Here is an 85,245-nt window from a genome sequence, read left to right as displayed (position 1 = left end):
AGCGGTTCCGGGTAAAGCAAGCACTAGCGCCAGAGCAAGCCAAGCGCGTCTCATCTGTTTCATATGTTTTGTCAAGGATATTTTAATTCTTATTAATTAATATAAAACTATATAATTTCATGAATAAAATTTGTCATGAAAACTACTTTTCCCTCTTTTTAAATGGATACAGACAATTCAAATTCAATCCTTATGATTTAGGCATAGAAAGGATTTTGGGCTTTAGATGTTCTTGGTATTCAATCACAGCACACTTAATTTATACCGAAAGAAATAGGAGTAGTCTATCTAAAGAAATAGCAAAATATTTAAGTTTTTTGACATTATCAAGGTAGCGCAAGTGTTCATGCAAATGAAGATTTGGCTAGTCTGAATAAAATACCAAAACGAAAAAACTTGCAGTTCTAAACATCATTACAAAGTCTACGCAGCGTTAACAAATGCTTCCTTGATTTCATGCAAGTTCAGAGTATATAAAGCAAGCAAAAAAATTAGTAGTAAGTAGCATGGCAACAGCTTTAATAACGGGTGCCTCTGCTGGAATTGGTGCAGTCTTTGCCCAAGAACTAGCTGCCCGTCAAACAAATCTTGTTTTACTGGCGCGTTCAGAAGCCAAACTTCAACAGATAGCTCAACAGTTGCAGGAGCAACACAAGATTCAAGTAGACTGTTTAATTCAAGATCTTACGGCACCAACAGCGGCAACAGATGTATTCGATGCCGTGAGTCAGAAGGGACTGACGATTGACTTGCTAGTTAACAATGCAGGTTTTGGGGAGTATGGTTCCTTTGCAGAACTGGATGGGGAACAGCAACTCAAGATGATTCAGTTAAACATCCTCGCTTCAGTAGCTCTAACGCATAAATTTTTGCCAGGAATGCGGCAACGCCGTCATGGTGGCATTATCAATATGTCCTCGGTTGCAGCGTTTCAACCGATGCCTTACTTTTCCGTCTACGCTGCTACTAAAGCTTTTGTTCTCAGTTTCAGCGAGGCGCTAGCGGCAGAAAACAAAAGCTATGGAGTTCATGTCCTAGCCGTTTGTCCTGGCCCAACGGATACAAATTTTTTCCAAGAAGCTGATTTTCCTTCAATGTTGGCAGATGTGGCGGCTCAAAACTATACTCCTTCAGAAGTGGTGGTGCGTGAAGCGCTCAAAGGTTTGGACAACAAGCAGACTACGGTTGTCCCTGGGGCGCTGGGAAATCAATTGATTGCGAATTTGCCCCGGTTCTTGCCGCGAGAAGGTGTGCTGAGCCTATGGAAAAATATTTTAGGAGCCTCGAAAAGTAAGAAGTAAAGATTCCCTAACTCTAACGAGCGGTGGAAGCAGCTACCTATTAGTTATGCGAACCTTATCGTCAGTATCACAAAGCTGGGGTGAGGTTCTGTATGGAGTCTAAGATTGAGCAACGTAATCACAGTGGATTATTGGTTGCTGCTGGTATCTTGATTGGTGCAGGTCTTTTGGCAGGATTTGTGGATGGCATCTTGCTGCACGAAATTCTCCAATGGCATCACATGGTAACAAGCGTTCGACCTGCAACGAATCTATCTAATCTCGAAGCGAACACACTAGCGGATGGTCTTTTTCATTTAGGAACTTGGACGCTAACGGTTATTGGTGGTGTGTTGCTGTGGCGTGCGGGTGGACGTGATGACGTACCTTGGTCACCCAAAATCTTTGGTGGGTCTTTACTCTTCGGTGCTGGATTATTTAACTTTATTGAAGGTATCATTGACCATCAAATTCTAGGAATTCATCATGTTAAACCAGGCCCCAATCAGTTGGCTTGGGATGTTGGCTTTCTGATTTTCGGTGCAGGGCTTGCGTTAGTGGGTTGGATTTTATTGCGAAGTGGACAAAAGGAAAGCTAGAGACGTGCCAACAGCGCTTCGCAATCTTACGGTAAAAACGTCTTTGAGAATTCTGGAATCAATAGTTAGTGTTCCCTATGCTTTGTAGAGACGTTCCGCCGGAACGTCTCTACGACTTTGGTTTGGTGCTGGGAGTACGTCAAGAGAGGATATAAATACTAGCGTTTTTTAGGGCAAGTTCTGTTGATAAGGTAACTACTTGCACCTGTTCAGTTGCACCTGTACCATCCGCATCAAAGAACAAACCACCTGTCGTGTTGTCGTAGATGAAGCGAGTTGTGGTATCGGCTGCACTTGTACCAAGAGAAAACTGAGTTTCGGGAAGCACGGAACCGCTGACTAGTTCACCACCAAAACCACTGGCAGAGAAACCAAGACGATCAACACCTACCTGGAAATCAGTAATGGTGTCGAGTCCTATGTTATTAATACTCAAGAACAAGAAACGGTCACGTCCAGCCCCACCAGTCAGTGTGTCATCACCGAAACCACCGACGAGGCGATCGCGTCCTGCACCACCATCAATAGTATCGTTGTCATTACCTCCATACAAAAGATCGACGCCACCGTTACCAATGATGGTGTCATCGCCATCTAAACCGTAGGCAAAATTGTCTAGATCGTCACCAAGTAGATAATTATCTTGAGACGGGTCTAGAGTCCTGAGAATCTCAGCTACTCCGAGTACAAAAGATAGTCCGCTTTGTCGAAATTCCTCAGTTCCTGCCCTTGTTGTTAATGCCGTTGCTAATTCTGGGTTGTTGGCACCGACAGCCGCCAGAAACTCTGCATAATCAGAATCATTATAGTAACCAAAGCTTGGGCTATTTAATTCCTCAACAGAAATTTCTTGCTGAGTAAACCCTAGTGGAGGATTGGTTAAAAGGTCTTTTGGTTCTACATGCTTAGAAGAGGCAGCAAGAGGGTTGATTTGAGGGTCTCTAAATGACTGGAGAAAGACTGTTCCTGGCAAAAACGCATCCCCAGCTAAGCTCACATAGTCTCCACTAACAACATAGTGAGTTATCTGTATCGCCGTGCTGCTTGGGTCAAAACTATCAGCAGTTAGTTGGTCAATTCCTGTTGAATTGAAGGTAACAGCTTCTCTAATCAAGTTGGAAAATTCAGCGGCAGCCCGTTGTGTCAATGCCCCACCCAAACTGTGACCCGTAACATCAGGAAGAAAACCGTTCGGGTTGTTAATAGTATCTTGGCTAATTTGTGCCAACCAATTGCCGATCTCCTCCTGATTGGCTTCAAATTGGTCAAAACCTACGCCCTCTGAATCTATATCAGCGCTATAGTCTACGACAGAGTCTGTACCCCGAAAGACTAGAACAGGTGGGTTATCTGGATTGAGTGAGACTAGTCCCCAAGCTTGTAAATCAGTTACTACGTCATCGAAGACTGTATTAATGGTGTAGCCTGTAGCACTCAGGAAATCGACAACTAAATCGTCTGTTGGGGAGGAATAAACGATTGACTTAGAAAGAACTTCATAAACTGGGTCTTGTACGCTCATAAATCAGCCTTTATCAAAAAGTAATGCTATCAAGAGTGGAGGTATACCGTAACGAGTTACCTCTCTAATCTCCAACTAACATTTGATATATTTATGAGTAGTACTCTTTCTATCGCTCAATAGGCTCATCCGTTTGGACGATTCTCTTATTAAGCCTATCAACCCGATCAGAAGGTTCAAACTCCCTCTGACTAGAGAGATAAAGCCTTTACATTTTTGCTAATCAAGGGCAGGATTACAGTAAATGTCGTGTTAACTTCTTCAACGCTATCGACCGTAATCTGACCTCCGTGCAAGTCCACACATTTTTTGACGATCGCTAATCCTAACCCAGTACCAGGAATCGCACCGACGTTACTAGCGCGATGGAATGAATCAAATAATCTTGGCAGGTCTTCTGCTGGAATACCAATGCCAGAGTTTTTTATCCTCAAAGTAACGACCCCTTCAATGCATTCCAGGTCGAAGCAAACCGTGCTACCTCTAGGTGAATACTTAATGGCATTAGATAGAAGATTAGTGAGGATTTGTCGTAGCAATCTTTCATCAAGACTTGCGTTGGTACAGTTGCCGCGACTATAGAAAGCGATCGCAATCTCGTTCGTTACACCCAGAAGTTGCATCTGTTCCACCAGTTCCTGGCAGAATTGTTCTAAATCCAAATGCACAGGGTTAAATTCGAGTTTACCTGCCTCAGCTTTACCAACAAACAGCACATCACTAACAAGATCACTCAGATGTTTGGTAGTTGCTTGAATTCGCTGGAGATGAGTGAGTTTTTTTTCCTCTGTCCATTTGTGGCTGTAATGTTCAAGTAATTCAGCAGAAGACTGGATGGTGGTTAGTGGGGTACGGTACTCGTGAGAAATCGTGGCAACGAGGCGGGATTTTAGCGAACTAAGTTCTTTTTCTCTTTCCAATGCCTGCTCTAGCTCGGATGTACGCTCTCTGACTCGATTTTCTAGATCTTTATTCATTTGTGCCATAGCAATAGCACGTTGACGCAAGGCGTTCTCCGCCTTTATCCGTGCTGCGTTGAGGTAGCTAACCAGCAACGCTGTTGACGTAAACACGGCTAGCACTAAGATATCAGCCGTAGCATAGCTCAGCGCAAAGTAAGGAGCCAGAAAAAAGTAGTTTATACACGAGACAGACAAGATAGTAGCGAGTACACCAGGTCTAAAACCGCCATACCAAGAGCTAAGCATCACGGCAGCAAAAAACAACACGCCAGGGGTCTTGTGTAATAGCGGATATAGTAGCAGCGTTAACAGCAACGCCAGAGTAACCATCGCTACAGCAAAACCGTAGCGCAACTGCCAAATGTACTTTCTGTTGTCGTTACTCATCAAGTTAATTATCAGCAAGCGTTGATTCAATGTTTTGCCGTACTTGGTGGGTATGAGCTACCCACTTAGCTGTTTCTCGATTCTTGTTAAAGCTCCCGTAGGAGAGTGCATTGATAGCAACCAGAACCGCTGTGGCTAAGCCAAATCCGACTAGACTTTTCTTCTCAAGAGAAATTTTCATAGGACGTATTGTTTCGTGCAACGTTCGACCTCGCCAGTAAAACTGCTGTATCACTTGCTAAACTAGCGGAACTTTGCGGCGCTCGGATTCGTATATTTACGGAAATTAAAACTGAACGTGAGGACGACGTTAATCAAGGATACAGAACATCACCCGTATTGGGGTCAAAGACAAATAGCTTGTCGAGGTCAAGTTGAACGCTAATGCGATCGCCTGGATGTCCACGCCAATTTGCAGGTGCTTGGACATTTAAAACGATATCCGAGGCAATGAGATTGCTACGAACCAACGTCTCGCGTCCGAGTGGTTCTACTACACTCACCTCTAGCACTAATTGATTATTCTTGTTGTCCTCAATGCCTTCACTGTCAATTAATCCGTTAATTTCTATATGTTCCGGGCGAATTCCTAAATCAATGGTTTGTGCCGGGGTAAGTTGCAACTGAGTTTGAAGGGCGATTGGACAAGGCAACACTTGACCACTCACCTGAAAAACCTCACCTGTGTAGGTTGCAGGAAAAACATTCATCGAGGGATTGCCCAAGAAGGTGGCTACCATTCGGTTTGCAGGTTTTGCATAAATGTCTTGGGGTTCACCGATTTGTTGAATCCGACCGCGATTGAGTACCACAATTTGATCAGCGAGTGTCATTGCCTCTACCTGATCGTGAGTAACGTAGATGGTGGTGATGCCGACACGCTGGTGCAACTGTTTTAATTCTGCTCTAGTACCGTCCCGTAACTGGGCATCTAGATTGGATAGAGGTTCGTCGAGTAAGAAAACTTTGGGTTCACGCGCGATCGCTCTTCCCAATGCAACCCGTTGCTGTTGCCCTCCAGATAGTTGCTTGGGTTTACGATCTAGCAAGTGGGAGATATCAAGCGATCGCGCCACGGTTTCCACTCGTTCTTTAATCGTCGTCGAGTCAGCCTTCCGCATCCGTAACCCGAAAGATAGATTATCAGCTACCGTCATATGAGGGTAGAGGGCATAGTTCTGAAACACCATCGCCACATCTCGCTGCCGTGCTGGGACACCATTCACCAAAGCATCTCCAATATAGAGATTGCCGTCTGTTGCGGATTCCAAACCAGCAATCATCCGCAGAATCGTTGACTTGCCGCAACCCGATGGGCCAACTAAAACCCAAAATTGCCCATCCGGCACCTCAAAGGTAATGCCCTCAATCGCGGTGACATCTTCAAACTTGCGGGTAATCCCTTCTAAGCGAACGTTTGCCATTTGTAGCTATCAGTAATGGGGTGGGTGAGATGCAGTATTCGCTTTAGAGCGATCGCATAAAAAATAGCTTAGACGACAACAAAAACGCCGTCTAAGCCATATTCACACAAGTAATATTCTTTTACCTCTTTTGAAAAACATCAACATTAAGCAAGCCAATTGGTAACAAGCTGTTCCAAGTTCAGGCTTTTTGTTTACCTCCTTTACCTAATTTCAGTACTTTTATTGGTACAGTGAATGAGGTTGCGTTCTTGACGAAAGTTACGCGAAAATTCAATTAAAAAAAGGTTGACTGGCTTCCCTCACTGTGTTTATTGAAGCGAGGTAGAGAAGGTGTCGAATTAAACTAAAGAATAGGAATTTACAGCCTTATGCCAGAAAACTGACTAAGTATTCCCCCTCGCGATCGCTGCGAAAAGCGAGGGATAATCTACAGAGCAACATTACTCATAAAAGCTATGAGGGCTGCTATTAGAGATGGGTAGCGTATAAACTTGTCAGGATGACGCACTGCTCTAGGCTGCGGCTGTTGAAGCCTTCCTCTCACCACAAGCTGTAACTGGAAGTGCTGTTCGCGAGTCCTTAGTCTTAGGATACTACACTTTTTAGTACAACTGTATTGCTCAAAAATAGAAAAAGCCGAACCTAGAGGTACGGCGATGACTATAGCACTCTAATTAATGTCCACTAATGCAGAAAACAAATGGGGATCAAGCAGCTATTGCATTGATCTCAATATTGTGTAGCTAAATTTACTAAACGCCTCTAAAAACTCTTATAGGAATGGTTTAGATAACTGAGGCATAGGATTTATAGAGGTTTATGACAGCCAAAAAAAATCTCATTGTGATTGGCAACGGCATGGTAGGACACAAGTTCTTAGAACTAATGATTGCTAAAGGAGCAACTGAGCAATGGAACTTGATTACCTTCTGTGAAGAACCGCGTGTTGCCTACGATCGCGTTAACCTCAGTGGCTACTTTTCTGGTAAAACAGCAGCAGATTTATCGTTAGTTGAGCCGGGATTATATCAAGAGAATGGTGTTCAGATTCATATCGGTGATAAAGCTGTTGCTGTTAATCGAGACCAAAAAACAGTCACATCAGCCAATGGTTTAACAGTTACCTACGACAAGATTGTCCTAGCAACGGGTTCCTATCCCTTTGTGCCACCGATTAAGGGGAATGACGCTACAGGTACCTTTGTCTACCGGACAATTGACGATCTAGAGGCGATGTCGGCATACGCTAAAAATTGTAAGGTTGGTGTGGTTGTTGGGGGTGGTTTACTCGGTTTAGAATGTGCGAATGCTCTCAAAAGTATGGGATTGCAAACCCATGTCGTTGAATTTGCTCCACGACTGATGCCAGTGCAAATTGATGAGGCGGGTGGAACGATTCTTCGTAAGAAAATCGAAGAACTTGGAGTTACGATTCATACTAGCAAATCAACAACTGAAATTGTTAGCGAAAATGGCAAAGTTGCTAAGATGACATTTGCGGATGGTTCTGAGTTGGAAACAGACATGATTGTCTTTTCTGCTGGAATTCGCCCCCGTGATGAAGTTGCAAGAAGCTGTGGATTAGAAGTCGGGGAACGCGGTGGGATTGTCATCAATGATTATTGCGAAACGTCCGATCCAGATATTTATGCGATCGGTGAATGCGCCCTGTACCAGAATCGCATCTATGGCTTAGTCGCTCCTGGCTATACAATGGCAGGAGTAGTGGCAGATGTCTTGAATAACATCACCAACAGCAGCTTTACTGGCGCAGATATGTCTACCAAACTCAAACTTTTGGGAGTGGATGTTGCTAGTTTTGGTGATAACTTTGCTAAGACTCCAGGTGCTAGAGAAATTGCGATTAGCGATACCGTTCAGGGTGTGTACAAAAAGCTGGTTCTGAATGAGGATGGTAGTCGTCTGCTTGGTGGAATTTTAGTCGGAGATGCTTCGGCATACGGCACATTATTGCAGTTTGTACAGAATGCGATCGCCTTACCACCCCATCCAGAAGATTTGCTGTTGCCGCCACGGGAAGGTAAAGCAGCTACGGTTGGCATGGGAGTAGAAAGCCTGCCAGAGACCGCCCAGATTTGCTCCTGCAATAATGTAAGTAAAGAGCAGATTTGTACAGCTATCCAAGAGAACAATTTTACTGATATTGCCAGTGTCAAAAAATGTACGAAAGCCGGAACAGGCTGTGGTGGTTGCGTACCATTAGTAACAGATTTGCTCAAGTATGAGATGAAGAAAGCGGGGATAGAGGTGAAGAATCATCTCTGCGAACACTTCGCCTATTCCCGTCAAGAACTTTATCATTTAGTGCGAACCCAAAAAATCCAGACGTTTGATGAGTTAATTCAAAAACATGGTCAAGGTAAGGGGTGTGAGATTTGTAAGCCTGCTGTCGCTTCGATTCTCGCCTCCACTTGGAATGAGCATATTTTGGAGACACCTCATGTTAGTCTTCAGGATACCAATGATTACTACTTAGCTAACATTCAGCGTGATGGTACTTATTCGGTAGTGCCACGAGTTCCAGGTGGCGAAATTACGCCCGATAAACTGATTGTGTTAGGGGAAGTTGCTAAAGAATTTGGGCTTTACACCAAAATTACAGGCGGACAACGAATTGATTTATTTGGGGCGCGAGTCGATCAATTACCGCATATTTGGAAGCGATTGATCGATGCTGGATTTGAATCGGGTCATGCTTATGGTAAGGCACTTCGCACGGTGAAGTCCTGCGTGGGTAGTACCTGGTGCCGCTTTGGGGTGCAGGATTCTACCAGTTTGGCGATTGAGTTAGAACTACGTTATCGTGGTTTGCGATCGCCTCACAAACTAAAATCGGCTGTATCGGGTTGCACCCGCGAGTGTGCCGAAGCACAAAGTAAGGATTTTGGGATAATCGCGACTGAAAAAGGCTGGAATTTGTATGTGTGTGGCAATGGTGGAATGAAGCCGCAACACGCGATACTGCTAGCCGAGGATATTGACAAAGAAACCTTGCTCAAATATTTGGATCGGTTCTTGATGTTCTATATCCGCACCGCAAATCGCCTGGAACGCACAGCAACTTGGTTCAACAAGCTTGAAGGTGGAATTGATTACCTCAAGCAGGTGATTATTCACGATTCCCTTGGAATTTGTGCTGAGTTGGAAGCAGAGATGGCACACCTTGTCAGCACCTATCAATGTGAATGGAAAGCCACAATTGAAGACCCAGAAAAAGTACAACGCTTCCGGCATTTTGTGAACTCTGATGATTCCGATCCAAGTCTTGTTCATGTAGAGGAACGGGGTCAAAAACGCCCAGCTTACGAACAGGAGAAATCCTTAGTGGGGCTTTCACAATAGCCTGCCCCCCCTGCCCCTCTTGTTAAGGGGGGAGATAGTAAAATGCCCCCCTTATATCAATTTCCTAAAAGCTTGCTACAAACACTTTTCTTGTTCCCCTCTTTATAAGGGGGGTTAGGGGGGTCTTAACTGTGGCATCAAAAAGTCAAATTGGTACTACAAGAAAATCGCAACACATAATTAAGAGGAAAACACAATGGTTCAAGCATTAGTTCGTGAAACAAACGCAACCTGGGTCGATATTTGCTCACTAGAAGCGATCGCACCGAATACAGGAGTATGTGCCTTGGTTGAAGGTCAACAGGTGGCGATTTTCCGACTAGGAACAGAGAATGAGGTTTTTGCCCTTAGTAATTACGACCCATTTAGCAAGGCGTTTGTTTTATCGAGGGGAATTGTAGGCGATCGCAATGGTATCCCGAAAGTTGCTTCCCCAATTTATAAGCAAAACTTCAACCTGAGTACCGGACAGTGCCTCGATGATGAAACAGTGAGCCTCCCTACTTACAACGTTAGGGTGGTTGAAGGTAGAGTGCAGGTAGCTGCTGGCGAAGCGGCGTAAACTCGGACGCGAATAATTGCTGCTATACGTCCTTAGAAACCCGTTATCTCTGTGATAACGGGTTTTTCAATGAATTTGAGGATGTGGACTTTCGCCAAAAAGCTACACTTGACCCAAAGATGCTGAGCGGGTGTGAGTGCTAGTGACGAACAAGTACACAGTTATGAGGTTTCCCGATGACAAACGCAGAACTGCTCGACATTATTGAACAAGCAGCCAAGGATGGGGTAACCTCCCTTAACCTCTCAGAGAAGAAACTGACGGCGCTGCCAGCAGAAATCGGAAATCTCACCAATCTGACAGAGCTATTCCTTGATAGCAATCAACTGACAGCACTGCCAGCAGAAATCGGGAATCTCACTAATCTGACAGAGCTATCCCTCTACACCAATCAACTAACGGCGCTGCCAGCAGAAATCGGGAATCTCACGAATCTGATAGAGCTAAACCTCGGCAGCAATCAACTGACAGCGCTGCCAAAAGAATTTAGTAGTCTCACTAATCTGACGTGGCTAAACCTCCATGACAATCAACTGACAGCGCTGCCACCTGAAATCAGTCAGCTCACCAATCTGGCATGGCTATCCCTTAGCAATAATCAACTAACAGTGCTGCCAGCAGAAATCAGTCAGCTCACTAATCTGGCATGGCTATCCCTCAGCAGCAATCAACTGACGGCGCTCCTTCCCGAAATTGAGAATCTCACCAATCTGACAGAGCTAAACCTTAGCAACAATCAACTAACAGTGCTGCCACCTCAAATTGGGAATCTCACCAACCTGACATGGCTAAACCTCCATGACAATCAACTGGTAGTGCTGCCCGCTGAAATCGGTAGTCTCACCAATCTGAAATGGCTAAACCTCTACGACAATCAACTAGCGGTGCTGCCAGCAGAAATCACTCAGCTTACCAAATTAATATGGCTATCCCTGAACAATAATCAACTAACGGTGCTGCCAGGAGAAATCCTTCAGATTACCAATTTGATAAGGCTATCCTTCCGCAGCAATCAACTGACGGCGCTTCCTCCTGAAATTGGGAATCTCACCAATCTGACACACCTAGCCCTCTGTGACAATCAACTGACGGCGCTGCCAAATGAAATTGGGAATCTCACTAATCTCACACAGCTATCCCTCAGCAATAATCAACTAACGGCGCTACCAGATGAAATCGCTAATCTCACCAATCTGACAGAGCTATGCCTCGATTGCAATCCACTGACTTCGCCGCCCTCTGAGATTGTCGAGCAAGGAACGCAGGCAATTTTGGCATATCTTCGGGAGCATAGGAGAAGTTGATGCTGGCTATCGTTTCTTGTGTGCAAGAGTTGCTTAAAGATGCAATCATCCCATTGTTTTACAAAGCCCATCCTACTGACTTTCTATCGAATCACTTGCAGATTCTCAATTGTAAGATATATTTCTTCATCAGCCATCTGAGCGTCTTTATCAATGTTAATTTGGGTTGGGTAGCCTAGAGTACGGTGGTAGGTAATCTGCATACTAGCTGCCTTATTCGCGATCGCATTTTGTACGATATTAAAAAGCTTTGGAACAGAATTGTACTGTCTGAAGTACTCCTGATTCACTGGCTTTCCGGTATTCGCAGCAGTGATCGACGTGACTCTGTTATTACGAACTTCAACAACCACTGGTTGAGTAACTTCAGGTGTACAGAAGCAACTTACTCGTAGCGTGTAGCGGTAACTGGAGATGTTTTGATTTCTCCATAATTGTCTGTGTTGCTGTAACTGCGCGGCATTTAATCTGTAATTAACTGGTGTTTCTCCCTCACCCAACACAGCTAAATCAGCTCGTGCATCAGAAAGGCGTTTTGTTCCACTGCATAACCCAGTTTTTAATTGAGCGTCTTCATCAGAAGCATAAACAAGATACTCCTGACCTTCTTGAAACGAATACCCACAACTAGCACTAGAATCAGAGGTCGTTACAACAAGCCGTCGCTCACTGTTTCCCTTCCAAACTTCTGAAACTTCAAACGTTACCTTGACCCCATTTAAAAAATTTGGATCTTCATTGCGTCTACCAGGGCGTCGCTCAGCCGGACTCTGCTCAGTAACATCAACAACTCGTCCAGAAAAAACTGCCTCAGAGTTTTGAAGACTCTGTTGAGGCGTCGTTGGAAGACAACTACAGGCACTTGCCGCATTTGCACTTAAAACAAACAAGCTCGTAGCAATAACTAATATCTTTTTCATGGCTCACACCTCAGAATAATTTTGCCTAATTGTAGTTAATCTTCACAGTTTGTTGAGTTCGTTTAAACTGTAACTGACCCAACTCTGCTCAAATCCCTGACCTAAAGTTATGAGCAAAAGTTCCACAACTTTAATCCGTTACAGATTGCGTTACAGCCATAATTGATGAGCTTTCAAATGGTAATAATGAATTATTATTTCCGGGTAAAAGGAAGCAGAAGCGCTTAATTAGAATTCGCGTTCACTGCTGACTTATCTGGAAAATTCCTTGCGTCAAAACTCCAAGCAACCCAGGTACTTGCATATAACACGCATCGCCTTTCCTAAAAAGCCTCAACCTCGCCAAGCATTTCGTATAGTTTTCTAGTTAATGCGGTTCGCGATCGCGTAAAGTCATTGTTTGAAAAACCAAACCAGAAACCCTAATAAATTGCCTGTTGGGTTAGGGAAAAGGGCGACACGCCAATCTCTCCCCTTCTCAACAGGGGTAACTTACTTTTTCGTGCCCTTGTGCCTTGTGCCTTCTGCCATGCTTGACCCAACAGGAAAATCAATAGCTCATAATGGTGATTGTACTTATCCTGCAAGTAACTGCCGTTTGGGGTGTGGATTGCTGAATAAAAAAACCTCAATAAACCCGATCTTTTCACCTGTCCAACAGTCTTTGATCACTTGGCTGCTGATCTTAGTGACGGGTTGGATTACAGTGAGTGCGTTGAGTTACGTTGGTGAACTCATTAGTATTTTGCTGACGGCATCTCTGATTGCCTTTTTGCTCAACTATCCTGTTGCAGTGGTTCAACGTGTTTTACCACGGAGTGTCGCTGCCGGACTCGTCTATCTTGTCGCTGGCTTCGTCGTTGTAATCCTTGCCCTGACGCTGGTACCGCCAGTGTTTAACCAAGGACGGCAACTAGTGACTAATTTACCCACTTTCTTGGAAGAAGGTCAGCAGCAGTTAGCTAGCTTCCAAACTTGGAGTGTGGAACACAATTTGCCCTTTGATGTCAGGATTCTTGCCTCTCAACTCTTGGCACGAGTGCAAACCCAGGCAGAAGCGATCGCATCTACGGGTTTAGGCTTGGTGGTAGGTACCTTTAACTGGTTTTTGGACTTAATTTTAGTTTTAGTCATTGCCTTTTATATGCTCATCGATGGTGAGCGAGTTTGGCGGGGAATGACGGGGATTTTTTCCCAAAAAATCCGAGATGGCTTAACCCAATCACTGCAACGTAATCTACAACGATTTGTTACAGGTCAGCTTTTGTTGGGTTTATTCATGGCGGCTACCCTCTCGCTTGCCTTTTGGCTGTTAAAAGTGCCGTTTTTCCTACTGTTTGCCGTCTTTATTGGGTTGATGGAGGTAATCCCATTTATTGGTGCAACCTTGGGGATTGCAACAGTCGTGACTATCGTAGCCTTTATTGATTGGTGGCTGGCGCTGGAAGTATTGGGAGTTGCGATCGCATTACAACAAGTCAAGGATAATTTGATTGCTCCCCGCATCATGGGCAATTTGACGGGTTTATCACCTGTAGTTATCTTTGTCTCTCTACTTCTAGGCGCTAAATTAGGTGGATTATTGGGTGTTATTTTGGCAATTCCCCTAACTGGTGTGGTCAAGAGTCTGACAGAGATTGTTCTCGACCCAACGCTGCCCCCTCAAACCGGAGCATTCTTTCACAACCCTCTCCTTACCAGAAATAATTTTAAGTCTGCACTCTCTTCAGATTCTGCTGCTGAGGCAGATGGGAGGACGGAGACTAAGGTAGCCGGAGTAGGAAATCGGCAAACTTAGGGAGGAAAAACACTTCAGCTATCAACGGTAAATCACCCAGGAAGTAAACGCGATCGCTTCTGTGTTTCACTGGGAATAAGAGACTTGCAAGCGACTCAGTAAATAGTCACCTGCTGATATAGGGGGATAAAGTGGAGGATGATTGGGTTCTTTGCAACTCTCAAGACAACTAATTTCTGTATCGTCGTTCGGATGGCAGAAAAATGCGATTGAATAACGAGAACGCTGTACTTGCTCATCTGAGGGAATCAAGACTCGATGCGGAGTGGAACAGAAAACATGGTTTGTCCAGCGCTGCATCAAATCCCCCGTATTGACGATGATTGTACCCGGAATGTACGGCGCAGTAATCCATTCCCCCTGTGCTGTACAAACTTCCAACCCTCCAATTTCATCCTGAAATAGTAGGGTGAAACTTCCATAATCAGAATGTTCACCTGCACGGATTTGTCCGAGTTTCGGGGCTTGGTCTAAGCGTGGGTAGTGAAGTAAGCGGAGTGTATGATTTTGATGAGTATGCCTGTCTAAGAAAAAAGACTCAGGTAGGTGAAGCGCGATCGCAAAAGAGTGACAGATTCGATTAGCCGATTCAGTGCAAGCTTGATAAAACTCTAAAACGATTTGGCGAAAATCATCTTGTCCTGTCGGCCATTGATTCAAAATCAGAGAACTTTTATCCTCTAGATTACTTCCATCAGGATTAACCTCCTTGCCAACATTAAAAGCTTCTTTTAAATCTCCCGGTTTATCCGGTGCAAGGCGTTCTCGTTCAATACCCACATATCCACGATTGCTAATTTCATCAGACCAAGCGAGTTGATTTTTTACGGCTAAGGGCAGGTCGAAAAACTGCTTAGTTCGAGAAAAAATTTGGTCAAGTAAGGTTACAGAAATACCTGGATTTTTTAGGTACATGAACCCAATTTCATGACAAGCCTGATAAATTTGATTAGCAATGGCTTGTTGCTGAGTAATGTCGCCTTTAATAAAGGATTCAAAATTGATGATAGGTATTTTAGTTGGAATCGTAGACATACTGAGCCTCTCTTAAAGAACAGTTTTCGATTTTGTGCAATATTGATTACATCAACTGTTTTCCTTAACAAAATTCTCATCAAGCATCGTGAGCGGCGATCTGCTCAAAAAGCTTGCTTATTTGCCGATCGGCAAAGTTACGGTGAACGTTGTCCCAACATTAACCTCACTACTCACTGAGATCGTTCCACCCGCTTGCTCAACCACCTGTTTCACAATTGCCAACCCTAAGCCAGTTCCTGGAATCTTACCGACATTGCTGGCACGGTAGAAGGATTCAAACAACCGTACTTGATCGGTTGGGGAAATGCCAATGCCCTCATCCTGCACTTGAAAGATTGCCACCTCGGCTTGACACTGGAATTTAAGCCGGACGGTGCTTTGGGGAGCTGAATATTTGATCGCGTTAGATAGTAGATTCGTCAGAACCTGTCGCAGTAGTGCTTCATTGACGAGAGCCGTAAAGCATTCATCTTCACAGTCAACCTGAACAGTGTGATTGCTTCCCATGCCGACTTTAATTTCTTCAATCAATTTGCGGCAGAACGGCTCGATCGCCAGCACCGTAGCATTAGCAGCTAATACACTCGTTTCAACTTTGCCAAACGCCAGGACATCATCGAGTAAAGCCGTCATGGATTTAACCGCCGTTTGAATCCGTTGGGAAAAGTCGGCTCGCCGTTCGGATGGCAAGTCGCGCTGCTCTAACAGGCGAGTAAATCCAGAAATGATATTGAGCGGATTGCGAAATTCATGAGAAACCATTGAGACGAAACGAGATTTTAGTTCTTTGAGTTCGCGTTCTTGCTCCAGTGCAGCTTGAAGCTCAAGGGAAAGCCGTCGCGATCGCAGCAGCATTTCCACCCGTGCCTGCAACTCTAACTTTTCGATCGGTTTGCTAATGAGTTCATCAACGGTTTGCCAGAGATGTCGCGTCAACAGTTTGACATCAGAATGGAGTGTAATCAGCAGGACGGGCAAAAATACAGGCTGCTCTGCCTGTTTTCTTGCCTGTACCCATTCCCATGAATGATGCAAGGCTGGACCATCTAGAATGCACAGGTCAAACGGTTCGTTTAGCAGTGGGACGGCTTTGCCTGCTTGCACCACAGATTCTCCTACCACCACCTCGTAAGATCGTCCAAGCCACTCTGCTAGGATGCGGCGGTTTTCCGTCTGCTCAATAAAGATCAAAATTCGGTTCATCGCTTACTCATCTTCCAGCAATTCGGGGACACCCGTGAGGATACCTCGAAGCTGTTTGAGTGGACTACCAACCTTAATCCCGTAGCGACTGATTTGAAATTCGCGCAGGTTTTTCTCAAAATCGCTCATACGCTTCTTGAGAACGCCAATCACTCGTCGCAGTTCGCCGCGTATTTCCAGGTAGCGCAGAAAGATAATGGTGTCTGCTAAATAGCTAATGCCAATTTCGGTTGCCCGAAATTCTCCTGTAATCGATTCAACCTCGTTGATCAGCAGGACAGCGACTCCCATATTTTGCAGATACTTACAGAGGGCATGGAGGTGAGGTGTTAAGTCTTCGCCTCGAACCGAGAGTCGATAGCCAGACACACTATCAATCATGACAATCTGTGCCTGCTGGTGTTCTACTTCCCGCCGCACGAGGTTGGCAAATTCGTCCGGGGTGTAGTGAAGTGGTTCGATTGGCACGATCGAGAGGGTGCCGCGCTCCTGCATCGCGTGAACCGGAACATTGACTCCTTCAGCCCGGTGCAACAGCGTTTCCTTGTTTTCCTCAAAGGTGTAAATCACCGATCGCTCTCCCCGTCCGGCTGCCTCTTTCATAAACTGAAGCCCCAGCGTACTCTTTCCCACGCCGCTAGGCCCGCTGATGATCGTGATCGTGCTGCGCTCAATGCCACCATGCAGCAGTTCGTCAATTTCTGGAATCCCAGAAGAAATGGTTTCCGTGGTAATCGCTCGTTCAAACACTTGGGGTATCAATTTTGGGAAAAGCTGCATTCCGTTACTGGTGAGGCGAAGGCTGTGGTTGCCGTTCTGAAAACCACTGCCTCGAAACTTGGAGACATATAGGGTGCGATCGCCCTCATTAAAGTTCAAATTGAGTACTCCATCACTCATGAACTGTAAATCATCGTCGGGAGATTCGATGCTATGTTCTGAAGTAAATAGAACCGTGGTGTCTTGCTCTGTCAAAAATCGCAGAAACGACAGCACCTGTTTGCGAAACTGGAAGGTATCTGTCGCTAGATAGCGAAACTGCGTCATCGAGTCAATGAAAATTCGCTGCGGCTTCAGGGTTTCGACTTGCTCCACAATGCGATGGGTCGTCGGTTCGCGCTCTACTTCAGCAGGTGAGAAAATATCATAGGTCTGCACTTGAGCAAAAAATTCGGAGGTAGGGCTAAGGTCAAGAAAAGTAATGCCCTGAGTGTCAAACTTCAATCCTTCAGCCGTTCTTTGGAGTTGGGCAACCGTTTCTGCCAGCGTAATGAACAAAACGGGTTCGCCGTTTGCGGCTCCCAACGTTAAAAAATGCATTCCCAACGTTGTTTTGCCGGTGCCCGGTCCCCCTCGAACCAGGTAAGCACGACCAGGAATATAGCCGCCGAACAGAACTTCGTTGAGTCCCGAAATTCCTGTAGACAAACGATCGATAGACATCTGCAAGCCGCCTCCTCGCCTCCACTGACCCTACAAAACGGTGATGTAGCGTGTCCTTCCTGCTGCGTCGGAGTTGACCGTCCGTTGAGAGCCAGAAAGTTCAGGCTTCATTGGGTTGAGACAGCTTTTCTGCGGAAGAATGAAGGCACTTATCGCAAGATAGAAATTTAAAGCTATGTCTTCCAAGCTTGAGAATACCATTAAGAAGCCGTTTCTAAAGATTGCTTAGTTCTCATGATCGGGGCTTTCAGAGCTACTCATGACTAGAACGGGCAGATTCACAGTTGGCTGTTGTAATTCCTAATTCTTCTAGTACAGCAGCAACTCGTAGAATTAGTGCTTCATTGTAAGGGGCGGCAATAATTTGTACTCCCAGTGGCAAGCGATTGGGATGATGGACTGGGACAGATAATACAGGCAAACCGATAAACGATAAGGGTTGAGTGAATAGTCCTAAATTAGGGCGAACTAGCACTTCTTCTCCGGCAATTAGCATCTTTTCTACTCCCAGTGGAGGTGCAACACAAGGCGTTGTGGGAGCAAGAATAATATCAACCGTCTCAAAAATTTCTCGAACCCGATCGCGATACCATTGCCGGAATCGTTGCGCTTGAATGTACCAGGTAGCAGGAATCATTGCACCTGCTAAAAAGCGATCGCGTGTGGCGGGGTCAAAATCTTGAGGACGCGATCGCAAATTGGCAAAATGTAGATTGGCTCCCTCCGATGCTGTGATAATATACGCTGCCGCCCTCGCACGATGCGGTTCCGGTAGCGTAACTGATGCCGTGACATCCAATGCCTGAGCAACTTTCGCTACCGCGTCCATCACTTCGGGTTCTGCGCCTTTAGCAAAATAATCACCAGCAACGGCAATTCGTAACCCCTCAATCCCTTGTTTTAGTTGAGGTAAGCACAGTTCTGGGGGACGAGTGGTGCAAATTGGATCACTAGCATCTACTCCCTGAAGAACATCAAAAGTGGTTGCAATATCCTGCACAGAACGCGCAAATGGCCCAATATGGTCGAAGCTACTAGCAAATAAGAAAGCACCGGAACGTGATAAACGTCCATAGGTAGGCTTCAAGCCAAAAATTCCGCATAGGGATGCGGGAACTCGGATAGAACCATTAGTATCAGAACCGAGAGTAAGAGGAACTAATCCTGCTGCTACTGCTGCGGCTGAACCGCCAGAGGAACCGCCAGCAACGCGAGTCAAATCGTGAGGGTTGCGAGTAGAACCGTAATGGCTATTTTCTGTCACGAAGCCATAGGCGTATTCATCCATATTCAACGCCCCAACTAGCACTGCACCCGCTTGTTTCAGTCGAGTGATAGCTGTAGCGTCTTGGATAGCTGGCGGATTTTCGGCGTTAATTTTTGACCCTGCGAGAGTTGTTAAACCCGCAATATCAAATAGATTTTTTACAGCAAAAGGAACGCCTGCGAGAGAACCAGGATTTTCACCTTTGGCAATTGCCTGATCGATTTCCTCAGCATCTTCCACTGCTGTCTCTGCTGTGACAGCAGTGAAACAATTAAAGGTTTCGTTATGAGTAGAAATTCGTTCTAATGCCGCGCTAACAGCAGCTTTAGCAGTAATTTCACCTGCTTTGATAGCTTTAGCAGTGGTAACGGCATCAGTGTTTTGTAAGTCCATTATTTCATGGTTCAAATACAGGGGCAGCTTCTATATCTTCAGGGATGGGAAAGTCTGTTACCGAAGTAGCGATCGCACAAATGCTTGCAAAGTTTTTGATAACACCAGGGCGATATTCTGGGTTAATTGGCAAATCAAGTATTTCACTCATTTGCTCAATATAAGCAGCCGGATTAATGTTTTTTTCCATTAGGAATTACTAGCTCTCCTTTGTGCCGTTTGGGGAATAACTTTGCTCAGAATAAAGTAGAGGACAACAGCAGCAATAATGCCATTAACAGGCTTAATCCCAGGGGAGAAATAAGCGATCGCTGAAGCAACAATATAAGCAATCACACCAGCCCAGTTAAACGCTGGTTGCCGTTCTTCTAAAGCAGGAAACTCACCTCTACGATATAACCAGTAATCAGCCATGATTACACCGCCAATTGGGGGAATAAAAGTACCCAGCAAAATTAAGTAAGGAACCAACATATCGTAAATGCCGCCCCAAGCTAAAACGAGAGCAACCGTTGCTCCACCCAGCACAAAGGCAGTGCGCTTGCTTGTGCGGAACATATGAGCACCTGCAACGGAGAAAGCATAGATGGTGTTATCTTGCGTTGTCCACATATTGAGGAACAACAGCACCAAACCCCAGAATAGTAATCCTTGCTGTGCCATCACTTGCACAACGTCTTCGTTGCCGTAGACTAAGGAGCAGAAAGCACCGCAAAAGATTAAAAAGCCGTTGGCAAAAAAGAATGCCGCCATCGTGCTGATTGCCCCGATTTTCCCAGTCTTTGCAAAACGACTCCAGTTAGTCGCTTGGGTGCCTCCTGAGACAAACGTGCCAACAATAATCGTCAAAGCCTCACCCCAGCCCAAGGCTTTGCTGGGGGCAATCGCTTGTAATCCCTCAAAGCCACCGACTTTCCCTAAAGCGATCGCTAAACTCCAGAACATGAGAATCAGCATCGCCGGAACAGCAATCCGACTCAGCCAATCCATCGCGCGATAACCAATGTAAGCGGTAGAGCAGAAGAAATAGGTAAAAAATAGAATCGTCAGCCAGTTCCAAGACGGCGGAACTCCTGCCAACTTATTGAGCAAATCAGCGATTAACGCTGAACCCCAGGCATACCAGCCAATTTGAGTGAAACCGAGGATAAAATCAACCCAACGGGAGCCAACACTGCCGAAACTGAAACGTGCCATCAAAACTGTAGAAAGTCCTGTATTGGCAGCAATATAGCCAAGTGCAGAGGCATAGACACCCAGGATTAAGTTACCAAGAATAATCAAGCCAACCAAATCTGGAAAAAAGCGATAAGCTGGGCCAACTAACCCACCTGCAAACAGTGTCCCTGAATAAAGGGTAAAACCCATCAGCAACGGAGCGAGGGACAAAATGGACTTCCGGGCACTTAAGGGAACAGCACTGAGAGGATAGTCTTCACCTGCCTGTGACTGTTGCACCAACTCTGGATCGGAGGTTGTACTCATGAGATGTTGTTATAGCAATTTAGATGCAGACATTTTGAAGGCGATCGCGCCGACTGAACGGTATCGTAGTTAACTTTGCCCAATCTGTTGCAGGGATGTTAGTTGTTACCTGCAGCGGACAACTGACTACTGACAAAAAGCGCCAACTTGATCTACAAAACAATCAAACTATAACAATCCATGACAATCGCTGAAAGCAAAAGCTAAGATATGGGCGAAAATTGTCCCCTATCCTGAGGAAGACTTTGCTAAACCAGTCAGCACGTACACTTGGCATGAGCTTCCTACTGCTAGGGGCGTTAATCTCTCCTCTATCTGCCCAAACCGTAGAAGAATCCTCTCCTCCCTCACCCACAGGTTCAGCGGCTGACTTAACAATCCGTCCTCGCTTCGGAGTTGGCTACAGTACCTCTGGTGCAAGTTATGATGCCTTTACCTCCTTTGAGGGCTTTGTTCCCCTACTCCAAACTCCCGGTAGCACCCTCACCTTTTTAGAAGGACGACTGCTTCTAGACAACAATGCCAATCTTGGCGGTAATCTCCTTTTGGGACACAGAGTTTATAACCCAACCAGTAACCGTGTTCTTGGTGCTTATCTCGCCTATGACAATCGAAATACAGGTAGCAGCACCTTTAACCAAGTTAGTGCTGGATTTGAAAGTTTAGGCGAAATCTTGGACTTTCGAGGTAATGTCTACGTTCCGATTGGTGATACGCGCCGCTTGGTGGAAGAAACGGGTTTTGATACTGGATTGTTGGTTTCAGACGCTGGGTTCTCTGGCAATTTTTTGACGATTACGGGAAGCCGAGAGGGGCAAATCAACCGTCGCTTTGAAGCAGCAATGACAGGCGTTGATGTTGAGGGAGGTGCGCGGCTAGTTCGGATCGGGACAACGGGTGATATTCGGGGCTACGTCGGGGGATACTTCTATGATGCTCCCGGTAGTGATGAGATTTTGGGCTGGAAGGCACGCTTGGAGGTTCGCCCGACTGATTACTTCCGCTTTGGGTTGTCTGTGCAAGATGACGATACCTTTGGCACGAATTTCATTTTCAATGTAGCCGCGAATTTCCCCGGAACTCGCCCTAGAGGTAGCACACAAAGCCAAGAAGTTCTGGCACGATTGGGAGAATCCGTTGCCCGTCAAAACAACATCATTGTGGATGAACAGGTTGAATTCGAGTCATTCAACGAGAACTTCACAACCTTGGTAACGAACCCTGCAACTGGACAGCCGTGGCAATTCCGACACGTCAACCCAAATGGGGGGGCAGGTGACGGTACGTTTGAAAATCCGGCTGGGACAATTGCAACGGCTGTGGGTGTCGCGCAAGCAGGTGATATCGTTTATGTGCAAGCTGGGACGAGTCCAGGTGGGTTTACCATTCCGGATGGCGTGCAACTGTGGTCAACTGGGCCAGAGCAACAGATTAACACGGTAGAACTGGGAACAGTTCAGTTGGCGGGTTCGGGTAGTGGAGTGCGAACGACGATTACAGATACTGTGACGCTGGGGAACAATACTCTTCTTTCTGGGTTTGCGGTTACGGGTGTGACGGGTGCTGGAATTGTCGCAACGAACATCAGCAATGCTGAGATTCGAGACAGTACTATCACCAGTTCAAGCGAAGCAGGTATCTTCTTGGGAACAACGACGGGAACTGTTACCGTAACGAACAGTAGCATTACAGGTGAGGGAGTTGCCGCGATCGCAGGTACAAACATCAACAATGTTGCGATCGCAAATACCACTATTACAAGCCGCAACTCTACAACGAACGGCATTTCACTCGACACGCTTACTGGGACACTCACATTTACAAACAGTCCGATTATCATCACTACGCCTACAGTTAATGGCATCTCTGTTGTTAATGCCACTGGTTCAATCAGCACGGATAGTGCAATTACGATTACCAACCCTGCGGCTATTGGCATCTCCGTCGCCAATACCACTGGTTCAATCAGCTTTGCTGGGAACAATGAAAGTGAGATTACGAATGCAGGGAGTTTCGGTGTTTCACTATCCAATTCTCCAGGCGCGATCGCACTTTCTGGTTTTCAAATTAGCGATTCTGGCGATAGCGGGATTTCCGGTGAGAACCTGAGTAATCTGACGCTTAGCGGCAATGCGATCACAAATGCCCGTAATGAAGGGATTGCACTGAGTAACACGGCTGGAACAGTTGCGATCGACAACAACACCATTACCGATACCATTGGTGTTAATGCTGCTCTACTTCCCTCTGGACAAGGCATCTCCCTGCAAAATGTTACTGGTACGGTTGCGATTACCAATAACACTGTCAGTGGTACAACAGGTTTTATTCCTGGTGGTTTGCTTCCTTTACCTCCGAGTGGACAAGGAATTAGTTTATTAAATACTGCTGGAGATGTTGAGCTGACAATTTCCGGAAATCGAGCAGAGAATAACTTTGAAGATGCGATCGCGATCGCGCTAACTGGAACTGCTCAAGGAGAGTTAACGATTACCAATAACATCATTACTGGTAATGGCACAACTCCCGGTACTCCAATCCGTGGGGATGGTATTTTTGTCAGTCTCGATAACGCTGCTGAAGCTGACTTAACAATTTCTGATAATCAGATTACAAACAACAATGATGACGGAATTGATATCCGTATGGCTCCTGTTGTGCCTCCTTTTTTCCCTGTAAGCGGTCGTACTCCTGTCTTGAGGGCAACAATTAGTAATAACACTATTGAGGGGCAGACTAATGGTTCAGGAATCAACCTCATCATTGATGATAATGCTCGCTTCGATACTAGTATTCGGTTGAACAGCTTGACCAATAACTCAGCCACACTTCCCGGTTTGAATGCAGTAACGCGAAGTACTGCTAACCTCTGCTTGGGGCTGAACGGTAACATCAGTACCACTGGCTTCCAACTAACGCAAACAGCCGGAACATTACGATTGGAAGATACTCAGCAACCAAATAATGGTACGGTCACACAGACAGGAACAATTACCAACGTACCAGCCGGGACTTGTAATGAGCCGTAATGCTTTCATGAGATGGTAGTTACAGAAACATTAAGACTGCTTCTGAGATATTTTACCTGGGATGACTTGAACGACATGGCAACCATTTATGCCGACCCTGTTGGGATGGCGTTCAGGGGGAGTCCTCGAACATTTGAAGAGACGCAGCAGTTATTCAAGTGGATATTTGATAACGACTCCCAAGTTGGCTTTGAGATGTGGGCAATTATTCACAAAGCTGACAATCGATTGATTGGTAGTTGTGGGTTGATTCCGCAGGAGGTAGAAGGACAGCCGGAAACTGAAATGGGCTATGTCCTTGCCAAAGAGTATTGGGGGCAAGGACTAGCAACAGAAGCCGCCTTTGCCGTTCGGGATTATGGCTTTGAGCAACTAGGATGCGATCGCATTGTTGCGCTGATTAACCCTAAAAACATCGCCTCTCAGAACGTTGCACGGAAAATTGGCTTAATCTACGAAAGGGACATAACCCATTTGGAAAAGATTGTTCGCCTCTACGTCATCCACAAATCTTCCTTACCGAGCTGACAAAATATTAAATTCAAACAAAACCTAGACCATTTCAAATTCTATTTGATGACTTTCTAGAAAACTGTGTGTGAAATGGTCAACGACATTCGTATCACTCAGTTCTAAATTATAGAAATCCACAAATTCATGCTCAAAATAAGGCCCAGCGTGCCAAGTTCCTACCTCTAATTTAATAAAACAATCGCCTGGAATTCGGAAAGCAGCAATGTCCTCTAATGCTGGTTGTTCAGTCTCCTGATTAGGTGGTGCAACAGCAATTAACCAATCTTTTCCTTCCAAGGAGCCTAAACATTGAGTGCATTGGACATGACGAGTGATTTTATTAAAATTGCGACCTTTTTTATAGAGCCGCATGATGTAAAACCGGGGTGTTCCGTTCTGGAGATTTAACTGAGCATCTTCTGCATCAAAGAATTTGCCATCTTCACTAGCCGAAATAACTTGCCCGTAAGGACGAAAGTTTTCTGCTGTCACCCATTTAGCTTGCAGTTGTTGAATTGTCTTTGCTGTACTCATCAGTTACTCCTACGACTAGATTTTCTAATACACTAAGAGCCTAGCGGAAAAGCCTTTTAACTGAACATCTGCATTCACCTATATGTCTCTTTACAGCGACACTAGTCGTCATGGTAGAGTACAACTCGTTGCAATACCTGCCCACAGAAGAAGATCTGCCTGAAACTGACAATACCCCTGTGGATAATGAGCTGCAAATCCTCATCCCTAATCTGCTACGAGCAATCCTGGCTTGTATTATGTCTGTAGCATAAATTAGGTGAAGGGCGATTGTACTTGCAACTTGGTTGGTAGGCAAAATGTCAGAATTTGGGGGGTGAAGATGTTTCTTGATGAAGATTTGGTTGGGCGGCAAGAAGATATAGAGTTATTTAACAACATCGGTTGTTTAGATACTTTTGAAGGGCGTCTAACAGTTTGGCTTAGCATTAATCAAACTCCAAGAGTACGTTGGGAATTTGAGGTAGCTAGAGGAGACTACACATTTGATGCACTATCCCTTGATACTCCTCCTAATAAACTCACTTCTTGGGACGGCTCTAATCCTCAACTTGTAGTAGAAAATCCTACATTTACATACCGAGGTGGGCGTCGCCGTCAAAGTATTGGTTATGCCAAGCAAGTATTGTATGGGGATGTCGGTGCCAATGCTCACTATTTTGACTTTTACATTCCTAACACGGACTTTATTAGAGAAGCTACAGGTGATGACCTTAAAGCTATTACTGAAGCTCTAAAGAATGAATCTTTCAAAGTAGAAATTGGAAATGATTGGAGTATTGAAATTTTTACAGCTCAGGAGGTTTTGAATTGGTTGAAGCCAGAAAAACAGAATAGAGGTTCAATGATTACACTAAAGATTCGCCTCTTTCAGACGAAACAAGCCTTTACAAGTGTTCAAGACCTAGCCGTTAAGTCTCTCATCGAAGCCAAGCAACTTATTTCAGATTTGTTCCTAATGCTTTCATATGCGAATGGTGGTCATGTTAAGCCCGTTTATGTAATAGCTAATAAATTTGTAAAGAGTAGCACAAACCAAATAAGAATAGAGAATGTGGCAGCGTTAGCGGAAGCTCCTCTAATATCTCCGCAAGAGGAACTTGAACAAGGATTTATAAGGTCTTATGGCATAAAAGACTTGTTAGATTTTATTAAATGTTTTCCAAGTTTTCAGCGAATGCTTCAGACTCCTCATTGGCGTGAAAAGTGCCTTGTGATTCTGGAATGGTACTTTCAGGCAACTCCAAGACTGTCTGGGCGTAGAAGAAATGCTTTGCTGCCTGTTGTGGCTAACGCGCTTGGAACTCTATTAGAGAACATAGCTAAACTAATTTTAGTAGATGAAGAACCTAATCCTATCCAACGAAAGAACAATGAAAGTTTAAGCGCAAAGCCGCGTATTAAGGAACTTCTTAATCGTATAGGCATATCAGGGGAAGATACAGTAGTGGAAAATTTTGTAGATATCCGTAATAACTCAACTCATGCAAAGACAAAGCTTATTCCATTAACTGAAATTCAACAATGGGAAGTAGTTTTAAGAGCAGTTCAATGGGTAGATGAGGTGCTTTTATGGAGGCTTGGCTATGGAGGTCAATATCGACAGAGAAACTTAAGATCGGATCATGGAATTCAACCACGTTACGACCTCTCCCGTCGCGACTCAAGCTGGTAAGCTTATTCCCTCAACCTCCCTGCACCGAACGGACGGGAGATTGTTAGCTATGTTGCAAGTCCTTCTGCCGCAGAGACGCTTTGCCTCGGAGCAGGGGCACCTCGTAACATACCTTCTGTACTGAGATCCTCATCTATCTCCTCCCAGTGAATGCCGTAGCCCCCGCCGCTTACTTTCCACTGCGATCGCTGTTCAGGTGTAGCGTTAAGCAATCTTGGATACCAAACCAGAGGCACGGTAATCGTTCGACCATCCATCAAATCGACACTAATTGTCTCTTCGGTAAAGCGAACATCCTTAACTCTCTCGTCCGCTCGAATCGCCAAAATACCCATACCAAGCCTCCAATAGCTTTTCTCGATTCTCCTGTACCATCGACTGCAATTTCCGAAGCTCTTTGGCACTAAAACCAATATTATTTGCCAAACTAACTGACTCTAACCAAAATTTAGCCGATGAGTCATCGCGGTCAACGTGTATATGCGGTGGCTCATTTGGTTCATGACTGTAGAAGTAGAAACGGTACGCACCTATCCTTAAAACTGTTGGCATATCTCAAGATTACATAAAAACCCCAGAATCTAATGCATAATCTATCGCCCCTCCTAGCCAGCAGAGTGTTAGTGGAGCGATTGCCTAGTGCACCAGCAAAGCTGATCGCACAATAGTATAGAGGTATTTCCAGAGCATATTTTTCTCTATGACGACTCTGCTAGAAATCGAAGCAGCCATTAAACAGCTTCCAGAAAGTGATTTTCATCAACTTGCAGCATGGCTTCAGACCTATTTGGATGAAACGTGGGATCGGCAAATCGAGGAAGATTTGACCTCAGGAAAATTAAATAACCTTATTGCTCAAGCAGAAGCAGATATTGCCGCGAATAACGTGAGGGATATTGATGAAGGGCGATTGTCCCTACCGAGTATTTATTGAGCTACCCGAAGAGGAGTTGCCAACTGACGATCGCGATCGCTAACTCTGCAAGAACATGGCTGAAGTAACTATGCCAGATCGAACCATCGAACGATCTGCTGGTACAGTTTAATGCTGTTTCACTAGAACAGTTGACCGATTTAACAACTGTTCTAGTAAAAGTTTAAAAGACTGTACCTTTTCAGATTAGTAGCTTTTAGATGACAGTAGGAATACGGGTTGAGTGAGCTTGCCAACTAAGAGTCTGAGCTAGTCGGCAACAATCTATCTAATTTATTCATAGTTATCATTCAACCTATGATTAGGTTCTTAAGAGGAGAACCAATACCTTAAAGACATCAGCTAAGAAATACTACCTAAAACAAAGAGAGGTTGGGACTCATGCGTTTAGTTATGAGTAATACTTTAGTGAACACTTTTTCCCTATCAACACTATTAAGTTATTTAGGTTCTGGCTCAAACCGATTTGGAGTTTTAACAAATCTGTTTAAGAGCAATCTAGAGCTTTTAGTACCCTGCCAGTTTACCCTTGAAAAAAGCGAGGTGTTCCGGATTCCCTCAGCCTGCAAAGAGCTACATATTTTGGCTGGCACTGCTTGGATTACCGTTGCCGGAAGAGACATTGTTTTAACTACTGGAGAAAAAGTGTCGCTTGAAACTAATAAAGATCGTGCCATTTTGTCAGCTTTAGGTAACAAATCAGTGAGTGTAGAATTTCTTCTAACTGCTCATTCTTCAGGCTGAATTGTTCCTGGAAAGTGACTTTCTTTAGATATTAGGAAAGAAGCAAGGTAGTTTGTAAATTATCAATATAAATTACCTCTTCGTTTGTGTAGTAGTAATGATAAAATCAGGCTCGACATCCAGGCAGCAATTCATAAAGGCTACTCACAGAAATATCATGAAAGTTTTTCTAGAAACACAAAGATTAATTCTACGTCAGTTTACTGAAGATGATGCTGACCACTTATTTGAGTTAGATAGCGATCGCGAAGTCATTCGCTTCACCAATATAGGACTTATTAATGGAGGAGACCCTATAGATACAGACTATGAAGCTATTAAAAGCAAAATCTTGCCTAAATTTATTAATTACTATGAAAACTATGAGGGGTATGGATTTTGGGCAGTCATTGAAAAGCCGAGTAATGAGTTTATCGGTTGGTTCCATCTCAGACCAGCATTAGACAACATTACAGTGCACGTTAATAACGAGAATGAAATTGAGCTGGGATATCGTTTGCGAAAAGTTGCCTGGGGTAAAGGCTATGCAACAGAAGGTTCCCGCTCATTAATAGTTAAAGGCTGTTGTGAGTTAGATACTCAACGAATAGTATCCACGGCTTTAGCAAGTAATGCTGCCTCCATCCGTGTTATGGAAAAAGCAGGATTGAAATTTGAGCAGACGTTTATTCATCAGGTAACCAATCAAGAGGCGGTCAAGTATGCTTTAAACAAAGATGAGTTTGAGCCTGAAAAATATAGGCAATAACCTGATTTATGTGCCAAAGTAGGAGGTTGCCTATAGAGCCTGATTGCTGATGAGTAATACCCTTAGCATGACAACCTTGATCTTTAGGATTTTTCTATCCAGCCTGTTAATAACTGTATTGACCACTGTGCCTAGCAAGGGCGTTACTCAAGCAAAAAATGATTTAGGGTTTCGAGGCTCGAAGTCTGGTTCCCAATCAAGTCTTACTTCAATACGGCTGAGTAACAGGGACAATCAAGACGGTTTACAAGCGATTCTTGAAGATAATACGCAGGTAGAAAAGGTAGCTTCTGGCTTCGAGTTTACAGAGGGACCACTGTGGCACCCACAAGGATTTCTACTTTTTAGCGATATTCCTGCCAATACTATCTACCGATGGACACCGAATAGACAACCTAGTACATTTCGTCGCCCTTCTGGAAATGCCAATGGCAACACACTAGATCGGGAAGGACGCTTGATTACGGCAGAACATGGTAATCGCCGTGTATCCCGTACTGAAAAAGATGGCACGGTAGTTACGTTAGCGAGTCAGTACGAGGGGAAGCGGCTCAACAGCCCAAATGATCTGGTAGTTAAATCAGATGGAAACATTTACTTCACTGACCCTCCTTATGGTATTAATTCGGAGCAGGAAGAACTAGGCTTCTACGGTGTCTATCGACTAGCACCAGATGGGACAGTGACATTGTTGGTTAAAGACTTTGTACGCCCGAATGGCATTGCCTTTTCACCGGATGAGAAAAAACTATACGTGAATGATACGGACAAAGGTCACATTCGTGTCTTCGATGTGAAGCCAGACGGCACCCTGGAAAACGGGCGGATTTTTGCAGAATTGAAAGACCCTAGTCAAAAAGGTGTGCCCGATGGCATGAAGGTAGACGAAGCGGGTAATGTTTACAGCACTGGGCCAGGGGGCGTATGGATTTTCTCTCGTTCAGGCAACCTTTTGGGCAAGATTGAAGTGCCTGAGGTAGCTGCTAACATTGGCTGGGGCAATCGTAATTACAAAACTCTCTACATCACTGCAAGTAATAGCCTTTACCGTATCCGCCTCAAAATTCCAGGCGTGCGAGTGGGCAAAATATAGGGTGGCTGATCAACTTGGGATTGGCGCTTGACGGGAAGTAACTTTGTTTTATGTCGTTATGTAGCTTGTCGTACCACCTCAACCTCGCCAATAACTGCCTGAGAGCCTTGAGCATTCCCTGCTGCATCGCGTGCTTCCAGTGCTTGTCCCTTGTTAGGCGAAAACCATCCTACTTCAAGGCGGTAATGCCCAGGTAGTACACCAGGCACAGTTGTTAACTTATGGACATCTCGCACAACTGTACCTGGCGCGATTTGATCGAGAGGCAAATAGCTAGCTAGCAGAGGCGCATCGGAACGGTTCTGAAAATTTCCATCTTGATTACGGAGGCTCACGTTTATGTTGAAATCTGGCGGAAGTGGTTCTAGAAATTTCCAGTAGAACGTAACTAGAAGCTCATCACCTGGTTTTAGCTCTGAGCTATTGAGGTCATATCCTAGCAAGCGTATCTGCTTACCAAAAGATAGAGAGAGGGGAACCTGGATGTTTTTTAAATCTTCAGGTAGAGGTACAGAGCCTGGATAGACTCGCACATAGTCAACTCCGTGTAGCTGTACCGTGTACAACGGTTGCTGTGCTGTAAGGTAAGCGAATAGCGGTGGATCTGGCTTCTGGCGCTGTATCCCGTTGATGTAAAATACAACTCGATTAGCTGAGTTCCACGTATTTAGTTCTACAGTTCGACCCTGAAAATAGGGGACAAACGCTGAGGCGTACCATACAGCAGCGGTGATTTCTTTAGCATTGGGTGACTGGTTTAACCAGTGAGCAGCTCGATCTAGACCCTCTCCTTGACCTATCATCAACAGGTTTTGAGCGGTACGTGAACCCCCCAACAAGGGGTTGTAGTAAGTCAAATAGTAGGGATAGTGAGGTAAAAGGACAACTATTTGAGCTAGTGCTAGCAAGATCCCAGTCTTTACGCCTCGGTTAGTCCTCCATCTACCAACCCAGTTATCATACAAGCGAGGTTGTAGTGATACCCCCCAGTGTTTAACCCAAACTCCTATTGTTCTCCATCCAACCCCAGCCAGCAAAGCTAGCTCTGGCCAAGCGAGAATGAAGTAGCGATCGTACTTCCTTTTGATAGTAGATAAGAAGACTAGGACACACAAAGGGATTAAGAACAGGGCAATTAGCTCAGGGATTTTCTTGCAAGCACGACGCAACTTGGGAATGAGCAGTAAGACTAAACAAGCTAGCAACCCAGCTTGCATAGCGGGTGATAGACGATAGGCTAAGGCTAACGGATAGAAAGTAAGCCCTAATGAATCCGTTACCTGTCCTAAGAAGAAAAGACCACCCTTATCAGCTTCTTCTTCAAGACCCTCAAAGAGCTTGCCAAATGTTTGTAGAGGTGCCACCCACAATGCTGGCCAAATCAGGAAGATGACCGCGCCTAAGGTCATGCTCCACAACATCAAATCTATAATCTGTCGCTTCCAGCCCCTTTGAGGAAAACTTGTCCGCCAGAGTCCTAACTCAATCAGAACAATCCAGATAATAACTCCAGGCAAGAGGAAAAGAGTCGGTATTTTAGCAGCCGTTGCCAATCCCATTAATACACCTGAAGCTACAAGCCATTTGCGATCGCCATCTCCCCGTAAGTAGAGCAGAAGCAGGAGTAATGCCAACCCACTAAAGTCAGCTTGTAGGGCATCAGTTGTGATTAAGCGCTGATAGCCTAAAAAGAACGGATCTAGTATTAGTAAGCTAATGCCGGCTAGAGCCGCAGGTCGCCCTAATAGCTGTTTTGCAACTATATATATCCCTACCATGCAAGCTGACGTAATCACGGCTTGCAGCAGGCGAGGTATGACATATAAGTTGATCGGTATAGACCACGGTATTATTGTGTTCAAACAAGCGTTTAGGTTTGGAGAAGGATTCAGGTTTAACAAACCGGGAAACAGCTTGTCTAACCAACAATTAAGTATCATGCCGCTGCCATTGAGCCACATATTGGTGACTCCTGGATGATGGCGGAGAAACGTCTCTGCTAGGTTTCCATCCAATAGATTCTTGAAAAAGAGGGTTCCGCGAGATAGCCACGACACTTCATCGACATTTAGGGGAACAGTAATGTCCAGGACACGCAGCGTTAGCGATAGCAAGAAAATCCCTAACAAAAGCGGGGAGAATTTCATAGTTGCAAAACTCTTAAGAGGACTGATGCACCGTTTGATTAATGTTTGATCAAAGCGATTTATCTCTGCTGTTGAAGCAAATTTTCAACGGTAGCCCGTGTCGTCGTGGCATTGATATCGCTTGAAGATAGTCGATGAAGACTCCAGCGCACAGTATGCTGATAGCGATCGCCCTTTTTTAAAAGATGGAGTGGAGAAAGAAGTTCTAGTTCGACATAATTTTCTTTGGCATCGCCATTGTTATACACTTCTATAGGAAAACCAGCACCCCCTACCGCACCATCCGGGTATTCGCCATCCTGACGAGTTGCTTTTTCTATCATGGCTATGCCATCTTTGACTGCGGCTACCGCAATGACGGGGGTATCAGCACCAACCTTATAGCTGTTCTTCGTAGAGACTCCCACAGAGGGACGCACCTGTAATAAGGTCGCCGTCCTATGCACAATAGGTGACTCATTCTCCGGAGGCTGGAGCCAATGAAAATTTTCTTTATATACGCTTTGGGAATTGAGGGGCACAAACATGGCATCCGGAGGTTCAATTTGGGTAACGTTCCAAATCGATAGGAGCAACGGTTCTCCTCTCACTTTCTCCACAGTTTGCTGGATTATGAAGTCCTCATTGTCCTCAAACCAGAACTCTCGCACCACGCGGGAACCAAAGCCTTTTGCCACTTGACTCGTCATTTGCAAGTGACCATTGGAGAGAACTCGTACCGTGTGGGGATTACTATCCCAAGCTGGATCGGGAGGCCAACCGTGTTCTGCGATCGCACTCCACCACAGTTGGGGTGCTGGCCAGGTTTTATCACCTCCCCAGTTTTTCCATTCATTTTCGCCGTAGGTTTTTCGGGGTGAATTCCACAAAAAATTAGAACCTCCCACAAAGCTATAACGCATGACTCGCCCAATTTCCGGCACGACAACAGCCTCAGAGCGACCATCACTCAGCCGAAATGCGGTGCGACCATCGTAGAGTGTGGGTGTAATTGTGCCGACAGCCGTGGGAACTTCCGGTTGCACTTCACTTTGATAGTTGATAGACTCCGGTGAAGGGACAATTTTTCTGACTTTCCCGTCTTGCTTGGATGTTACATAGAGTTCTCCTGCTTGGTCTATCCCAAATCGGACATCGGTTCGGTTGTGACCAACAATTTTTAGAAAAGAGCGTTCTCTATTACCCTTAAAGAGTCTGAGTTCTTTAATCGTTGCCTGTTTGCCATCAACAAGTTTATCGACAGGGACATGGAAAAACCGCCCATCACTGCCGAAGTCGGCAAAAATATACTGACCAACTAATTCGGGAATAGCAGTTCCTCGGTAAACAAAACCGCCAGTGATCGCAATTCCGTAAAAGTCCTTCACCCCTGACGGTATGTCATGCTCGTATTGAGCAACTGGGTAGGTGTAGTTAAAATCGCGATCATTTTCAGGTAACTTATAAAGGACATTTTCATTGTTTTCATCAACAACCCAGGTTCCTTCACGTTCTCCCCAGCCGTAATTAGCTGCTTTTTTACCGAGATTTACTTCCTCAATAAAAGCCTGACCTGTATCGACTATCAACATTTTGCCATCGCCCCCAGTATCCCAACTGAAACGATGAGGATTACGCAATCCATACGCCCAGATTTCACCCAGTGTCTTCGGGTCGCCATCATTCACAAACGGATTGTCAGCAGGAATGCCATATTTACCATTGGCGCTGTTATTGCCAAGTGGATTGATGCGTAGAATTTTTCCTAGTGGTGTACCCAAATTCTGCCCATTATCCAAGGGGTCTGTATCGCTCACAGGAAAACCGTCACTCCCACCATCAGCTACCGCGATGTAAAGTATTCCATAATCAGCATCACCGGGTTTTGCATTGGGATTAAAGGCTAATTGTCCCGTATTGTGATCGGGGTAGGGTTCTTCGATGCGAATAAGTTCTCGCATTGTTCCAGAAAACGTATTAGCGGAAGGATTTGTAGCCTTCCACTCGCGAATCACGTCATGGTGAGAGCTTGCTATCCTCTTACCGTTGCTGTTAACAATTGGTTTAGTAACTGGGAAATCAGGTTTTCCAGTATCTTTATCTTCGCTAGTTACTGTATAAAAGATTCCATTGATTGCAAATCTTGGATGAAAGACGAAATAGGAAAATCCTTGCTGTCCAGACTCGTCGTGAAAACCTTTGCCCACTAAGCGTTTCACGTCTATGTAAACGGTAGCTTTGCGGTCAATAATTACATAGAGCTTGCCGCGCATATCATTAACAAATAACCGTCGGCTACCGTCGCCTGCATGGGTAAGCAGATTCAATCGAGCCGATGGATTATTTTGATCCCCACTACCAGGAATTTTCACAATTTCTTCAAATCCAACAGATAGCTTTGATTTTTCGATAGATGCAGGAATGGGGTTTACTGGTATCTGAGCTAAGGAAATACTGGAAAAAAGAGAGAACGCAAAAATTGCACAACAAGTCCAATAAAGGAGTTTGATTTTTTTTATGAAGTTTGGCTTTTTCATTGAGCGGAATTTTGATAAAACGTTTACCTCTTGCCCAAGCGGAGCAACAACAAGAGGCATTAGTAATACCAATTTCATTAATGACTGCTACAAATCGTACACCCGGCGTTCCCTACCTCCTGGAGATTTACCTGCTCTCCATCTGTCGCAAACATTTTTGAATTTGGTACAATCTCCTTCCACTGAATTAAACCAGTAGAAGGAGATACAGGCGCGATCGCATTTACCCATTACTTCGAGGTCATTCTACTGCTCGATCTTTAGCTCAATGCCATGCAGGTAGCAAGCCAACTCTGCCACCTCATTCGGGTGTTGACGAACTAGTGCAAAGACAACGAATTTCAACTGGGTAGCCGCTTCGCTTAGCCATTAAATTGCAGAAACCATCAAGCTACTCGGTTTTCCTAAATCACCCTCTAAGACAACACCTCGTTTGTTGGATTGGAGATGACGCAGCAGTTTATAAACCGCTTCAACTTGGTCAGATGCCCCAGCTTTTTGTGCTAAGTCAGAAAGAGCGATCGCACTATTTTCATCCTCTAGTACCTGCATCACCCGTTTCTGTAAATCCAGAATAGCCGCTGCCGCTTTCTTCCCAGCTTCAACTCCAGGCTGATGGTAAGCGTTGACATTAACCAGGAAACCATAAATCCCTACAGCACGTTCATAGAGGGCAATCAAAGCACCGACGGTTCGAGGTGTCACACGAGGAATGGTGACGGTGATTGAATCTCGGTGATTTTCGTACAGCGCTTGTCGAGTTCCTTGCAACAAACCTGATAGGTAGTCGCCTGAAGTTACTCCGGCTTCGACTTCTGGCGAGGTTCCCTGGCGATCTTCTAGGACTTCAATGAATGTTAAGAAGAAATTAGGTACACCTTCCCGTAGTTGTTGCACATAGGCGTGTTGGTCGGTTGAGCCTTTGTTGCCGTAGACAGCAATGCCCTGGTAAACGGTATTGCCCTCTAAGTCTTTCTCCTTACCCAGAGATTCCATCACTAGCTGTTGCAAGTAGCGCGAAAAGAGCAACAAACTGTCTTTGTAGGGCAACACCACCATATCCTTCTCTCCCTTGCCATTGCCAGCGAAGTACCAAGAAATGGCTAGCATTGCGGCTGGGTTTTGTTTAATCTGGGGTACGCGAGTAACGGCATCCATCTCTTTTGCCCCAGCAAGAATTTCGCGGATGTTAATCCCTTGCAACGCGGCTGGGACGAGTCCCACAGTTGACATTTCTGAGGTACGTCCTCCTACCCAGTCGTACATGGGAAATCTTGCTAGCCAACCTTCGGATTGAGCGAGTTTATCCAGGTTGCTGTCCTTGCCAGTAATTGCAACGGCGTGGGGAGCAAAGTCAAGATTTACTGACTCGTAGGCTTTTTTTACTTCAATCATGCCGTTACGAGTTTCTGGTGTCCCTCCTGATTTAGAGATGACGAGTACCAGAGTGCTAGCAAGTTTGTCTTGCAGCTTGGTGAGAACCCGATCGATCCCATCCGGGTCGGTATTGTCAATGAAGTGAATCGTTAAAGGGGGTGAGAGTGGGGCAATCGCCTCCGAGACGAACTCCGGCCCAAGGGCAGAACCACCAATCCCGATGGAAATAACATCGGTGAATTTGGATGTTCCAGGGGGATGGATTCCTCCCGTATGGACTTTTTCGGTGAAGGCTTCTATCTGTTCTAGGGTATTGATGATTTCTTGTTGAAGTTCAGGCGTTGGCGCTAAGTCGGGATCGCGTAGCCAGTAGTGACCCACCATACGGTTTTCATCAGGATTTGCGATCGCACCTTTCTCTAGGGCGTCCATCTCCTTAAACGCCTTTTCAAACTTCGGTTGCATTGCCTCGACAAAGGCATCATCAAACCGCATACGGCTAACATCGAGGTAAAATTCCAATCCTTCGTGATAATAAAGCCAGTCTTGGTAACGTTGCCAAAGTGCAGCAGCATCCATAAGTAGCTCTCAAACGTTTGCTTTCACCAATCACAAGTTTAAGAGGTTGGTTGTGAGTTGTTCACGGTTTTTTAGTAATGACTTTAGATATAGGGTTTGGGTAAAACTCGCAGAAACTTGACAATTTGACCTGTCACTTCGATACCGACCATATAGTTATCTACGTTAAATCGGTAAAAGATCGTATTTGAGCTAATCCGTTTCAGCCCTGGCAGGTCTTGAATCTGGTTTAGCACTAGAAACTCATCAAAGACTACTTGACAGACCTGCTGGTATGCCGCTGACTCCAAGTTCCTAAGATCTCGCAAAAAGGATTGAGCATAGCGCACTTCTATCCTCACAAGGCGGACTTTGACTCCAAACTACAAATTTTTGTCCACAATGCTCGTTCACACCTCATCCGGTAATCTTAAGGAAACCACAGCATTCGCAACGCCTCTTCACGAGTGAGTAAATCCCCTGGTCTAACATTTCGCCGTGCCTCGTGCATAGCTCCGAGCATATACAAGTCATAGTAGAGCGGTTGTAGAACTGTCCAGGCATCTTCCAAGCTCTCATCCGGGAGTTGCTCAATCAAGTCAGGAAGCTGTTCAGTTAAACGCTGCAATCGACTTCTAAGCAAATTCATAGTGAACAACCCTTAAGGTTAGCGCAGTGAGTCGTCGCGTCGCCCAGTTTCAAGCGATCGCTAATACTCTTCCCTTACTTCTACTTCCCAATCCCCAACAGACTGCTAGCCCCAATCACGCTCCCCGATTAGCATTGACTTGCCACGCGATCGCTCAGGCAAGACAATGGTTAATTATCTAGTTTTTCGGGCAATTTTTGCAGTAACCGTTGCATTAATTAGCCTGGGCTTAAACATCTCTCGGATTGAGTCGCATCAATTCCCACGTTGCGTAGGTTCCAATCGGACTCCAAATCACATAAGGTAAAAGCAACACAGATGCCCAAATTGAGACAGATAGGACAACTAAGGCAAGGATAATTCCTAAAGCCGCACCTATTCCACCAACAATCGTACCAACCTTGAGGCTCCGGAGCCTGAGCGACAGTGGTTGATAAGCGATAGTAACCACTTCTAGCAGGAGATACAAGCCCATCAGTATCCAGGTTCTTGTGCTACCTGGGTCACTCTCCCAAACAATATAAGCTGACCAAGCACCGCAAATAAAAACAACAGTCCAGATTAAGGGAATTATTGGCACAAAAATATTCAGCCATCTTGGGCGTCGTAGGCGCTTGAACCACTTGATATCGTTGGGTGTAATCAATGCACCACCCAGCGACACCACAAACGTTACAGCCGCAATCACCATCCAGGACTTAATCATTGCTTTGTCCTACCAAAATCCCCTATTGCTGCCCCTGTAGAGTCAGGCTAAGCAGTATGAAGTGATTGTCCCTAGTTCAAGAGGTTGATGCAATCCGCCCTTGGTCTGAATCAAGATGCTGGGAGAAAAAGTCTCAAGGTTCATCTCCATACCTCCCCAACTCCCCAACTCCCCCAATTTCTCTAACGACAATAAATTAGCCCTGCCCATCACCCCATTCCCTCATCCTCCTTTTGCCTACAGACATGACCTGACACCTTAGATTGAGGTGGAACATCCAGGGCTGGGTTGCAATCAAAAAAGCCAAGTGGTTTCAAAATGAAGCCTGTGTAGGCAGTTGGCATGACTGGCCAATCTTCTGGGCGAGGAATATGGTGGTGACCGAATGTATACCAAACCACAATATTCGTATTTTCAATTGAGCGGTTTGCTCGTGTCCAGGTGGGCAACCCTTCCCCGCCAGGGTGCTGATTGGGATAGTCACCGGCGGCAAAGCGTTCTTCTGGATGGTAAGGTGTGACCCAGAGGTGTTTGATCATGAATCCAGCGCGTTTGAGGATGTAGGAGTCGGGGTGAGCGAAGGGTAGAATATTCTCACCGGGTATGAGCTTGTAGCCAACAGGCTGACCAAGGCGATTGTGGATATTGGGGTTAACGACTTTCCAGTAACGTCCTGCGAGGGGGTCAATAATCCGTTGTGCTTCCAACTCAGTTTTGAGGAGGGTGGATTGCGCGAAAAATGCATTACCGTAAGGATTTGCCTCACCCATGGGTTCAGCATGACTATTGACTTCGTAGATGGAGTTATTTTGTCCATCGATTTGCATATCCAAACGGATGTTGAAGAAGTGCTGGTGATTTAGGGCGTTTAACTCTGGGGCAACGAGTGTACCGTACTTAGGCGTATCAGCTAGCGCCCCGCACAAGAGGATTCCTGTTAATTTCACCTCATACTGAATCGTGCCGTCCTGGTAGAAGTACCAAAAAAAGCCGTATTCATAGTTATCCACCGTGGCAATGAAGGAAACAACGAGGCGACGACTTCGCCGAACTTCTACCTGTTCGGTTCGCCAATCCGTGTGCTTCCAGAGAATGCCGTAGTCTTCTTCGTGCAGACAAATGGCATTTTCAATAATCGCCACCTCGCCTCGGCTATCTGTCAGGACAGCATCAAAGTAATAGATTTCCCCCAAGCAGTCGCAACCAAGTTTCAGGGAATTCGTCAGCATCCCGACACCATGTTCGCCAACATCGAAGGCATTTTTCCGAAAATGCTGGGGTCGAGGGTCACCATAGGGTACGACCATTTCGGATAAGGAGGCACGGTAAATAATTGGGCGCAACTGTCCTTGGTCTTCATAACCAATCGTGTAGAGGACAACACCCTCACGCGGCGTAAAGCCGATACGGAACTGCCACTTTTGCCACCGAACAAAGTGCCCTTGTACTTCAAAGCTAGGTCCAGAGGGTTGTGTAATCTCTAACGGTTTGATGTCGTTGCGGAACTGGGGTATAAACTCACTGGCATAGTCTCCCGCTTCTGGAGGGATGGGGACAACTCCGTAGTCTTCAATTCTGAGGACTTCCATTTTGTTGAGGTCTACAACTGGCACTACCCCATCAATGGGTCGAGCATAGCCGTTACTGTTGGGGGTGGAACGTAGCCAGCATAACGCTCGTGACAAACGGACTCCCTCTTCCTCCTCAAAGCCAAAGTTACCCACTGCCCAAGGGTCTACCATGACTAAATCTAGATTTGTGATTCCCCTCTGCTTGAGAACTGCCTGAAAGTCTGGGTTCGCTTTGACTGCTGCCTCACATTCGGCAAGTTCATCAGCCATGATGTTGGGCTGAACTCCGGGCATAGCTTGCCATGAAGTTACAGTACCTTGGTTGAGAGAGACAACGGCTTCGTAGGTAGTGCCAGTGGCATTGTCCAGCAGAATGAGGAATGCCTCTCGCTCAATTGGGTCACCTTCTTGAAAATTGAGAACGACTTCTTTGGCGGGTTCGTTCAGGACAACGGTAGGAAAACGAAAGTAGGAACCCACAGGGTGAGAGGCACGGACGATAGCCACAGCGGCTGTGATTTCTTCGACACTTAGAGGTTCGAGGGGATGAAGAATCGGTTGGGTAGAACTCGGCTTGCACGATTGGGAAATTGTCATAGACGGTAACTCAAACAGATAGCGCACTTCTCGTTGTGAAGGATATCAGCTCACCTTGGGTGATTGTGTTTTCATTCACACTCATTGCTGGGTCAGTAGACTCGTGTGAGCTACTGTATCTATCGATTTGGGTACAGTTTCCAACTCCAAATTCATACTTGGGGTTTGTCGGGAACCTTTGGTGTCACTATGCAGTCTCTAGGATTTATAGCAGTAGCCACGAATGTTAGGACATTAACGGGAGAAGAGCGTTCCTAGCTAGAGGCGATTTGACCAAAAGCTGACCGCCCAAAGCTGACTGCTGATTGCTAGATGTACCCTAACAGGGTTTTGAGCAACTAGCTTGAACTAGCTGGAGCAAGGCGATCGCTTCTTGTGCTTTGCTCAAGTTCTGGCTTTGTTATCTTAGTGAAACATTAATCAATATTCACTATTAATCTAGAGTTTTTTCACTAGTAAAGAAAATTTCTATTGAAATCCAAAGTAAATTTTATTTGACAGCTACAGCCACCACTGCAATAAATAGCCAAAGCAATCTCAGAGGGTTGAGATTTAATGAAGTAAACTTTACAATACTAGAAAGATGTCTCTATACTCTATGTTGAGTCACCAACGGCTTTAGAGTACGGGAACTATATCTAATTGCTAAATTTGAGCATAAGTGTTGAATAAAAGCTAAGTTTCTAATGCGCTTGAGTCTTTGATGCTTGCTCTTATCCTTCAAGAGTATGAGGTATTACGTAAGTTCCAAAGCTAAATTTGGATATAACGTCTAATCAAAATTCTCCTGCTATTTAGTGTGGAGATAATGCAGTGTAACGGTAGAGGATAACTAATTGTTTTACCAATATGTCTAGAAATTCCCTGCCAACAAGTTATCCGTCGCGTTCATCCTTAGCGGCAAAACTACCTGCTCCTCCTAAGCGAAAGCCGAGAGGATTTCAGCAGAGTTTTAGACGAAGCTTGCAGTACTGGTACTGGCGCTTACTTCGTTTGCAAGGACGGCCAGAAAAGCTTGCAAGGGGCTTAGCCTGTGGCGTATTTGCTGGAGTGTTTCCCTTCTTCGGACTCCAGACAGTAATTGGCCTTTTGTTAGCGATTCTCTTTCGGGGAAATAAAATCCTAGCCGCTGCTGGAACTTGGATTAGTAATCCTTTGACTTCTGTCCCAATTTATGCGTTTAACTTCCACATAGGGCAATTGCTGCTAAACGACAACAGTTTGACTGATATCAGTTTGCAGTCTTGGCAGGAAGTGAAGGAGTTAGGCTCAGAGATTATTTTGCCACTGTTTGTCGGCTGCATGGCGGTGGGAGTAGTTTGTGCGATTTGTAGTTACTTTCTTGGTGTGTGGCTGGTTTGCCGCGTTCGGGCCTCGCAGCAATTGCGCCATCGGCGGAAGCGCTTGCACAAGCGGTATCCTAAAGGCTCATAACTCACAACATTGCCTGAGATTCAATATCCCTTAACAAACGATAGAGTGATGTCCTGAGTTAGGATCGAGATGAGTATTACTTCTTAAATGTTGGGTATGTCATCAACCTCAACTCCCTTACCAGATGCCCTCGCTCGAATTGTAGAGCGCTTTCAACGGCGTACAAATCCCAAACAGCGTTATGAACAGTTGCTCTGGTACGCCAAGCGGCTTAAGGAGATGCCAGAAGCCGACAAGGTGCCAGAAAACAAGGTTCCTGGCTGTACATCACAGGTTTTTTTAACCGCCAACCTGGAAGACGGTAAAGTGTGGTATCAGGGGGACTCTGATGCTCAATTAGTCAAAGGGTTGGTAGCGCTGTTGATTGAAGGGCTAAACGGCTTAACCCCAGAGGAGATAATGCAAATCTCTCCCGACTTCATTCAAGATACGGGATTGAATGTTAGCTTGACACCTTCGCGTGCCAATGGGTTTTACAACATTTTCCAGACAATGAAGAAGAAGGCGCTGGGATACCACTTAGGAACAGCATCCCAACTACTGAATAATTAAAAACTATGGTGGAATGTCACTAGTGCAGCATGGCGGAAGTCAGTGACCAGTTAACAACAGAGCCAAAAGTAAAAAGTACAAGCCTTTTGGCTTTCTGCCTTCTGCCCCCTGCCTTCTACCTTCTTGCACTAGTGCAAGAAGGTAGAAGGCAACAAGCGCTTCTACGAACTGAGGATTCAGTCGCTAGAACAGACAATCCAGGCTTCAGAAGCACGAATTCAAAACCTCTCGAAACAATTAGATGCTGCCCTGAAACAAGTACAGGATTTAGCCGTCAAGGCAATCGAGGGTGCTTCAAATATCAGTTCCTATCAGGCATTTAAAGAAATTGCACTGGAGCAAGCGAAAGCGCAATTGAAGGGTAAGTAAGGTTTGTGGTAATTTAGGGGACGATCAAGTTGCCTTCCAGGGAGAGGCTGTACGTGTACTCTCCCGACAAACACCATCATCCCGTAACGATGCAAAGCCCTGAGGATAGGCTTTCTGCTTGTAGAAAGAAAAAGCTGAGTTTGAATAGAAACCCTAAATCAGCTAATCTAACTGTTCAAAGCACAATTCAATCTGGAGATATGAATAAGAAGCTTGTCCTAGCTCTGCTTTCGAGTCCTACTATTTTTGGCTCAATGCTGTCTATGCTAGTAACGGTTAACCCCGTCCATGCAGCAGAACCACTAACTTCTGCCACAGATAGTCCCTCCTGTATATCCAATTCTCCAGCCAGTCGTTTAACCTGTGCGCGTTTTTCGCAAACGACTCAAATTGCTAGCACAGGCTCTATCACTGAAGCACAGGTAGCTAGCTTTGATTCGTCATCTTCAGAGCCGCCAATGCTCAATTTTACAGAAGAAGAGAGTGATGCGGCTGTCCAACTCTTTGGCTGTGACTGTATTGTTTGTATCAATGCGATCCGTCAGATGCGTGGTCTAGCTCCAGTTTCGTAAGCTAGTAACTGGGGACGTGAAACCCTAGCTCAAAGAGGATTTGCACAAGTGTTTGGCTTAGAAATTGGGGGCAAAAACTTACTTGAAGAGCAATGGCAAGGAACGCTGAATGATTATGTAACAGCGATCGCGTGGTCGCCTACGAGTGAGATTCTTGCCGCCAGTTCAGCGATTGGTGAAGTGAGGCTGTGGACGCCTGGTGCATTTACCGCCTTACAAACTAGCACCAGTGAATCCATAGATAGCCTTGGCTTCTCCCCAGATGGACAATTTCTCGCCGCAGGTGGACAGGATGGACAGGTAAGAATTTGGCATTTACCACCAGACTCTAAGAATATCTCTGCCGAACTTCGCCCCACTACACTGTCCTCTCCTCACTCACTTTGGGTTGAAAAGCTGGCTTGGAGTCCCATCGGCAACCAACTAGCGTTTAGTAGTGGGCGTTCTGTGCAAATTTGGGATGCTGATCTATGTGAAGTTCCAGCAACGCTAAATTTTGCGGCATCCTCAGTTCTCGGTATCCATTGGCGTCCGGATGGACAGTATTTAGCAGTTTGTGGGCATCGAGGCGTTAAGGTTTGGAATACCCAAAACTGGGATGATGCTCCCTATAGCTTGGATATACGCGCTGCTAGTATTGTGATCGCCTGGTCAACGGATAATCAGTATCTCGCCTCTGGCAACATGGATCGCACCCTCACGGTTTTGGAATGGAATAACCCTGACCCGTGGGTGATGCGGGGGTTTGCTGGTAAGATTCGTAGTGCTACCTGGTCGGAACCCTTGACACCCGTCGGTGCCCCGTTGCTGGCCGCGTCCTGCGCTCAAAGTATCACAGTATGGGAAAAGCAACTCGATGAGTCAGCAGGGTGGGAAGCGAGGGTATTAGATCTGCATGAGGGAATTGTGCAGGCGATCGCATTTCAACCCGGTTCTTTCCTCCTAGCCTCAGCCGCGGACGATGGTTACCTCTGTCTGTGGCAAGACGCTGAGCAAGTTGCCCAAATCTTGGAAGGAGCAACGGCTGGATTCTCTTGTCTTGCTTGGCATCCCCAAGGACAAAGACGAACACAAGGATTGCCATTACTAGCGGCTGGTGGTCAGAATGGTGAATTGTTAATTTGGGAAAAAGCTGAGTAAGCTGATGTGCTTTTAAATTCTCTATTAAATTGAGTTACTTTTTCTTGACTATTGACCGCTTAATTAAACAAATTAATTATCTTTTGCTTAATTTATATTAATGTCCATGTGCGATCGCGCGTGAGCAAGACCAATTACTCGGTAGTGCAGAAGGCCATCCCATGCGTAGCGCCTCAGGACAAATGGTATGAATTGTCAACTGGCAGTCAATCAACTGGAAGCCGTCTTTTTCTACTTGCTTCATCCCTTGCTTCAAAATCGAATCATTTTCAAATTCAATCGTCCAGTTGCATTGAATACAAACTAGATGATGATGATGATGGGGGAAAGGCTGATTGAGTTCGTAATGCTTATGTCCTTCTGCCAATTCCAGTTCTCGTAAGATGCCCATCCGCGACATTAACTTGACGCTGCGGTAGATTGTAGACAAACTGATTAATTCACCACGTTGATGCAATAAATCGTGAAGTTCTTCAGCGCTCAGATGGTCACCTTTAGGAAGATTTTGAAAGACGTGTAGAATCGTTTCCCGTTGCGGAGTTAAACGCCAACCACGGGAATTTAGCTCGGATTTGAGTGAAGCCGCTGTGTAGGGAGCCATAATAACCCTCTCAAAAAAAACCCATTATTGACAATGATAGTTATCTCATGTCTTACTTGCAACAAAATCAGCTAATTGAGAATGAATCGCATTGCATTGTTGAGAACTGTTGAAAAGCTTGTCGCTACTCCAATCACCGTGTAATTGTTCTTAGAATGGTAGTGGTAATTGTTTTTCGGTATACCAGTCATCTGAGTACACATTTGGTAGGAAAAGGCACCCCGACTGCGAGGAGTAGTAGTTAATTCACAAAGCGCACAGCAAATACCATTCTCCTGGGTTTAGCTGATTATTCTATAAGCAACACTGGACTACAGGTCAGCATCCTGTCACCACCCCTCAAGCCAAGATTATTGATATGTCCAAGTACGACTCATATTTAAGATGTTCGTTTTGCGGTAAGTCTTCTGAGCAGGTACGCAAATTGATTGCCGGGCCTGGCGTCTACATTTGTGATGAATGTGTGGAACTGTGCAACGAAATCTTAGATGAGGAACTGCTCAACTCCTCCAATGACAATGACACAGCCATTCAACCGACCCTGAACTCTGAACAACCGCCAAAGCCACAAAAAAGCGCCAACCATCGTGCTTGGCATCTCCTTCACAAGCCAACCGAAATCAAGCAAGCGTTGGACACTCACGTTATTGGTCAACAGCAAGCGAAAAAAGTCCTCTCTGTTGCCGTTTATAACCATTACAAGCGTCTTAGCGTTGATCAGAATAACGGTGGCAAAACCGTCCCTGAGGACTCGATCAAACTGCAAAAGTCGAACATCCTTCTGATCGGTCCTACGGGGTGCGGCAAAACACTGTTAGCGCAAACGCTTGCCTCTCAACTGGATGTCCCCTTTGCTGTCGCTGATGCCACGACCCTAACGGAAGCCGGATATGTTGGGGACGATGTAGAAAATATTTTGTTACGACTGTTGCAAGTTGCGGATTTCGATGTTGAGACAGCAGAGCAAGGCATTATCTATATTGACGAAATTGACAAAATTGCTCGTAAGAGTGAAAACCCATCAATTACGCGGGATGTTTCAGGCGAGGGTGTCCAGCAAGCTTTACTGAAGATTTTGGAAGGAACGGTGGTGAACGTACCGCCTCAAGGTGGACGGAAGCATCCCTATCAGGAGTGCATTCAAATTGACACCAGTAATATTCTCTTCATCTGCGGTGGTGCCTTTGTTGGTTTAGACAAAGTAGTAGAGCAACGAACTGGGAAGAAATCAATTGGTTTTGTGCAACCAGGTGAGGGGCAAACACCGCAAGAGCCATCACCGGAAATGTTCAAGCACTTGGAACCAGAGGATTTGGTGAAGTTTGGTCTAATTCCAGAACTGATTGGACGCTTACCTGTAATTACAGCCGTAGAAGCACTGGATGAAGAAGCTTTGATGGCAATCTTGACACAACCTCGCAATGCTTTGGTGAAGCAATATCAAAAATTACTCAAGATGGATAATGTCCGTTTAGAGTTTCAGTCCGATGCCCTAAAAGCGATCGCACAAGAAGCCTTTCGACGCAAAACTGGCGCAAGAGCCTTGCGCGGCATATTGGAAGAACTCATGCTAGATGTGATGTATGAGTTACCATCCCGCAAGGATATCAATCGCTGCACCATTACGCGGGAGATGGTAGAAAAACGCTCCACGGCTGAACTACTAGTACATCCCTCCTGGTTACTGAAACCTGAATCGGCTTAAGTGGTTGTTGGTTGTTGGTTTCTAGTGGTTGGTTGTTGGTGGTCAGTAGAAACAATTAACTGACCACTGACAAAAAGACAAAGCGATCGCGTTGGACTTCATATTAGGCACCATGAGCTATCGTTCACTAACGTTGCAAGGAAAATCCCTTTCCCCTGCCACCTACAACCTAACCCCTTCTTTCCGATCAAATATTCCATTCAGCTAGCGCGATCGCAACTCCTTGTTTTAAGGCTGGTGTCAGTTGCTCATCATTGGCTAGCTGTTCTAATTGCTGATGGGCATGGGGAAAGTTTTTTAGGGCAGCGATCGCATGAAGCCTTACAGTATCAGTTGGATCTGCGAGTAGCTCAACTAATGCCTCCATTGCACAAACTTCTCCTAACTGGCCCCAAGCAAGGGCAAGCGCTTGTCTAACGATTGCAACCTGTCGTGCTGGGTGTTGTGAGTTGAGATCGAGCAGAATCTGGGTAGCTTTTGCCCTGAGAACTGGCTCATCTACCTGTCCTAGCACTCTGATGATTTCCTGAATGCACTCTATGGAGGCTGTGTCAAGGGCTTGCTGTAAATAGTCCAAGCTCTTAGCTGTTCCTACCCAACCGATCGCCCGGATAAGATCAATTTGAATGGGAACAGGAGTAGCGGGTGACTGGAGTACCTTAAACAAAGCCTCAGCAGCTTCATCCGTTCCCATGCGCCCTAATGCGATCGCAGCTTGCTGGCAAACGTCCGGGTTGAAGTCATAAAGTAGCGGTTTTAGCTGGTTCAGTAAGTCTAATTCTTCCCGTAGATCAGAGCGCAAACCTAAACCAATTACGGCTTCTTTTCTCACCACGGCGGCGTGATCTTTTAAAGCCTTGAGGAGGACTGGGGGAATTCTAGAATCATGGAAGCTACTGAGGGCTTCAATCGCCATTGAGCGTACTGCCACTTGAGGGTCGTTAACAACACCTAGTAAGGGAGTAATAATCTCTGGACGACGGATTTGGGAGAGTGCTGTAGTCGCAAGCAACCGGGAATTTGGCTCTGATAATAGACCCGTCAGAGCCTCAATTGCTGAATCACCGAGATTAGAAAGTGCGGTTGCTGCCATGTCCGTTAAGTCTTCATCCTCAGCGGTTTTAAGCAAATCGACTAATGTCGTAATCACCGTGGGATCGTTAAATTCTCCTAAGATACGAGCCGCAAACCAGCGCACTTCCAAGTCGGCTTCGTCGTCTTCTAGAATTGCTATCGATGGTGCGATCGCAATTGACCCTAGTTTGGGAAACACTTTTGCCACCTCCCAGCGATCTTGAAAATCACCCGATTCAAGAACCTCCAACGCTAAATTCAACACCTGCTCTAAATCAGAGTCATTCAGTGGTGCTGAATCCGCCTCGGCATCTTTCGCCTTCTTACCCAGTGGTAGTTGCTGCAAGAATTGATTGAGCGATGACCAATTACCCTGCTGTGCCGCAGCGGTTGCTTGTTCTAAAACATTTGTCATTATTCAAAGTTTTTGTTGTTTGCGGCGAGATAAATTTACTTTGACCGAGGTTCGAGTATCGCGCAAGTCCCATGCCACCTCCAGATGCCCAGTTTATAGAAAACGCCTTATATCCCACGTCTTTCAATCGTCGGATATAAGGCGGCTCAGCGGAGGGACGGAGCTGACCCATAAATCTTGCAACGAAGCCACAAAACTTAATCAGCGACCTTATGTGAAGTTGGTTAATATAAGAAGCGTGGAAGTTAGGTCGAAGCCATGATTGTTTACGAGTTTAAAGTTAAGGGAAAAGAGGCTCAGTATCGCGCCATAGATGAGGCAATTCGTACCAGCCAATTCATTCAAAACAAGTGCTTGCGCTATTGGATGGATAACAAGGGTTTGCGCCAATATGACCTCAATAAATATTGCGCTGTACTAGCGTCTGAATTCCCCTTTGCTGAAGAACTCAATTCAATGGCAAGACAATCTGCGGCAGAACGAACTTGGAGCGCAATTGCTCGATTTTTCGACAATTGCAAAAAGAAAGTCAAGGGAAAGAAAGGTTTTCCAAAATACAAAAAGCATTGCCGCTCAGTTGAATATAAAACTAGCGGCTGGAAACTTTCGTCAAATCGGAAGGCTATTACTTTCCGGGATGGTAAGAGCATAGGGACTCTCAAGCTTAAGGGAACCTATGACCTTAATTACTATGACATTAAGCAGATTAAACGAGTTCGATTGCTCCGCAGGGCTGATGGATACTACGCCCAATTTGCCGTTGATGCCAGAGTTAGAGTAGAGACTGAACCTACAGGGCAAGTTATTGGCATTGACCTAGGGCTTAATTTCTTCATTGCCGATAACAAAGGTAATACCGAGAAGTCCCCCCAGTTCTACAGAAAGTCAGAGCGTCAGCTCAACCGAGCTAATCGTAAAAAGTCCAAGAAGTTCGTTAAAGGTGGCTTACCGCAGTCTAAAAACTACCACAGAGCTAGAAATCGATACGCTCGAAAACATTTAAGAGTAAGTAGGCAGCGAAAAGAGTATTGCAAGCGAGTTGCGTACTCCGTGATCCAATCTAACGATTTGGTAGCCTATGAAGACTTGAATGTGAAAGGGCTAGTAAAGAATCGACATCTAGCTAAATCTATCAGTGATGCAGGTTGGTCAACATTTCGTCAATGGTTAGAGTATTTCGGGCATAAGTATGGGAAAGTCACGATTGCTGTACCTCCCCATAACACAAGTCAGAATTGCTCTAGCTGTGGCTCTAAAGTGAAGAAGTCCCTATCAACAAGAACTCATGTTTGTCCAGACTGCGGGTTAATTGAAGATAGAGATACAAATGCCGCGAAGAACATCCTGAAATTAGCACTATGTACGGTAGGGCATACCGGAACTTACGCTTGGGGAGATTTGCCCTCTTGGGCGGTTGGAGCAATCCTGTCGTCTAACGGCGAGTTGTTGAACCAAGAATCCCACGCGCTTTAGCCGTGGGAGTGTCAAGATTGAGAATGAAGCGATCGCAAAATGAAATGGACAGTACTAAGCCAAAACTAAGGTTTTCTCTCATTGCAGGACTATTTATCCTGTTTTGTTGCGCTTGTTTTTTCCTGACTCGCTTAGATCAAGCAGCAGCAAGCCCAATGTCTCTAGATGGTCTAACTCACCTAAGAGCAATGGCACAACAGTCTGTCCCTTATGACACCGCCCTGAGTAATGGTAAGCCAACTCTGGTTGAGTTTTATGCTGATTGGTGTACTAGTTGTCAGGCATTAGCTCCCAGCGTTACCAAGTTCCACGAGCAATATGGTTCGCAGGTTAACTTTGTCATGCTGAATGTTGACGAATCTCAATGGCGTCAAGAAGTCCAGCAGTATCATGTCAGAGGTGTACCCCAGCTTTTCTTCATTACACCCGATCTTCAGGTACTCAAAACCTTAATTGGTAAAGTACCAGAACCAATTCTTGCCCAGCATTTAGAGCAACTGGTGAATCCGACGTTGTAGAGACAGCTAGAAAAATTTACTCTGTGTCATCGTCGGGGGGACAGCAATGCTGTCCCCCCGACAGTTCATTTTTTGGAAGTCCTTGCTATAAATACTTGTCCAAAGTAGCTCCTTCAGAGCCGCTTCGCTAACAGGAGAATTCTGAACTCCTGAACTCCTGAACTCCTGAACTCCTATATTCTTCTTGTTCACTGTATGGGTCTGCACCCCTGTATCTACCTTAAGAATGAATCATTCTTTCTCAAAATCAAAAAATGCATCAATACTATGCATTTTCTTCATGAATAGAAATATTTTGTAACTAAACATACAAAATATACTATCTAGCTTACATAACCTTATGTGCAATGAGCAACCGAATCAGCGCTCCAGACCAACTTCAGGCATTTGAGCGCTACGCACTAAGGATAAACCTATGACAAGCGCAGCCACGCCAGCAGCAAGCCTAAACAAATTTGAAAAACTTAAAGCCCAAAAAGATGGCCTTGCAGTAAAGGCACAACTCGATCAATTTGCCCAACTCGGCTGGGAAGCGGTTGATGAAACAGACCGAGATCATCGGTTGAAGTGGGTCGGAGTTTTCTTCCGCCCTGTTACCCCTGGTAAGTTTATGTTGCGGATGCGTCTACCCAATGGCATTCTTACCACTGCTCAAATGCGGGTACTTGCCGAAGTTGTGCAGCGCTATGGGGATGATGGCAGTGCAGACATTACTACACGGCAAAACCTGCAACTACGAGGCATCCGACTCGAAGATATCCCAGATATTTTCCATCGGTTTCAGTCAGTGGGCTTAACCTGTGTGCAATCAGGGATGGATAATGTTCGCAATATCACTGGTTCTCCGGTTGCTGGGATTGATGCCGATGAGTTGTTTGACACACGGGAGTTGGTACAGCAGGTTCAAGACATGATCACCAATTGTGGTGAAGGGAACTCAGAATTTACTAACCTACCCCGAAAATTTAATATTGCGATCGCAGGTGGACGTGACAACTGCGTCCATGCTGAAATCAACGACCTCGCCTTTGTTCCCGCCTATAAATATGGCGTACTGGGCTTTAACGTTATCGTTGGTGGCTTCTTCTCTGCCAAGCGCTGTGATGCTGCCATTCCCCTCAATGCTTGGGTTGCCCCAGATACAGTCGTAGCGCTAAGCCGTGCCGTTTTAGAAGTCTACCGCGACCACGGTTTAAGAGCGAATCGGCAAAAAGCACGGTTGATGTGGTTAATTGACGAATGGGGGATTGAAAAATTCCGGGCAGTTGTAGAAGAGCAACTGGGTCATACTCTACAAACTGCTGCTGAAAAAGATGAGATTGACTGGGAAAAGCGCGACCACATTGGTGTTTTTCCTCAAAAGCAACCAGGTCTAAACTACGTCGGTTTGCACATTCCTGTTGGACGCCTCTATGCCGAGGATATGTTCGACCTAGCCCGGATTGCAGAAGTCTACGGCAGTGGGGAAGTTCGACTCACCATTGAGCAGAATGTGATTATCCCCAATGTCCCCGATTCTCGCTTAGACACGCTCCTTGCTGAACCCGTACTGGAACGCTTCTCCATCAACCCAGACCCCCTAACGCAAGCTTTAGTGTCTTGCACGGGTTCACAATTTTGTAACTTTGCCTTGATTGAAACAAAAAATCGTGCCCTAGCACTAATCAAGGCACTGGAAGCCGAACTTTCCCTGCCACGTCCAGTACGGATTCACTGGACAGGTTGCCCCAACTCTTGCGGCCAGCCACAAGTCGCCGATATTGGTCTGATGGGTACTAAGGTACGCAAAAACGGTCAAGCTGCCGAAGGCGTCGATCTCTACATGGGTGGCAAAGTTGGCAAAGATGCCCAACTCGGTAGCTGTGTCCAAAAGGGCATTGCTTGCGAAGATTTGAAGCCCTTGTTGCGAGACTTACTCATTGAACAATTTGGAGCTAAACCACGGCAGGAAGCCGCTGTTTCGTCCTAAAGTCATCCCACTTGTCAAGGCAACGCTTAAGTACATCCTTACGTTCCAACCGTAGCACCGCAACTGGGAAACGCTTCAACCTACCGCCATAAAACCACTACAAGCCATCAATACACAATGACAAAGTTCACCAGACGGCAATTTATCATCACCGCAGGCGCAGCCACCGCAACTTCTCTGTTAGCTCACGGTTGTTCCTCTGGCCCCACCTCGACATCAAGTGCCAGCAACACTCAATCTGCCAATATCAGCCCCGCCGATACTCCAGAAGTCACGACCGCCAAGCTAGGATTTATTGCCCTGACCGATGCTGCGCCGTTGATTATTGCGAAGGAAAAGGGCTTGTTCGAGAAGTACGGCATGAAGGATGTCGAGGTCGTCAAGCAAGCCTCCTGGCCGGTTACTCGCGACAACATAGAGTTAGGTTCTGCTAGTGGCGGTATTGATGGGGCACATATCTTGTCCCCCATGCCTTATCTCATGTCCTTGGGCAAGATTACCAAGCAACCTGTGCCGATGTACATCTTGGCACGGTTGAATACTAACGGTCAGGCAATTTCTGTTGCCAATACTTATAAAGACATGAAAGTGGGCTTAGATAGTAAGCCACTTAAGGAGGCTTTTTCCAAAGCCAAATCTTCTGGCAAAGAACTTAAGGCAGCGATAACCTTTCCGGGTGGTACCCATGACCTCTGGATGCGCTACTGGTTAGCCGCTGGTGGCATCAATCCAGACACCGATATTTCCACAATCCCCGTACCACCGCCTCAGATGGTGGCGAATATGAAAGTCGGTGGGATGGAAGCTTTTTGTGTCGGTGAACCATGGAACGCACAGCTAGTTAATCAAAAGGAAGGTTATACCGCTCTAATTACAGGAGAACTGTGGAAAGACCATCCTGAGAAAGCTTTATCCATGCGGGCGGATTGGGTGGACAAAAATCCTAAGGCAGCTAAGGCTATCCTCATGGCGGTGCAAGAAGCCCAACAGTGGTGTGATAAGGCGGAAAATAAAGACGAGATGGTCAAAATTGTCTCGAAGCGCCAGTGGTTCAAGGTTCCAGAAAAAGACATTATTGAGCGCTCTAAAGGCAATGTTGACTATGGTGATGGTCGTACTGAGCAGAACAGCCCTCTGTTAATGAAGTTCTGGGCAGATAATGCCTCCTATCCCTTCAAGAGTCACGATGCCTGGTTCATTACAGAAAACATTCGTTGGGGCTATCTTCCCGCTAATACAGATATCAAGGGAATTATTGATAAAGTGAACCGGGAAGATTTGTGGAAAGAAGCGGCAAAAGCGATTGGTGTTGCCGCTGCTGATATCCCAACTAGTACGTCCCGTGGGGTTGAAACGTTCTTCGATGGAGTCAAATTTGATCCAGAAGATACAGCAGGATATTTAAAGAGCCTCAAGATTAAGAAAGCATAAGCTAGCGACAACTAGGGATTTTGAATTGGGGCTAGGAACTAAACCTTTATTCAAAATCCCAACACACTTTCGGTTGCACTCCACGACTTTTAAAAGGAAAATGACAGCAAATCTTGAAAGCCGCTCTCGGCGCAATGTTCGGCAAAATTCTCCGCTTTCTCTAATCCAGAAGCACTCTCAAAAAATTATCCGCCCGTTGGTTGCCCTAGCTATTTTTCTTGTAATCTGGCAACTCCTCTGCATGAGTCCAGATTCAAATTTACCTAGCCCAATCACGGTTTTTCAGGACACTTGGGACCCTCTGATTATCAATCCCTTCTTTGATAACGGTGGTACAGATAAAGGGTTAGGATTACAAATCGCGGCTAGTTTGGCACGGGTTGCGATCGGGTTTACTCTGTCTACGATTGTCGGGATTGGTCTAGGGATTTTGATTGGTAGTACCAAATTCATGTATGACGCACTAGACCCGCTTTTTCAGGTCTTGCGGACAATCCCTCCTCTCGCTTGGTTGCCGATTTCACTAGCTGCGTTTCGCGATAGCCAACCTTCAGCGATTTTTGTAATTTTCATTACAGCAATTTGGCCAATTATTATTAACACCACAGTGGGTGTGCAACAGATTCCTCAAGATTACAGAAACGTTGCGAAGGTATTGCGGTTATCGCGCCAAAAGTATTTCTTCAAAGTTCTCTTTCCAGCCGCCGTTCCCTACATTTTTACAGGCTTACGAATTGGAATTGGCTTGTCTTGGTTGGCGATTATTGCGGCAGAGATGTTAGTCGGTGGTGTGGGAATCGGATTCTTTATTTGGGATGCTTACAATAGTTCCGCTATGAGTGAAATCATCTTGGCACTCGTTTACGTGGGAATTATTGGTTTACTTCTGGACAGACTTGTTGCTTTTGTCGCCAGTAAAGTTGTGCCAGAAGAACAGAAATAAAAAGGTTGATGGTAAGGGCTAATAGCGGTTAGCCATAAACACTCTCACAATAAGCAATCACCATGTCTGTATTTGTTGAAGTAGACCATGTAGGCCGGATATTTCCCCTACCCAATGGCGGTAGCTATATTGCCCTGAGCAATATTGAACTGAAAATCAAACAAGGAGAATTTGTTTCCTTAATTGGACATTCAGGTTGTGGTAAATCCACACTTTTGAATATTGTTGCGGGTTTAGATAAGCCGACTTATGGCGGTGTCATCTTGGAAGGACGGCAGGTGACTCAACCCGGCCCCGATCGCATGGTGGTATTCCAGAACTACTCGCTACTCCCCTGGTTAAGCGTTCGTGAAAATATCGCCTTGGGTGTGGACGAAGTGATGGCAAATCGTCCAGCCAGCGAACGCAAAGAGATTATCGAACATCATATTGATTTGGTCGGGCTGCGACACGCCGCGAAGAAGCGACCCAGTGAGCTTTCCGGAGGGATGAAACAGCGAGTTGCGATCGCACGCGCCCTCGCCCTGCGTCCGAAGCTGTTGCTCTTGGATGAACCCTTTGGCGCATTAGATGCCCTAACCCGTGGTGGCTTGCAAGAGCAGTTGATGAAAATCTGCGAAGAAAGCAAAGTCACCTGCATCATGGTCACTCATGATGTTGATGAAGCCCTGTTGCTCTCTGACCGGATTGTGATGCTGACCAACGGGCCAGAATCTCACATTGGGCAAATTCTCGATGTTGACATTCCCCGCCCTCGCCAGCGCATGGAAGTAGTGAATCATCCCAGCTACTACAGCTACCGAAATGAGATGATTTACTTCCTCAACCAGCAGAAGAAAGCGAAACTGCGTCAATCGAAGAAGCAGCAAGTTATTGCCCGTAATGGCTTGGAAAAAATCAATCTGGAAATTGGCTTTATTCCCCTCACCGATTGTGCGCCCTTAGTCGTTGCGAAAGAGAAAGGCTTCTTTGAGAAACACGGGTTAGAAGAAGTCACCTTAAACCGCGAACCGAGTTGGAAAGCGATCGCAAAAGGGGTCGCTACCGGACGACTAGACGCTGCCCAGATGGTCGCTGGGATGCCCATGTCCCTAACCCTAGGGGCAGGCAATAACACACCAGTGCCGATGGTGAGTGCTTTAACACTGTCCCGTAACGGCAATGCCATTACCCTCAGTAAGCGCTTATATGACCAAGGTGTTCGTACCTTGGCTGACTTGAAAGCAGCCCTGCAAGCGACTCCTGATAAGGTTCACACCTTGGGTGTCGTCTATCCCTCTTCCATGCAAAACTTGATGCTGCGCTACTGGCTAGCCTCAGGTGGAATTGACCCGGATCGGGATGTCAGTTTAACGGTAATTCCGCCACCGCAGATGCTCTCGAACCTGAAAGCGGGAAACATTGATGGTTACTGTGTGGGTGAACCCTGGAACTCCCGCGCTGTGAATGAAGGGCATGGCTTTGTCATTGCTAACGATTTAGACATTTTTCCAGGACACATCGAAAAGGTTCTAGGTGTGCGGGAAGAGTGGGCAAATAAGTATCCCCAAACTCATCTTGCCCTCGTCAAAGCCTTGTTGGAAGCGTGTGAATACTGCGATGACCTACGCAATCGAGAAGAGATTGTGGGCTTACTCAGCCAAGACCAATACGTTGGCGCTTTAGCCGAAGATATTCGTCCGGGATTCATCGACCCATACGACTGGGGAACCAATGCTGAACCCAAAATACTACAGCGTTACAACCAGTTCTTTGTCGAACAAACCAACTATCCCGAACGGGTAGAAATCCTCTGGGTCATGACTCAGATGGCACGTTGGGGACTGACTTCATTCCCGAAAAACTGGGTAGATATTATCGAGCGCGTTCGGCGGGCGGACATCTTTGGTGAAGCGGCACGGCAGTTGGAATTCCCGGATTTCGGACGCGATCGCGATCCAATCCAACTATTTGACGGTACGCTCTTTGACCCCGATAACCCAATCGCCTACCTCAACAGTTTGGAAATCAAACGTGAGATTCGCGTTGAAGAAATCGACATTGATCCTGTCGCTGCCTCATTTGCTTAAGTTTTGACTTTTGACTTACTTACTACGTTCCCTATTGAACTCTTTATTCCCCCTACAATCATGACTGCTCTCAACACGAATACCCTTCTCAACTCACAAACCCAAATCCAAAGTCCGAAGGCGAAAACTAGCGAACCCTTTCTGGTGATTGAGGATGTTGCAAAGGTTTATCCCACCCCGAATGGTCCCTACACGGTGCTGACTGGCGTTAATCTGACTGTTAATGAAGGCGAGTTTGTTTGTCTGATTGGTCACTCTGGTTGTGGTAAGTCAACACTGCTGAATATGGTGGCAGGTTTCTCGCAACCCAGCCATGGGAATGTGTTGTTGAAAAATCAGCGCGTAACTGAACCTGGGCCAGACCGGATGATGGTGTTTCAAAATTACGCACTGCTGCCTTGGCTGAGTGCGTTTGAGAACGTTTACCTCGGAGTCGATTCAGTTTATCCCAACAAAACGCAAGCTGAGAAGCGGGCAATTGTGCGGGAGCATTTGGAGATGGTGGGACTGACTGAGGCGATGGATAAGAAGCCTTCGCAGTTATCAGGAGGGATGAAGCAACGGGTTGCGATCGCGCGTGCTTTATCAATTCGCCCGGAAATCTTGATTTTGGACGAACCGTTCGGTGCCTTGGACGCGATTACTAAAGAAGAACTACAGGAAGAACTGCTGAAAATTTGGCGTGAACATCAAGTTACCGTCCTGATGATTACTCACGACATTGATGAGGCTCTTTTCCTCGCTGACCGACTCGTGATGATGACCAACGGGTCTGCGGCTCACATTGGTGAAGTGATAGACATTCCCTTCAAGCGCCCCAGAAATCGCGCTCGGATTATGGAAGACCCGAAGTATTACGAACTGCGTAACTACGCTCTAGACTTCCTCTACCGTCGCTTTGCTCATGACGATGCAGCGGCATAGACATTGAAAGTAAGGAGGTTGAGGAGTCAGGAGTTGCAGGAGTTCACAAGAGGGGACTCCTTATACGAAAGAGTGGCACTTGAAACTCCATCCCTTAAGGGATGGAGTAATTCTGAACTTTTGTATTCTGAACTCCTTTCGCTTTAACTCATCAGGGACGACCAATCGGAGGAATTGTGGTGGATAGTATCAAAACCCTTTGCCCTTACTGTGGCGTTGGCTGCGGCTTGGAAGTAACACCCCCAGCGCAACAGGGTAAAGAAACCAATCGAGATAGTGAAGGGACACCAGCTTGGAAAGTGCGAGGCGATCGCGCTCATCCCTCAAGTCTTGGTATGGTTTGTGTCAAAGGGGCAACCATCACTGAAGCAACTCAGAAAAGCCGTTTGCGCTACCCAATGATGCGTGACTCCTTAGATGAGCCATTCGTGCGTGTTACCTGGGAAGAAGCTCTCCAGCGCGTGGTGAGCCAACTTCAGAGTGTTGTCACAACTGCTGGAGCTGATGCAATGTGTATGTACGGCTCTGGTCAACTGCAAACGGAAGACTATTACGTTGCTCAGAAACTCATCAAAGGCTGTCTGGGTACGAATAACTTTGATTCCAATTCCCGGCTGTGTATGTCCTCAGCCGTTACTGGTTATACCCAAAGCTTGGGTTCCGATGGCCCCCCCTGCTGCTATGAAGATTTGGAATTAACCGATTGTGCTTTTTTGATCGGTACCAATGCGGCTGAGTGTCACCCGATTGTTTTCAACCGTCTGGCAAAACATCACAAGAAAAATCGCCAGGTGAAGATGATTGTGGTAGACCCTCGACGGACACCCACAGCGGAAGCGGCTGACTTGCATCTGGCAATTCGACCCGGTACAGATATTGATTTACTTAATGGAATTGCCTATTTAGTGCTGCGTTGGGGCAAGATTGACAGCTTATTTATTGACGAATGTACCGCGAATTTCCATGCTTTTGCGGAGATCGTTCAGCACTATCCTCCCCACATCGTTGCTCAACGGTGTGGCATTACAGAGCGTGAACTCGAAACGGCAGCTCGATACTGGAGCCAGTCTAATCGCGTCCTCTCGATGTGGTCGATGGGTGTCAATCAGTCTTCCGAAGGTACAGCTAAGGTGCGTACCCTGATTAACTTACACCTGATGACAGGTCAAATTGGTAAGCCAGGGTGTGGTCCGTTTTCTTTAACAGGTCAACCCAATGCCATGGGAGGGCGAGAAACAGGGGGATTGTGCCATATCTTGCCGGGATATCGGTCAGTGAAAAATCCCCAACATCGAGCAGAACTTGAGGAGTTTTGGGGACTAAAACCAGGACAAATTTCACCTCACCCCGGTCGCACGGCTTGGGAGATTATTCGGGGATTAGAAACTGGGGATGTGAAGTTTCTCTGGATTGCGGCAACAAATCCAGCCGTAAGCTTGCCGGACTTGGAACGAGTGAAAGCGGCTTTGATGGCATCGCCTTTTACGGTTTACCAGGAAGCCTATTATCCGACAGAAACCACTGCCTATGCTCATGTCCTACTGCCAACTACCCAATGGGGGGAGAAAACTGGCACGATGACGAACTCTGAGCGTAGAGTCACACTCTGCTCAGCCTTTTGCCAACCTCCTGGCGAAGCGAAAGCAGATTGGGAAATCTTTGCTGAAGTCGGATGTCGATTAGGTTTTGCCGACAAGTTTCCCTTTCATACCTCGGCTGACGTGTACGCAGAATATGCTCGGTTGACGAAAGGGCGAGTCTGTGACGTATCCGGTATCAGCCACGAACGTCTCAAGCAAGAGGGTCCTCTACAATGGCCTTGCCCTGAAGACGGGAGTAGGGAAACGGAGAATTCTGCCAAACGCCTCTATACCGATTGGCGCTTCTCTACCCCTGACGGACGCGCTCGATTTGCCGCTTATCACTCACGCGGACTGGCAGAACCACCTGAGCCAAATTATCCCCTTGTCTTGACAACAGGGCGACTTTATGGGCATTGGCACACCCAAACCCGCACAGGACGCATCCCGAAGATTCAGCAGATGCATCCCAATCCCTTTATTGAAATTCACCCTCGTGATGCTAAGAAATTAGGAATTGAAGATGAAAGCTGGGTTGAAGTGCGATCGCGTCGTGGTAAAAGTCGTTTCCCTGCAAAAGTGACAAAAGCGATCGCACCTGGTACGGTCTTCGTACCGATGCACTGGGGCGCACTCTGGGCAGACAATGCCGAAGCCAATACTCTCACTCAACCAGCATCCTGTCCTGAGTCTCACCAACCAGAACTTAAAGCCTGTGCTGTGCAGCTTGTGCCAATCAAGAGCCACTCTAGTATTGCAGACGATTTACTTCAATCGTCGCGATCAAGTATTCTCACAGCATCCCCTTCAGTGTAAAGCCAGTAGAAGAGATGCGGTGGTTTCAGAAATTATCTAAGCGACTTGAGAGTGTTACCGGGGTTGAAAATTTTCTCCATTTTCTCGATAGAACAGAAAGCCTGGTTGCCAAGCTTCTCTCACTAGCAATGGTGCTAGTACTAATATTCACTGTCTTTGACCTCGGTGTATATTTAGTAATAGCACTATTCACACTTTCTCCAGAAGTTCGTTCTGAAAAGTCATTCATCCTTGAAGTTTTCGGACTATTTTTGAATGTCTTGATTGCCTTGGAACTAATGGAAAATATCACCGCTTACCTACGCAAGCACGTAGTTCAGGTTGAATTGGTATTTATCACAGCTTTGATTGCTGGCGCTCGTAAAATTATCATTCTGGATTTTGAAAAAGTTTCTGGAGGACAATTGCTTGGCTTGTCAGTAGCGATTCTCTCTCTTTCAATTAGTTATTGGCTCATGCGACAGGCTAATGTCAAAAATCACTGAGTAGTAAAGCGTTTAATCTTATGACTAATTTCTTTCAATTTGAAGCAGATTTTGTTGATTCCCTACGCTGCATCCCCATGCAAGTACGGATGAAATTAGATACCTGTGGTACAAAACTCAAGTTAACGCACTGGCACCAGTTTACACAGGAAGAGCGTCAGGAACTTGTAGAGAAGCCTTGTACAACAGCAGAAGAAATTCAAACCTATCGAGAATATATACAAAATCTGGTGATAAACCATACTGGTACACCAGCATCTGACCTTCCTGTTGAAGATAATCCGGCATGGATGGATGCAACAACAATTCCACCGACTGTTCAAGAGAAAGTCCAAGAATTAGGTGTATCTTTAACATCACAACACTGGGCATCCCTAACATCCACTCAACGTTTTGCACTGATTAAACTTAGCCGTCCTAGCCATGAAAATAAAAACTTCCTCCCTGCCCTCAAGGAGTTTCAGTTAGTTTAATCAACAAGATTGCAAAACCCAACGACGGAAGAGTTCAACAATGATGCGCCAGGAACCCTCGTACTATTGAACTACATCGTGGCGCGTCAGAGTCTTGAGGGCTTCTTGCAACGTTTCCTCCTGTAGGGGCGCACAGCTGTGCGCCCCTACAGTTTTATCTAATTTGATTTCCGACTATCTTGAAGAATCGGAAAAACTTTTCCGGGTATTTCTATTTACCTTCAAAAAATGAAGTTTATCTTAATTGATGAAGTGCGATCGCTACCAGTCCAACTTCTGTCTAATCGCACTCCAAAACTCAGTTACAGCATCATACTGGTAGACCGGAGTTCAAAGTCCCCCAGAATTGGGGAACCAGTGCGGTCCTGGAGTCTCCCCAAGTAGAGCACCTGGCGTGGATTTAGGGGGCGAGAAAGACTTTTGTATACACCGTCGCTTTACAAGGGGGGTAGGGAGGTGGATTTTGGATTAAAGCTTTGCTTGCGAACCATAACCTCCGCCTCCAGGTGTTTCAATTGTAAACATCTCTCCTGCCTTCATCTCCACAACAGCAGTGCTGCCTAATTCCTCCACTGTTCCATCACTACGTTCAACATAATTACGTCCCAAAGCACCCGATCCACCCCCTTGCAAACCATAAGGAGGGACAACGCGATGACTGGAGAGAATTGCTGCTGTCATCGGTTCGAGGAAACGTAAGCGACGAATAACCCCATTTCCACCGTGATGTTCCCCTTTACCGCCACTATTAGGACGAATTCCGAAGCTTTCCAGGAGAACGGGGAACCGCCATTCCAACACTTCGGGGTCAGTTAAGCGAGAATTAGTCATGTGAGTGTGAACCGCATCGGTGCCATCGAAATCAGCACCAGCACCCGAACCCCCACAGATGGTTTCATAGTATTGATAGCGTCCATTGCCGAAGGTGAAGTTATTCATCGTTCCCTGAGATGCTGCCAGCACTCCCAGCGCACCATACAATGCATCGGTAATTGCTTGGGAAGTCTCGACATTTCCTGCAACTACGGCGGCAGGATAACGGGGATTGAGCATACAGCCTTCGGGAATGATGATTTCCAGAGGTTTGAGACAACCTGCATTGAGAGGAATATCGTCATTTACCAAGGTGCGGAAGACGTAGAGAACTGCTGCTTTGCAAACAGCAGATGGTGCATTGAAATTACTCTGTAGCTGAGGAGACGTGCCAGTAAAATCAATCTTGGCAGTGCGATTATTGCGGTCAATGGTAATCGTTACCTGAATTTGACTACCATCATCCAACTTAGCGGTGAAGCTACCATCCTTGAGTGATGCGATCGCACGTCGTACCGATACCTCTGCATTATCCTGCACATAACCCATGTAGGCTTGCACAGTCTCCAAAGAGTACTGCTTTACCATCCGCCGCAACTCTTGCACACCGCGTTCATTTGCCGCAATTTGAGCTTGCAAGTCTGCAATGTTTTGCTCCAGATTCCGGACGGGATAAGTGCCAGATGAGAGTAATTGCCGTAGTTCCTCTTCCCGAAAATGTCCTTGCTCAACTAACTTGAAGTTATCTAGTAATATCCCTTCTTGCTCAACCGTTGTACTAGTAGGAGGCATTGAACCAGGGGTAATGCCGCCGATGTCTGCATGGTGTCCTCGTGAGGCGACGTAGAAGAGAGGGACATGGGGAGATGAGGAGATGGAGGAAGTGGGGGAGTCTGCAACAAATACTGGGGTAATAACGGTGACATCGGGAAGGTGAGTGCCGCCGTTGTAGGGGTTGTTTAGCACATAAACATCTCCTGGTTTGAGAGTGTCGCCGTAGGCTTCAATTAAACTACCCACGCTTTCACTCATTGAGCCTAGATGTACAGGAATATGGGGTGCATTGGCAACTAACTGTCCCTGTTGGTCGAAGATGGCGCAGGAGAAATCTAAGCGTTCCTTGATGTTGACAGAGGAACTGGTATTTTGCAGGGTAATTCCCATTTGCTCCGCAATTGAGCGAAATAGGTTATTGAAAATTTCTAATAATACTGGATCGACGTTAGTGCCGACTTCTACACTCTCATCTAGGGGTTTGATTCGCTTTAGGACTAAATGATTGCGCTGCGTTAATTCAGCTTGCCAACCGGGTTCAATAACATTTGTACCCGTTGCTTCAATAATCAAAGCCGGACTAGAAATACAATCTCCCGGTTGTAAATCCTCTCGCTGAAAGACGGGTGTCTCGTGCCACGCACCTGTGGTGTACATCTGAACGGTTGCAACGGGTTCTGGGTTAGCCTCTGTCTTTCGCTCAATGACTGGTTCTTCTGCGGTAAACGTCTTTTGCACCACCTCAACTGAAACTGCCTCAACAATTAACCCCTTCTCTGGTGCAATGAAACCATACTGTTGCTGATGCGCTGCTTCAAACTGCTGCTTCATCGCGGCAACATTGCCGAAACTGACAATCAACGCTGTATCTGTCCCCTCATATCGGAGGTGAACCCTTTGAAAGAGTTGAATTTCTTCCTCGCCCTTAGTGTTGTCGAGGTGTAATTCCTGCTTTGCCTCTGTCGCTAACTCTTCCAACAACTGCGGTAAGGGCGCAACGCCTTGCGCCCCTACATTGACTAAATCCTCATCAAGTTTGGCTTCTACTGCTCGTTCTCGCAACACCCGCACATCTGCCAAACCCATTCCGTAAGCCGACAACACTCCAGCAAACGGATGAATGAATACCTGCTTCATCCCCAAAGCATCAGCAATTAAGCAAGCGTGTTGCCCACCTGCACCACCAAAACAGCAAAGGGTATAGTCCGAAACATCATAGCCACGCTGAAGGGAGATTTTCTTAATCGCATTTGCCATTTTCTCAACTGCGATCGCAAGAAATCCAGCCGCCACCTGTTCCGGTGTCCGATTATCCCCGATTTCTGCCACCAGTTGCTGGAACTTCTGCCGTACCACCTCAGCATCCAACGGCAAATCCCCATTCAAACCAAACACTTTGGGAAAGAACTCCGGCTGCAACTTCCCCACCATCACATTGGCATCTGTCACGGTTAAAGGGCCACCCTTTGAGTAAGACGCAGGGCCAGGATTTGCCCCGGCTGACTCTGGACCCACCCGATAACGCGCCCCATCATATTGTAGAATTGAACCACCACCTGCCGCTACGGTGTGAATCGACATCATCGGTGTCCGCAATCGCACACCTGCTACTTCTGTCTCAAAGGTGCGCTCATATTCCCCGTTGTAGTGGGCGACATCGGTAGACGTGCCACCCATGTCAAAGCTAATGATTTTTTGGAAGCCTGCGATCGCACTTGTCTGCACTGCCCCCACAATTCCACCCGCAGGACCCGATAAAATACTGTCTTTCCCTTGAAACGCTGTAGCATCTGTCAGTCCACCATTGGATTGCATGAATTGCAAAGACACAGCATCCGGTGTTCCTACCCCACCTAACTGACCCGCAACTTGGTCTACATAGCGGCGCAGAATCGGCGATAAATAGGCATCCACAACAGTGGTATCGCCTCGGCTCACTAGCTTCATCAAGGGGCTAATTTCATGGGATACTGAAACTTGAGAGAAACCAATCTCTAATGCTATGGTGGCTACTTCCTTCTCATGAGCTGGATAGCGGTAGCCATGCATAAGAGCGATCGCACAACTGCGGATTCCAGCCTCGTAAGCTTCCTGCAAAGACTTCCTAACTTCCTCAAGATTGACAGGAATTAACTCTTCACCTTGAGCGCTATAGCGTTCCTCTACCTCAATCACCCGCTCATACAGCATTTCTGGCAGGATAATCTGACGAGCAAAGATATCCGGGCGGTTTTGATAGCCAATACGCAGCGCATCTCGGAAACCTTTGGTGATTACAAGGACAACGGCATCCCCTTTTCGTTCCAATAGCGCATTCGTCGCTACTGTCGTCCCCATCTTCACCACTTCAATCTGCTTAGCCGGAATCGGGGCATCAGCAGGAATCCCCAAGATTTCTCGAATCCCCTGCACTGGCGCATCGGTGTAGCGTTCCGGGTTCTCCGACAGCAGCTTGTGAATGATTAACTGCCCATCCGGACGCTGCGCCACGATATCAGTAAAGGTTCCTCCCCGATCAATCCAGAATTGCCAACGGTTATTTCCAGGTGAAGATGCATTCATGGAGTGCCTCTGTCGAAGTTGATGCAATTTAGCTCATAGTTACAATGATGAATCAGCATGGGTGTCCCTGATATTCTTTCGTCTTACGCGCTTGTGAGAAGCTAGAAGTCAGGTTAACCCCAGCTTGATACCGAGTTGCGTTTAAACGTGGGTCTTGCACCTACGCTGTCAGTCCGTCAAGGGTTTAGACTCCAATGCCTTATTTAACCAATTCAAAAGATATCCAAAATTTGATGGCTAGGTATGCTCAATCACCAATCCTTTGGATTGATACAGAAGTTGCAGACCATCAAACTCGCAAACCTAAAGTATCTTTAATTCAAGTCTTAGATGACCCTACTGATTTAACGGGTGAACATGTTTCTATCCTAGATGTTCTTAATCACCCAGAACTGATAGAGTATTTTGTTGACAAAATCATTGTGAATCCTGCTGTTGAAAAAGTCTTTCACAATGCCAGTTATGACTTAAAGTTATTGGGCAAAACCAAAGCTCAAAATGTTACCTGCACATTAGAACTTGCAAAAAAAATTCCCTACTACCTGTTGCAAGTCCGCAATCTGCAACTCAAAACCTTAGCAGAAGAATTATGCTACTTTCCACCCGTGGATAAAACAGAGCAAACTAGTGACTGGGGGGTGCGTCCCCTAACAGCTAGTCAGCTTCATTACGCTAAAATGGACGCAATTTATGTAGCGCATGTGCATCAACAACTACTGAAGCTGAATCGGCGCACTGAACCCGATCCAGCGACAGAAGATTTAACGGCACTTAGCGATCGCTATCAGCAGATTGCCTATCAATGGAAGCTGCTTGATACAGAAATGACACATCTCCAAGAACGTCTGAAAAAAGCAATGCAAGCGCAAAACGTATCAGAAACAGGGGTTTTTGAGCTGTCGAGTTACCACCGAACTAGTAAGAAAGTTCAGTTTGACCAACTAGCAAAGCTGGCACAAGCGAAGGGAATTGAGCTAGATTTTCCTGTTGCCTTAACACAAAAGCTTCAGAAAGAACTGGGCGACATGATTGAACAACTGCAAGTAGAAGAGGAAGTAACCACGAATTGGCGGCTCTCAGCCAAAGACCAGAATGATGAGGAACTACCGTTTTAGCACAGAGATTTAATACTTATTTCCACAACAAAGTTCCATATTGGCTTTAACATTCATAGCGGACTACTTTAGTTCCGGAGATGGGTGCTATGCTTGCTGATTTGTTAAGCCGTAAACAGACTCACTTTGTTCTGTGGCGTCCTGGAGCATTAGAACCTGCTCCTACTTTGTACATTGGTAACTTCCAAACTGGGAATTTACAATCATTTGAGAACTTTCGAGAAATTCCCCTAAACCAATCTGAGCAATACCTTGAATTGTGGGAGATTCCAGCACAAGAGTGTGGTTTAACGTCAGGACAGGTCTATTTCTACTGGTTTAAGGTACAAAATACTAATGTTTACAACAGTACGCCCTATATTCTTTACTGCACAGACCCGATAGCCTGGACTGTTGACCGCCGCGTTAGTGCCCCCGATGCTGCACAGACTGATGGAACAACGAGTGATGACCCTGCTAGTGTTGTGCTGTATCAAGATGGTCTACTAATTGCTTGTGACCCAGAGGGACAAACGGCAAATTGGGAAGGGGATGCGCCTGTAGATAGGCTACCCAACAATACTCAGTTAGTAATTTACGAGTTACCGACTCGCTGGACTCGGATTGAGGCTGAGGGAGAGAAAGCAATTGGAACGGGTACGTTTCGCGATGTGCTGTCGTTGTTGAATACAGAAGAAATTGCTCCTGATTTTCCAAGTATTTATGCTTTAGACAAGGGTCATGCTCATCTTGTTGAGTTGGGTGTTAATGCTTTGGAACTCCTACCCCCAGCGGATAGTGATGACAATCTGAAATGGGGTTATGGGACAGCAAACTATTTTGCAGCAGATTTTAACTTGGGACACCCAGATTCCCAAGCTGCACCTACGGCTTCGACTGATTTAGTAGAACTGATTAAGGCGTGTCATCAGCAGGGAGTGCGCTTTTTTTATGATGCGGTGATGGCATTCTCCCGAAATAATCCTTATAACAACATTAATTTTTCAGATTTTTACATTCACTATGGTAATAGCGACCCAGAACAAGGTAGCCGAGAAGGTTTTGGGGGAGATTTGTTTAAGTACAACTACTACGTGGAGGGCTATCACCCAATTACAGGAAAACGCGATCGCTTTGTGCCTGCCCGTGAGTATATGAAACTCCACATCGCCCACTGGATTGATTACTACCGAGTGGATGGACTGCGGTTGGATAGTGTCAACAATACAGGTAGCTACGACTTTTTGCAGGAGTTCAAAGATTATGCGCGAGCGCTTTGGGTAGAACGTGGGGGAAAAGGTGAAGACTTCCTCGTTGTTGGCGAAGAGTTAAGTGTACCTCTTGCCCTAGTCCAGCAAAATCGATTGGATGGGTTGTGGAACGAACGATTTAAGCACATCTTGCGACAAGTAATCTTAGGTAAGAGTGCTGGTGACGAACCTAGCTTTGAATGGAGTGTTCGCAAACTCATTGACTGCCGCCTCTTAGGGTTCAGCGATGGTTCTCAAGCAGTGAACTACGTTACGTCTCATGATGTGGAAGGTTTTGGCAATCAACGCCTCTACAACTACCTGGAAGATAACGGAATTGTCCACAAAGAAAAACACATCAAACTTGCATTTGTATGTCTGCTTACAGCCGTCGGGATTCCCATGATTTTTGCGGGTGAAGAATTCGCTGACAAACATGACCTTTCACCCGATGAAGTCAAAGACAAACAAGTTGACCCGGTTAACTACGCCCGCTTAGAGGATGATTGGCGTAAAGACATCTTTGATTATGTAGCGAGACTGGTTCACTTGCGGACAAGCGTCAAAGCCTTAGCGGTGAATGACACCCAGTTTATTCATGCTGATTTCACTGAAGGGAAACGGGTTGTCGTTTGGCAGCGAGGTGAGGGGGAAGAGTTCGTGGTTGTTGTGGCGAATTTTTCTGACTACGGTACGCCCAATGAAGCTGAATATGTAATTCCAAACTGGCCTAGCAAACCCGCCCATAAGCAATGGCGAGAAGTCACGCAAGACCGAGTAGTTCCTGATGCCCAGGTGGGTAGAGAACCAATTTTTCCTTGGGAAGCAAAAGTTTACACATTAATCTAGGGAGACGGAATCAACTGATTTTCCTGATGGAATGCTTCTTTAGCAGGAGGTACTTGAGTATCAAATCAACCAACCTGGTAGAAGCTGTTAGTAGAAACTCATAGAATATATAAATACCAATGACAGGTAGCTAACCTCATAGGTAAAGACAATGAAACTAGGAATGCTTGCAACTACTGCAATCACGACCACCTTCCTGATTCCTGCCTTCTCGGTAGGCTCAGCAAACGCGCAGACGTGTGAGGAAATGCTTTCGATCAGGAATGTAGTGGTCTTTTGCAAAAAATCTGATCGAAGCGCAGAAATTAACAAAATTTATCGTGAAGTTTTGGGGCGCGATGCCGAACCCGAAGGCTTAAGGGCATGGTCTCAGGAACTAAGTAGAAGTACCCTGAGAAACATTCGCCGTGAAATTGCTGAAAGTGATGAAGCTAGACTTGCCCTGAACCGCATTTATCAGGAAATACTTGGTCGCGATGTTGATAAGAACGGGTTGAAGACCTTTACCAAGACCTTGAAAAAGGATTGGTCACTTAATGATGTCCGTTCTTCTATTCAACAGAGTGAAGAGGCAAGGCAGAAAATAGGCTAATTGCACCAAGTTAATTTTGATGGACTACAAACAAATTCCTCAAACTACCTTAGATTTGAGGTAAAGAAGGATGCCTAGTTGCGTCCTTCTCGTTTTTATCGCAGAAAGCCTAGAAGAAGGCAGAGGGCACTCTGTTTAGGTTGGTTTCATGGTACTAATTTTTCTTCAAAGAGAGCGAATTCCACGTTCTAAACCCTGTGTAATGCCAGTAAGAAAGTCTAAGTCAAGAGTTGCGATCGCATCACTTGCCTTGTGATAGTGGGGATTTCGCATAAATGCCGTATCCGTTACCATCATTGCTCGATAACCCTTGTCCCAAAATGAGGCATGGTCACTCTGTCGTGTCTGGCTAACCATTAAACCCCGATTTGGTACAGGTAACCACTCACTCGGTACTCCAGCGTTACGGATACTACGACTGAGGTGAATTAAGTCAGGAATTGTCGGCAAATTACCAATCAACGCAATGAAATCACCACGATTTGGGTAGAACCGTTCCAATCCGGCTGGGTAACGTTGCGAGTGAGGAGCCTGATTACAATAACCCAGCATTTCTAGAGAAAGCATCAGGCGTAATGGCTGCTGTTGTTGCCGCAAGTCAGCCGCATATTGAGCGCTTCCGAGTAAGCCGTATTCTTCCATATCAAATGCTACTAGCTGGATTGGGTAATTGGCGGGTTCCGTTGCGAAGGCTTTTGCCAACTCCAACAAGGCAGCAACACCTGTTGCATTATCATCGGCACCTGGGGTTCCAGGCACAGCGTCATAATGAGCACCAATTAATATTGGCGGTTTCTGTTTACGGCGACTAGTGGCGTTTGCAGGAAGATTGAGGATGAAATTCTGATGGGTTTGCCCGCGAATTGTAAATTCGTGGGTTTTGATTTCTCCCCATTGTTCTAACTCTTGGCGTATGTAGTGCTGCACATAAGAATGCCCAGCTTTTGCAAGATAGGGATCGCGATCGCGTACTATCTGCGTCAGGTGTGTGTGCAGAGATTCTTTTAAGTCCAAGATTTGCTTCTCCTGTTGTTATGGGTAGTGTGAGTTAAGGAGTGTCAGCATCCAGCACAAGTGCGATCGCTTTTGCCACAATTAGAGTGAATTAAGCCCATAGACCTAGATACAGCAAGGAAAACGAAAAAGCTGATACGCGACAAGCTGACGGCGTTCTGCTATATAGGAAAGAAATCAGCTATATTCTCAGTAAACACTAACGCTGTGACCAGGTGGAGAGTAGCATAACTATTCCTGTATCAAATTTCAGATATAGTGGTAGCTCCTCTTTTAGTAAAGAAAGCGCTAGGTTAGTTGCAATAAATGATAAAGCTGATGGGCTTGCGCTAGATGGCAAATGAGGAACATCTTGCTTTGCTCAGGCAAGGGGTAGAGGCTTGGAATGAGTGGAAGGCAAATAACCCTGATATAAGACCTGATCTCAGCTTTGCGACAGGCAGTGGGATAATTATCAGGGAGGCAAAACTTAGTGGTGTAGACCTCAGTCGCGCTGATTTAAGTAGAGCTGATCTCAGTCGCGCTGACTTGATAGGGTCAAACTTAAGCGAGGCACACCTCAAAGAAGCATACCTGAGTGAGGCTGACTTGATTGGGGCAAACCTGTGTGAAGCATATCTGGGTGGAGCTGACCTGATTGGAAGTAATCTCATTGGAGCCAACTTAACTGAGGCGTATCTGAGTGGAGCTGACCTTAGCAAGGCAAATCTGAGTGGAGCCGACCTCGTTGGCGCAAAACTCATTGGAGCAAAACTCAGTGGGACAAATTTGAGTGGAGCAAAACTCACTGGTGCTAACCTCAGCGGCGCATACCTTAAGGAGGCAAACCTCAAGGGAGCAAACCTCAAGGATGCCAACCTCACAGGAGCCAACCTCACAGGAGCAAACCTTCAAAGGACAAAAGCACTAGATACCAATTTCAACAAAGCTACCTTAACGGGAGCTTGCTTAGAAGATTGGCATACCAACAGTACGACCAATCTTGAGGATGTAATTTGTGATTATGTCTACCTAGGAGCTGAGCAACAGGAACGCACACCAACTCAGGGAAAATTTGCACCAGGAGAATTTACAAAGTTATTTCAAAAAGCTTTAGAAACCATTGATTTGATATTCCAAAATGGCATTGACTGGAGAGCTTTTTTCGTTGCTTTTCAAAAGCTACAAATTGAGAGCAGTACTTTAGGACTATCTCTTCAATCACTTGAAAATAGGACTAATGGTGCTTTTATTATTCGGATAAATGTTAACCCTGAGGTGAATAAGGAAGATATCGAAAATCACCTAAGACAAGAGTATGAATCTGCACTGAAATCGATAGATAAGGAATATCGATATCAGTTACAAGCCAGTTATGAACAGATAGCTCTCTATCGCCAGCAATGTGCAGACTTGACGGAAATTGTTAGAGTAATGGCGATGAACCCGATTAATGTTGAGATTAAAGCTTTAACAGAAGATAAAACAGTATCAGATGCTTCTATCAATGGTCAGTCGGGTAGTAATCTTGTCCGCTTTGCTAATCCCATCCAAGTTAGCAACAGCCAGCTCTCTATTCAATACGATTACATATCTAGGCAAACTCAAAACCTAAGAGAAACAGCAGCGAGAATTCAGAAGTTACTACAACAACTAGAGCAAAATTATCCTACTAGTACGCCATTAGAAAAACAGATGGTAGTACTTGAAGTTGTTAAGAAAATTGAGAGCAATCCAGCTTTGAAACAATGGGTGGTGCGGATTGTAAACGAATTTGACACTCAAGACTTGAAAAAGCTAGTTGATCATCCTCTAGTTAATGTTTTAATGGCAGCTTTGGAAGGCTATCTGGAAGTAGACTAATACGGTTAGGAGCAAATATAGCGGTTTCCTGGAAAGATGAGGTACAGCGGGAGGTGTGTGAAACTTGCGTAGAAAGAGCCAGGAAACAAAAAAGCTGATAGCTTTATGCTATCAAGGGCTAAAGGGTAATAAGGAAGACTTACCTTGATATTGAAAGACTTCAAAAGCTTAGCGCTTGGCAAGACTTTGCCGCGTTTGCTTGGTCACTTTACTTAAGCCCACTTGGTCGAGGAGGGTGAGAAAATCTTCGGATAGAGAAATCCTGGAATTCGGGCTTTGAGTAGCGATCAGAGCGAGGGCATCATACCAGAGTCCGGCTTGGGCATAAACGGCTGCGCGATCGCGGACTGCCAAAGATGACTCTGTTGCCCTCATCCCCATCGTTGCACGAGTGTTAGCCCCATTAGCTGACAATTGCTCCTCCAAAGCGGGTGGTATCGGTACGCGCTCAATCCAGCTATAAAAATAGGGATTTGCCGAAGGGCGCTTCGCGTTACAAACCACGGTAACAGACCAAGTGTAGATTTTTCCCGTTACAAGTTCTGGTCGGTCTTTGGGAAGTTCTAGCTGTACAATCCCAGCTTGGGGTGAGTCAATCTGTTTGACAAATACGGGTTGAGCAACTCCAGGTTCTACCAAGCTGAACTTCATCGGTACTGATACAGCTTGCGACAGGTGCCAGAAGAAGGTTGGATGTCCTAATGTGGTTTGTGCGGTGTAATCCTTGGACGGAATCAACAGCGTTACTAAGTCTCCTGGTAAAGACTCATTACAACCGCGTGAACCCGATCCTTGGCTTCGTCGTGGGTTCCTCGCAACTGGCGGAACATAACGCATTCGTGAGCCTGTGGCTTGACTTAGCAACAGGGTTTTGTTGCCCTGCACAGCCGTTTCCTGGAATGGACTTGTCTTAGCGACCTGATTAGCAACGCTAGTTTGCACTAAGTCTAAATCCCTGAAGGGTTCACTAGCTAGAGTTGAAGGCACGTTGACAAAACCAAGTAGCTGCACGGAAGTGAGCAAGGCTGTGCCTGCCACGGTAATGGCGAATTGTTGGGAAGTTGCCATATCGGTTAAGTGCTACTTTCGAGTTTAGTTTCCTAACATAATTTTCAGTAACTGTAGTAGTTCACCCTCATTATCGAAATCTATCTTAACTGCTACTACAATCTAGTAGCGAAACTATCGTAAAACTTGATAAATTGCTGTAGGCTGCTCACGACCCTTGAGTATCATAGAACCAAGGACTTTTGTAGAAAAATATTCTTTAATATATTGGTAAGTTTCCTCGTTAATTAAGATTCGGCACACACCACCATCTAGCGATTTATCGTAACTCTCCAACCGGGCTGCAATATTAACGGTATCTCCAAGGGTGGTGTAGTCTAGCCTCTGAGAACTGCCCAAGCTACCCGTCACCACATTGCCCGTCGCAATCCCAATTCGCATCGCTGTTTTCGGGCGCCCTTCCTGCTGCCATTGGTGATTGAGTATATCTAATCGCTCTGCCATGGCTAAAGCACAGGAGACAGCCGCGATCGCATCTGAAGCGATCTGATCAGTGGTAAGACGCTGAATCGGCACACCAAATACCGCCATCACAGCATCCCCCATAAATTTATCAATAACGCCGTCATGGTTCAAAACCACCTGCGCCATCGCCTCCATATAGTCATTGAGCCAAGACATCAGGGTTTCTGGGTCAATCACTTCCGCAACAGAACTAAATCCCCGAAGGTCTGAAAACAGCACCGTAGCCGTCATCTGACGACCTCGAATCCGTCCTTCTTTGAGTAGTTCCTGGCGATTTTGCCAAATCGCTTGGGCAATTTGTGGTGTGACATGACGCCCAAACAAATTCATGACAGTTTGCCGATTTTCCGACTCAACATTGGCGATGTAGCCTGTAATTGCCGTGGTAGACCCTAACAACGCTAAGAGTGGCGGCACCACTGGTATCCACCAACCACCGATTAAAAAGGCGAGGTAACTACCCCCGACTAAACCAACTCCAACCACTAACAAGCCGAGAATTGTCCAAACAGACAGTACCTTCCTCACACCAGCAACATCTCGCAACGTCCAACACACGACAGCACCCGTACAAGACCAAAGAAAAATCCACAAACCTTCCATTGGTTCAGACCAGGTTTTAATTGAAGGACGCCCTTCTAGGGCAGCACTGAGAATATGGCTAATGATATTGGCTTGAACTTCAACTCCAGGAGTGCGTGCAGCAGTCGTAATTTCATCACCACTGTAAGGAGTATAAAAAAAATCATTGAGACTGCTTGCTGTGGAACCAATTAAAACAATGCGATTCTTCAGCAAATCTTGTGGAATCTGATCGTGTAACACCTCAGACATCGACACCGTACGGAATTGTCCAGCCGCGCCACGATAATTCAACAAAAATTGGTAGCCACCGCCATCGGCATTGATGTAGCCGCCATCATTGGCAATAAACGGTCGAAAAACCGCTTTTCCCCACTGAAAAACTCTGGGGTCATTAGTTGTGGGTTGAGAATAAATCTTTTGAGCTTCTAAATAAAACCAAGCAAGGCGCAAGCCAAAGGAATCTACAGTTTGACCCTCTTTTTCCAAAAAGAGCATTCCCCGTCGCAACTCGCCATCAGCATCGACAACCAAGTTATTCGCCGCAACTTGACCTCGTTGTGCAAGGACTGGTGGTGGTGCGATCGCAGAATTTGGGTCTTCGTCGTTAATCTTCTCAATGCCAACTAAGTTTGGGGTTGTCTCAAAAACCTTTTTTAATGCCGGATAACCGGGATTAACGGGTAAGTCTCGGTAAATGTCAAGTCCAATCGCCGTTGGTTTTTGGGCTTTGATTTTCTCTAACAACTGGGCAAGCATGGCATCGGGGATCGGCCACTGCTTTGCCTGCTTTAAATCCGCTTCATTAATCCCGACAATGACAATGCGCTCATCTGTCGGTTCTAGGGGACGCCAGCGAAAAAACTGATCCAGTGCTGCCCATTCCCAATGTTGCAAGCTGCCACTCAAGCGTAAGGCGATCGCAATTCCGGCAACGGTTGGTGCAATGAGCCAGACACCACGCCATTCCCAGATCTGAGTTGCGAGGTGTCTGGCTGTGCCATCTTGATCGTCATTACCCTTATCAATTGGCTTTGTTACCGAACGTGCTGCTGCTTCGTCGTGACGAGCCGTCATCAACGGCGTTTTGACCTGGGCAAGAGGTAGCCGTGACACAACAGACCAAAGGCGACGGAGATTCATAGCAGGAGGAGGTGATTAGTTTTCTGTAGCCTGAACACTGCTATTACAGATTAAGTCCTGAGGCTGGGCGGTTGCGACTAGTTGAGGCATCGTACCCACAATAATACGTCCATCTCTGGTCACTGTCATGCCCCGTGCTTCCTGAATCGGGTCGCCGAGTTTCCAGGAAGTAGGAGGTAGGGATTGGGGATTGGGGATTGAGGAAGAAGCTTGTTGTTGAGGAAGTGGTTGCAGTCCTTGAACTGTACTGAGTTGATACTGACCGCTAATTGCTTCGTAGGGATTTTGGGGTAAGCCTCCGGTGCCTGTAACGGTGAAGCTACCTTGTTCGACGTTGCGACGGGCGAGGCAACTAGATGCGATCGCTTGTTCGGTATCAATAAAATTAGCATTTAGTTGGTTGAGGTCGCCCTGGACGTTGACATCTGGGGTATTCAGTTCGACAATGCCGCTGAGTTCAGGAGTTTTCCCGAAGGCAGTAATGTCACTCTCTGGAGTTAGTTCTTCACGGAATTCTGTACCAAAGATGGCTTGGGCGTTGACGGTAATTTTCCCTCCGGAACCTTGGGGAGCATTGGCAGTGATGTCGCTGTTTTCCAGAGCCACTAAGGTGTCTGTGTTGATTTCAATATTCCCGCCTTGGTTAGCAATTTCTGCCGTTGCCGTTATCTGACTTTGATGGCGAAGCTGGATGTTTTGTGCGTTTATCGTGATATTGCCAGCAATTCCGTCTGCCAAACTACGTACCAATAATCCAGCTCCATCCTCAATCACCAAATTTTCAGTCGTAATTTCTAGGTTTCCCCCCTGACCGGATGAGATTGTTGAGACATCTAAAGAACTAGGAAATGCGCCATCTAAGGCACTACCTGTTAATCTTAAAGACTCAGTGGCGATTACCTCTAGGTTCCCACCTAGCCCACTACCAGCCGTTCCTGCTTGAATTGCAGCTCCGTTCTGGAGCGTCAACCGTTGAGTAGATATCAATGCATTTCCTGAGTTGCCCTCACCGATGGTATTGGTAACTATTGCTGTTTGAAGAGACACACCGTTGTCCAATGTGAGTGGTGTTCCACTAATCAAGTCTATGGAGTCGGAAGCAAATATTCTAAGATTTCCTCCCTGTCGTGATCCGAACGTGGTGGTGGATATGATCGCATTATCTTGCATCACTAACTGAGCGGTGTTAATCGCTAGCAGATTCCCCTCCTCTCCAGTTGCTTCCTGCCCAGCCAGCGTGAAAATTCCTGTAGCACTGAGGTTTACGGCATCAGAGGCGTTTAGCGTTAAGTCCCCAGCTCGCCCTGATTTGAATGTATAGCTTGCAACAAATGCACCATTAGTAGCCGTGAACTGTCGCGTGTTGATCGTAATATCTCCAGCCTTACCAGAGCCTTGGCTTAGGGTAAAGATGCCATTACGCAATTCAAAAGGATCGAAATCGCCGAATGCGAAGGGAATTGCATCAGCTACATAAGTTCCTAATCCGGTGATTTGGACTGATTCAATGGCATCAATCTGTATACCCTCTCCTGGCTGCGACCCCAATGTGTTCGACAAGAGACGCGACTCACCATCAAGCGTAACGTTGCGACCGTGTACCTGGATAGCGCCGCCGCCCTCCCCGCTAGTATTGACGGAAGCGCCTTGAGACAGTTTTATATCTTGAAAATTTTGGACTCCTCTATAGTCCAAATCCCAACCTTTAGGGATAGAAGTCAGGTTGACAAAATCTGAGCCAGCAATGCTGCCTAATTCAACTCGTCCTGCTGGTGCTATTAAATTCCCTCCCTGTAAGGTGACGTTACCTCCAACTAGTGCCAGAGTTTTTTCAGGTGGCATCCGGAGATTAGAACCTTGTACTAATAGCTCTCCGGGTGTAGTACCAAATCCCAGTCCAACCGGAACATTTACAGTTAACAGGGGCGAAGTTTGGGGACTGGACGCACTAAATTGAGTGCCATCTGCAAAATCAACAGAGTTGGCTGTTGTTGCTAAAAATGAACCGTTTAAGTCAAGACTGGCAGTTTGCCCAAAGATAATGCCATTCGGGTTTAGCAACAAGAGATTGGCATCGCCTAAAACTCCAAGGGTGCCAAAAATGTTGGAAGGGTTGCCTCCTGTGACACGGCTGAAAATATTTTCAATCCCTGCTGGGTTGGTAAAATACGCTCCCTGTCCTGCCGTAACGTTGAACTCTAGAAAGCTGTGGAACAAGTTTGTCTCCCGAATTGCTCCCCCATCAATCTGGTCACTAGGAAGACCGTTGATTAAAACATTACGTTGAATAGTAGAGCTTTCACCTCCCAAGGTTACATCTGGTGTAATCTGAGCTAAGACTGCATTTCCAGAGGGAATAAGGCTCAGGAATAAAGCGGTAGTAACCTCTAATAACCGCCAACGTGTTCTTTCAAAAGCTGAATGTTTGGACAACACTTCACCTTTAGCCTCATTGGGGGCTGTATCGCTCAGGCTTTGAGTCAGCTTCATACCTTATACAACTTAATAGTTTCTATCTACTAAGTCATTAGTCTGGCATATAGCTTTAAGGTCTAATAGTGGTTGCTATTGGTTTGAGCGCTAGTAGTGTAAGACACTAGTCTGGAGGCTAAAGATAGGGACAAACAAGACATTCCTTGATTAAAAGGCTATTCCAACTGACTGAAAGAGCATCTGAGTACCGAGCTTAGACAAAATTGATTTCAGAGAAGCTAGCTCTTCAGGAGTAAGGGTTCTTAGGATTTCTTTTTCTGTATCTGTCAAAGCTGATCCGAACCTGGATAGAGCGTCTTCAATGCCAATATCTGCGGCATTATTGAGAACAGCTTCGAGAGCTACTGCCCGCGCTTGCTGCTCTTGCAATGCTTTTGCTACCTCGTTTAGATCAATATCAGTCATAAACCCTCTGGTAGATATTCAAAGACTGAATGAGCTTAAATAAAAAAGCTTTTTCTGACAAGAACTTTTAACTTTTCGTAAGGAATATCTGTTCCTAACAGGAGTTTAATAAGTATTAGTTATTTTTTTGCGCTAGCTTTGTATAAAATTTAGTCCAGCCTAGTAACGTTGCGATCGCAGCTTTAAGTATTGTTCTATACAAAAAATCGTTTGAGCCATAGCGATCAACCAACTCTATTATTGGCTTGCGGTGTTCCTGGTCTACTTCTGCATGGTATAAAATTGTCCTCAACCCTTCATCGGGAATCGAAAATCTTCGTCCTATCTCATTGATAGCGGCAGATGAGCTATTATATCCCTCTAATACAAATACATATCCCAAAATCGAAACAGGGTGAGCTGTAGCCATTAATGCAAATTGCACCCCCAGCATTTCAAGGATTACCTCATCAGCAATCAGGTTCTCAAGTTCAGATTGGCGAAAACCAATGGCTATCAGATCGTCTAAAAACCATTTATGATGGTCTTTTTCTTCTGGAGCATGGGTTTTCGCCCAATCAATAAAAGGAGCAAGATTTTCATCATCCCGTAAGACAGCTTGTTCAGCCGCAAAATTGAGCAACGCCTCAGAAGCTTTGGTCGTCAAATAGCTCTGCACAAAGTATTGCAGACATCCATCTCGTTGCTTTTTATTGAGCAAGTTTTCCCACTTCAAAGTTTGGAGAATTTGATAGGGTTTGATGGTGTCAGCGAGAGCATTGGCGCTGTTATTTGAGGCGCTAGTTTGGATATTTAACATAGGGATGAAAATGTAAACTACTCAGATGCTTGAGGTTCAGATTCTCGACTTCACGAAGCAAAGCTTGGCTTTAAGGATTTGGTTCCTCCTTAAAAGGAACGGCTAAACTTAAAAGCGAATTATCCTCTCGAAGCATCAGCCCTCCTTCTATTAAAGGTTGGAGAATTTCCTCGATTTCTGGGACAGATATCTCTTGGTTAAGTTGTTCTTTAGCCACCTGCCGTAAGGAATTCATTGAACGAATGGCATCACAAGCCAGGTAAAGTGTTCGTTGAGGCTCTGTTAGATTGACTAAAAACTGCTTAGCAACGGGACGTAAATCCCAAATCTGTAAGTTTGTTCCCTTATCTATGGAATAAAGAGCGCTAGTTTCAGAGGCTGCTTTCCAAACAGCTACCTGCTCTCTAATAACTTTGGTATAGCTCTCTACATCTTGTGGCTGACGATATTTGAAGGTGAAATAATAAGCCAAATTTGCTACTACTTCTGGTGGAAACGGATAGATATAATGGTAAGCCGGATAAGGGATAATCTCTGCAAAGCCAAACTGCTCAGGATGATCAAAATTCGGGCTAAAGCGATCAACTCGGATAGTTGTAGCGGATTCGGGAGGTTTCAGATGAGTCAGCAAGGGAACAATTTCTGCCATCCGTGCGTAGTCCTCCGGCGTTTCTCCGGGAAATCCCCATAACAAATTCCAGAATGGAGTCACTCCAAACTCCTTGCACCATTTAAGCAACTGAATGTTCTGTAAACCTTTTACGCCTTTACGCATAATCTCAAGAACATGATTGCTAAAGCTCTCAATTCCCGGCTGAATCATCGTAATTCCAGCATCTCGTAAAAGGCGAATTTGCTCCTTTCTCAGATTTGCCTTAACTTCGTAAAACAGTTCTAAGTTAAGCTGTCGTTCAGCCAGTTCTGGAATCAAGTCTTTAAAGTACTTCATGTCCAGAATATTATCGACCACAGAGACGGAGTAACCCGGATATTTGTCAGCTAAATAAACTAATTCATCCAAAGCACGAGTCGCTGACTTACTCCGGTATGCCATCTCCGTTCCATTGAGTCCGCAGAATGTACAATGCTGTCTTTCTCCCCACCAACATCCTCGCGATGTTTCAAATAGTAGTCGAGGTTGATAGCTGTCATTGAGATGAGGACGAACTGTTTCCCACTCTAAGAAGTAATCATCATAATCAGGGAATGGTAGAGCATCGACATTATGTAGAGTAGGTGCATTAATATTCAGATGATTACTCGCAGACTCAATGTTGTCGCGGGTATAAACTCCCTGCAAATCAGCTACAGGTTTGTTCTCCAAAACCCGACGCACAAATTCAGGAAATCCCTGGTCTCCTTCACCTGACATAATCGCATCAATAAAAGGAAACTGACGGATATTTTCAATTGCCATAATGCCTTGACAATTCGCGCCGCCAAATTCGATAAATACATCAGGAGCCTGAGCTTTAATACGCTTAGCCAGAGACAAAGCGGCAACGTGCTGATGAAAAGTGCTAGTAAAAACAACTAGACGAGGTTTGTAGCTAAGAACTTCATTAAGGCATTGATTCAGAAAATCATTGACTAAATGACGCGCCTGAAGAATTTCCTGAATAAAGCTATCTGAAAGCGGCTTGATTTGAGGGTATGCCTCTTTGTGTGCTGAAGAACGTCCCCTTAGCACATCTTCAATGAAGTTTTCTACATTATCTGGAGTTGAGTCAAACAGCGCCTCAGCGAATATCCATTCTCCCACCAGATCGCAAATCGAAACGTTCCTACCATCTGTGATCTCCGTGTAAAAAGAACCCCCAACTTCTTGAGCAAACCTGAGTGTAAAATAGCAAACTTTTGTTGAAATATTGAGAGGCGCAAGCGACGCTTTTAATAAACCCAGTCCAATAGAAGGAAGTAGAGGACCAAACGGCATATTGATAAATACAACGTCGGCTTTTGGGTGTTGATGCACTGTCATGGTTTGCTATCCCTGAGAAGATTATCAAGACTACTAGAGAAGAAGAACACTATCCTCTATAACCAATTACCAATAAGAACAAACGGTGACCAAACAGCCGGATGGTTGTAGTTTACATCCGTAATCATTTTGATTTGAGCATTTCTTAGAGCTTCTGCCTTGCTGCTATTCGGTTGACGCAACTGGCTGTAGAATTCCTCAATTAATGGAACAGTCGCTTCGTCGTTAATGTACCACAGCGTTGCTAAAGCACTCTCAACACCTGCACGAACAGCAACCCCAGCAATTCCTAAGGCTGAACGGTTGTCACCTGTAGCGGTTTGACAGGCACTCAGCGTTAGCAATTCTACAGATTTTCTGCCGTTGCGAAAACGTAGAAGTTTGTCGATTTGCTCAATACTAATTCGTTGGTCAAATCCTACGAGAAATGTACTTTCTGCATCCACACCAAACTTGCCGTGAGTCGCGATGTGAACAATGGGGAAACTCTTTTTTTGCAGTTGTGCTTGCAAGTTCGGGAGAGTAAAGGCTTCATCCAGCAGTTCAGTACCGCCTAAAATCTTATTCACCGCTGTTACCTCTGCCTCGACATTCGTGAGAGGGGCAAAAGGCGATCGCTCAACCGTGAGTCCCAGACTCAGTGCTTCTAAATTGCTGTGATCCAAAGGCTTACGAGCCGTAAGAGTGAGACTTGGTGCGATCGCAATCGGGTATTTCTGTATCAAAAATTCTTTCCCATCATGCAGTGCTGCCATCGGCACTTTTCGCAAAGCCCCATCGTTGATGAACACGAGAGTTGTAGGTTGGATTGCCGCCAAGTCAGCTTCCATAGGGCGAATCAGGAGATCGTAAATCTTCTGCACCTTGGGGATATATTCTTCAGTTGCCCGTGATTCTAGGAAGTAGCGCAACTGGTTAATTTCTGCCTCAATCTCCTGCTTGCTAATCGCCGCACGATAATTCGTGAGTGAACCATTAGGCGATCGCAAAATCATTTGGGTTTGGTTATTCAGAATCACCGAATACACCACAACTGTATTGATATCAGTTAAACTGCTACTCCCTTCACTTTCCGCCAGAGCAACCTGCACACACTCATCTCCAAAGAAGTTCTGCAACTCGGCTAGTTTCAAAAGTTCTAGGGTATCGACGACTTTCTCCACGTTTGATTTAGGGCTTTGGTTCGCCCTTACCCTCTGCTGCGCGATTAGTCCCTCATTAAGGCTACTGTTTACACACCAGTCAGCAAACCTCTCCCCAAACCTCTCTCCGATGCGGAGAGGGGCGATGACTCCGGCTCCCCTTCCCTTGCAGGGAAGGGGCTGGGGGTTAGGTCTGGAAGTCGATTTTGGCTTGGATAGCTGACTGTTAACGGAAGCCTCAGGAGATTCAAGCAACAATTCCATCAACTCTCGATAAACTGGCTCTACTTGTTCAGTGAAGTCAAATTGCAATTCTCGATTCGCGGCAACAATGTCACCCCGAATACTTTGCAGAGTTGCGATCGCTTGTTCGTAAGCTGCGATCGCTTGTTCACGAGCATCCATGCTTTTGAGAAGCCGTCCAGCTTGCCACTGCCAGCGATACAGGCTATCTGGCGCATTGACTTGCTGAGCAGCAAACTGAGCTGTGCGAGTTAGTTCCATCGCCTTGGCATAGTCCCCTGCGTCTTCTTGCAGTTTCCCCAAGCTACCAACGGCAAAGGATTCTGCCCTAGAATCCCCAATCGCTCTAGCAACAGCCAGCGCTTGCTCTAAAACCTGGACAGACTCCTGACTTTCTACAGACTCGTGACGGCGAAAACTCTCTGCAAGGTTAATCAGAGCATAAGCTTTCTCTCGCGAATCTGGAGCATTACTCAACAACTCCCTCAGCCGATTCCAATTACTCTCAATCAAATCCTGGTTAGGAGATTGGGGTAAATCTTTCCCATTCCCCACCTCTAACAGGTGAGTGAGATTTAGCAATGCCCTAACCTCTTCCAACACGGCTACACCTCTAGCCGTTTGCACACTTTGCTCAAAAAACGTTCTTGCCTCAGCTCGATCTTGAGTCGCCGCTTGGGTTAAGCGGATAACTTCTTTCTCATCACCTTCTGAATCTGCAACATTGGCTTGATAGCTAGAGCGAAGGGCTTTGCTCACGTAAACATTGCCCAGGTTATTTAACGCTGTGGCAACGTAACTGACATTATTCAATTCACTGGCGATTTCCAACGTCGTTTCATGAGCAGCCAAGGCTTTCTCATAGTCACCTAAAGCCCAGTACGCATTCCCTAACGCTCCTTGCGCTGCCGATTCCGTTAAGCGCTCGCGGTTTTGCTGTGCTAGTTCAATTGCCGATTCTAAGAGAGTAATCGCTCGTCGATGTTGTCCCAAACTGCTGTAAGCTTGTGCTTGCTCGGTTAACAGTCCCGCTAAGAGTTGGCGAGTCGTTGCATCGGCTTGAGAGCGGTAAATTTTAATCGCTTCATCCCAATATGCGATCGCTCGATCTAGTTGACCTGTTTGCCGATAAGCTAGCGCTAGGTTAGTGTAAATAATCGCCCTTTCTTTTACCTCAGAAATTTGAGGCAGTGCTTCTTCCCATAGGGCGATCGCTTCCATGAATTTTCCAGCCTGATAGCGTTCAATTCCTTGCTGAACGGTAGGACTATAGGGTTGTACACCCTTATTCAGCATGGATGACACAAGGGTTTGCCTTGCTAAAATAGTTGGTTGCTCGGCTTGCCCAGTTGAGCAAGTGTGGAAAACAACGCAAAAAACGAGACTAGCTAGCCATAAAACACTAAACCGATGCCAATACCGCCAATTTTGGAACATTAGTCGAGTATCTGACGAAATATAATCGTATTTTATTCAGTAGATTGGACAGTGTCCGTAAAGATGCAGATATTTCTTAATTCGGATAGTCATCGTTAACAGCCCCATGAGACTTAACGTGATCGTGCTGGGTACAGGTTTGTTGTACCTGAGTTGGAGTTCTGTTGCACTTGCTCAATTAGGGAATGATGATTTTGTGAGGGCGGTGCCCCCCTGTCCACCCTCTAGGGAGTGTTTTCAAACTTCCCCATCAAATTCAGATCCCCCCCAGCCCCCCGTAAACAGGGGGGAGAATTCAGTCCAAGATTCGGACGTGAAATTCCACGTTCCTCAAATAGCCCAGATTAATCCTGATATTCCTCCTGGAGTCTTAGAACCGACTCGTCCAACGCTTTCTCCTCTACCTGCCATACCGTCAGAAACTCCCACACCATCACCGTCACTGACTCCACCCGAACTCCCACTCACTCCACCACCGGAAGTAGGAGTCACCGTCAAGGTAGAACGAATTGAGGTGTTGGGAAGTACAGTCTTTTCCGCAGACGAACTACAAACTGCCGTTGCCTCATTTATTGGGAAGGAGACTACGTTTGAAGAACTCTTAGCAATTCGCACTGCCATTACAGATTTATATACAACCCAAGGCTACACCACATCTGGCGCATTTTTGCCACCCCAGGATTTGACGGATGGTGTGGTGCGAATTCAGGTAGTAGAAGGGGCAATAGAAGCGATTGATATTCAGGGATTGAAGCGTTTGCAAACTAGCTACATACGCGATCGCATTGGCTTAGCGACTGGCGCACCGATCAATCTCCGCCGCTTAGAAGAAGCGTTGCAACTGTTGCAAGACAATCCCCTCATTCGTAGTGTGCAAGCAGAACTCTCAACAGGAAGCGCACCCGGATTGAGCATTCTAACGCTCAATGTCACAGAGGCGCAGCCAATCACAGCATCTGTTGTGGTAGAAAATCGTGATTCTCCGAGTGTTGGGGAATTGCGGGGGACGGTTGCGATCGCACATAATAATCTACTGGGTTTTGGCGATCGCTTTAGTGCTAGTTATGGCATTGCTGAAGGCATCGACAGCTATAACCTCAGCTACGGGATTCCCGTAAACCCCCGTGAAGGCACCCTGAGTCTAAGTTATAGCAATGACGATAGTCGAATTGTTGAAGACCCGTTTTCCGATCTTGATATTAGGGCAGAGTCTTACACCCTTTCCCTTGATTTTCGGCAACCGCTTGTTCTCACTCCGACAAGTGAGTTTAGTCTCTCACTCGCCCTTGACTTGCGCCAAAGTGAAACATTTTTACTCAATGATATTCCTTATTCATTTTCTGAGGGTCCAGAAAAGGGTAAGTCCAAGATAACAGCACTGCGGTTTAGCCAGGACTGGACTAATCGCTCAACTACCCAAGTTTTAGCCGCGCGATCGCAATTTAGTTTTGGATTAGATGCCTTGGGAGCAACTGTTAATGACAGTGGTACAGATGCCCAGTTTATCAGTTGGTTAGGGCAGTTTCAGTGGGTTAAAGCATTAGGTGAAGATGTAATTTTAGTTGCCCGTACTGGCGCTCAACTCTCCCTTGACTCACTCTTACCCATTGAACAATTTAGTATCGGTGGTGTTGATACAGTACGAGGCTATCGCCAAAATCAACGAGTTGCTGACAATGGTGTTGTTGGTTCAGTGGAAGTGCGCTTTCCCATTATTCGTGACTCAAATGGAATTGGCACAATCCAACTCGCTCCTTTCTTTGATATCGGTACAGCTTGGAACAACAAGGGTCAAATTCTTAGCCCTAGT

General features: G+C 45.9%; 67 protein-coding genes and 1 pseudogene. 36 read left to right on the top strand and 32 right to left on the bottom strand.

The features are described from left to right. Positions 1 to 506: 506 nt before the first annotated feature. Both AC5JL3_RS02630 and AC5JL3_RS02625 read left to right on the top strand, forming a co-directional pair. Entirely contained in the window at positions 507 to 1,301 is a 795-nt protein-coding gene (locus AC5JL3_RS02630) for an SDR family NAD(P)-dependent oxidoreductase (protein WP_496073009.1), read from the top strand. Between the two features lie 92 nt (positions 1,302 to 1,393). Next, positions 1,394 to 1,879, top strand: coding sequence for a DUF2243 domain-containing protein (locus AC5JL3_RS02625; protein WP_496073008.1), 486 nt, complete (start codon positions 1,394 to 1,396; stop codon positions 1,877 to 1,879). A 139-nt stretch (positions 1,880 to 2,018) separates the two neighbouring features. Here AC5JL3_RS02625 and AC5JL3_RS02620 read toward each other — a convergent pair whose 3' ends face one another. The 4 genes from AC5JL3_RS02620 to AC5JL3_RS02605 form a co-directional block, all read right to left on the bottom strand. Then, a complete protein-coding gene (locus AC5JL3_RS02620; RefSeq protein ID WP_496073007.1) occupies positions 2,019 to 3,401 on the bottom strand; it encodes a calcium-binding protein in 1,383 nt (460 codons plus the stop codon). 191 nt (positions 3,402 to 3,592) lie between these two features. Continuing rightward, on the bottom strand, positions 3,593 to 4,750 hold the full coding sequence (locus AC5JL3_RS02615; protein ID WP_496073006.1) for a sensor histidine kinase: 1,158 nt from the start codon (positions 4,748 to 4,750) through the stop codon (positions 3,593 to 3,595). Between the two features lie 4 nt (positions 4,751 to 4,754). After that, positions 4,755 to 4,931, bottom strand: coding sequence for a CHASE3 domain-containing protein (locus AC5JL3_RS02610; protein ID WP_496073005.1), 177 nt, complete (start codon positions 4,929 to 4,931; stop codon positions 4,755 to 4,757). A 133-nt stretch (positions 4,932 to 5,064) separates the two neighbouring features. Further along, complete coding sequence (locus AC5JL3_RS02605) at positions 5,065 to 6,174, bottom strand: ABC transporter ATP-binding protein (protein WP_496073004.1); 1,110 nt, start codon at positions 6,172 to 6,174, stop codon at positions 5,065 to 5,067. Positions 6,175 to 6,996: 822 nt separating this feature from the next. On the opposite strand from AC5JL3_RS02605, the gene nirB reads away from it, so the two are divergent. The 3 genes from nirB to AC5JL3_RS02590 all read left to right on the top strand — a co-directional run bounded on the left by nirB (position 6,997) and on the right by AC5JL3_RS02590 (position 11,406). Beyond that, the gene (gene nirB / locus AC5JL3_RS02600; protein ID WP_496073003.1) at positions 6,997 to 9,540 is read left to right on the top strand and encodes a nitrite reductase large subunit NirB; all 2,544 of its coding nucleotides are present in this window, start codon (positions 6,997 to 6,999) and stop codon (positions 9,538 to 9,540) included. 196 nt (positions 9,541 to 9,736) lie between these two features. Beyond that, a complete protein-coding gene (gene nirD / locus AC5JL3_RS02595; protein ID WP_496073002.1) occupies positions 9,737 to 10,102 on the top strand; it encodes a nitrite reductase small subunit NirD in 366 nt (121 codons plus the stop codon). A 176-nt stretch (positions 10,103 to 10,278) separates the two neighbouring features. Further along, positions 10,279 to 11,406, top strand: coding sequence for a leucine-rich repeat domain-containing protein (locus AC5JL3_RS02590; RefSeq protein ID WP_496073001.1), 1,128 nt, complete (start codon positions 10,279 to 10,281; stop codon positions 11,404 to 11,406). A gap of 83 nt (positions 11,407 to 11,489) precedes the next feature. Here AC5JL3_RS02590 and AC5JL3_RS02585 read toward each other — a convergent pair whose 3' ends face one another. Then, positions 11,490 to 12,326, bottom strand: coding sequence for a DUF6174 domain-containing protein (locus AC5JL3_RS02585; RefSeq protein ID WP_496073000.1), 837 nt, complete (start codon positions 12,324 to 12,326; stop codon positions 11,490 to 11,492). Positions 12,327 to 12,957: 631 nt separating this feature from the next. On the opposite strand from AC5JL3_RS02585, the gene AC5JL3_RS02580 reads away from it, so the two are divergent. Then, a complete protein-coding gene (locus AC5JL3_RS02580; protein ID WP_496073039.1) occupies positions 12,958 to 14,124 on the top strand; it encodes an AI-2E family transporter in 1,167 nt (388 codons plus the stop codon). A gap of 66 nt (positions 14,125 to 14,190) precedes the next feature. On the opposite strand, the gene AC5JL3_RS02575 is transcribed toward AC5JL3_RS02580, so the two are convergent. The 6 genes from AC5JL3_RS02575 to codB all read right to left on the bottom strand — a co-directional run bounded on the left by AC5JL3_RS02575 (position 14,191) and on the right by codB (position 20,953). After that, positions 14,191 to 15,159: an isopenicillin N synthase family dioxygenase gene (locus tag AC5JL3_RS02575; RefSeq protein ID WP_496072999.1), complete on the bottom strand. Its 969-nt coding sequence runs from the start codon at positions 15,157 to 15,159 to the stop codon at positions 14,191 to 14,193. A gap of 117 nt (positions 15,160 to 15,276) precedes the next feature. After that, complete coding sequence (locus tag AC5JL3_RS02570; RefSeq protein ID WP_496072998.1) at positions 15,277 to 16,365, bottom strand: hybrid sensor histidine kinase/response regulator; 1,089 nt, start codon at positions 16,363 to 16,365, stop codon at positions 15,277 to 15,279. Between the two features lie 3 nt (positions 16,366 to 16,368). Next, on the bottom strand, positions 16,369 to 17,808 hold the full coding sequence (locus tag AC5JL3_RS02565; protein WP_496072997.1) for an ATPase domain-containing protein: 1,440 nt from the start codon (positions 17,806 to 17,808) through the stop codon (positions 16,369 to 16,371). Positions 17,809 to 18,061: 253 nt separating this feature from the next. Next, a complete protein-coding gene (locus AC5JL3_RS02560; RefSeq protein ID WP_496072996.1) occupies positions 18,062 to 19,468 on the bottom strand; it encodes an AtzE family amidohydrolase in 1,407 nt (468 codons plus the stop codon). Positions 19,469 to 19,472: 4 nt separating this feature from the next. Further along, positions 19,473 to 19,658, bottom strand: a complete 186-nt coding sequence (locus AC5JL3_RS02555; protein ID WP_496072995.1) for a DUF4089 domain-containing protein — start codon at positions 19,656 to 19,658, stop codon at positions 19,473 to 19,475. Further along, the gene (gene codB / locus AC5JL3_RS02550; protein WP_496072994.1) at positions 19,658 to 20,953 is read right to left on the bottom strand and encodes a cytosine permease; all 1,296 of its coding nucleotides are present in this window, start codon (positions 20,951 to 20,953) and stop codon (positions 19,658 to 19,660) included. Before codB ends, AC5JL3_RS02555 begins: the two co-directional genes overlap by 1 nt. A 275-nt stretch (positions 20,954 to 21,228) precedes the next feature. On the opposite strand from codB, the gene AC5JL3_RS02545 reads away from it, so the two are divergent. Both AC5JL3_RS02545 and AC5JL3_RS02540 read left to right on the top strand, forming a co-directional pair. Further along, positions 21,229 to 23,982 (top strand): beta strand repeat-containing protein, encoded by a 2,754-nt coding sequence (locus AC5JL3_RS02545; protein WP_496072993.1) that lies wholly within the window; start codon positions 21,229 to 21,231, stop codon positions 23,980 to 23,982. Between the two features lie 12 nt (positions 23,983 to 23,994). Next, complete coding sequence (locus tag AC5JL3_RS02540) at positions 23,995 to 24,510, top strand: GNAT family N-acetyltransferase (RefSeq protein ID WP_496072992.1); 516 nt, start codon at positions 23,995 to 23,997, stop codon at positions 24,508 to 24,510. Between the two features lie 24 nt (positions 24,511 to 24,534). Here AC5JL3_RS02540 and AC5JL3_RS02535 read toward each other — a convergent pair whose 3' ends face one another. Continuing rightward, complete coding sequence (locus tag AC5JL3_RS02535) at positions 24,535 to 25,029, bottom strand: ureidoglycolate lyase (protein ID WP_496072991.1); 495 nt, start codon at positions 25,027 to 25,029, stop codon at positions 24,535 to 24,537. A gap of 110 nt (positions 25,030 to 25,139) precedes the next feature. Here AC5JL3_RS02535 and AC5JL3_RS02530 point away from each other — a divergent pair, with 110 nt between their 5' ends. Next, positions 25,140 to 25,283, top strand: coding sequence for a hypothetical protein (locus tag AC5JL3_RS02530; protein ID WP_496072990.1), 144 nt, complete (start codon positions 25,140 to 25,142; stop codon positions 25,281 to 25,283). 68 nt (positions 25,284 to 25,351) lie between these two features. Further along, positions 25,352 to 26,704, top strand: coding sequence for a hypothetical protein (locus AC5JL3_RS02525; protein WP_496072989.1), 1,353 nt, complete (start codon positions 25,352 to 25,354; stop codon positions 26,702 to 26,704). A 47-nt stretch (positions 26,705 to 26,751) separates the two neighbouring features. Here the strand turns inward: AC5JL3_RS02525 and AC5JL3_RS02520 are convergent, their stop codons facing one another. Together AC5JL3_RS02520 and AC5JL3_RS02515 are read right to left on the bottom strand one after the other, a co-directional pair. Further along, the gene (locus AC5JL3_RS02520) at positions 26,752 to 27,039 is read right to left on the bottom strand and encodes a DUF2442 domain-containing protein (RefSeq protein ID WP_496072988.1); all 288 of its coding nucleotides are present in this window, start codon (positions 27,037 to 27,039) and stop codon (positions 26,752 to 26,754) included. Beyond that, on the bottom strand, positions 27,002 to 27,256 hold the full coding sequence (locus AC5JL3_RS02515) for a DUF4160 domain-containing protein (protein WP_496072987.1): 255 nt from the start codon (positions 27,254 to 27,256) through the stop codon (positions 27,002 to 27,004). Before AC5JL3_RS02515 ends, AC5JL3_RS02520 begins: the two co-directional genes overlap by 38 nt. A 148-nt stretch (positions 27,257 to 27,404) precedes the next feature. On the opposite strand from AC5JL3_RS02515, the gene AC5JL3_RS02510 reads away from it, so the two are divergent. The 4 genes from AC5JL3_RS02510 to AC5JL3_RS02495 all read left to right on the top strand — a co-directional run bounded on the left by AC5JL3_RS02510 (position 27,405) and on the right by AC5JL3_RS02495 (position 30,223). Beyond that, positions 27,405 to 27,638 carry a hypothetical protein gene (locus tag AC5JL3_RS02510; RefSeq protein ID WP_496072986.1) on the top strand — a complete coding sequence of 78 codons (234 nt, stop codon included), beginning with the start codon at positions 27,405 to 27,407 and terminating at the stop codon, positions 27,636 to 27,638. A gap of 381 nt (positions 27,639 to 28,019) precedes the next feature. Continuing rightward, a complete protein-coding gene (locus AC5JL3_RS02505) occupies positions 28,020 to 28,382 on the top strand; it encodes a hypothetical protein (RefSeq protein WP_496072985.1) in 363 nt (120 codons plus the stop codon). Positions 28,383 to 28,539: 157 nt separating this feature from the next. Beyond that, entirely contained in the window at positions 28,540 to 29,130 is a 591-nt protein-coding gene (locus tag AC5JL3_RS02500; RefSeq protein WP_496072984.1) for a GNAT family N-acetyltransferase, read from the top strand. A 127-nt stretch (positions 29,131 to 29,257) separates the two neighbouring features. Further along, positions 29,258 to 30,223, top strand: a complete 966-nt coding sequence (locus AC5JL3_RS02495; RefSeq protein ID WP_496073038.1) for an SMP-30/gluconolactonase/LRE family protein — start codon at positions 29,258 to 29,260, stop codon at positions 30,221 to 30,223. Positions 30,224 to 30,279: 56 nt separating this feature from the next. Here AC5JL3_RS02495 and AC5JL3_RS02490 read toward each other — a convergent pair whose 3' ends face one another. The 5 genes from AC5JL3_RS02490 to AC5JL3_RS02470 form a co-directional block, all read right to left on the bottom strand. Then, positions 30,280 to 32,370, bottom strand: a complete 2,091-nt coding sequence (locus AC5JL3_RS02490) for an ArnT family glycosyltransferase (RefSeq protein ID WP_496072983.1) — start codon at positions 32,368 to 32,370, stop codon at positions 30,280 to 30,282. Between the two features lie 59 nt (positions 32,371 to 32,429). After that, a complete protein-coding gene (locus AC5JL3_RS02485; RefSeq protein WP_496072982.1) occupies positions 32,430 to 34,964 on the bottom strand; it encodes a PQQ-dependent sugar dehydrogenase in 2,535 nt (844 codons plus the stop codon). A 291-nt stretch (positions 34,965 to 35,255) separates the two neighbouring features. Beyond that, positions 35,256 to 36,842, bottom strand: a complete 1,587-nt coding sequence (locus AC5JL3_RS02480; RefSeq protein ID WP_496072981.1) for a glucose-6-phosphate isomerase — start codon at positions 36,840 to 36,842, stop codon at positions 35,256 to 35,258. Between the two features lie 83 nt (positions 36,843 to 36,925). Continuing rightward, on the bottom strand, positions 36,926 to 37,183 hold the full coding sequence (locus tag AC5JL3_RS02475; protein WP_192219032.1) for a cytotoxic translational repressor of toxin-antitoxin stability system: 258 nt from the start codon (positions 37,181 to 37,183) through the stop codon (positions 36,926 to 36,928). 68 nt (positions 37,184 to 37,251) lie between these two features. Then, a complete protein-coding gene (locus tag AC5JL3_RS02470; RefSeq protein ID WP_496072980.1) occupies positions 37,252 to 37,470 on the bottom strand; it encodes a hypothetical protein in 219 nt (72 codons plus the stop codon). 26 nt (positions 37,471 to 37,496) lie between these two features. On the opposite strand from AC5JL3_RS02470, the gene AC5JL3_RS02465 reads away from it, so the two are divergent. Further along, entirely contained in the window at positions 37,497 to 37,652 is a 156-nt protein-coding gene (locus tag AC5JL3_RS02465; RefSeq protein WP_496072979.1) for a hypothetical protein, read from the top strand. A 47-nt stretch (positions 37,653 to 37,699) separates the two neighbouring features. Here the strand turns inward: AC5JL3_RS02465 and AC5JL3_RS02460 are convergent, their stop codons facing one another. Together AC5JL3_RS02460 and AC5JL3_RS02455 are read right to left on the bottom strand one after the other, a co-directional pair. Next, a complete protein-coding gene (locus AC5JL3_RS02460; RefSeq protein WP_192219034.1) occupies positions 37,700 to 38,176 on the bottom strand; it encodes a TspO/MBR family protein in 477 nt (158 codons plus the stop codon). 209 nt (positions 38,177 to 38,385) lie between these two features. After that, the gene (locus AC5JL3_RS02455) at positions 38,386 to 40,344 is read right to left on the bottom strand and encodes a primary-amine oxidase (RefSeq protein WP_496072978.1); all 1,959 of its coding nucleotides are present in this window, start codon (positions 40,342 to 40,344) and stop codon (positions 38,386 to 38,388) included. A gap of 849 nt (positions 40,345 to 41,193) precedes the next feature. On the opposite strand from AC5JL3_RS02455, the gene AC5JL3_RS02450 reads away from it, so the two are divergent. The 5 genes and pseudogenes from AC5JL3_RS02450 to AC5JL3_RS02430 all read left to right on the top strand — a co-directional run bounded on the left by AC5JL3_RS02450 (position 41,194) and on the right by AC5JL3_RS02430 (position 44,411). Then, positions 41,194 to 41,778: a DUF2062 domain-containing protein gene (locus tag AC5JL3_RS02450; protein ID WP_496072977.1), complete on the top strand. Its 585-nt coding sequence runs from the start codon at positions 41,194 to 41,196 to the stop codon at positions 41,776 to 41,778. A gap of 96 nt (positions 41,779 to 41,874) precedes the next feature. Beyond that, on the top strand, positions 41,875 to 42,330 hold the full coding sequence (locus AC5JL3_RS02445; protein WP_496072976.1) for a SufE family protein: 456 nt from the start codon (positions 41,875 to 41,877) through the stop codon (positions 42,328 to 42,330). Between the two features lie 135 nt (positions 42,331 to 42,465). Then, positions 42,466 to 42,699, top strand: a pseudogene (locus tag AC5JL3_RS02440) (hypothetical protein); the annotation flags it as partial. A 200-nt stretch (positions 42,700 to 42,899) separates the two neighbouring features. Next, the gene (locus tag AC5JL3_RS02435; RefSeq protein WP_192218197.1) at positions 42,900 to 43,271 is read left to right on the top strand and encodes a hypothetical protein; all 372 of its coding nucleotides are present in this window, start codon (positions 42,900 to 42,902) and stop codon (positions 43,269 to 43,271) included. A gap of 48 nt (positions 43,272 to 43,319) precedes the next feature. Continuing rightward, positions 43,320 to 44,411, top strand: coding sequence for a WD40 repeat domain-containing protein (locus AC5JL3_RS02430; RefSeq protein ID WP_496072975.1), 1,092 nt, complete (start codon positions 43,320 to 43,322; stop codon positions 44,409 to 44,411). A 97-nt stretch (positions 44,412 to 44,508) separates the two neighbouring features. Here AC5JL3_RS02430 and AC5JL3_RS02425 read toward each other — a convergent pair whose 3' ends face one another. Continuing rightward, complete coding sequence (locus tag AC5JL3_RS02425; protein ID WP_192218199.1) at positions 44,509 to 45,012, bottom strand: ferric uptake regulation protein; 504 nt, start codon at positions 45,010 to 45,012, stop codon at positions 44,509 to 44,511. 358 nt (positions 45,013 to 45,370) lie between these two features. Here AC5JL3_RS02425 and clpX point away from each other — a divergent pair, with 358 nt between their 5' ends. After that, on the top strand, positions 45,371 to 46,717 hold the full coding sequence (gene clpX, locus AC5JL3_RS02420) for an ATP-dependent protease ATP-binding subunit ClpX (RefSeq protein WP_496072974.1): 1,347 nt from the start codon (positions 45,371 to 45,373) through the stop codon (positions 46,715 to 46,717). Positions 46,718 to 46,904: 187 nt separating this feature from the next. On the opposite strand, the gene AC5JL3_RS02415 is transcribed toward clpX, so the two are convergent. Continuing rightward, positions 46,905 to 48,206: a HEAT repeat domain-containing protein gene (locus AC5JL3_RS02415; protein WP_496072973.1), complete on the bottom strand. Its 1,302-nt coding sequence runs from the start codon at positions 48,204 to 48,206 to the stop codon at positions 46,905 to 46,907. 258 nt (positions 48,207 to 48,464) lie between these two features. Between AC5JL3_RS02415 and AC5JL3_RS02410 the strand changes: the two genes are divergently transcribed. The 10 genes from AC5JL3_RS02410 to AC5JL3_RS02365 all read left to right on the top strand — a co-directional run bounded on the left by AC5JL3_RS02410 (position 48,465) and on the right by AC5JL3_RS02365 (position 60,887). After that, positions 48,465 to 49,679: an RNA-guided endonuclease InsQ/TnpB family protein gene (locus AC5JL3_RS02410; RefSeq protein ID WP_192218202.1), complete on the top strand. Its 1,215-nt coding sequence runs from the start codon at positions 48,465 to 48,467 to the stop codon at positions 49,677 to 49,679. Between the two features lie 23 nt (positions 49,680 to 49,702). Further along, positions 49,703 to 50,197 carry a thioredoxin domain-containing protein gene (locus AC5JL3_RS02405; RefSeq protein WP_496072972.1) on the top strand — a complete coding sequence of 165 codons (495 nt, stop codon included), beginning with the start codon at positions 49,703 to 49,705 and terminating at the stop codon, positions 50,195 to 50,197. Positions 50,198 to 50,612: 415 nt separating this feature from the next. After that, positions 50,613 to 52,166 carry a ferredoxin--nitrite reductase gene (locus AC5JL3_RS02400; protein WP_496072971.1) on the top strand — a complete coding sequence of 518 codons (1,554 nt, stop codon included), beginning with the start codon at positions 50,613 to 50,615 and terminating at the stop codon, positions 52,164 to 52,166. Positions 52,167 to 52,283: 117 nt separating this feature from the next. Then, positions 52,284 to 53,597: a CmpA/NrtA family ABC transporter substrate-binding protein gene (locus AC5JL3_RS02395; RefSeq protein WP_496072970.1), complete on the top strand. Its 1,314-nt coding sequence runs from the start codon at positions 52,284 to 52,286 to the stop codon at positions 53,595 to 53,597. 100 nt (positions 53,598 to 53,697) lie between these two features. Continuing rightward, complete coding sequence (gene ntrB, locus AC5JL3_RS02390) at positions 53,698 to 54,540, top strand: nitrate ABC transporter permease (RefSeq protein ID WP_496072969.1); 843 nt, start codon at positions 53,698 to 53,700, stop codon at positions 54,538 to 54,540. 62 nt (positions 54,541 to 54,602) lie between these two features. Then, on the top strand, positions 54,603 to 56,609 hold the full coding sequence (locus AC5JL3_RS02385) for an ABC transporter ATP-binding/substrate-binding protein (RefSeq protein ID WP_496072968.1): 2,007 nt from the start codon (positions 54,603 to 54,605) through the stop codon (positions 56,607 to 56,609). A 60-nt stretch (positions 56,610 to 56,669) separates the two neighbouring features. Continuing rightward, positions 56,670 to 57,533 (top strand): nitrate ABC transporter ATP-binding protein, encoded by an 864-nt coding sequence (locus AC5JL3_RS02380; protein ID WP_496072967.1) that lies wholly within the window; start codon positions 56,670 to 56,672, stop codon positions 57,531 to 57,533. Positions 57,534 to 57,712: 179 nt separating this feature from the next. Further along, entirely contained in the window at positions 57,713 to 59,929 is a 2,217-nt protein-coding gene (locus AC5JL3_RS02375) for a molybdopterin oxidoreductase family protein (protein WP_496072966.1), read from the top strand. 14 nt (positions 59,930 to 59,943) lie between these two features. Then, positions 59,944 to 60,414, top strand: a complete 471-nt coding sequence (locus AC5JL3_RS02370) for a phosphate-starvation-inducible PsiE family protein (RefSeq protein WP_496072965.1) — start codon at positions 59,944 to 59,946, stop codon at positions 60,412 to 60,414. Positions 60,415 to 60,434: 20 nt separating this feature from the next. Further along, positions 60,435 to 60,887 (top strand): nitrate reductase associated protein, encoded by a 453-nt coding sequence (locus AC5JL3_RS02365; protein ID WP_496072964.1) that lies wholly within the window; start codon positions 60,435 to 60,437, stop codon positions 60,885 to 60,887. 468 nt (positions 60,888 to 61,355) lie between these two features. On the opposite strand, the gene AC5JL3_RS02360 is transcribed toward AC5JL3_RS02365, so the two are convergent. Beyond that, a complete protein-coding gene (locus tag AC5JL3_RS02360) occupies positions 61,356 to 65,036 on the bottom strand; it encodes a hydantoinase B/oxoprolinase family protein (protein WP_496072963.1) in 3,681 nt (1,226 codons plus the stop codon). Between the two features lie 194 nt (positions 65,037 to 65,230). Here AC5JL3_RS02360 and AC5JL3_RS02355 point away from each other — a divergent pair, with 194 nt between their 5' ends. The 3 genes from AC5JL3_RS02355 to AC5JL3_RS02345 all read left to right on the top strand — a co-directional run bounded on the left by AC5JL3_RS02355 (position 65,231) and on the right by AC5JL3_RS02345 (position 68,821). Beyond that, complete coding sequence (locus AC5JL3_RS02355; RefSeq protein WP_496072962.1) at positions 65,231 to 66,151, top strand: ribonuclease D; 921 nt, start codon at positions 65,231 to 65,233, stop codon at positions 66,149 to 66,151. An 89-nt stretch (positions 66,152 to 66,240) separates the two neighbouring features. Next, the gene (locus tag AC5JL3_RS02350) at positions 66,241 to 68,229 is read left to right on the top strand and encodes an alpha-amylase family glycosyl hydrolase (protein WP_496072961.1); all 1,989 of its coding nucleotides are present in this window, start codon (positions 66,241 to 66,243) and stop codon (positions 68,227 to 68,229) included. A 151-nt stretch (positions 68,230 to 68,380) separates the two neighbouring features. Next, entirely contained in the window at positions 68,381 to 68,821 is a 441-nt protein-coding gene (locus AC5JL3_RS02345; protein WP_496072960.1) for a hypothetical protein, read from the top strand. Between the two features lie 165 nt (positions 68,822 to 68,986). On the opposite strand, the gene AC5JL3_RS02340 is transcribed toward AC5JL3_RS02345, so the two are convergent. Next, entirely contained in the window at positions 68,987 to 69,835 is an 849-nt protein-coding gene (locus AC5JL3_RS02340) for a M20/M25/M40 family metallo-hydrolase (protein ID WP_496072959.1), read from the bottom strand. A gap of 333 nt (positions 69,836 to 70,168) precedes the next feature. On the opposite strand from AC5JL3_RS02340, the gene AC5JL3_RS02335 reads away from it, so the two are divergent. Continuing rightward, the gene (locus AC5JL3_RS02335) at positions 70,169 to 71,677 is read left to right on the top strand and encodes a pentapeptide repeat-containing protein (protein WP_496072958.1); all 1,509 of its coding nucleotides are present in this window, start codon (positions 70,169 to 70,171) and stop codon (positions 71,675 to 71,677) included. 168 nt (positions 71,678 to 71,845) lie between these two features. Here the strand turns inward: AC5JL3_RS02335 and AC5JL3_RS02330 are convergent, their stop codons facing one another. The 7 genes from AC5JL3_RS02330 to AC5JL3_RS02300 form a co-directional block, all read right to left on the bottom strand. Further along, complete coding sequence (locus tag AC5JL3_RS02330; RefSeq protein ID WP_496072957.1) at positions 71,846 to 72,745, bottom strand: DUF928 domain-containing protein; 900 nt, start codon at positions 72,743 to 72,745, stop codon at positions 71,846 to 71,848. Between the two features lie 114 nt (positions 72,746 to 72,859). Then, positions 72,860 to 74,935: a CHASE2 domain-containing protein gene (locus AC5JL3_RS02325; protein WP_496072956.1), complete on the bottom strand. Its 2,076-nt coding sequence runs from the start codon at positions 74,933 to 74,935 to the stop codon at positions 72,860 to 72,862. A gap of 15 nt (positions 74,936 to 74,950) precedes the next feature. Next, the gene (locus AC5JL3_RS02320; protein ID WP_496072955.1) at positions 74,951 to 77,425 is read right to left on the bottom strand and encodes a filamentous hemagglutinin N-terminal domain-containing protein; all 2,475 of its coding nucleotides are present in this window, start codon (positions 77,423 to 77,425) and stop codon (positions 74,951 to 74,953) included. Positions 77,426 to 77,575: 150 nt separating this feature from the next. After that, complete coding sequence (locus tag AC5JL3_RS02315; RefSeq protein WP_496072954.1) at positions 77,576 to 77,833, bottom strand: hypothetical protein; 258 nt, start codon at positions 77,831 to 77,833, stop codon at positions 77,576 to 77,578. A gap of 115 nt (positions 77,834 to 77,948) precedes the next feature. Next, positions 77,949 to 78,632, bottom strand: a complete 684-nt coding sequence (locus AC5JL3_RS02310; RefSeq protein WP_496072953.1) for an iron-containing redox enzyme family protein — start codon at positions 78,630 to 78,632, stop codon at positions 77,949 to 77,951. A gap of 70 nt (positions 78,633 to 78,702) precedes the next feature. Continuing rightward, positions 78,703 to 80,613 (bottom strand): RiPP maturation radical SAM C-methyltransferase, encoded by a 1,911-nt coding sequence (locus AC5JL3_RS02305; RefSeq protein WP_496072952.1) that lies wholly within the window; start codon positions 80,611 to 80,613, stop codon positions 78,703 to 78,705. A 56-nt stretch (positions 80,614 to 80,669) separates the two neighbouring features. After that, positions 80,670 to 83,435: a CHAT domain-containing protein gene (locus AC5JL3_RS02300; protein WP_496072951.1), complete on the bottom strand. Its 2,766-nt coding sequence runs from the start codon at positions 83,433 to 83,435 to the stop codon at positions 80,670 to 80,672. Between the two features lie 106 nt (positions 83,436 to 83,541). Here AC5JL3_RS02300 and AC5JL3_RS02295 point away from each other — a divergent pair. After that, the coding region (locus AC5JL3_RS02295) for a ShlB/FhaC/HecB family hemolysin secretion/activation protein (protein WP_496072950.1) at positions 83,542 to 85,245 on the top strand (1,704 nt) is incomplete at its 3' end.

This window comes from Symplocastrum torsivum (assembly GCF_059505465.1).
Note: the sequence above shows the minus strand (reverse complement) of the source record. Positions and strands in the feature narration are given on the sequence as shown.

What these genes read in the sequence shown, in the direction of transcription:
- clpX (WP_496072974.1), top strand. Translation starts at nt 45,371, where the DNA reads ATGTCCAAGTACGACTCATATTTAAGATGTTCGTTTTGCGGTAAGTCT.
- AC5JL3_RS02370 (WP_496072965.1), top strand. Translation starts at nt 59,944, where the DNA reads ATGCGGTGGTTTCAGAAATTATCTAAGCGACTTGAGAGTGTTACCGGG.
- AC5JL3_RS02435 (WP_192218197.1), top strand. Translation starts at nt 42,900, where the DNA reads ATGAATAAGAAGCTTGTCCTAGCTCTGCTTTCGAGTCCTACTATTTTT.
- AC5JL3_RS02400 (WP_496072971.1), top strand. Translation starts at nt 50,613, where the DNA reads ATGACAAGCGCAGCCACGCCAGCAGCAAGCCTAAACAAATTTGAAAAA.
- AC5JL3_RS02415 (WP_496072973.1), bottom strand. Translation starts at nt 48,206, where the DNA reads ATGACAAATGTTTTAGAACAAGCAACCGCTGCGGCACAGCAGGGTAAT.
- AC5JL3_RS02455 (WP_496072978.1), bottom strand. Translation starts at nt 40,344, where the DNA reads ATGACAATTTCCCAATCGTGCAAGCCGAGTTCTACCCAACCGATTCTT.
- AC5JL3_RS02630 (WP_496073009.1), top strand. Translation starts at nt 507, where the DNA reads ATGGCAACAGCTTTAATAACGGGTGCCTCTGCTGGAATTGGTGCAGTC.
- ntrB (WP_496072969.1), top strand. Translation starts at nt 53,698, where the DNA reads ATGACAGCAAATCTTGAAAGCCGCTCTCGGCGCAATGTTCGGCAAAAT.
- nirB (WP_496073003.1), top strand. Translation starts at nt 6,997, where the DNA reads ATGACAGCCAAAAAAAATCTCATTGTGATTGGCAACGGCATGGTAGGA.
- AC5JL3_RS02355 (WP_496072962.1), top strand. Translation starts at nt 65,231, where the DNA reads ATGCCTTATTTAACCAATTCAAAAGATATCCAAAATTTGATGGCTAGG.
- nirD (WP_496073002.1), top strand. Translation starts at nt 9,737, where the DNA reads ATGGTTCAAGCATTAGTTCGTGAAACAAACGCAACCTGGGTCGATATT.
- codB (WP_496072994.1), bottom strand. Translation starts at nt 20,953, where the DNA reads ATGAGTACAACCTCCGATCCAGAGTTGGTGCAACAGTCACAGGCAGGT.
- AC5JL3_RS02450 (WP_496072977.1), top strand. Translation starts at nt 41,194, where the DNA reads ATGTCTAGAAATTCCCTGCCAACAAGTTATCCGTCGCGTTCATCCTTA.
- AC5JL3_RS02610 (WP_496073005.1), bottom strand. Translation starts at nt 4,931, where the DNA reads ATGAAAATTTCTCTTGAGAAGAAAAGTCTAGTCGGATTTGGCTTAGCC.
- AC5JL3_RS02425 (WP_192218199.1), bottom strand. Translation starts at nt 45,012, where the DNA reads ATGGCTCCCTACACAGCGGCTTCACTCAAATCCGAGCTAAATTCCCGT.
- AC5JL3_RS02395 (WP_496072970.1), top strand. Translation starts at nt 52,284, where the DNA reads ATGACAAAGTTCACCAGACGGCAATTTATCATCACCGCAGGCGCAGCC.
- AC5JL3_RS02365 (WP_496072964.1), top strand. Translation starts at nt 60,435, where the DNA reads ATGACTAATTTCTTTCAATTTGAAGCAGATTTTGTTGATTCCCTACGC.
- AC5JL3_RS02490 (WP_496072983.1), bottom strand. Translation starts at nt 32,370, where the DNA reads ATGAAATTCTCCCCGCTTTTGTTAGGGATTTTCTTGCTATCGCTAACG.
- AC5JL3_RS02515 (WP_496072987.1), bottom strand. Translation starts at nt 27,256, where the DNA reads ATGCCAACAGTTTTAAGGATAGGTGCGTACCGTTTCTACTTCTACAGT.
- AC5JL3_RS02445 (WP_496072976.1), top strand. Translation starts at nt 41,875, where the DNA reads ATGTCATCAACCTCAACTCCCTTACCAGATGCCCTCGCTCGAATTGTA.
- AC5JL3_RS02520 (WP_496072988.1), bottom strand. Translation starts at nt 27,039, where the DNA reads ATGGGTATTTTGGCGATTCGAGCGGACGAGAGAGTTAAGGATGTTCGC.
- AC5JL3_RS02615 (WP_496073006.1), bottom strand. Translation starts at nt 4,750, where the DNA reads ATGAGTAACGACAACAGAAAGTACATTTGGCAGTTGCGCTACGGTTTT.
- AC5JL3_RS02590 (WP_496073001.1), top strand. Translation starts at nt 10,279, where the DNA reads ATGACAAACGCAGAACTGCTCGACATTATTGAACAAGCAGCCAAGGAT.
- AC5JL3_RS02480 (WP_496072981.1), bottom strand. Translation starts at nt 36,842, where the DNA reads ATGGATGCTGCTGCACTTTGGCAACGTTACCAAGACTGGCTTTATTAT.
- AC5JL3_RS02470 (WP_496072980.1), bottom strand. Translation starts at nt 37,470, where the DNA reads ATGAATTTGCTTAGAAGTCGATTGCAGCGTTTAACTGAACAGCTTCCT.
- AC5JL3_RS02585 (WP_496073000.1), bottom strand. Translation starts at nt 12,326, where the DNA reads ATGAAAAAGATATTAGTTATTGCTACGAGCTTGTTTGTTTTAAGTGCA.
- AC5JL3_RS02330 (WP_496072957.1), bottom strand. Translation starts at nt 72,745, where the DNA reads ATGGCAACTTCCCAACAATTCGCCATTACCGTGGCAGGCACAGCCTTG.
- AC5JL3_RS02545 (WP_496072993.1), top strand. Translation starts at nt 21,229, where the DNA reads ATGAGCTTCCTACTGCTAGGGGCGTTAATCTCTCCTCTATCTGCCCAA.
- AC5JL3_RS02410 (WP_192218202.1), top strand. Translation starts at nt 48,465, where the DNA reads ATGATTGTTTACGAGTTTAAAGTTAAGGGAAAAGAGGCTCAGTATCGC.
- AC5JL3_RS02625 (WP_496073008.1), top strand. Translation starts at nt 1,394, where the DNA reads ATGGAGTCTAAGATTGAGCAACGTAATCACAGTGGATTATTGGTTGCT.
- AC5JL3_RS02575 (WP_496072999.1), bottom strand. Translation starts at nt 15,159, where the DNA reads ATGTCTACGATTCCAACTAAAATACCTATCATCAATTTTGAATCCTTT.
- AC5JL3_RS02605 (WP_496073004.1), bottom strand. Translation starts at nt 6,174, where the DNA reads ATGGCAAACGTTCGCTTAGAAGGGATTACCCGCAAGTTTGAAGATGTC.
- AC5JL3_RS02570 (WP_496072998.1), bottom strand. Translation starts at nt 16,365, where the DNA reads ATGAACCGAATTTTGATCTTTATTGAGCAGACGGAAAACCGCCGCATC.
- AC5JL3_RS02335 (WP_496072958.1), top strand. Translation starts at nt 70,169, where the DNA reads ATGGCAAATGAGGAACATCTTGCTTTGCTCAGGCAAGGGGTAGAGGCT.
- AC5JL3_RS02300 (WP_496072951.1), bottom strand. Translation starts at nt 83,435, where the DNA reads ATGTTCCAAAATTGGCGGTATTGGCATCGGTTTAGTGTTTTATGGCTA.
- AC5JL3_RS02405 (WP_496072972.1), top strand. Translation starts at nt 49,703, where the DNA reads ATGAAGCGATCGCAAAATGAAATGGACAGTACTAAGCCAAAACTAAGG.
- AC5JL3_RS02535 (WP_496072991.1), bottom strand. Translation starts at nt 25,029, where the DNA reads ATGAGTACAGCAAAGACAATTCAACAACTGCAAGCTAAATGGGTGACA.
- AC5JL3_RS02345 (WP_496072960.1), top strand. Translation starts at nt 68,381, where the DNA reads ATGAAACTAGGAATGCTTGCAACTACTGCAATCACGACCACCTTCCTG.
- AC5JL3_RS02350 (WP_496072961.1), top strand. Translation starts at nt 66,241, where the DNA reads ATGCTTGCTGATTTGTTAAGCCGTAAACAGACTCACTTTGTTCTGTGG.
- AC5JL3_RS02565 (WP_496072997.1), bottom strand. Translation starts at nt 17,808, where the DNA reads ATGTCTATCGATCGTTTGTCTACAGGAATTTCGGGACTCAACGAAGTT.
- AC5JL3_RS02460 (WP_192219034.1), bottom strand. Translation starts at nt 38,176, where the DNA reads ATGATTAAGTCCTGGATGGTGATTGCGGCTGTAACGTTTGTGGTGTCG.
- AC5JL3_RS02305 (WP_496072952.1), bottom strand. Translation starts at nt 80,613, where the DNA reads ATGACAGTGCATCAACACCCAAAAGCCGACGTTGTATTTATCAATATG.
- AC5JL3_RS02555 (WP_496072995.1), bottom strand. Translation starts at nt 19,658, where the DNA reads ATGGAAAAAAACATTAATCCGGCTGCTTATATTGAGCAAATGAGTGAA.
- AC5JL3_RS02310 (WP_496072953.1), bottom strand. Translation starts at nt 78,632, where the DNA reads ATGTTAAATATCCAAACTAGCGCCTCAAATAACAGCGCCAATGCTCTC.
- AC5JL3_RS02485 (WP_496072982.1), bottom strand. Translation starts at nt 34,964, where the DNA reads ATGAAATTGGTATTACTAATGCCTCTTGTTGTTGCTCCGCTTGGGCAA.
- AC5JL3_RS02325 (WP_496072956.1), bottom strand. Translation starts at nt 74,935, where the DNA reads ATGAATCTCCGTCGCCTTTGGTCTGTTGTGTCACGGCTACCTCTTGCC.
- AC5JL3_RS02315 (WP_496072954.1), bottom strand. Translation starts at nt 77,833, where the DNA reads ATGACTGATATTGATCTAAACGAGGTAGCAAAAGCATTGCAAGAGCAG.
- AC5JL3_RS02385 (WP_496072968.1), top strand. Translation starts at nt 54,603, where the DNA reads ATGTCTGTATTTGTTGAAGTAGACCATGTAGGCCGGATATTTCCCCTA.
- AC5JL3_RS02620 (WP_496073007.1), bottom strand. Translation starts at nt 3,401, where the DNA reads ATGAGCGTACAAGACCCAGTTTATGAAGTTCTTTCTAAGTCAATCGTT.
- AC5JL3_RS02360 (WP_496072963.1), bottom strand. Translation starts at nt 65,036, where the DNA reads ATGAATGCATCTTCACCTGGAAATAACCGTTGGCAATTCTGGATTGAT.
- AC5JL3_RS02500 (WP_496072984.1), top strand. Translation starts at nt 28,540, where the DNA reads ATGAAAGTTTTTCTAGAAACACAAAGATTAATTCTACGTCAGTTTACT.
- AC5JL3_RS02525 (WP_496072989.1), top strand. Translation starts at nt 25,352, where the DNA reads ATGTTTCTTGATGAAGATTTGGTTGGGCGGCAAGAAGATATAGAGTTA.
- AC5JL3_RS02380 (WP_496072967.1), top strand. Translation starts at nt 56,670, where the DNA reads ATGACTGCTCTCAACACGAATACCCTTCTCAACTCACAAACCCAAATC.
- AC5JL3_RS02560 (WP_496072996.1), bottom strand. Translation starts at nt 19,468, where the DNA reads ATGGACTTACAAAACACTGATGCCGTTACCACTGCTAAAGCTATCAAA.
- AC5JL3_RS02505 (WP_496072985.1), top strand. Translation starts at nt 28,020, where the DNA reads ATGCGTTTAGTTATGAGTAATACTTTAGTGAACACTTTTTCCCTATCA.
- AC5JL3_RS02510 (WP_496072986.1), top strand. Translation starts at nt 27,405, where the DNA reads ATGACGACTCTGCTAGAAATCGAAGCAGCCATTAAACAGCTTCCAGAA.
- AC5JL3_RS02540 (WP_496072992.1), top strand. Translation starts at nt 23,995, where the DNA reads ATGGTAGTTACAGAAACATTAAGACTGCTTCTGAGATATTTTACCTGG.
- AC5JL3_RS02530 (WP_496072990.1), top strand. Translation starts at nt 25,140, where the DNA reads ATGGTAGAGTACAACTCGTTGCAATACCTGCCCACAGAAGAAGATCTG.
- AC5JL3_RS02320 (WP_496072955.1), bottom strand. Translation starts at nt 77,425, where the DNA reads ATGAAGCTGACTCAAAGCCTGAGCGATACAGCCCCCAATGAGGCTAAA.